This is a genomic window from Pseudomonas sp. DE0010, from assembly GCF_007680745.1.
Lineage (GTDB): Bacteria > Pseudomonadota > Gammaproteobacteria > Pseudomonadales > Pseudomonadaceae > Aquipseudomonas > Aquipseudomonas parafulva_B.
Genome location: NZ_VEJQ01000002.1, coordinates 1 through 115,343 on the forward strand (window position 1 = coordinate 1; position 115,343 = coordinate 115,343).

A 115,343-nucleotide genomic window follows, 5' to 3' on the forward strand; every position below is an offset into this window, starting at 1 on the left:
TGGAAGTGGGGCGCATTATAAGGGGATTCGAAACCGCGTCAACCTTTAATTTCATATAAATCAAAAGCAAAGCGGGGAGGCCCTTCGGCCTCCCCCCGCTTATAGAGAGTACGCGCAGCGAATGCCTTACTCTGCCTTGAGCGTGACGCGTGCGAACGACTTCTTACCTGCCTGGCAGACATGGGTCGCGCCCAGTGCAACCACGAAATCACGATCAACGACAGCACCATCGACCTTCACCGCCCCACTCCCCAGCAGATCCCGCGCCTGCGCCGAGTTCTTGACCAGACCGGCACGGTTGAGCACCGCAGCAATGGGCAGCGGCTCGGCGGCAAGCACTTCGATCTCGGGCAAGTCTTCTGGCAACTCGCCCTCTTTCATACGATTACCAGCGGCGCGATGAGCGTTGGCTGCGGCCTCCTCACCATGGAACCGCGCCACGATCTCCTCCGCCAGCTGGATCTTGATGTCCCGCGGGTTCGCCCCATTGGCCACATCCACGCGCAGCTGATCGATGTCTTCCATGGAACGGAAGCTCAGCAACTCGAAGTAACGCCACATCAGGGTGTCCGGAATCGACACTAGCTTGCTGTACATCACACCCGGCGCTTCCTGGATGCCGACATAATTACCCAGCGACTTGGACATCTTCTTGACGCCATCAAGCCCTTCGAGCAGGGGCATGGTCACGATGCTCTGCGCTTCCTGACCGTAGGCACGCTGCAGTTCACGCCCCATCAGCAGGTTGAACTTCTGGTCGGTCCCGCCCAGCTCGACATCCGCCTTGAGCGCGACAGAGTCATAGCCCTGCACCAGCGGGTAGAGGAATTCATGAATGGCGATGGGTTGATTAGTGGTGTAGCGCTTGTCGAAATCGTCGCGCTCCAGCATACGGGCGACCGTGTACTGCGATGCCAGACGGATGAAGTCGGCAGGTGTCAGCGTGTCCATCCAGGTGGAATTGAACGCGACCTCGGTCTTGGCCGGGTCGAGAATCTTGAAGACCTGCTGCTTGTAGGTCTCGGCATTGTCCAGCACCTGCTCACGGGTCAATGGCGGGCGTGTGGCGCTCTTGCCGCTGGGGTCGCCGATCATGCCGGTAAAGTCACCGATGAGGAACACCACGGTATGCCCCAACTCCTGGAACTGGCGCAGCTTGTTGATCAGTACCGTGTGACCGAGATGAAGGTCAGGAGCGGTAGGGTCGAAACCGGCCTTGATGCGCAAGGGCTGACCACGCTTGAGTTTTTCAACCAGCTCGGACTCCACCAGTACTTCTTCCGCACCGCGCTTGATAAGCGCCAGCTGCTCTTCAACCGACTTCATAGACAAACCCGCAAGGCTCAGATTCAGGGGGAGCCAACCATACAAGATCGGCCGTCAAATACAAGTTTTGCAAAGGGATGTGACCTGGGGGCGTGTGCGCAGCGTCTACGCGCCCTTGCGTGAAAATGGTTTTGGTTATATTTTATACAGTTATTTCATCTTCATCATGTCATTCATCTATTCCATTTCACCTTTTTCAAAGTCTCCTTACCCATGACCAACGAACCGCCTAAAGCGCCTCCGCTTTATCCGAAAACACACCTGTTGGCCGCCAGTGGCATTGCCGCCCTGCTTAGCCTGGCATTGCTGGTGTTCCCATCCAGCGACGTGGAAGCCAAGAAAACCACCCTCAACCTCGAGCTGGAAACCCCTGCCGAGCAACTGAAAGACGAATCCCGCGCGGCGCCACTGGTGCAGGCAGCCGGTGAGCAAGGCTCGCCGTTTGCGCAGATCGATGAGGCGGCTGCCTCCACCCAGAAAGCCGAACAGCAAACCCCGCCGGCCGAAGCCGCCGCACAGCCTGCGAAAGACCCTGCCCACCGGGAAGTCACCGTCGCAAGCGGAGATACCTTGTCAACGCTGTTCGCCAAGGTCGGCCTGCCGGCCAATGCCGTCCACGACATTCTTGCCAGCAGCAAGCAAGCCAAGCAGTTCAGCCAGCTCAAGCATGGCCAGGTCCTGCAGTTCGAATTGGACAAGCAAGGCCAGCTGGCCAGCTTGCACAGCAAGGTCGGCAGCCTCGAAACCATTCGCCTGACCAAGACGGCCAAGGGCTACACCTTCAACCGTGAAATCAGCAAACCCGTAGTGCGCACCGCCTACGCCCATGGCGTCATCAAGAGCTCGCTCTCGGCATCGGCACAACGCGCCGGGTTGTCCCACAGCCTGACCATGGACATGGCCAAGGTGCTGGGCTACGACATCGACTTCGCCCAGGATATTCGCCAAGGTGACGAGTTCGACGTGGTCTATGAGCAGAAGGTGATGGACGGCAAAGTGGTCGGCACCGGTAATATCCTCTCGGCGCGCTTTACCAACCGTGGCAAGACCTACACGGCCGTGCGCTATACCAACAAGCAAGGCAACACCAGCTACTACACGGCCGATGGCAACAGCCTGCGCAAAGCCTTCATCCGCACACCCGTGGATTTCGCGCGCATCAGCTCCCGCTTCTCTGCCGGGCGCAAGCACCCGATTCTCAACAAGATCCGCGCCCACAAGGGGGTGGACTATGCAGCCCCGCGAGGCACGCCCATCAAGGCCGCGGGTGATGGCCGTATCGAGCTGGCCGGCCGGCGCGGCGGCTACGGCAATACGGTGATCATCCAGCACGGCAATCGGTACAAGACCTTGTACGGTCACATGCAAGGCTTTGCCAAAGGCATCAAGACCGGGGGCTCGGTCAAGCAGGGCCAGATCATCGGCTATATCGGGACCACCGGCCTTTCCACCGGTCCCCACCTGCACTACGAGTTCCAGGTCAACGGCGTGCATGTTGATCCGCTGAGCCAGAAAGTGCCGATGTCCGACCCGATCGCCAAGAACGAGCGCCAGCGTTTCCTGCAGCAAAGCCAGCCGCTGATCGCACGCATGGACCAGGAAAAAGCCACGCTACTTGCCATGAACAAACGGTGAGCCCATGGGCCTTTACCTAGGTGTGATGTCAGGGACCAGCCTGGATGGGCTGGACATCGCCCTGATCGAGCAAGGCGAGCACATCGAACTGCTCGCCACCCATTATCTGCCCATGCCAACGGAACTGCGGCAAGCGCTGCTTGACCTGTGTACTTCTGGGCCGGATGAAGTAGCGCGGGTCGCCCTCGCTGAGAACCTGTGGGCGGCCTTGGCAGCCCGAGGCATACGGGATTTGCTCGACCACCATGCCTTGCAGCCCAAAGACATTCGCGCTATCGGCAGCCATGGCCAGACCATTCGCCATGAGCCTGCCCGAGGCTTCACCGTACAGATCGGCAACCCGGCGCTCCTGGCTGAACTGTCAGGCATCACGGTCGTGGCCGACTTTCGTCGCCGTGACGTAGCGGCCGGTGGTCAGGGCGCACCGCTCGTCCCGGCGTTCCACGAAACCCTGTTCGGCCACCTCGAACAGCCGCTGGCCATTCTGAACGTGGGCGGTTTCAGCAACCTCAGCCTAATTGCCAAAGACAAGCCGGTCCGAGGTTTCGATTGCGGACCGGGCAATGTCCTGATGGACGCCTGGATCGAGCGCAAGCGCGGCCAGGCATACGATGCCAACGGCGCCTGGGCGGCGTGTGGGGCTGTGCAACCTGCCCTGCTGGCCTCCCTCATGGCCGACCCATTCTTTGCCGGCAGTGGGCCCAAGAGTACAGGCCGTGAAGTCTTCAACCTGCGCTGGCTGGACAGCCATCTCGCTGCGCTGCCTGCCTACCGCGACGAGGACGTCCAGGCAACGCTGCTGGAAGTCAGCGCCCAAAGCATCATCGATTCGCTGAACACCGCACAGCAAGGCACCAGGACCCTTCTGGTATGTGGGGGTGGCGCACACAATGGCGCCTTGATGGCTCGCCTTGCAACAGGCCTGCCTGGCGTGAAGGTGTCCAGCACAGCCGAACAGGGGGTAGACCCTGATTGGGTTGAGGCCATGGCGTTCGCCTGGCTGGCGCATTGCTGCCTCGAAGGCATCCCTGCTAACCGTCCCAGCGTTACGGCCGCCAAAGGCCTGCGTGTTCTGGGCGCCATCTATCCGGCCTGAGCCATTGACCTGCCCAACGAAAAACGCCGCGCTGAAGCGCGGCGTTTTGACGAAGGCAAGGCTTCAGATCGAGAACGAAGAGCCACAGCCACAGGTGGTGGCAGCATTGGGGTTCTTGATAATGAAGCGCGAGCCTTCCAGGCCCTCCTGGTAATCCACTTCGGCACCGGCCAGGTACTGGAAGCTCATCGGGTCCACTACCAGCGAGACCCCCTCGCGCTCCACGATGGTATCGTCGTCGGCCACTTCCTCATCGAACGTGAAGCCATACTGGAAACCCGAGCAACCGCCACCGGTGACGAATACACGCAGTTTCAGGCGGTCATTGCCCTCTTCGGAAACCAGGTTCTTCACCTTCAGCGCAGCACCGTGGGTAAATTCCAAAACCGTAGGGGTGAAGGTTTCGACGCTCATGTTGATTCTCCCGGCCGACGGCCGTCATAAAACTCGATGACGGCCATTATCCGCTTTCCCGAGAAAATCGGTCAACAATAGGCGACGGGCAGGTCGCGATCAGCACAGCTCGCCGTAAGCCCTCGTCAGCTTACGGCAACAGGCCGGCATGGCTCAGCCCCATGCGCTCATCAAGCCCGAACACGATGTTCAGGTTCTGCACGGCCTGCCCGGAAGCGCCTTTGACCAGGTTGTCGATGACCGACAACACCACGACCAGATCACCCCCTTGTGGACGATGAACAGCAATGCGGCAGACGTTGGCGCCGCGCACGCTGCGGGTTTCGGGGTGGCTACCGGCGGGCATCACGTCCACGAAGGGTTCGTTGGCGTAGCGCTTCTCGTACAGCGCCTGGAGGTCGACCGATGTGTCGGCGACAGTCGCATACAAGGTGGCATGGATGCCGCGGATCATCGGCGTCAGGTGAGGGACGAAGGTCAGGCCAATGTCCTTGCCCGCAGCCAGACGCAGGCCCTGGCTGATTTCCGGAAGGTGGCGATGCCCCTTGACCGCGTAGGCTTTCATGCTCTCACCGGCCTCACAGAACAGCGACCCGACAGCCGCACCCCGTCCGGCACCGCTGACACCGGACTTGCAGTCGGCGATCAAGCGCGACGCGTCGGCCAAGCCAGCTTCGAGCAACGGCAGGAAACCCAGTTGAGTGGCGGTTGGGTAGCAGCCCGGAACCGCGATCAGGCGCGCCTGGCGGATCTTGTCGCGGTTGACCTCGGGCAAACCGTACACGGCACCGTCGAGCAGATCAGGCGCGCCGTGAGGCTGGCCGTACCACTTCGCCCACTCCACTGCGTCCTGCAGGCGGAAGTCGGCCGACAGGTCGATGACCTTGGTGCCCGCCGCCAGGAGTTCGCCCGCCAGGGCATGAGCGACACCATGGGGGGTGGCAAAAAACACCACATCACACGCGCCCAGGGTCTTGCTGTCAGGCACGCTGAATGCAAGGCCGTCGTAATGGCCGCGCAGGTTCGGATACATGTCGGCCACCGCCACACCGGCTTCCGAGCGCGAGGTGATGACCGCTACCTCGGCCTGTGGGTGCTGAGCCAGCAGACGCAACAGTTCGACGCCGGTGTAACCCGTGCCGCCGACGATACCGACCTTGATCATAACGCTTGCCCCTTATCAACGAGCCGTCTGGAAAACGCACGATGATAGGGGCGTGATGCGTCTGTCACAACACTTCAGGTGTCCCTGAGGGCGCCTGGGCACTACTATCTGACGACCGTGAATACCTGAAGGAATGCCCCGATGCTCTACCTATGGATCAAAGCGCTGCACATCGTCAGCGTCGTATGCTGGTTCGCCGGCCTGTTCTACTTGCCACGGCTGTTCGTCTACCATGCCCAGAGCCAGGACAGCATCAGCCAGGACCGGTTCGTGACCATGGAACGCAAGCTGTACCGAGGCATCATGAACCCGGCGATGATCGCCACGTATGTGTTCGGCGCCTGGATGCTCTACCTCACACCGGGGTGGCTGAGCCAGGGCTGGCTGCACGCCAAGCTGACACTGGTGCTTCTGCTGACCGGCTACCACCATGTGTGCGGGGCCCAGCGCAAACGCTTCGCCGCCGGCACCAACACCCGCAGCCATGTCTACTATCGCTGGTTCAACGAGGTACCTGTTCTGATCCTGCTGGCGGTCGTTATCCTGGTGGTGGTCAAACCGTTCTGAGAATGGTGCCCAGCACTGGGCCTGCCAGGACGGTGCAAAGCTACTCGCCGATCGTCATAAGCGCCACTGACAGCCCACGCAGCGGCGCACTCCCAGGCTTGGGCAGCCCAGCAAAACGCAGCACCCGCCACCGCCAAGCTGTACACTAGATGCCCTCTTCGGCCCCAGGAGCCCTGCATGACCCGTTACGCCATGATCACCGGCGCTTCCACCGGCTTGGGCCTGGCCCTGGCGGAGGCCCTGGCACGGCGCGGGCGCAACCTGATCCTGGTCGCACGCCACCGTGAAACCCTGGAGCCGGTCGCCATCGAGCTTGCCCAGCGTTTCGGCGTCGAAGTGCTGTTGCGTGCGTGCGATCTGAGCCAACCGCTTAGGCTGTCAGGGTTCGTCCTCGAGCTGGAAGAAGGCGAGCGGCGCATCGATTTGCTGGTCAACTGCGCCGGTCAGCGCACCTACGGCCCATTCCTGGCCCATGAATGGGCCGACGAACAGGACCTGCTCGAAGTCAACGTGCTGGCACTGAGCCGCTTGTGTCATGCCATCGGCAATCTGATGGCGGTACAGGGCGGCGGCCAGATCCTCAACGTTGCCGGGCTGGCCGGCGTGGCTCCCGGGCCATGGATGGCCACCTATGCCGCCAGCAAGGCATACGTGATGAATTTCTCCCAGGCCCTGCGCGAAGAGCTCAAACCCACAGGCATCAAAGTCTGCGTGCTGTGCCCGGGGCCGGTGCGTTCCTCACGGCGCCACATCGCCCGGCTCGAAGGCAAAAGCCGCTGCCTCAGCCCCGAGGAAGTGGCGCTGTACACCGTTCGCGCGCTCGCCCGCAACCGCGCCTTGATTCTGCCGGGGCGACGCAATCGCTGGCTGGCGTTCGCCCCGCGCCTGCTGCCGAACGGGTTAGTGCGCAAGCTGGCAGGTGTGATTCACCGGCGTTATTGTCCAGTCGGTATGGAATAGTCGCTGGGCGAGCGGCTTCGGCCTGAGTACACTCGGCCCGGACCCTCACCATGGAGCAAGTGCTGTGGACGATTTATTCCTCAAGATCATTAACCGGGAGATCCCGGCGAAGATCATCTACGAAGATGACCAGGTTCTGGCATTTCACGACATCGCCCCCCAGGCCCCGGTGCATTTTCTGGTCATTCCGAAGAAGCACATCCGCACCCTCAACGACCTGACCGAAGAAGACAAGGGCCTGGCTGGGCACATTCTGTTCACAGCCCAGCGTCTGGCCAGGGAACTGGGCTGCGAGGAAGGCTTTCGCGTGGTCATGAACTGCAATGAACAAGGTGGGCAGACGGTCTACCACATTCACATGCACGTGCTCGGCCAACGCCAGATGAACTGGCCACCGGGCTGATCCACCGCAAGCGACTCGAGCGCGATTGGGTTAGACTGTCGGGCACACTCTTGCGGAGGTGCCCGATGGCTACCGAACGTCACTATTCCCCGCTCGACCGCTTGTTGCTGCAGGCCGACACCGCCATGCGCACCTTGCTGCCGTTCAGCGGCCAACCCTCTCGTCCGTCCCCGGCCATCGTCAAGCCCGCCGTCGAACTCGAAGATCGGCAGGCACGTCACGTGGCAGGGCTGATGCGCATAAACCACACCGGTGAAGTCTGCGCCCAGGCGCTTTATCAAGGCCAGGCCTTGACGGCCAAACTGCCGTCAGTGCGCAAGGCCATGGAGCGCGCTGCGGATGAGGAAATCGATCATCTGGCCTGGTGCGAACAACGCATCCGCCAACTCAACAGCCACCCCAGCGTCCTGAACCCGCTGTTCTATGGCATGTCATTCGGCATCGGCGCTTTTGCCGGGCTGGTGAGTGACAAGGTGAGCCTGGGCTTCGTGGCAGCGACCGAGCACCAAGTCTGCAAGCACCTGGACGAGCACCTGGTGCAGATCCCTACTGAAGATGAAAAATCCCGAGCCATCCTCGAGCAGATGCGCGTCGACGAAGAACAGCACGCCGATACGGCACTGCAAGCCGGTGGCTACCGCTTCCCTGCGCCTGTGCGTTTTGGCATGAGCCTGCTGGCCAAGGTCATGACCAAGAGCACCTATCGCATCTGAAGGCTCGTCATGACAACACGTTTCGATGCCAGGGACCTGGCGCGAGCGGTCGAGGCGGGGATTCTCCAGCCAGGCCAGGACCAGGCCTTGCAAGCCTTTCTCAGCCAGCGTCAAGAGGCGACAGGCAGCCTTCAACTGGCCCACAGCGCGTTCTACTTCGGCGCACTGCTGGTCATGGGGGCCATGGGCTGGCTGCTCAACGAGGCATGGCTACGCCTCGGCGACACCGCGTTACTGGCCGTGGCCAGTGCCTACATCGGGTTGTTGACCCTGGTCGCACTCAGTCTTCAAAAGCGCAAGCAACCCATTGCGGCCGGCGTACTGGCCGCAGCCGCGGTCAGTATCGTGCCACTGGCCGTCTTCGCGCTGGAGCGGTTGCTCGGTTGGTGGCCGCTCGATGACGTGCAAGCTGATTACCACCAGTACTACACCCATGTACAGGGCGGTTGGCTGGCCATGGAGGCCGCTACCGTTGTTGCAGGTGTGGCGATGCTCCGCCTTGTCCCCTACCCGTTTATCGTCATGCCCATTGCCGTTGCCCTGTGGTTCATGTCGATGGACCTTACCGAGTGGGTATTCGGCGCGCCATTTAGTTGGGAACAACGCCGAGTGGTATCTCTGTGGTTCGGGTTGGCGACCTTGCTGGTGTTTCTGGTAGTCGATGGCAGGACGCGGCAAGACTATGCCCATTGGGGCTATCTGGCCGGCCTTGCAGCCTTCTGGGGTGGGTTGACGATGCTCGACAGCGGCAGTGAATGGGGGAAAGCCACCTACTGCCTGATAAACCTTGTGCTCATGGGGGTTGCAGTGTTGCTGCGCCGGCCCGTCTTCATGGTGTTCGGGGCACTTGGCGTTGCCGCCTACCTGGGGTACCTGGCGTATGACGTATTTGCCCAATCCCTGTTGTTCCCGGTGTTGGTCAGCTTGATCGGCTTGGGCGTCATAGGGCTGGGCCTGCTTTACCAAAAACACCGGGAGGCGTTGAGCCAGTCGGTCAGAAGCGCACTACCAGGCTGGCTATACGCGACACTGCCAGCACTGCGCCACTAAGCGCCGCCGGTACGCGCCGCGCAGCTCGCGCCCGTTGCTCAACCCAGTTCCACGATCTCGTAGCCATGGGTGATTTCGACCCCGGCACGCTCAAGCATGATCGACGCCGAGCAGTATTTTTCGGCCGAAAGCTCGACAGCACGCTTGACCTGGGCCTCTTTCAACCCGCGGCCCTTTACCACGAAATTCATGTGGATCTTGGTAAATACCTTTGGATCCTCGCCTGCCCGCTCGGCCTCGAGAAACGCTTCGCAGCTCTCCACCGCCTGGCGCGACTTTTTCAGGATGCTGACCACATCGAAACTGCTGCAACCGCCCAGGCCCAGCAACAACATTTCCATCGGCCTGACGCCCAGGTTGCGGCCGCCGGCCTCGGGTGGGCCATCCATCACCACGACGTGGCCGCTGCCGGACTCGCCAAGGAACATTGCCTCACCGGCCCACTGGATACGTGCCTTCATCACCCGAACTCCTGAATTTGCAAAAAGGGTGTCAGCTTAGTCGTTGTGCCGCTGTGGGAAAAGTATGTAAGGAGGCGCTTTAATGCCGAAACATTTTGTAGTGTCTGATAAGCTGGCGCCAATCGAATGGCGTTTTTCCAGCCAACAGCCATGGACGCCCATGGACTGCACAGAACAGGATTTCGCGATGGCAGCCTCTGCCCTAACCCCAAAGATCAAGAACATCGACAAATTGCTGGTGCACTGCCAACGCCGGCGCTACAGCGCCAAGAGCAACATCATCAGTGCAGGTGAACGCGCGCAGACGTTGTCGTTCATCATCAAGGGGTCGGTCACCATCCTCATCGAAGACGAAAATGGCCATGAAATGATCATCGCCTACCTCAACAGCGGTGACTTCTTCGGTGAGCTAGGGCTGTTCGAACCGGTTGAGGCGCAGCAGCATCGTAGCGCCTGGGTTCGGGCCAAGACTGAGTGCGAAGTGGCGGAAATCAGCTACGACAAGTTCCGCGAACTGGTACGACACGAGCCGGACATGCTCTACGCCGTCAGTAGCCAGATAGCCCAGCGCCTGCGCGACACTACCCGCAAGGTTGGGGACCTGGCCTTCTTCGATGTCACCGGCCGAGTTGCGCGGTGCTTGCTCGACTTGTGCAAGCAGCCCGACGCCATGACCCATCCAGACGGCATGCAGATCAAGATCACCCGTCAGGAAATCGGGCGAATCGTCGGTTGTTCACGGGAGATGGTCGGCCGCGTCCTGAAGGACCTGGAAGAACGCAGCCTGGTCCAGGTCAAGGGCAAGACCATGGTGGTACATGGCACGCGCTAGCTGACGGGCACCTCAGCCAGCACCTGCGCGTACGCTTGGGATAGCCGTGCGAACCACGGTGCCGCCGGTGCTACCTCATGCAAGGCGATGTGTGCATCGGCGCGGCATCGCTGTTCAAGGTTGCAGCACATATTGAAGTGGTTGACGGCAGCTACCATTGCCTCCCGGTCGTTATCCAGCAGCAATGCCCCATGCACCAGCACCACCGGGCCCTTGCCTGCGGCGGCCTGGCGCCAGCGCTGGGCGGTCCCCACCAACTTGCGACCATTGAGGTTGACGTTGTACCGGCCATCGCAGAATGCACCCTCGATCTCGCCCACCGAGGCGACACCGCCCCACTCCTGCAGCACCTCGCACAGTGGCAGGCACAAGCGCTGGTAGGCTTTTTCGATACGCCCTTGATCGCCCTCACTGCGCGGGGCCGCATAGACCAGGGCGATATTTACCGTCGAATGGGACTGCGGTACAGGTTCGCCGCCGGTTTCGCGCAGCAGCACTGGCCAGCCAGCGCCAGCCAATTGCGCACTCGCCGCTTCAAAGTGCTCCAGCCGGCTCATCCTGCGAGGCATCACCAGCGCCTGGTCAGTGGGGCGCCAGAACAACACACCGTTATCGCGCTCGCCCCGGCAAACGGCGGCCAGCAGGTCCTGTTCGGCAAGCAGCCCTTGCTCGACGGTAAGGGCCAGGGGCTGGTCAGTCATTGATTCACCTTCGATTGAGTTACGCAGCCTGTGGCCACTACCGTTAGCGTCACAGCCTCTGCATGACAGGCATCAGGGCGAAAGCGCCCTAAGCCAGATGGCAACCATGAAAAAGCCGGCAACATGGCCGGCTTGGTTCATTCAGTCCAGTTGCTGAATGGTCTTTTTCACTTGATCAGGGAAGAACAAACGCTGGAGCTCGAGCCCCGGGTTCTCAGCCCGCATGAATGCCTCACCCACCAGGAATGAATAGACGCGGTTGATCTTCATCAGCTGCACATCGGCCTGATTGAGAATGCCGCTCTCGGTAATGGCGAGCCGATCCGCGGGGATACGTGGCAGTAGGTCCAGCGTGGCCTCCAGGTTCACTTCGAAGGTATGAAGGTTACGGTTGTTGACACCCACCAATGGCGTGTCCAGCGTCTTGAGTGCGCGCTCAAGCTCAGCACCATCGTGCACCTCCACCAGCACATCGAGCCCGACCGACTTGGCCGTGGCCGCCAGCTCGGCCATTTTCACATCGTCGAGCGCCGACACGATCAGCAGCACGCAATCTGCGCCCAGAGCACGGGCCTCGACGATTTGATAAGGGTCGACCATGAAGTCCTTGCGGATCACCGGCAGCGACACGGCTGCTCGCGCCTCTTTGAGGTAGTCGTCCGCCCCCTGAAAATAATCGACATCCGTTAACACCGACAGGCAAGTTGCGCCGCCTTTCTCGTAGCTCACGGCAATGTCTGCAGGGACGAAATGCTCCCGGATCACACCTTTGCTAGGGGAGGCCTTCTTGATTTCAGCAATCACCGCTGGCTGCTTGCGCTCGGCCTGACGCAGCATGGCGTTGGCGAAACCACGGGGCGCGTCGGCCGCCTTGGCCAATTGCTCAAGTTCGGCAAGGCTTACGCGAGCACTGCGCTCGGCCACTTCCTCGAACTTGCGGGCGATGATCTTTTCCAGCACCGTTGGCACGCTCATGCTTCATTCTCCACCTTGAATACGGCCGTAAACGCACCCAGCTCCTGCAGTTTCTCCCAGGCCAACCCGGTGTGCAGCACGTCGTGGGCAAGTTCAACGCCGGCCTTCAGGCTCATGGCGTGATCTGCGGCATATAGGGCTGCACCGGCATTGAGCACGATCATCTCGGCGGCCTTCTGGCCGTTCTCGGTCTTGCGTCGACCCAGCGCATCACGAATCAGCGCCAGGGACGCTTGCGGGTCCTCGACCGCCAGGCCATGAAGGCTCTGGCTCTTCATGCCCAAGTCTTCCGGTTCAACCCAGTACTCGGCAATCTCGCCATTTTTCAATTCAGCCACGAAAGTGGGCGCTGCCAGGCTGAACTCGTCCAGCCCATCCTTGGAATGCACCACCAGCACATGCTTGCTGCCCAGGCGGTGCAGCACCTCGGCCAGAGGACGGCAGAGCGCCTGGGTGAACACCCCAACCACCTGATGCTTCACACCGGCCGGATTCGTAAGCGGGCCAAGCATGTTGAACAAGGTCCTGAGCCCTAGATCGCGACGCGGCCCAGCGGCATGTTTCATGGCGCTGTGGTGACTTTGGGCGAACATGAAGCCGATACCCAGGCTGTCGATGCAGCGGGCCACCTGAACGGGCGTCAGGTTCAGGTAGATGCCAGCCGCTTCCAGCAGGTCTGCGCTGCCACTTTTGCCGGACACCGCCCGGTTACCATGCTTGGCGACGGTGCAGCCGGCAGCAGCCAGTACGAAAGCGGATGCCGTGGACACGTTGAAGATATTGGCACCATCGCCCCCGGTACCCACGATGTCGACCACCCCATCAAGGGTGTTCAGCTCGACCTTGTCAGCCAACTCCCGCATGACCGACACCGCGCCAACGATTTCGTCGATGCTTTCACTTTTCATGCGCATGCCCATCAGAAATGCGCCAATCTGCGCTTCACTGCATTGGCCGGTCATGATCTGGCGCATCACGCCGCGCATTTCATCGGTGGAAAGGTCCAGATGGCCGACAATGCGACCCAGCGCGCTCTTGATATCCATATTCATTCCTTAGCGGTGGCCGCCAGTCTGCTGGAGGAAATTGGCGAACAGTTCATGGCCCTGCTCGGTGAGTATCGACTCGGGGTGAAATTGCACGCCCTCGATATTCAACGTCTTGTGCCGTACACCCATGATCTCGTCGACCGAGCCATCTTCGTGTGCGGTCCAGGCCGTCACTTCCAGGCACTCCGGCAGCGTCTGGCGCTTGATCACCAGCGAATGATAGCGGGTCACGGTCACCGGATTGTTCAGCCCGCTGAACACGCCGAGGTCACGATGGTGGACCGGGCTCGTCTTACCGTGCATCACCTGGCGTGCACGCACGACATCGCCACCGAACGCCTGGCCGATGGACTGATGGCCCAGGCACACCCCCAAAATCGGCAGTTTACCGGCGAAATGAAGAATGGCTTCGATGGACACACCGGCTTCGCTCGGCGTACAGGGCCCAGGCGAAACGACGATGCGCTCCGGCGCGAGGGCTTCGATCTGGGCGATGGTCATTTCGTCATTGCGAATGACCCGCACATCAGCCCCTAACTCGCCCAGGTACTGGACGACGTTGTAAGTGAATGAGTCGTAATTGTCGATCATCAGTAACATCGGATGAAACCTCTTGAACCTACTGACTTCATGATTCGAACCTTCCTGTAACTGTCGCAGGCGCAACTTTGCCGCTTAAAGACGTTGAGACAGGAAGGCAAACAGGGGCGGGCCGGATGGACCGGCAGAGGATAAAGTCAGGCGCGCCAACGCCAACGGGCGTGGGCCTTGATAACGCGCATCAAGAGTTTGCTGACGATCAACACAGGGTAGGTCTCGCTCATACGTCTCGGCACAGTAGCCTACCGGGGCGGCGGGCGCAATATGCCCGTAAACACTGGGAAACGAATGGCATCAGGTGCGATGCGCGGCGTTTTGCTAAGGTCGATGGAGTTGTCCTGATAAAAACAAAGAAAAGGATGTTTATCGATGCTCAACGTACCATTATTGCGCGTCACCGCCGCCTCACTGGCATTGGCCTGCGGCCAGGCATTTGCATCTGCTGACCCGTACGCTTCACTGATCGTATTCGGTGACAGCCTGAGCGACGCCGGCCAGTTCGCAGGCCTTCGCTTCACCAACCGCAATGCCGATGGCAGCTATGCACCTGTGTCGCCGATGATCCTGGGCGCTCGCCTGGGCCTGGACGCCAATGCGCTTGGGCCTTCCACATCGCCGGTCAATCCGGCGCTGGGCCTGCCCGATGGCAACAACTGGGCGGTTGGCGGCTATACCACCAAGCAGATCCTGGACTCCATCACCACTACCTCCAGCACGGTCATCCCACCCGGGCGCCTGGGCGCGGGCCTGGTGCTTCGGGAAAAACCTGGCTACCTGGCCACCGGGCTTCGCGCCGATCCCAATGCACTGTATTACGTGACAGGCGGCGGCAACGACTTCCTGCAAGGCCTGGTCAACAGCCCAGCCGACGCCGTGGCTGCCGGCACACGCCTGGCCGCCAGTGCTCAGGCCCTGCAACAAGGGGGTGCCCGCTACATCATGGTTTGGCTGTTGCCTGATCTTGGCCAGACGCCCAACTTCAGCGGTACGCCACAGCAAAACCCCCTTTCGTTGCTGTCCGGTGCCTTCAACCAGGCACTGCTCAGCCAGCTCAGGCAAATCGACGCGCAGGTCATCCCCCTGAATGTCCCCCTATTGCTGAGCGAGGCCCTGTCCCACCCCGCTCAGTTCGGACTGGCCAGCGACCAGAACCTCGTCGGTACGTGCTATAGCGGCGAAAGCTGCGTCGGCAACCCAGTGTATGGCGTCAACGGCATCACGCCAGACCCCACGAAGCTATTGTTCAACGACGCCGTGCACCCGACCATTGCTGGCCAGCAACTGATCGCCGATTACGCCTACTCCGTTCTGGCCGCGCCTTGGGAGCTTACCCTGCTTCCCGAAATGGCCCACGCCAGCGTCAGCGCTCATCAGGATGAACTGCGCAGCCAATGGCAGGCCCCTTGGCAAGCGGTCGGTCAGTGGCAGCCTTTCATCGCCGCTGGTGCGCAAGACCTGGACTTCGGCGGGCAACGCAGTGCCGCCAGCGGTGACGGCCACGGTTACAACCTGACTGTCGGCGGTAGCTACCGGGTCGACGATGCCTGGCGGCTGGGGCTGGCTGGCGGCGTGTACCGGCAGAAGCTGGAAGTGGGCAGCCATGATTCGGACTACACACTCGACAGCTACCTGGCCAGTGTCTTTGCGCAGTACCGCCAGCACCGCTGGTGGGCAGATGCGGCATTGACCGTCGGGCACCTGGATTATGACGATCTGAAACGCACCTTCGCGCTGGGGGTGAGCGAGCGCAGTGAAAAAGGCGATACCCAGGGCGAAACATGGGCCGTGTCTGGCCGACTGGGCTATAACCTGGCGCCGGAAAGTGCCCGCTGGCAGCTGGCGCCATTCCTGAGCGCTGACTATGCCAGGGTCAAGGTCGATGGCTATGACGAAAGGAGCGGTCGCGCGACGGCGCTGCGGTTCGATGACCAGGAGCGCACGTCACGACGGCTGGGCCTGGGCCTGCTGGGTAGCGTGCAGGTATTGCCTGCTACCCGAGTATTTGCCGAGGTGGCTCAGGAGCACGAGTTCGAGCATGACCAGCAGGACGTACGCCTGAAATTCACCGCTTTGCCAGCCAACGATTTCACGCTCGACGGCTATACCCCCCATAGCAACCTGACCCGAGCGAGCCTTGGGGTGAGCCATGAAGTGGTGGCAGGTGTGAATGTGCGTGCCGGCTACAACTGGCGCAAGAGCGATGAGCTCAAGCAACAAGGTGTGAGCCTTGGCGTTAGCGTGGATTTCTAGCAACGGGCCAGCCTGAAATTAACGGGGCCGCTTCGCGGCCCATCGCCGCACAAGACCGCTCCTACAAAACCCTTTGAGCCTACTAACTCAGGCATTACGCGGGCAGTGTAGGAGCGGTCTTGTGCCGCGATGGGCCGTGAAACGGCCCCAACGATCTTAAGTGAACAGCATTACGCTCATACAGGGGCTCGGACTGCGTCACCCCTCAAGCAACCGCCACCTACCGAGAAGTGGTCTGTTCGGCCAACGCCACCGCACGGAACATGGCCCGACGCTTGTTGATGGTCTCTTCCCACTCCAGCGCTGGCACCGAATCGGCAACAATGCCACCGCCGGCCTGTACGTGCAGCTCTCCATCCTTGATCACGGCCGTACGGATGGCGATCGCCGTATCCATGTTGCCGTTCCAGGCGAAGTACCCCACAGCGCCGCCATAAACCCCGCGCTTGACCGGTTCCAGCTCATCGATGATCTCCATCGCACGGATCTTGGGCGCCCCGGACAGCGTACCGGCAGGCAGGATGGCCCGCAGTGCATCCATCGCCGTCAACCCTTCGCGCAACTGGCCGGTGACGTTGGAAACGATGTGCATGACATTGGAATAACGCTCGATCACCATCTTCTCGGTCAGGCGCACACTGCCTGTAGACGATACGCGGCCGACGTCGTTGCGCCCCAGGTCGATCAGCATCAGGTGCTCTGCAATTTCCTTGTCGTCCGACAGCAAATCGTCTTCCAGCGCGCGATCGGCCTCCTCCGTCGCACCGCGTGGGCGTGTACCGGCGATGGGGCGCACCGTGACCAGGTTGTCCTCGACCCGTACCAGCACTTCGGGCGAGCTGCCGACGACATGAAAGTCCCCAAAGTTGAAGAAATACATGTACGGCGTCGGGTTGAAGCAACGCAAGGCGCGGTAGAGGTCGATGGGTGCTGCCTTGAAGTCGATGGACATGCGCTGCGACGGCACCACCTGCATGCAATCACCGGCCAGGATGTATTCCTTGATACGGCCGACGGCATGCTCATAATCGTCACGCGTGTAGCTCGACCGGAATGCAGGCTCGGCTGCCTGAGGCCCGCTCAGGTCCAGCCCGCGGCGTGGCGTGATGGGTTGGCGCAGCGTTTCGAGCAGGCTTTGCAGGCGCGCCTGGCCTTGCTCATAGGCCTGTTCCTGGGCAGGGTCTACCAGCACGATGGCGTGCATCTTGCCAGCCAGGTTGTCGAATACCACCACCGCATCAGAGACCATCAGCAGGATGTCCGGCACCCCGAGAGGGTCCGGGTTGGGGCTCGCGCCCAAGCGCTTTTCAACGTAACGCACGCAGTCGTAACCGAAATAGCCGACCAGTCCACCGTTGAAGCGTGGCAGGCCGGGTACGTCGGCCACGTTGTAGCGCTGCTTGAAGGTTTCAACGAACGCCAGGGGGTCCTCGACGTCATGGCTTTCGACCTCGACGCCGTCCTGCAGGATGGACACGTGGTAGCCATGCACACGCAGCACGGTCCGCGACGGCAGACCAATCATCGAGTACCGCCCCCATTTCTCGCCGCCCTGCACCGATTCGAGCAAGTAGGAATTGGGCTGGTCAGCCAGTTTCAGGTAGATCGACAGGGGCGTATCGAAGTCGGCCAGGGTTTCGCAGGCCAGGGGAATGCGGTTATAGCCGGCAGCGGCCAGGCGCAGGAATTCTTCGCGGATCATGAGTAGCCTCGTGGCAAACAGCATTGGTTCGGGCAAACGGATGGGCCGGCATACGCCGGCAGGCAGGCGTCAGGCGCGCCAACGCCATCGGGCCAGGGCCTTGATGACTTTCATCCAGAATTTGCCGGTAACCGCCACGTTGGACCCTTTTTGGTCTGAGGCTTGAAGGTCCGCCAACGTTATCCCAGTGGCAGGGTCTACGCAACCGGGCAACAAAGCCCGCAGGTCATCGATCACAAGGCTGGGCGATTCCTCTTCGATGGGCCGCCCGTGATTGTAGCCATAGGTCAGCCCGACGCATTGCACGCCGGCTGCCTTGGCTGCCAGCACGTCGCTGCGCGAATCGCCAACGAACAACGCTTGCTGCGGGGTTACGCCGGCCATCTGCATCACGAACAGCAACGCCGCTGGGTCCGGCTTCTTCTGGGCCAGGGTGTCTCCGCCGATGATCCAGCGGAAATAGCTGCCCAGCTTCATCTGGTCCAGCAAAGGCCCCACGAAGCGCTCCGGCTTGTTGGTGATCAAGGCCATTTCCACACCGCGCTTGCGCAGCCAGCGCAAGGTGTCCTGCACGCCTGGATACACGACTGTCAGGTCGTGACTTTCGGCGTAGGCGTCCATGAACAGTGCCAAGGCATGTTCGGCCAGGGCATCGTCCACCCCGGCGTGATCGATATCACCCGCCAGAGCACGGCGTACCAGCACCTGCGCGCCATTGCCCACCCACTGGCGCACGGCATCGAGGCCAGCGGCGGGTCGGCCGAGTTCGAGCAGCATACGGTCCACCGCTGCGGCCAGGTCCGGGACGGAGTCGACCAGGGTGCCATCCAGGTCGAACATCACCAGCCTGGGCAGCGCTCCTGGGAACAGCTGCTCGAAGCCGCTCATGGGCGGGCCTGTGCCAGTTCGCTGCGCATCTGGGCGATGACCTGCTGGTAGTCGGGGGCGTTGAAGATCGCCGACCCGGCCACGAAGGTATCGGCACCGGCGGCGGCGATCTCACGGATGTTCTTCACGTTCACACCACCGTCGATTTCCAGACGAATGTCGCGGCCGCTGGCGTCGATCAGCGCGCGCGCCTCACGCAGCTTGTCGAGCGTGCCCGGAATGAACTTCTGGCCACCGAAGCCTGGGTTGACGCTCATCAGCAGCACCATGTCGACCTTGTCCATCACGTATTTCAGTACGTCCAGGCTGGTGGCCGGGTTGAACACCAGGCCGGCCTTGCAGCCGCCGTCCTTGATCAGTTGCAACGAACGGTCGATGTGCTGGGTCGCTTCCGGGTGGAAGGTGATGTAGGTGGCGCCGGCCTCGATGAAGTCGCCGATGATGCGGTCCACGGGGCTGACCATCAGGTGCACGTCGATCGGCGCGGTCACGCCGTACTTGCGCAGCGCGCTGCAGACCATGGGGCCGATGGTCAGGTTGGGGACGTAGTGGTTGTCCATCACGTCGAAGTGGACGATATCGGCGCCTGCGGCCAGGACATTGTCGACCTCCTGGCCCAGGCGGGCGAAGTCGGCGGAAAGAATGGAGGGGGCAATAGCGTAGGGCTGCATGGCGCACCTGTTGGGCAGAATCACGGTGGCGCGCATTGTAACTCAGGCAAAGCGGTGAAGGCTGATTGGTATCAACGCATGTCGAGCAGCGGTTGCAACAGGTGCTGGCTTGTCTGCCGCCGCACGGGCTGACAAGCCAGCACAGACAGCGCTGTCAGGCCGGCTGCTGGGTGCGCAGTTTCTCGCTGCGCCCCCGCAGCCATTCCAGGGTCAGCAGCAACACCACCGAAAAACCGATCAGCAGGGTCGCCGCAGCCGCAATGGTCGGGCTCAGGTTCTCGCGAATGCCACTGAACATCTGCCTTGGCAGGGTCGCTTGCTCTGGTCCGGCCAGAAACAAGGTCACCACCACTTCGTCGAAGGATGTGGCGAAGGCAAACAACGCCCCGGAAATCACGCCGGGCGCGATCAACGGCAAAGTCACCCTGCGAAACGCCAGCAGCGGCGAAGCACCCAGGCTGGCAGCCGCGCGCACCAGGTTGTAGTTGAAGCCTTGCAGCGTCGCCGACACGGTGATGATCACGAACGGCACACCCAACACCGCGTGCACCAGAATCAGCGAGGTGAAGCTGTTGCCAAGGCCTAGGGGCGCGAAGAACAGGTAGCTGGCCACGCCGATGATCACCACCGGCACCACCATCGGTGATATCACCAAGGCCATTACCAGGGACTTGCCGGGGAAATCACCGCGGGTCAGCCCGATGGCCGCCAGCGTTCCGAAGACCATGGCCAGCACGGTCGCCGCCGGGGCGACGATGATGCTGTTCTTCAAGGCCCGCATCCATTCGGCCGAGCCGAAGAAGTCCTGGTACCACTGCAGGGAGAAGCCTTGCAGCGGGTAGACCAGGAAGCTGCCGCTGTTGAACGACAGGGGCACGATCACCAGCACCGGCAGGATCAGAAACAGCAATATCAGGCCACAGAGAATACGCAGGCTGTAGAACCAGACCCGCTCGATGGGCGACATGTAAGGGCTCAGCATGACAAGGCTCCTCAGCTCAGGCGCAGGCGGCTGGCGCCGACCAGCCAGCTATAGATCAGGTACAGCAGCACGGTGGCCAGCAGCAGCAGACCGCCCAGCGCGGTGGCCATGCCCCAGTTGATGCTGGTGTTGGTGTAGAACGCCACGAAATAACTGACCATCTGGTCGTTCGGGCTGCCAAGCAGCGCAGGCGTGATGTAGTAGCCGATGGCCAGAATGAATACCAGCAAGCACCCTGCACCTACCCCGGCATAGGTCTGCGGGAAGTACACTCGCCAGAAGCTGGCGAACGGATGGCAGCCCAGGGAAATGGCAGCGCGCATGTAACTCGGGGAAATGCCTTTCATCACGCTGTACAACGGCAGGATCATGAAGGGCAGCAGGATATGCACCATCGAGATGTACACGCCGGTGCGGTTGAAGACCAGCTCCAGCGGCTGATCGATGATGCCCATGGCCATCAGCGCACTGTTGATCAACCCGCCGGACTGCAGCAGCACGATCCACGCGGCCACCCGTACAAGGATCGAGGTCCAGAACGGCAGCAGGACCAGGATCATCAACAGGTTGCTCTGGCGTGTCGGCAAGTTGGCCAGCAGGTAAGCCAGCGGATAGGCCAGCACCAGGCAGATGGCGGTGATCACCACGCCCATCCACAGGGTGCGGGTGAAAATATCCAGGTAGATGGCCTGGTCCGGCGTGGCCTTGGCCAGTTCGCCCAGATCGTCGATACGGTGGTCCAGCGACGCCAACAGATAGAAAGGTGTCAGGGTGCTGGTATTGCGGCGAATCGCCTGCCAATAGGCGGGGTCGCCCCAGCGCTCGTCCAGTGCCTGCAAGCCGTCCTTGTAGGAGGCAGGCTCGGCCTTGAAGGGCAGCGCCCGTGCGGTCTTGGCCAACAGGCTGCGGTAGCCGGCCAGCTCCATGTTCAAACGCTTGGACAGGTCACCCAGGGTCTGGTTCTTGCGCGATTCGGCCAAGTCTTGGCTCAACGCCTTGTAGACGTCCTCGCCAGGCAGGCCCTTGCCATCCCACTGGGTGATGATATCGACCGTGCGCGGCAAGCCGGCGACAACTTCCGGGTTACCGACGCTCTTGTACAACAAGGCTGCGATCGGCACCAGAAACACCAGCAGCAGAAACAGCGCCAGGGGCGCGATCAGCGCCTGGGCCTTCCAGCGGTTGACCCGCTCGGCGTGTTTAAGGCGCTGTTTGAGATTGGGACCGGCGCCTTCGTTGAGGGGCACTGCAATGGCCATGGCGAACTCCACGATACACACTGAAAGAGGGGCCGCCGCGCGGCCCCTTGCACTGGACGTTTACTTCTTCGCCGCCCAGGCGTTGAAACGTTGCTCCAGCTGCTCGCTGTTGTCCGCCCAGAAGGCCACGTCGATCTGCACCTGATTGGCGATGTTCTCAGGTGTGGTCGGCATGTCTTTCTTTACCTCTTCGGACAGCAGGTCGACCGCCTTGCTGTTGGCCGGGCCATAGGCGATGTTTTCGGAATACACCTTCTGCTGTTCAGGCTGCACGCTGAAGGCGATGAATTTCTTCGCCTCGTCGCTGTTCTTGGCGCCCTTGGGAATGGCCCAGGCGTCGAAGTCATAAATGCCGCCGTTCCACACCACCTTCAGGTTGCTCTCCTTCTGCACGGCAGCGATGCGCCCGTTGTACGCCGAACTCATGACCACGTCGCCCGAGGCCAGGTACTGCGGCGGCTGGGCGCCGGCTTCCCACCACTGGATGCTCGGCTTGAGCTGGTCGAGCTTCTTGAAGGCGCGGTCCACCCCTTCTTTGGTACCCAGCACCTTGTACACGTCCTTGGGCGCCACACCATCGGCCATCAAGGCGAATTCCAGGGTGTACTTGGCGCCTTTGCGCAGGCCGCGCTTGCCTGGGAATTTCTCGGTGTCCCAGAAATCGGCCCAGCTGCTCGGGGCGGTCTTGAGCTTGTCGGCGTTGTAGGCCAGCACCGTCGACCAGACGAAGAAGCCGACACCACAAGGCTGTATCGCACCTGGCACGTAGTCGGCCTCGTTGCCGAACAGCGCAGGGTCGAGCTCTTCGAACATGCCCTCGTCGCAGCCTCGGGCCAGTTCGGGTGATTCCACCTCGACCAGGTTCCAGGAGACACTCTTGGTGTCGACCATGGCCTTGACCTTGGCCATTTCACCGTTGTACTCACCGGCGACGATCTTGCCCTTGCCGGCCTTTTCCCACGGCTCGTAGAACGCCTTCACCTGGGCGGCCTTGTTGGCGCCGCCGAACGACACCACGGTCAGGTCCGCAGCCATGCTCTGGCCAGCGGCGAACAGCCCAAGGGCCAGGGCGGTCAGTTTCAACTGCTTGCGCATTTATTATTCTCTCCACAGTTCAGGGTTGGTGCTGCAAACCATCAATGGGCTTCGGTGATCGGATCCAGTGCACGGGCGTGTTCTACTTCCCAACCCAGTGGCACCACATCGCCCACGGCCAGGGCCGGGTCGAGTTCGGCGATGGGCTGCTTGACGAAGAAGTCGGCCTTGCCACACACCTCCAGACGGACGCGCACGTGGTCGCCCAGGTAGATGAATTCGGCCACGCGGCCAGAAAAGCGGTTGACGCAGTGCTCGCTGTGGCCATTGAGCCGTACCCGCTCCGGACGGATCGATAGGGTCACCGCTTCGCCTGGCCGGCCCACGTTTACAGCCAAGGCCTCGACCCGCTCGCCGCGCGCCAACTGCACCTGGCAGCGGTTACCGTCATGGGTGAGCAAGGTGCCGTTGAGCCGGTTGTTCTCACCGATGAAGTTGGCGACGAACGTGTTGCTGGGTGCTTCATACAGGGTGCGTGGGTCGGCGATCTGCTGAATCTCCCCCTGGTGAAACACCGCCACCCGATCGGACATGGTCAGCGCTTCACCCTGATCGTGGGTCACGTACACCACGGTCACGCCCAGGCGCTGGTGGATGTGCTTGATCTCCATCTGCATGTGTTCACGCAGTTGCTTGTCCAGCGCGCCCAGTGGCTCGTCCATCAACACCAGTTGCGGCTCGAACACCAACGCCCGCGCCAAGGCCACGCGCTGTTGCTGCCCACCAGACAATTGGCCCGGGTAGCGCTTGGCGAAGCTGTCGAGCTGAACCATGTTCAATACCCGTTTGACCCGCTCGCTGATGTCGGTCTTGCTCAGGTTGCGCACGGTCAGGGGAAACGCGAGGTTCTCGGCCACGGTCATGTGCGGGAACAAGGCGTAGTTCTGGAACACCATGCCGATATCGCGCTTGTGCGGGGGTACGTTGTTGATGGAGCGACCGGCCAGCTGGATTTCCCCGGCGGTGGGGGTCTCGAAGCCGGCGAGCATCATCAGGCTGGTGGTCTTGCCGGACCCGGAAGGCCCCAGCAGGGTGAGGAACTCGCCCTTGCGGATGTCGAGGTTGAGGTTCTTGACGATCAGCGACTCGCCGTCGTAGCTCTTCTGCACACCACGGAAGCTGACCAGCGTTTCGCCGGTGGCAGCGTTCGACTTCGCCTCGCTCATGCCTGCACCTTATTGTTGGATGACTGCGTGGGGCAAAGCGTAGAAGAGCCGCATCCCCCCGCAAATCGGGCGCCCAGAGAGAATGCCATCGTCCGGATGGAAGATTTGTTGTAGGGAACGCCCTACAAGCATGGCGCTTTCAGAACACAGGCCAACACAGGTCCAGGCGCTTGACTGCCAGCCCTTGAGCGCAAGACCGCGCCTACGCAAGCAGCGGCGCTGCGGGCGGCGGAAGATGCATGCTGGCAGCCTTCGTCTACGCACCGGGTCACGGCAGCGATGGCGCGGCCGTGGATGTCGCAATCAGATCAGCTTGTGCTCCATCGCATACTTGACCAGCTCGGCCAGCGAATTCACTTTCAGCTTCTGCATCAGGCGCGCCTTGTGGGTGCTGATGGTCTTGCTCGACAACGCCAATTGCTGGGCGATGTCATTGACGTTGGCGCCCTGGGCCAGGCGTTCGAACACCGAAAACTCCCGTTCCGACAGCAAGGTGTGCAAAGGCCTGGATTCGGTCAGGCCCACTTCGAACACCATGCGGTCTGCCAGCGCCGGATCGATGTAACGCCCACCACCGGCTACCCGGCGTATCGCCGCCAGCAACAATGCCGGGTCGCTGTCCTTGGTCGCGTATCCGGCCGCCCCGGCCTTCAGGGCGCGGGCTGCCATCTGCGCCTCGTCATGCATCGACAGCATCAGGATCGCAGGCGCATCGTGCAGGGCACGGATGCGCGGGATCGCTTCCAGTCCACTCACGCCCGGCATCGAAATATCCAGCAGCACCACGTCGCACCGGGTGTGCCGCAGGCTGTCGAGCAACTGCTCGCCGTTTGCGGCTTCCCCTACCACCTGCATGTCCTTGGCCAGCCCGATCAACTGCTTGATCCCTTCCCGGACAATGGTGTGGTCCTCGGCCACCAGCACTCGAATCACGTTCGCTCCTCCTGCTCCAGGGCAATGGCTACGCTCAAGCGCGTGCCGTCGCCGGGCTCACTGTGCAGCACCATGCTGCCGCCCATCATCAATACCCGCTCGCGCATCCCGACCAGGCCAAACGAGCTGGGGCGCGGCTGGTCTGGGCAGAAACCCTGCCCGTCGTCACTGACCGTCATGCGCAACTGCCCGGCCTCGCGCACCAGCTCGATTTCCACGCTGTGCGCCTGGGCGTGGCGCATCACATTGGTGAGCGCTTCCTGAAGGATACGGAAAAGGCCCGTTGCCCGGGCGTCGCTCAACGCCGGCAGATGGTCAGGAACCTGCACCAGGCAAGGAATCTGGGTGCGCGCCTCGAAGCGCCGGGCTTGCCACTCGATGGCCGAGGCAATCCCGGCATCCAGAATGGGCGGGCGCAGCGCCGTGGCGACATCGCGTACCAGCTGAAACAACTGGCTGATCAGACGCTTCATGGTGGTCAGCCGCTCATTGAGGCCGGGGTCCAGTTCGGCAAAGGCCAGTTCGCACATGGATACTTCAAGCTTGAGTACAGTCAGCATCTGGCCCAGCTCATCGTGCACCTCGCGGGCGATTCGGGCTTTTTCCTCCTCGCGCACGCTTTCAAGGTGCGCCGAGAGTTCGCGCAGCTGCTCTTGGGAACGGGCCAGGGCCCGCTCGGCGCGCTTGCCCTGGGTGATGTCCCAGACCACCCCGTCCCAGACCAGCTGGCCGTTGCCCAGGCGCCGGGTGCTGGCCTTGATATCGGCCCAGCGTTGCTCGCCCTGACGCGTAAGGATGCGCCCCTGCCAGGCCCAGTCCTGCTCATTGGCCAGCGCCAGGTCTTGCACCCGGTGATAATCGGCGCGGTCGTCGGGATGTACCAGGTTGCGCAGCCCCATCTGTGGGTGCTGGATCTCGCCAGGCGTATAGCCCACCAATGCTTCACTTCCCTCGCTGACATAGGGAAATTCAAGTCCACCCTCAGCGGGGTCTCGTTCCAGGCGAAACACCAGCCCTGGTACGTTGCCAGCGATCCCCTTGAGCCGTGCCTCGCTTTCGCGCAAGGCAGCCGTGGCGCGATGGCGCTCGGTGACATCGGCCAGGTACACCACCAGGTATTCCGCATCGCGAAACCGCAGGAAACTCAAAGACAGCTCCACCGGCAGCAGACGACCGTCAGCGCGCAAACATCGGGTTTCGAACTGCCCCACACCGCTGTCGCCTGAACGCGCACCTTTCCACAGGTCCAGCCAGCGTTCCATGCTCAACGAGGGCTCGAAGTCCCCCAACGGCTTTTCCAGCAAGGCGCCTTCGCCATAACCCAACATGCGCTCGGCAGCCGGGTTGGCATAGCGCACATGGCTGTCCCAGTTGACCCAGAGAATACCCACGGTGCTCTGGTCGATGGCGAACTGGCTCAGGCGCGAGGCTTCATCGCGCGCATGCCGCTCTACCAGTCGCTCACGGGTGGCCAACAGGCTGCGCTCCAGCTGGCTCTGCTGGCGGCGCTGCCATACCAGGGTGATCAACGCGCAGATCAGCAACAGCCCCAGTAACAAGGCCATGTTTTGCCAGAACCCCGGCGACTCGCTGATCCTGGGATACCTGGGCTGCAACCAGCGCTGATGCAGCTGTTCCAGTTCTTTGGCCGGCAGCGCCTGCAAACCACGCTCCAGCACCTCGGCCAACAGTGGCCAGTCTGGCCGAGAACCCATGCGCAGCAGCTGCGGCAGGCCGATATCCCCCACCACCGCCAGTTCGCTGAACTCGCTTTCACGGGACAGACGACTGAGCTGGGCCTCGTCCATGACGGCGTAGCTGGCCTGCCCTCCGACCACCAGTTGCAGGGCCTCACGGTCGTTCGGTACGCCCTGCAGGTTCAGGTTGCCGTAGTTGGCGCGCAGGTAATTGGCCAGAACCCCGGGCATGCGCACGGCCACGCGCTGGGCGGCGTCCAGTTTTTCCAGCTCAACGCCCAGCGCCGCGTTGCGGGGGCCGACGATCAACTGCGGCACGCGCATGTAGGGGTCGCTGAATAACCATAGGCGCAAGGTGGCCGGCGTCTGGGTCAAACCTGGCGCGAAGTCGATCTCCCCTGCTTGCAAGGCCCTTTCGAGATTGGCCTGGTCTGGATAATGGCGCCACGTGAGGTCCAGATGCAGCACCTTGGCCAAGCTGCTCACCAGCTCCACGTTAGCCCCGTACAGCTGCTGCAGGCGGCGGTCGAACTGGGCGTAAGGGGCTTGCAATACCAACCCCACGCGCAAGCTGCGATGGGTCTCGAGCCATTGTTGCTGCGTCGGCTCCAGTGTGACGCCAGGCAACGTCTCAGGCCTTGCCATGACCATCAGCGGCAGCCACAGGCAGCCGATCATCAACAGGCGATGCACTCGCTTCATCTACACGTTCGTCCACACAGGGGCGGCCATCGACCGTGGCCGTAACGGGCAAATACCAGTACGCTGCCGGTATCATTCTGGCTTTGGGTTGAGACATGTTCACACTCTATCGCACGACGCTGGCAATGTGCTGCCTGGTCTCGCTCCTTCCTGTGGCGGCGCTGGCTGACGACGCACCGGCTACCCCGCCCGAGACACCGCCTGCAGCAGAAGCTACGCCCTCGCGCCCGCCCCTGATCGAGCGCAGCCAGGAGGACGCCCAGGCACTCGAACGCCGCGTGCCCAAGGCCGAACAGCAGACCCTGCAAGCCGGTGCCGACAGCTTCCTGGCGTTGTGGAAACCCGCCAACGACAGCGACCCGCAGGGCGCGGTGATCATCGTGCCAGGGGCCGGCGAAACGGCCGACTGGCCCAACGCCGTGGGGCCCCTGCGCCAGAAATTCCCGGATGTGGGCTGGCACAGCCTGAGCGTAAGCCTGCCTGACCTGCTGCTCGACAGCCCGTTGGCGCGTGTGGAGGCCAAGCCTGCCACGGCGCCTGTTCAGGCCGATGGGCAAACGGCGCCTGCCAAGGACGAACCTGCCGACGCCAACGCCAACGTGGCGCAAGCTACCGCTGCCGAGCCCGAGGCGGCACAAGGGACCGACGCCGAAGCTGCCAGCCAGCAGGCCGACCCCGCCGATGCCGAGCGCATTTTCGCCCGCCTGGACGCCGCCGTCGCGTTCGCCCAGCAACACAATGCCCGCAGCATCGTGCTGATCGGCCATGGCAGTGGCGCCTACTGGGCAGCCCGTTACCTGAGCGAAAAGCAGCCGCCAGAGGTGCAGAAGCTGGTCATGGTTGCCGCCCAGACACCGGCGCGTGTCGAGCATGACCTGGAGAGCCTGACGCCCACCCTGAAAGTGCCCACGGCCGACATCTACTACGTGACCCGCAGCGCTGATCGCAACGCTGCCATGCAGCGCCTGCAGGCCAGCAAGCGGCAGAAAGACAGTCAATACCGCCAGTTGTCCCTGATCGCCATGCCGGGCAATCAGGCCGCCGACCAGGAACAGTTGTTTCGTCGCGTGCGGGGCTGGATGCAGCCCTGATTGTGCGGGCAGGGCAGGATCACTGCCGACGCTCGGTCCCGGCTAGAAATCGCGGCGCTTACGGATCAGCGCGTAAGCCTGGTGCAGTTCGCGGGTTCGCTCGGTGGCTTCGCGTAGCTGCGCCTCGCTGGCGCCGGTGCCGGCCAGCTTGTCCGGGTGATGACGACTGACCAGTCGCCGATAAGCCTGTTTGACAAGCGCGCCCTCGGTGTCGGCGTCCACGCCAAGCAGGCGCATCGCGGCCGCATAGGTCATGCCGACCCCTGCCATGCCAGCCGTTCGACGAGGTTCGTACTCCTGGGACATGGCCTGCACCTGGCGCCGGCTCATGCCCAGTTTGTGCCCCCAGTCCAGCAGCAGCTCCCGCTCCTTGTTGCCCATCTTGCCGTCGGCCCAGACCATGCGCCAGCTGGCGCGCAAGGTGCCTTCCGCCCCATGGGGCTGCCGGCGGATCCGGCGCAGATAGCTGCCCAACCGCTCCTTGCCACCCTTGCCCCGATTGAAGGCATCGATCGCCCGCAACCTGGCCGCTTCATCCAGGTTCAGCCGGGCCATTTCCTGCCGAGCCTGCTGGATATGCTGCTCGACCACACGCCCATCGCTCTTGGCCAGGCGCCCGAGCAGCACGAACAGCAACTCTTCGTCCCTTGGCGCCGGACGCCCGCCCAAACGCTCGCGCACATCGTCCCAGCCTTGCAGGCGCAGGTGACGGTCCATCATCTGCCCCGCCAGCGCACCGAGCAGGGCACCAGGAATGCTGGCGATGGCAAACCCTGCTCCAGCCCCGATCAACGTGCCTGGCCACCACATCTCAGCGGTGCTCGCCCAGCAGACGCTCGGCCTCGGCCAGGCGCTCGACGGTGCCCACGTCGACCCAGTGCCCGGCAAAATGCTCACCGCTCACCTGGCCGCTGGCCATGGCCTGGCGCAGCAAGGGCGCCAACTTGAAGGCGCCGGGTTTGCAGCCTTCGAACAACGCCGGATGCAGCACCGAAATACCGCTGAAGGTCAACGTACCGGCTGCACCGTCCCCATCGACCACTTGGGTACCGGCCAGGCGAAAGTCGCCTTGGCCGTGATGCCCGGGGTTGTCCACCAGCACCAGGTGGGCCTGCCCTTGCAGCGGCGCCTGCAAACGCGAGAAGTCGTAATCGGTCCAGATGTCACCGTTGATCAACAGGAACGGCGCATCTCCCAGCAAAGGCAAGGCCTTGAAGATACCGCCTCCGGTCTCCAGCGGTTCGCCTTCCGGGGAATAGGCAATACGCAAGCCGTAACGGCTGCCATCGCCCAAGTGGTCCTCGATCTGCTGACCCAGCCAGGCGTGGTTGATCACGACGTCGGTGACCCCTGCCGCCGCAAGGGCCATCAGGTGGTATTCGATCAGCGGGCGCCCCGCCAGCGGTATCAGCGGCTTGGGCGTGTGCAGGGTCAGCGGGCGCATGCGCTCGCCTTTGCCTGCTGCCAGAATCATCGCCTTCATGCACGCGCTCCCGCTTGCAGGCCAGCAATCAGCTCGCCCAGCTCGGCAAGCTCCGGCCGCCGGCCGATCACTTCTTCTATATAGGCGAAGAAGCGCGGTACGTCGGCCAGATAACGGGGCTTGCCGTCACGGTGGCGGATACGGGCAAAGATGCCGATCACCTTGAGGTGGCGCTGTACGCCCATCAGGTCGCTGGCACGCTGGAAGGCTTCGAACGTGCCCTGCACCGGTACGCCTGCGGCCTTGGCCTTGTGCCAGTAATCACGTAGCCAACCTTCGACCCTCGCTTGCGGCCAACTGAGGAACGCATCCTTGAACAGGCAGGTGATGTCGTAGGTGACCGGGCCGTAAACGGCATCCTGGAAATCCAGCACGCCGGGGTTAGGGGCGCTCTGCATCAGGTTGCGCGGCATGTAGTCGCGGTGTACCAGCACCTGCGGCTGGGCCAGGGCGCTGTCGATCAGCAACTGGCTGGACCGCTGCCACGCTGCCGCCTGGGCCTCGTCGAACGCCAGGCCAAGCGCATGCTTCACGTACCACTGGGGGAACAGTTCCACTTCTCGGCGCAGCAGTGCCTCGTCATAGCGGGGCAACGCTGCGTCCATGGGCAGCGCCTGCAGGGCCAGCAAGGCATCGATGGCATCGGCGAACAGGGCATCGGCGTTGTCGGCGTTGATGACGTCCAGATAGGTGTGGCGGCCCAGATCGCCCAGTAACAGGAAACCGCGTTCAAGGTCCTGGGCATGAATCACGGGCACATGCACACCGCCACTGGCCAGCAGGTGATCGATGGCGACGAACGGTCGGCAATCTTCCTGTGGCGGCGGTGCATCCATGATCACGAAACTGTGCCCTGCGCCCTCCCAGCGAAAATAGCGGCGAAAGCTCGCATCGCTGCTGGCAGGCGTCAGGCTGCCGGCCGGCACCGGGCCCCAGGCCTGGCGCAGGAAAAGGTCTTGGAGTTGCTGGTCGAGCCACGCGGACAGTTGCTGCAGGCGTACATCGTGTTCAGGCATTACAAGGGTCTCCGACGGCCCTAGCCGTCAAGCGGGTCATGCTTTATTATCCAGCATCTTTTTCAGACCATCGAGAGGCGTGCGGCCCCACACGCGGGCAGATGGCACGCAGGAAGCCCGGACTAATAAGATGGCATTGAAATCCCCCGCGTTTCGTAGAAAGTTTCCGTTGCTCGTCACCGGCAGTCTGCTGGCCCTGCAACCTCTGGCCATGTCGCACGTCATGGCAGCCGAACAATTCGACTGCCAAGTGTCCGCCTCCGGTGGTTGGGACTGCAAGCCCAAAACCGCCGTCACCAACCTGCCACCGCGCCCGGTGCACGAGGGTGCCGCCGCTGCTGGCGGTACCGGCACCGAAGCGGCGGGCGAAGCCGAGGCCGACCGGCCGGTGCTGGTCACCGAGGCCAAGGGCCGTGGGCTGAAGTCGCGCAGCGAGGACTACAGCCACCTGGACTGGGTCCCGCGTGACAAGCTGACCGCCGCGCAACTGGCCGAAACCGGCCCGTACTGCGGCGGTGCCTATGTCGAGCCGCTACGCCCCGGCATGGCTGACACCACGCCCAAGGACGAGTCGCCGACCTACATCAATGCCAAGGTATCCAAGTACCAGCAGGAGCAGCAGATTGCGACCCTGGCCGGTGACGTGGTCATGCGCCAGGGCAGCATGCAGGCCCAGGCCGACGAGGCCAACCTGTACCAGGCCGAGAACCGTGGCGAGCTCAAGGGCAACGTCAAGATCCGCGACAACGGCTCGCTGGTCGTCGGTGACCAGGCGCAGATCCAGCTCGACACTGGCGAAGCCCAGGTCGACAACGCCGAATACGTGATGCACAAGTCGCACATTCGCGGCAGTGCCCTGTACGCCAAGCGCGGTGAGAACGCCATCATCCGCCTCAAGGACGGTACGTACACCACCTGCGAACCGGGCAGCAACGCCTGGCAGCTCAAGGGCAACAACATCACCCTCAACCCGGCGACCGGGTTCGGTACCGCCACCAACGTCACGCTGCGGGTCAAGGATTTCCCGGTGTTCTACACACCGTACATCTACTTCCCGATCGACGACCGCCGCCAGTCCGGCTTCCTGCCGCCGTCGTTCAGCACCAGCAGCGACACCGGCTTCATGCTGGTGACCCCGTACTACTTCAACCTGGCGCCCAACTACGACGCCACCTTGTACCCGCGCTACATGACCAAGCGTGGCCTGTTGATGGAAGGCGAGTTCCGCTACCTGACGCCTTCGAGCGAAGGCCAGTTCGGCGGCGCCTACCTCAACGACAAGAGCGACGAGCGCAAGGACCAGACCGACTACAAAGACCAGCGCTACATGGTCAACTGGCAGCACAAGGGTGGCCTGAACGAGCGCCTGATGACCGAGGTGAACTACACCGACATCAGCGACCCGTTCTACTTCCAGGACCTGGAGTCGGACCAGATTGGCGTCGAGAACAAGGACTTCCTCGACCAGCAGGGTGCCCTGACCTACCGCGGCGACAGCTACACCGCGCGGTTGAACGTGCATGCCTACGAGGCGGCGACCATCTCGCAGATCACGCCTTACGACCGCCTGCCGCAGATCACCCTCAACGGTGTGCTGCCGTATCAGCCGGGCGGCTTGACCATGGGCTACGAAACCGAAGCGGTACGTTTCGATCGTGACCTTAAGAGCGACTTCGTCCGCGACAAGGATGGCAACCCAGATCTGTCTGCAGGGTTCCCTGGCCGCCGTCTGGATCAGAATATCTTCGGCGTGGCGCGCGCCAACGGCACGCGCTTGAACGTGGCACCGTCCATCAGCCTGCCGATGACGGCCAGCTACGGTTACCTCACCCCCAAGCTCAAGTATGCATACACCAAGTACGACTTGGATCTAGACAGCGAAGGCAAACGCAACCTTATCGAAGACCCGAGCCGCATTGCGCTCGAAGGTGACTTCAAGAGCAGCCAAAGCCGCGACGTCCCGATCTTCAGCGTAGACAGCGGCCTGTATTTCGATCGCAACACTTCACTGTTCGGTACGAACTACAAGCAAACACTCGAGCCGCGCCTGTTCTACCTCTACGTCCCCTACAAGGACCAGAAGGACATCCCGCTGTTCGATACCAGCGAAACCCTGTTCAGCTACGACTCGCTGTTCCGCGACAACCGTTTCAGCGGTTCGGACCGCATTGGCGACGAGAACAAGCTCTCGCTGGGGGTCACCACTCGCTGGATCGAAGACGACGGCTTCGAGCGTCAGAACTTCAGCATCGGCCAGGCGTACTACTTCAAGGACCGCAAGGTTCAGCTGCCGGGTATCGATTACAAGAACCGCAGCTATGCCCAGTCCGACACTTCGCCTTACGCGTTGGTGTACAACTACTACTTCAACCGCGATTGGCGCTTCAATTCGGATTTCAACTGGGACCAGGACAGCCACAGCACTCGCTCGGCCAGCGCCATGTTCCACTACCAGCCTGAGGCCAATCCGAACAAGATCGTCAACCTGGGCTATCGCTACCGGAACGACACGGTCGCCTTCGATTCCAGCACGGGTCGCTGGAAAGTGGACGGTGGCGACTACGGCACCCCAGGTAGCCCGAACTACATCAAGGACTACTACAAGATCCAGCAGCACGACTTCTCGGTCATCTGGCCGATCGTCCCGCAGTGGAGCGTCATCGCTCGCTGGCAGCATGACTACAACCGCAACCGCACCCTGGAAGCCATGGGCGGTTTCGAGTACGACAACTGCTGCTGGAAGCTGCGCTTGATCAACCGTTACTGGCTCGACTTCGACGACTACAGCCAGGCACTGCCGCAGAACGAAAAAGGCGACCATGGCGTATTCCTGCAGGTCGTTCTCAAGGGCCTCGGCGGCGTCGTTGGCAACAAGGTCGAATCCTTCCTCGGCCAAGGCATTCAAGGTTACCGTGAACGTGAAGAACAAGCTTATTGATCGACTGCGCCCAGTGCTGCTGGGCGTCGCTTTGCTGAGTGGCGCGGTGCATGCCGCGGTGCAACCGCTTGATCGGGTGGTGGCCATCGTCGACAACGACGTGGTCATGCAAAGCCAATTGGACCAGCGCGTGCGTGAAGTTCAGCAGACCATCGCCAAGCGCGGCGGCAGCGTGCCGCCAAGCGGCGCCCTGCAGCAGCAGGTGCTGGAACGCCTGATCGTCGAAAACCTGCAACTGCAGATCGGCGAGCGCTCGGGCATCCGCATCACCGATGAGGAGCTGAACCAGGCGATCGGCACCATTGCCCAGCGCAACGGCATGTCCATTGACCAGTTCCGCGCGGCCCTGGCCCACGACGGCCTGTCGTTCGACGATGCTCGCGAGCAGGTCAAGCGCGAGATGATCATCAGCCGCGTGCGCCAACGCCGGGTGGCAGAACGCATCCAGGTGTCGGAGCAGGAAGTGAAGAACTTCCTGAATTCGGACATGGGCAAGATGCAGATGTCCGAAGAATACCGTCTGGCCAACATCCTGATCCCAACGCCGGAAGCGGCCAACTCCAGCGACATCCAGAAGGCTGCGCGCAAAGTGGGCGATGTCTACCAGCAGCTCAAGCAAGGCGCGGACTTCGGTCAGATGGCAATCGCCAACTCGGCCAGCGAGAACGCGCTCGAGGGCGGCGAGATGGGCTGGCGCAAAGCCGGTCAACTGCCCCCAGACTTTGCCAAGATGCTGAGCAGCATGCCGGTGGGTGAGATCACCCAGCCCATTCGCATCCCCAACGGCTTCATCATCCTCAAACTCGAGGAGAAGCGTGGTGGCAGCGAGAACGTGCTGCGCGACGAGGTGCACGTACGCCACATCCTGATCAAGCCAAGTGAAGTGCGCAGCGAAGCCGCCACCCAGCAACTGGCTGAAAAGATCTACGAGCGCATCGAAAATGGTGAAGACTTTGCCACCCTGGCCAAGAGCTTCTCGGAAGATCCGGGCTCGGCGCTCAACGGCGGCGACCTCAATTGGGTAGACCCGAACACCCTGGTGCCGGAGTTCCGCGAGCAGATGGCCAACGCACAGCAAGGCGTGGTGACCAAGCCGTTCAAGACCCAATATGGCTGGCATGTGATGGAAGTGCTGGGCCGCCGCGCCACTGACAGCACCGAACAGGCCCGTGAACAGCAAGCCCTGAGCGTGCTGCGCAACCGCAAGTACGACGAAGAGCTGCAAACCTGGCTGCGCCAGATTCGCGACGAAGCCTACGTTGAAATCAAGCTGCCTGGCGCTGACCAGGCCGCTCAGTGAAGCCCCTGCGCTTCGCCGTCACACCCGGCGAGCCAGCGGGGATAGGTCCCGACCTATGCCTGCTGCTCGCTGCCGACGCCCAGCCCCACCCCCTGATTGCCATCTCCAGCCGTGACCTGCTCGCCGAGCGGGCCACCCAGCTGGGGCTGGACATCACCTTGCTGCCTGTCATGCCAGGTCAATGGCCGAGTCAACCGGCACCCGCTGGCAGCCTGTATGTGTGGGACACGCCGCTGTCTGCCCCAGTGGTCGCCGGTCAGCTGGACAAGGCCAATGCGCCGTTCGTGCTGCAGACCTTGACCCGTGCCGGACAAGGCTGCCTGGACGGCGATTTCGACGGCATGATCACAGCGCCCGTGCACAAGGGCGTTATTAACGAAAGCGGTATTTCTTTTTCGGGGCATACCGAGTTTCTCGCTGAGCTGACCCATACCGCCCAAGTGGTGATGATGCTGGCCACCCATGGCCTGCGCGTCGCCCTGGTCACCACCCACCTGCCCCTGCGTGACATCGCCGAGGCCATTACTGCCGAGCGCATCGAGCGCGTGACACGCATTCTGCATGCCGACATGCGCGACAAATTCGGCATCGCCAACCCTCGCATCCTGGTATGCGGCCTGAACCCCCATGCGGGGGAAGGTGGCCACCTGGGCCGCGAGGAAATCGACATCATCGAGCCTACCCTGACCCGCCTGCGTGCCGAAGGCATGGACCTGCGCGGGCCACTGCCGGCCGATACCCTGTTTACCCCCAAATATCTGGAGCACTGCGACGCGGTGCTGGCGATGTACCACGACCAAGGGCTTCCCGTACTCAAGTACAAGGGCTTCGGCGCTGCCGTCAATGTCACGCTGGGCCTGCCGATCATCCGTACCTCGGTTGATCATGGCACGGCCTTGGACCTGGCCGGCACCGGCAAAGTCGATACCGGCAGCCTGCGCGTTGCCTTGGACACCGCCTACCAGATGGCCGAGAACCGACCATGAACGAGCAATACCAACACCGGGCGCGTAAGCGTTTCGGGCAGAACTTCCTGCACGATGCAGGCATCATCGACCGCATCCTGCGCGCCATCAATGCCAAGCCAGGCGAACACTTGCTTGAAATCGGCCCGGGCCAGGGCGCATTGACCGAAGGCTTGCTGAGCAGCGGCGCGCAACTGGATGTGGTGGAGCTGGACAAGGACTTGGTGCCGATCCTGCAACACAAGTTTGCAGGCAATGGCAATTTCCGCCTGCACCAAGGTGACGCCCTGAAGTTCGACTTCAACCAGCTCGGCGTACCGGCACGTAGCCTCAAGGTGGTGGGCAACCTGCCCTACAACATCTCTACACCTTTGATTTTCCACCTGCTCAGCCACGCCGGCCTGATCCGGGACATGCACTTCATGCTGCAGAAGGAAGTGGTCGAGCGTATGGCCGCAGGGCCTGGGGGCGGTGATTGGGGTCGGCTGTCGATCATGGTCCAGTATCACTGCCGTGTCGAACACTTGTTCAACGTAGGCCCCGGCGCCTTCAACCCGCCGCCGAAAGTGGACTCAGCCATCGTCCGGCTGGTGCCGCACGACGTGCTGCCTCACCCGGCCAAGGACCCGCAGTTGCTTGAGCGGGTGGTTCGCGATGCGTTCAACCAGCGTCGCAAGACGTTGCGTAATACCCTCAAAGGCTTGCTCGACAGCGCCGCCATCGAGGCCGCTGGCGTGGATGGCAGCCTGCGCCCCGAGCAGCTGGATCTGGCGGCTTTCGTGCGCCTGGCCGACCAGTTGGCTGATCAACCGGCCTGACCGACCCCCAGCTCCTGCCCCGCTGACCGCAGTCAGCACCAGCAAGCTGATCGCCGCCCCGATGCTTGGGGCTTGCTTGCCGGGCCAGCCTGCCATCGCGCCGCTGGCCCTCTCCCCTCCCTATGGCCTAGACTGCATCATTGCGTCAGTTCCCCAAGGCCCTTGCATGACCGACCCTCGCTATCAGATCGACGTCAGCGTCGTGACCCGTTACCTCAAAGAGCAATCCGACCCTGAGAGCAGCCGCTTCGCTTTCGCCTACACCATCACGATCCATAACAATGGCTCGCTCAAGGCCAGGCTGCTGTCCCGGCACTGGCTGATCACCAACGGTGATGGCGAGGTTGAAGAGGTGCAAGGCTCTGGCGTGGTCGGTCAACAACCTACGATCGAGCCAGGCCAGAGCCATACCTACAGCAGTGGCGCTGTTATCACTACCCGCGTGGGAACCATGCAGGGCAGCTACGAAATGTTTGCCGAGGACGGCAAGCGCTTCGACGCACAGATCGCGCCGTTCCGCCTGGCAGTACCTGGGGCGCTGCACTGATGGCCACGTACGCCGTCGGTGACTTGCAAGGATGCCTGCAGCCGCTCAAATGCCTGCTTGAACGTGTGCGCTTCGACCCGGCGGTGGACAAGTTGTGGCTGGTCGGCGACCTGGTGAACCGTGGCCCCGAGTCGCTAGAGACGCTGCGCTATCTGTATTCGATTCGCCAGTCGCTCATCTGCGTGCTGGGCAACCATGACCTGCACCTGCTTGCGGCCTGGCGCAACGTCGAACGCCTCAAGAAGAGCGACACGTTGCGCGAAATCATCGAGGCCCCTGACGCCGACCAGCTGCTCGACTGGCTGCGTCAGCAAAAGCTGCTGCATTACGATGAACCGCGCGGCATCGCCTTGGTACACGCGGGCATTCCACCGCAATGGACACTGGGCAAAGCCCTGGAGCTGGCTGCCGAAGTCGAAGAAGTACTGCGCGATGACAGCCGTCTGCCGCTGTACCTGGACGGTATGTACGGCAACGAGCCCGCCAAGTGGAGCAAGCGTCTGGCGGGTGTCGAACGCCTGAGGGTCATTACCAATTACCTGACGCGCATGCGCTTCTGCACCGCAGAAGGCAAACTCGAATTCAAGAGCAAGGAAGGGCTGGACAGCGCTCCCAAAGGGTACAAGCCCTGGTTCGCCCACAAAGGTCGGCGTTCGCGTCACGTGAAGATCATCTTCGGGCACTGGGCCGCCTTGCAGGGCCAGGTCGAGGAACCCGGAGTCATCGCGCTGGATACAGGCTGCGTATGGGGTGGATCCATGACCCTGTACAACGTCGATGACGGTCAGTACCACCACTGCGATTGTGCCGATGACGGCACCCTGCGCCCTGCGGCGCTAACTACTCCAACCTTCAACGATCAACCCGGAACAGAGCCAACTCCATGAGCGAATTCAAGCGCATCCCTCCCGAACAGGCCCTGGCCCTACGTGCGCAAGGTGCCGTCGTGGTCGACATTCGCGACCCGCAGGCCTACGCAGCAGGTCACATCACTGGTGCCCGCCACCTGGACAACCACTCGGTCGCCGACTTCATTCGCAATGCCGACCTGGACGCACCGACGCTGGTCGTCTGCTACCACGGCAATTCGAGCCAGAGCGCGGCTGCCTACCTGGTAGGGCAAGGCTTTTCCGACGTGTACAGCGTCGATGGTGGCTTTGAGCTGTGGCGCTCGACCTACCCTGCCGAAACCGCCCAAGGCACTGATGAATAAATTTTTCATCGTCACTGCAGCCCGCGCCATGTGCGGGCTGGAGACCGTTCTGACGAACGGTCGCTAGCAACTTCCGTCACCCGTGCCCTTGACCTTGCCGATTACCAACTATCCTTAAGCGCAGGCCATCCGGAAAAAGGGGAGAGCCGGTACACCGGCGTGCGGGTCATCGGTAGCGCTATAGGGTGTTTGGGGGGTATATGGCAACCGGCAATGCCGCTTGCATACCAGCATCAGCTGACTGATCCGGCGTCGTCTCAACGTATCGAGCGAGGTGACGTCATGAGTATTTTTAGCCACTTCCAACAACGCTTCGAGTCCACGCGCCAGGAAGAACTCTCGCTGCAGGAGTACCTGGAACTGTGCAAGGAGGATCGTAGCGCCTACGCATCGGCTTCCGAGCGCCTGTTACTGGCCATCGGTGAGCCAGAGCTGATCGACACCTCCACCAACTCCAGGCTGTCGCGCATCTTTTCCAACAAGGTGATCCGGCGCTATCCGGCCTTTGCCGACTTCCATGGCATGGAAGAGTGCATCGACCAGATCGTGTCGTACTTCCGCCATGCCGCCCAAGGCCTGGAAGAGAAGAAACAGATTCTTTACCTGCTTGGCCCGGTGGGTGGCGGTAAATCCTCCCTGGCCGAAAAGCTCAAGCAACTCATGGAGCGGGTGCCCTTCTACGCCATCAAGGGGTCGCCGGTCTTCGAGTCGCCGCTGGGGTTGTTCAACGCCACCGAAGACGGGGCCATTCTCGAGGAAGAGTACGGCATCCCGCGGCGCTACCTGAACACCATCATGTCGCCGTGGGCCACCAAGCGCTTGCAGGAATTCGGCGGCGATATCAGCAAGTTCAAGGTGGTCAAGCTCTACCCCTCCATCCTCAACCAGATTGCCATCGCCAAGACCGAGCCTGGCGACGAGAACAACCAGGACATCTCTGCACTCGTGGGCAAGGTGGATATCCGCAAGCTTGAAGAATTCCCGCAGAACGACGCCGACGCCTACAGTTATTCGGGCGCGCTTTGCCGAGCCAACCAAGGCCTGATGGAATTCGTCGAGATGTTCAAGGCGCCCATCAAGGTGCTTCACCCGCTGCTGACGGCCACCCAGGAAGGCAACTACAACAGCACCGAAGGCCTAGGCGCTATTCCCTACTCCGGGATCCTGCTGGCGCACTCCAACGAGTCCGAATGGCACACCTTCCGCAACAACAAGAACAACGAAGCTTTCATCGACCGTATCTACATCGTGAAGGTGCCTTACTGCCTGCGCGTCAGCGACGAGATCCGCATCTACGACAAGCTCCTGATCAACAGCTCGCTGTCCAAGGCCCACTGCGCCCCGGACACGCTGAAAATGTTGGCCCAGTTCACCGTTCTCTCGCGCCTCAAGGAGCCTGACAACTCCAACATCTATTCGAAGATGCGGGTGTACGACGGCGAAAACCTCAAAGACACCGACCCCAAGGCCAAGTCCATCCAGGAATACCGCGACTCGGCAGGCGTCGATGAAGGCATGAACGGCCTGTCGACCCGCTTTGCCTTCAAGATCCTGTCCAAGGTGTTCAACTTCGACCCCCACGAAGTGGCGGCCAACCCGGTTCACCTGCTGTACGTGCTCGAACAGCAGATCGAGCAGGAACAATTCCCGGCCGAGGTGCGCGAACGCTACCTGCGCTACCTGAAGGAATACCTGGCCCCCCGGTACATCGAGTTCATCGGCAAGGAAATCCAGACGGCTTATCTGGAGTCCTACAGCGAGTACGGCCAGAACATCTTCGACCGTTATGTGCTGTACGCCGACTTCTGGATTCAGGACCAGGAGTACCGCGATCCGGAAACCGGCGAGATTCTCAACCGCATCGCCCTGAACGAAGAGCTGGAGAAGATCGAGAAACCGGCCGGTATCAGCAACCCCAAAGACTTCCGCAACGAGATCGTCAACTTCGTGCTGCGCGCCCGGGCCAACAACAACGGCAAGAACCCAAGCTGGCTCAGCTACGAGAAGCTGCGGGTGGTCATCGAGAAGAAAATGTTCTCCAACACCGAAGACTTGCTGCCTGTCATCAGCTTCAACGCCAAGGCCAGCAAGGAGGATCAACAGAAACACAACGACTTCGTCACGCGCATGGTGGAGCGTGGCTACACCGACAAGCAGGTACGTCTGCTGTCGGAATGGTACCTGCGGGTCAGGAAATCGCAATAAAGCGGCAAGCGACAAGCCGCAGGCTTCACGCTGGCCGGCGCCGTGCACCCCTTCGGCGCCAGCGCCCGCAGCTGCGGCGGCTGCTCTTTCTTGCAGCTTGAAGCTTATGGCTTGCAGCTGCTCCCCGCAGGAGGAACCATGAGCTACGTTATCGACCGACGCCTGAATGGCAAGAACAAGAGCACGGTCAACCGCCAGCGCTTTTTGCGCCGGTACCGTGATCACATCAAGAAGGCCGTGGAAGAAGCGGTTAGTCGCCGCTCCATCACGGACATGGAGCACGGTGAGCAGATCAGCATCCCTGGCCGTGATATCGACGAGCCAGTGCTGCACCATGGCCGTGGCGGCAAGCAAACCGTCGTACACCCAGGCAACAAGGAATTCACCGCAGGCGAGCATATCCCCCGTCCGCAGGGTGGTGGTGGCGGCAGTGGCCGTGGCAAGGCCGGCAATGCCGGTGACGGCATGGACGACTTCGTTTTCCAGATCACCCAGGAGGAGTTCCTGGAGTTCATGTTCGAGGATCTGGAGTTGCCCAACCTGGTCAAGCGTCACCTGACGGGTGCAGACACTTTCAAGAACGTGCGCGCCGGGATCGCAAGCGAGGGCAACCCGTCACGTATCAATATCGTACGTACACTGCGCTCGGCCCATGCTCGGCGCATCGCATTGACCGGCAGCAGCCGCGCCCTGCTTCGCGAAGCCCAGAAGGAGCTTGCCCGCCTGCGCGTCGAGGAGCCTGACAACTTTACCGACATCCAGGAAACCGAGCAGGAGATCGAGCGGTTGAAGGCGCGTATCAATCGACTGCCCTTCCTCGACACCTTCGACCTCAAGTACAACCTGCTGGTGAAGCAACCGAACCCCAGTTCCAAGGCCGTCATGTTCTGCCTGATGGACGTTTCGGGCTCGATGACCCAGGCCACCAAGGACATCGCCAAGCGCTTCTTCATCCTGCTGTATCTGTTCCTCAAGCGTAACTACGACCGGATCGAAGTCGTGTTCATACGGCACCACACCAGCGCGCGCGAGGTGGATGAAGAAGAGTTCTTCTACAGTCGCGAAACCGGCGGCACCATCGTCTCCAGTGCCTTGAAGCTGATGCAGGAAATCATGGCCGAACGCTACCCAGCCAGTGACTGGAACATCTACGCGGCCCAGGCGTCGGATGGCGACAACTGGAACGACGACTCACCGATCTGCCGCGACATCCTCACCCGGCAGATCATGCCGCACGTTCAGTACTACACTTACGTGGAAATCACCCCACGTGAACATCAGGCGCTCTGGTACGAGTACGAACGTATCGGCGATGCCTTCCCCGATACGTTCGCGCAACAGCAATTGGTATCGGCCGGCGATATCTACCCGGTCTTCCGTGAACTCTTCCAGCGCAGGTTAGCCACATGACCGCCAGAGCACAGAGACGCCAGCCCATCTCCACCGGCTCAGAGTGGACGTTCGACCTGATCCGAACCTACGACCGGGAAATCGGCCGCCTGGCCGAACGTTACGCCCTGGACACCTACCCCAACCAGATCGAGGTGATCACTGCCGAGCAGATGATGGACGCCTACGCCTCGGTCGGCATGCCGCTAGGTTATCACCACTGGTCCTACGGCAAGCAATTCCTCAGTACCGAGAAATCCTACAGCCGCGGGCAAATGGGGCTTGCCTACGAAATCGTCATCAACTCCGACCCCTGCATCGCCTATCTCATGGAAGAGAACACCATGTGCATGCAGGCCCTGGTAATCGCTCATGCGTGCTATGGGCACAACAGTTTCTTCAAGGGCAACTACCTGTTCCGCACCTGGACCGATGCCAGCTCGATCATCGATTACCTGGTCTTTGCCAAGCAGTACATTGCCCAGTGCGAGGAGCGTCACGGGATCGATGCGGTGGAAGACCTCATCGACTCTTGCCACGCCCTGATGAATTACGGGGTGGACCGCTACAAGCGCCCCTACCCCATTTCCGCCGAAGAAGAGCGTCGCCGGCAGAAGGATCGGGAGGAACACCTCCAACGGCAGATCAACGACCTGTGGCGCACCATTCCCAAAAGTGCCGACAAGGCCAGTGAACGGGACGACGTGCGCTTCCCCGCCGAACCTCAGGAAAACATCCTCTACTTCATCGAGAAGAACGCACCGCTACTCGAACCCTGGCAGCGCGAGGTGGTGCGGATCGTGCGCAAGATCGCCCAGTATTTCTATCCACAGCGCCAGACCCAGGTGATGAACGAAGGCTGGGCGACCTTCTGGCACTACACGCTGATGAACGATCTGTATGACGAGGGGCTGATCACCGAAGGCTTCATGATGGAGTTCCTTCAGTCCCATACCAGCGTGGTCTTCCAGCCGGGTTTCGATAGCCCCTATTACAACGGCATCAACCCTTACGCACTGGGCTTTGCCATGTATACCGACATTCGGCGCATGTGTGAGGCACCCACTGACGAAGATCGCCACTGGTTCCCGGACATTGCCGGCAGCGATTGGCTTTCAACCCTCAAGTTCGCCATGAGCAGCTTCAAGGACGAAAGCTTCATCCTTCAATACCTGTCGCCCAAGGTGATGCGTGATCTGAAACTGTTCAGCATCCTGGACGATGACCAGCGGGACGAACTGTACGTGCCTGCCATCCACGATGATGCAGGCTATCGCACCATCCGCGAACAATTGGCCGCCCAGTACAACCTCGGCAATCGCGAGCCGAACGTGCAGATATGGAGCGTCGATCGTCGCGGAGATCGGTCGCTGACGCTTCGTCACCAGCAACACAACCGCAAGCCCTTGGGGGATTCGACCGAAGAGGTGCTCAAGCACCTGCATCGGTTGTGGGGGTTCGATATTCACCTGGAAACCGTGCAAGGCGACCAGGTGATGAAAACCCATCACATGCCCCCTCGTGGCGAGCACGGCGAAGGCGCTGACTACGGGCGCCTGGACATGGCGGTCATTCACCACCTGTGATGCGCCCCCTGGCGGTCGGCAGGTTATGCTGTCGGCAATCAGGGGGAGTTACCTATGCACATTTACAAAGTGGGGGGCGCAGTACGCGACCGCCTACTCGGCCGTCCGGTCACTGATATCGACTGGCTCGTGGTAGGCGCCACGGTTGAAGACATGCTCGCCAAAGGGTTCCGCCCGGTTGGCGCCGACTTTCCGGTGTTCCTGCACCCCGAGACCGGCCAGGAATATGCGTTGGCCCGTACCGAGCGCAAGAGCGGCAGGGGCTATGGCGGGTTCACCTTTCACGCAAGCCCGGACGTCACACTCGAGGAAGACCTGATACGCCGCGACCTGACCATTAACGCGATGGCGGAGGACGCGGACGGCACCCTCTACGACCCTTATCAGGGCAAGGCCGACCTTGATCGGCGCTTGCTTCGCCACGTTTCGCCCGCGTTTGCCGAAGATCCACTGCGTGTGCTGCGCGTCGCTCGTTTTGCAGCGCGTTATGCGCCGTTGGGCTTCAAGGTGGCCGACGACACGCTGGGTTTGATGCAGCACATCAGCGCTTCGGGTGAACTGCTGGCGTTGACGGCAGAACGCACCTGGAAGGAAATCGAGCGGGCATTGATGGAGGCGCACCCCCAGGTGTTCTTCGAAGTCCTGCGAGCATGCAATGCCCTGCACGTGCTGCTGCCGGAACTGGAGCCTCATCCCCAGGCCCTGGTCGCACTGGAACAGGCAGCCCGGCATCAGCGTGCGTTGCCCGTACGCTGGGCCTGTCTGCTGCATCCTTTACCAACCGCGTCGATCAAGGCGCTCAATCAGCGCCTGAAGACCCCGCGGGAATGCCAGGACCTGTCGATGCTGACCAGCCAGTGCCTGGAGCAGGCCAACCAGGCCTTAGAGCTGCCTGCCCAGACGCTGTTGGATCTGTTGCAAACGTTCGACGTTTACCGCAGGCCGCAACGTTTCGAGGACTTTCTAGCAGCCTGTCGGGCGATCGCGCAGGGCAACGGGCAGACAGACTACCGGCAGGCAGACTACCTGCAAGGGGCTATGGCCGCTGCCCGGGCCGTGGATGTAAAGCCGCTGGTTCAGGCTGGTTTCACCGGCCAGGCGCTGGGTGAGGCCTTGAAAAATGAGCGCTTGCAGGCGCTTGATGCCTATAAGGGCAGCTAGCTACGATGCCGCGCAGCTCACGCTCGACCTGCGCGGCAACCGCAGCAGCAACCTGCTGGGCATTGTGTGCGACGGTATGAGCCTCAGGCAGGCGTCAGTTGCAACCCGCGCCACTCGAAGGCGACGGGCGCCAGGACCTGATCGATCTGCGACTCTTGCCACACCTGCGCCATGGTTTTGCCTACACCCGGGTGCACCAGATCAGGCGCCAGCAGCGACAACGGCCACAGCACGAAGGCATTTTTCAGAATCTCTGCCCGGGGCAGCACCAGCCCGTCGAAAGTGCCATGCAGGTCGTCATACATCAGCACGTCGATATCCAGCGGCAAGCCGAGTCGATCAGGGGCATACCGGCCATTGTCGGCCTCGATGAATTTCAGCCGCCGGTCCAGTTCGATCAACGGTAACGTCGTCTGTCCGGTCACCACGAAATTGATGAACGGCCCGCTCTTGATGCCCACCGCCTGGCTTTCGAACGCGGGCGAGCAACGCATGTCGGTCAGAATGGCCGCCAGCGCATCGAGGCCGGCACACAGGTGGGTGTGCCGATCGACGTTGCTGCCAAGGCCCAGGTATACCGTGCTCAGAGACATCCGCGCTCGATCTCCACGCCAACACCACCGCGCGCTGCCGGCACTGCGCCTGGCTTGGTGAGCTTCAAGCGCACCCAGGGGATGCCGAACTCGTCCATCAACACGGCAACCAGGCGCTCGGCGAAGGTTTCGACCAACTCGAAGCGTGCCTGCTCGGCGAACCCTTGGATGCGCGTCGAAACGCTCGCGTAATCGAGTGCCAGGGCGAGGTCGTCGCCTGCGGCCGCAGGCCTGTTATCCCAGGCGAAGCTCAGGTCAAGACGCAGGCACTGGCGAATATCCCGCTCCCAGTCATAGGCACCGATCACGGTATCGACTTCCAGGCCTTCGATGAACACTCTGTCCAAGCACTTCTCTCCACAGCACGACAAGGGCGACTGGCGCCGTTAGAATCAGGGCGTCCTCGCCCGGAATAGTTAGCATGTTTTGGTTACTGGCGCTGCTCGCCTACCTGCTCGGCTCGCTGTCCTTCGCCATTGTCCTGAGCCGCCTTGCGGGCAGCCCGGACCCGCGTTGCAGTGGTTCGGGCAATGCCGGCGCTACCAACATGCTGCGCCTGGCAGGGCGCAAGATGGCGATCCTGACCCTGCTTGGCGACCTGTGCAAGGGGCTGTTGCCGGTAATGCTCGCCCGCCTTGCCGGGCTGGACCTGCACGCGCAGGCCTGGATCGGTATCTGTGCAGTGCTGGGCCACCTGTTCCCCGTGTACTTTCGCTTTCGCGGTGGCAAGGGCGTGGCGACCGCGGCTGGCATGCTGGTCGGCCTGTACTTGCCTGCCGCGTTGCTGGCCATCGTTGCCTGGGTGCTGACCCTGTACCTCACCCGTACCAGCTCCCTGGCTGCGCTGATCGCTACACCGCTGACCCTGCCATTGCTGGCCTGGCGCCAGCCCGAGGCCCTGCTGCCGATGACGGTACTGACCGTCCTGATCGTATGGCGCCATCGCAGTAACCTGCGCGACCTGTTTGCAGGCCGCGAGCGGCACTTCTGACCCCTACAGGGGCGGCAACTGCTCCATCGGCCAGCGCGCCTGCACGCTGATCCCCAGGTCTTGCTGCTGCCCCGCCAGCAGCCGCTGGCAGCCGGCATAGGCGATCATGGCCCCATTGTCGGTGCAGAACTGCGGACGGGCGTAATAGACATTGCCCTTGAGGTTGCCGAGCATGTCTTCCAGCGAAGCGCGCAGGGCCTTGTTGGCGCTGACCCCCCCGGCAATGACCAACCGCTTGAGGCCCGTCTGCTTGAGTGCCCGCTTGCACTTGATGGTCAAAGTCTCTACCACCGCCTGCTGGAACGCCAGGGACACGTCGCAACGGGTTTGTTCGTTGTCGTCACCAGCCTCCCGGCACTGCTGCCAGGTATTGAGGGCGAAGGTTTTCAGTCCACTGAAGCTCATTGCCAGGCCTGGCCGATCGGTCATCGGCCGAGGAAACACGAACCGGCCCGGTGTGCCGCGCTCGGCAAGCCGGGCAATTTCCGGCCCACCAGGGTAGTTCAGGCCGATGAGCTTGGCGGTCTTATCGAACGCCTCGCCGGCCGCATCGTCCAGGCTCTCGCCCAGCAATTCGTACTGACCGATGCCATCGACGCGCACCAGCTGGGTATGACCGCCGGAAACCAACAAGGCGACGAACGGAAAAGCCGGCGGGTTTTCTTCCAGCATGGGCGCCAGCAAGTGGCCTTCCATGTGGTGTACACCGATGGCCGGGATGTCCCAGGCAAAGGCCAGGGCCTGGGCGCAGGAGGCACCGACCAGGAGTGCGCCGACCAGCCCGGGGCCTGCGGTATAGGCGATGGCATCGATTTCGGTGGCCACGCAACCCGCTTCGTCCAGCACCTGGCGAATCAGCGGCAGCATGCGCTTGACGTGGTCGCGCGACGCAAGTTCGGGCACCACGCCGCCAAACACGCGGTGCAGGTCGATCTGACTGAACAGCGCATCGGCCAGCAGGCCCCGTTCACTGTCGTATAATGCGACGCCGGTTTCGTCGCAGGATGTTTCCAATCCCAGTACTAGCATGGGCTCGTCCCTTGTGGGGGCTGAATTCGAAGGCGCGCATGATAGTCCCCGTGCAAGGTGCCGACCAGCGGTTTTCGATCAGAGGCTTTGCATTCCGGCTTGCTAAGGGTTAACATCCGCAACCCTTGAAAACCGACGTTCTCCAGCACACCTTTGTTTTGCCAGGAGCGCGTCTACCCCGGTAATGAATTAAGGTAGCCCTGGATGCCAGCCGTCAAAGTTAAAGAGAACGAACCCTTCGACGTAGCTCTGCGTCGTTTCAAGCGCTCCTGCGAAAAAGCCGGTGTACTGGCTGAAGTTCGTAGCCGCGAGTTTTACGAGAAGCCGACCGCAGAGCGTAAGCGTAAGGCAGCTGCCGCTGTCAAACGTCACGCCAAGAAAGTTCAGCGCGAACAGCGCCGCGCCGTTCGTCTGTACTAATACAGACGTTCATCGCAAAGCTTCTGCCCTGCCCGGTTAACCACCGGGCGATGGCAGTGGTCGTTTCAAACTTGAGCAGCTTGCTCAAGGCTCCATGCACATGTTCAAGCACCGTGCATGCGGGCAACCTGCCTGAAACGTCAGAACTGGTCATTGTGTTGTAGGCCAGGCGTGCACGTCCGACTGACGGGCCTCATGGGCCGGCGACGGGCACTTATTCCCCGCATAGCTTCAAGCATCACCCGCTGCATTCGGCGCGTGAGCGATTAGACTTGCCAGTTGCCAGATTGACGAGACTGCCATGGCCGGGCTGATTCCCCAGAGTTTCATCGACGACCTCATCAACCGCCTCGACATCGTCGACGTGGTCAGCTCCCGTGTCCAACTGAAAAAAACCGGCAAGAATTATTCTGCCTGTTGCCCGTTCCACAAGGAAAAGACCCCCTCCTTCACCGTGAGCCCCGACAAGCAGTTCTATTACTGCTTTGGTTGCGGCGCCGGTGGCAACGCCCTTGGCTTCGTCATGGACCACGACAACCTGGATTTCCCCCAGGCGGTCGAGGAACTGGCACGAGCGGCAGGCATGGAGGTCCCGCGCGAGCAAGGCCGGCGCGACCAGAAACCGCGCCAGCCGACCGACTCACCGTTGTATCCGCTGCTGGACGCCGCCTCGGAGTTCTACCGCCAAGCCCTGCGCAGTCACCCGACCCGCAAGGCAGCGGTGGAGTACCTCAAAGGCCGCGGTTTATCCGGCGAAGTGGCGCGCGACTTCGGCCTGGGTTTCGCGCCGCCTGGCTGGGACAACCTGCTCAAGCACCTGGGTGCCGACACGCTGCAGCAGAAGGTCATGATCGATGCCGGCCTGCTGATCGAGAATGCCGAAACCGGCAAACGCTACGACCGCTTCCGCGATCGGGTGATGTTTCCGATTCGCGACAGCCGTGGCCGCATCATCGCCTTCGGCGGCAGGGTGCTAGGTGACGACAAGCCCAAGTACCTGAACTCTCCCGAAACGCCTGTGTTCCACAAGGGCCAGGAGCTGTACGGGCTGTACGAGGCCCGCAAGCACAACCGCAACCTCGACGAAATCATCGTGGTCGAGGGCTACATGGACGTGATTGCCCTGGCCCAGCAGGGCTTGCGCAACGCCGTGGCCACCCTGGGCACCGCCACCAGCGAAGAGCATCTCAAGCGCTTGTTTCGCGTGGTACCGAGCGTACTGTTCTGCTTCGACGGCGACCAGGCCGGGCGCAAGGCGGCCTGGCGAGCGCTGGAGTCCGCCCTGTCGAACCTGCAGGACGGCCGTCGCGCGCGTTTTCTGTTCCTGCCTGAAGGTGAAGACCCGGACAGCCTGGTCCGCGCCGAAGGCACCGATGCCTTCATGGCCCGCATCAACCAGCACGCGCAACCATTGGCTGACTACTTTTTCGAGCAGCTGAGCATCGAGGCAGACCCTCGCTCGCTCGAAGGCAAGGCGCACATGGCCACCCTGGCTGCGCCGTTGATCGAAAAAATCCCGGGCGCCAACCTGCGTCAACTGATGCGCAACCGCTTGCGGGAAATCACCGGGCTCGATCCGCAGCAGGTTGAGCAACTGGCGCAGCAGGCCCCCGCGGCGCCCAGCGCAGACTACGACCCAGGCTATGACTACGATGCCATGGTCAGCTACACGCCTGATTACGCCGACATGCCGCAGCCCGATTATGCTGGCGCTCATCAGGAACAGGCCTGGGCGCCCAAAAAGGCCGGCGGCAAGAAAGCCTGGAGCGACAAACCCTGGGACAAGCATCGCAAGGGCGGCAAGCCGTGGCAGCGTGACGAGCCCCCGCCCCGCGTGCCGGCACCGGTCGAACCGCCTACGCTGGCGGCGCTGCGCACGCTGTTGCACCACCCGCTCCTGGCCGGCAAGGTGGAAGACGCCAGCCATTTTGCCGACGAAGAACAGCTCTACAGCCAACTGCTGGTGGCATTGATCGAAGCTGCACAGAAAAATCCTGGGCTAAGCTCAATGCAGTTGATTGCACGCTGGCATGGCACTGAACAAGGTCGCCTGCTGCGGGCGTTGGCGGAGAAGGAATGGCTGATCGTGGCCGACAACCTTGAACAACAGTTTTTCGACACCATTACTAGCTTGTCCGCTCGCCAACGTGAGCGAAGCCTGGAACAACTGCTCAGGAAATCCCGTCAAAGCGAATTGACCAGCGAGGAAAAAACCCAGCTTCTCGCCTTGTTGAGCCGGAATGTTCCCGCACAAAACCCGACCTCATCTGGCGCGTGAGGTCCATGCTCGGGTATAATCCTCGGCTTGTTTTTTGCCCGCCAAGACCTTCAGTGGATAGGGTGTTATGTCCGGAAAAGCGCAACAGCAGTCTCGTATCAAAGAGTTGATCACCCGCGGTCGTGAGCAGGGCTACCTGACTTACGCGGAGGTCAACGACCACCTGCCTGAGGATATTTCAGATCCTGAACAGGTGGAAGACATCATCCGCATGATCAACGACATGGGGATCAACGTATTCGAGAGTGCTCCGGATGCGGATGCCCTTCTGTTGGCGGAAGCCGACACCGACGAAGCCGCGGCCGAAGAAGCCGCTGCTGCGTTGGCGGCAGTTGAGACCGATATCGGCCGCACGACCGACCCAGTACGCATGTACATGCGTGAAATGGGTACTGTCGAGCTGCTGACCCGTGAAGGCGAGATCGAAATCGCCAAGCGGATCGAGGAAGGCATTCGTGAAGTCATGGGCGCCATCGCCCACTTCCCGGGCACTGTCGATTACATTCTCGGCGAGTACGACCGCGTCACCACCGAAGGTGGCCGCCTGTCGGACGTCCTCAGTGGTTACATCGATCCCGATGACAACATCGCTGCACCGACAGAGGAAGTGCCGATTCCAGGCGCCAAGACTGCCGCTGCGAAGGAAGAGTCCGAGGACGAGGAAGAAGAGTCTGACAGCGACGACGAGGAAGAGACCGAAAGCGGTCCGGACCCTGTCGTTGCAGCTCAACGCTTCGGCGCGGTCTCCGATCAGCTTCAGGCCACCAACAAGGTCCTGAAGAAGAACGGCCGTGATCACAAGGAAAGCATTGCTGCCCTGCAGGCACTGGCCGATCTGTTCATGCCGATCAAGCTGGTCCCCAAGCAGTTCGAAGTGCTGGTCGAGCGTGTTCGCAGCGCACTGAGCCGCCTGCGTCAGCAAGAACGCGCCATCATGCAGCTGTGCGTGCGTGATGCCCGTATGCCGCGTGCCGACTTCCTGCGCATGTTCCCCAGCAACGAAACCGACCAGACATGGAGCGGCGACCTTGCCAAGCGCAACACCAAATGGGCTGCGGCCCTGGGTGAAAAGGACGCAGCCATCGTTGCGTGCCAGCAGAAACTGATCGACCTTGAGACCGAAACCGGCCTGACCGTTTCCGAGATCAAGGAAATCAACCGTCGCATGTCGATTGGCGAAGCCAAGGCTCGCCGCGCCAAGAAAGAAATGGTCGAGGCCAACCTGCGTCTGGTGATCTCCATCGCCAAGAAGTACACCAACCGTGGCTTGCAGTTCCTGGACCTGATCCAGGAAGGCAACATCGGCTTGATGAAGGCTGTGGACAAGTTCGAATACCGTCGCGGTTACAAGTTCTCGACCTATGCTACCTGGTGGATTCGTCAGGCGATCACCCGCTCCATCGCCGACCAGGCACGCACCATTCGTATTCCGGTGCACATGATCGAAACGATCAACAAGCTCAACCGCATTTCCCGGCAGATGCTGCAGGAAATGGGTCGTGAGCCGACCCCGGAAGAGTTGGGCGAGCGCATGGAAATGCCTGAGGACAAGATCCGCAAGGTACTGAAGATCGCCAAAGAGCCGATCTCCATGGAAACCCCGATCGGTGACGATGAAGATTCGCACCTGGGTGACTTCATCGAGGACTCGACCATGCAGTCCCCGATCGACGTGGCGACGGTCGAAAGCCTCAAGGAAGCGACCCGCGATGTGTTGTCGGGCCTCACTGCACGTGAAGCCAAGGTGCTGCGCATGCGTTTCGGCATCGACATGAACACCGACCACACCCTTGAAGAAGTGGGCAAGCAGTTCGACGTGACCCGCGAGCGGATCCGTCAGATCGAGGCGAAGGCGCTGCGCAAGCTGCGTCACCCGACTCGAAGCGAGCACCTGCGCTCCTTCCTTGACGAGTGATGACCAACCCCGGCTAGGCCGTAATGCTGTTCATTTAGGGCCGCTGCGCGGCCCATCGCGGCACAAGGCCGCTCCCACAAATCCCTGTGAGCCTGCTAACTCAAGCATCACACGGTCAGTGTAGGAGCGGCCTTGTGCCGCGATGGGTCGCGAAGCGACCCCAGCGATCTTAAGTAAACAGCACTACGGCTCAGGCCGGGTTTTTTCCTGGACTTCGACACCGCCGCCCATCCGTCTCCAAGGCCCTGTTTAGCCTGAAAAAATCTCCCTGACACCCATCCCAGAGCTTATTGGCCGTCTACACTCGACTCAGACCATTTGAATGCGAGAGGCCGCTATGCCCCTGATGCCGGCCATCCTGCTGGTGGCCCTGAGCCTGTGGACCACAACGGGCGTTGCGCAAGTGCAACAGCCAGGTCCGGTCGCCGAGTACGTCGCTGCAGCGATGCCCGGCCAAACCACGGCGCAAACCTTCTCCCCGGAAGCCTCTACACAGCACGGCACTGCCCGCATGTTCTGGTCCGATCTGGTGGTGTATGGCGTACCCACCGTATTGTTGCTGGTACTGGTACTGGCCACGGTCATGCGTATCAACCGGCGCCTGAGTTCCGAAATCTCCCGGCGCATCGCATTGGAGCAGGAGCTGCGCAGCAGCGAATACCACTACCGTGGCTTGGTCGAGAGCCTTTCAGCCATCGCCTGGGAAGCGGACGTAAACGATTTCACGTACAGCTATGTATCGCCCCATGCCGAGGACCTGCTCGGCTATCCGCTGAGCAACTGGCTAAAGCCCGGCTTCTGGCGCAGCATCGTGCACCCTGACGATGCGCTATGGGCCCAGGCCTACTGCGAAAGCGAAACTGCTGCCGGGCGCGACCACAGCCTGGATTACCGGGTAATTCGTGCCGATGGCCAAGCGTTGTGGGTACGCAACATCGTCAGCATGATCAAGCATGGCCACCAGCCCGTCATGCGCGGCCTGATGATCGACATCAGCGAAACCAAGCGCACCGAAGACGCGCTGCGTCTGTCCGAGCAGAAGTTTGCCTCGGTGTTCCAGCAGTGCCCGGACATCTTGCTGATCGCTCGCCACAGCGACGGCTGCCTGCTGGAGGTCAACGAAGCGTTCGAAGAGCAGATAGGCCTGACGCCTGGTCAGGTCATCGGCCGGACGGCGACCGAGCTCAATCTATGGGCAGTCGAGGGTTCAGGGCCTCGCCTACTGGAGCGCCTGCACCTGGGCGGCATCCGCAACCTGGAAATGAGCTTCAGACGCAGCAACGGCCAGTTGTTCACAGGGCTTACGTCCGCTGAAACCTTCGAACTCGACGGCACGCCTGCGCTGGTGGTCGCCGTACGCGATATCAGCCAGCTCAAGGAAACCCAGCAGCAGCTGCAGATTTCCGAGGAAAAGTTCGCCAAGGCGTTTCATGCCTCCCCAGACGGCCTGTTGCTGTCCCGTCAGCACGATGGCTTGCTGCTAGAGGTCAACGACGGGTTTTGCCGCCTTACCGGCTACGCCCTGCATCCCACCCTGGACCAGACGTCGCTCGACCTTGGCATCTGGGTAGACCTCAACGAGCGCAAGCGCCTGCTCGACCAGCTCAACCGAGAGGGCTTCGTACGCGACTTCACCTGCCATATCCGCCGTAGCGACGGGCAGATTCGCCTATGCGAATTGTCTGCGCGCCCGCTGCCAATCGCCGGCACCGACTGCATGTTGACCATCGCCCGGGACATCACCGAGCGCCACCTGATGCAGGAAAAACTGCAACTGGCCGCCACGGTGTTTGAAAACACCGCCGAGGGCGTGTTGATTACCGACATCGACCAGCGCATCAGTGCGGTGAACCGTGCTTTCAGCGAAATCACCGGGTACAGCGAGATCGAAGCGCTGGGCCAAACCCCTCGCCTGCTCGCCTCGGGCCAGCATGACAGCGCCTTCTACGCTGCCCTGTGGCATCAATTGACCGATGAAGGACACTGGCAGGGCGAGATCTACAATAAACGCAAGAACGGCGAGCTGTACCCCAGCTGGCTGACCATCAGTGCCGTGCGCAATGCCGAGCGCGAGATCACGCACTTCGTGGCGGTGTTCGCCGACATCTCCAGCATCAAGCATGCCCAAGCCGAACTGGACTACCAGGCACATCACGACCCTCTCACTGGCCTGCCCAACCGTACCCTGTTCGAAAACCGCCTCCAGGCCGTGCTGACCTGTGGACAACTGTCCAACCGCCAGGGCGCCGTGCTGTTCCTGGACCTGGACCGTTTCAAGCATATCAACGACAGCCTTGGCCATCCGGTAGGCGACCTGCTGCTCAAGGGCATTGCGCAGCGTCTCAAAGAGCAGGTGCGCGATGTGGACACCGTGGCGCGCTTGGGGGGCGACGAGTTCATTATCCTGCTGCCCGGCCTGCACAAGCCTAGCGACGCGAGCACCATCGCCAACAAGCTGCTGGCGTGTTTCAACGCCCCCTTCCAGGCCGGCGAGCATGAGTTCTTCACCAGCGCCAGCATCGGCATAAGCCTCTACCCACACGACGGCAGCGATGTCGCCACGCTCATCCGCAACGCCGATGCCGCCATGTACCGCTCCAAGGCCAAGGGACGCAACCGGGTGGAAGTCTATACCCGCGACCTGACCGCCCAGGCCAGTGAGCGTGTCGCCTTGGAGCACGAACTGCGCCGGGCCATCGAACGCAACGAGATGAGCCTGTGCTTCCAGCCCAAGCTCAGCCTGCAAACCCAGACCCTGGTCGGTGCCGAAGCCTTGATCCGCTGGAGCCACCCGACGTTTGGCGAAGTGCCACCGGAGCATTTCATTCACCTGGCAGAGGAAAACGGCACCATCCTGCAACTGGGTGAATGGGTACTGGAACAAGCCTGCCGCCAGATGCAGGCCTGGAAACAGCGATACGAACCCTTTGGTCCGCTGTCGATCAACCTGGCCGGCGCGCAACTGCGCCAACCCAACCTCGCACGGCGCATCGAGGTACTGCTCAGGCAACACCAACTCAAGGCCGGCGACCTGCAGCTGGAGATCACCGAGAACTTCATCATGAGCCAGGCCGAAGAAGCCCTGGCGGTGCTGCACCAGTTGAAGAAATTGGGCGTGCAACTGGCGATCGACGATTTCGGCACCGGTTATTCGTCGTTGAGCTACCTCAAGCGGCTGCCGCTGGACATCCTCAAGATCGACAAATCCTTCATCCGCGGCTTGCCCGACGACCCCCACGATGCCGCCATCGCACGCGCCATCATTGCGCTTGGCCGCAGCATGCAACTGACCATCATTGCCGAAGGCGTCGAGAACCAGGCCCAGCAGCGTTTTCTGGCTACCGAAGGCTGCGAGCAGATCCAAGGCTACATCGTCAGCCTGCCCTTGCTGCCGGAGGAATTCGCTGCGCGGTTTCTTCGTATAGCACTAACGGATCTTTCGGATGGCACAGGTGCGAAACCCTCGTTATAATCGCGCCTCCTACTGAGGGCCTATAGCTCAGTTGGTTAGAGCAGAGGACTCATAATCCTTTGGTCCACGGTTCGAGTCCGTGTGGGCCCACCATATCAAAGCCGCGCTTAGCGCGGCTTTCGGCTTTTTGGGTCGGCGGCGCGAGCAGCAAGGTCATCGTGGCTCAGGCCAGCAACCGGTCGATCAACGCCTGCTCGTAATCATCGAGAGGCTGATCCTCGTAGAGCTTGTCGGAGGCCGCGACCAGCGCCTGGCCCTCGACCTCACGCCCAGTATCACCATATACATGCCCAAGGTTCTCCAGCGACTGCAAGTTGCCGTGCAGAGAGAACGAAACCAGGTACCAGCGCTCTGCCGCCTCGAGCTCGCCTAAACGGTGATAGGCCACAGCCAGGTTGTGCTGGGCGTAGACGTGGTCGGATTGCAGGGCCTGCAACAATGCCTGCTTGGCCTGCTGATAGTCTTCGAGCTGCAAATACAGAAGGCCAAGATTGTTGTAGCCGTCGACATTGCCCAACTCGGCCGCACGCCGGTACGCCTGCTCAGCCTGCGGATAACGCTCGGCATGCAGATGGACGTCGCCGAGCAGGTTCAGCGCTTCTGGATGATCGTGGCGCACGGCGTTGTTGAGGTGCTCGACGGCGGCATCGTGATCGCCATCCTGGTAGGCCATGCTGCCAAGGTAGAAGTGGCTGCGGGGACAATCGTACTCGGCGGCTTTCTGGAAGTACTGGCGGGCAGCGTCGTGATCACCCTCCTGAAAGGCCATGCTGCCGAGGTTGTAGTGGCTGCCCGGATAATCGTGCTCGGCCGCCCTCAGGAAGTGTCGGCTGGCGACCTCGTGATTACCGTCCTGGTAGGCCATGATGCCCAAGTTGTAGTGGCTGCCGGGATAGTCACGATCAGCGGCCCTCTGAAAGTGTCGATGGGCATCGGCGCGATCGTCACGCGCCAGGCTCACCGCGCCAACGCCATTCATCCAGCGCGGGTCGTCGGGACACGCTTTGGCAAGGTTTTCGAAGCACCCCTGCGCGGTGTCCAGATCCTGCTCTCGGAACGCCGCCCAGCCTTGGTCATTGAGCGCAGTCGCCTGCTCGGCACTGAGCGTTTTCTTGTTCATGAACCACATAGGGTTTCCTGCCTTGCGAGGGCCTCCCATTCTAGAGGCGTGTATGGAAGCCAACAAGACAATGGCCCTGCTGGGCAGGTTTGAACCACCCTCTGCGAAATCGCGCAGTTGTGCGGCTTTTTTTCATCTTCATATCGGCGTTATGGACACGATGCCCGCGTTGAAACCGCTCATCAGGCCGCTTTTTCCCTCCATTCATTAGACAGTGAGCCGAATCGCAGGCATTATCGGCTCACTGAATGAGCCGAATAGGCTCGCTAATCGGCTCACGTGAACGCTACCCATGAACGACCCGCAATGGATCTGGCAGCAGCCCGATTGGCCAGCGTTTACCTGGCAAACTGAAACACTTGCCCCGCTGCTGCGCGCCTGCGGCCAGGTACAAGGCCGTCTATTGGGGATGCTCGATACCGTAGGGCATGACACTGAAGTGCAAAGCAGCCTGGATGCCCTGCTGCAGAACATCGTCACGTCTTGCGCCATCGAGGGCGAGCAACTGAATGTGGGTTCCGTGCGCTCATCGCTGGCGCGGCGCTTAGGGTTAAACGAAGAAAGCCAATCGACCACACCACGCTCCGAAGGCTTGGCAGCATTGCTGCTCGATGCCACTCAGGGGTATCAACAAACGCTGGACACAGAACGGCTCTTCATTTGGCACCGTTGGTTGTTTCCAAGCGATGACCCGTTGCTGGCGAGACCTCTGCATATCAGCACACTGCGCGGCGATGAGCCCATGCAGGTGGTGTCCGGCCGGATCGACCGCCCGACGGTCCATTTCGAAGCGCCTCCGCGGACGGGATTGGAAACACAACTGGCGGACTTTCTAGCGTGGTTCGAGCGCAGTCGCAGCGATGCGAACCTGGATCCTTTCTTGCGTGCAGGTATCGCGCACCTCTGGTTCGTTACCCTACACCCGTTCGATGACGGTAACGGCCGTCTTACCCGTGCGCTCACCGACTTGGCACTGGCGCAGGGTGAACGACAAACCATCCGTTTCTATGCGATGTCCGCGAGCATTCTCGACGACCGCGCCGGTTATTACCGTATCCTGGAAGCCAGTCAGAAAAGCGGACTGGATATCACCCATTGGCTGTACTGGTTCCTCACCACCTTGCTCAACAGCCTGGAAAAGGCTCTTGTACGTATTGATCGAGTACTGGCAAAGGCGCGATTCTGGCAGGTGAACCGCGGCCAGGGGTTATCAGCAGAGCAGGTAAAAGTACTCAACCGTCTGCTCGACGGTGGCGAGCGCGGCTTCGAGCAAGGCATCAGCGCGGCGCAATACCAAGCCGTGGCGAAGGTATCCAAAGCCACTGCGACTCGCCACCTCAGTGACCTCCTGGAAAAAGGCTGTATCGAACGCCTGCCCGGAGGCGGCCGCAGTACCCGTTATCAAATAGCACAGCGAGCCCCAAGAAAAGGCTGAGCGCACTCGTGCACGCCTCCTTGCCCCCACCCACCCAGGCTAGCTAGGCTACCTCCCCACTTCCCGTCGCCGAGCCACGCCACGCCATGCCAGACCTTCGCCCATTTGCCCTGGATGAAATCGACCGCCAGCTGATCGCCCTGTTACAGATCAATGCCCGTGAAAGCGTGGCCATGCTCGCGCGCCAGCTGGGCATCGCTCGCACTACGGTCAACTCACGGCTCGAGCGGTTGGAGAAGAACAAGGTGATCTCCGGTTACGGCGTGCGCTTGGGGCAGCAGGTGATGGGCGGTGGGCTACAAGCGTATGTGGGCATCAAGGTGCAGCCACGCTCGGGCAAAGAGGTCGTCAAACGGCTAAGCGCGATGGCCGCTGTGCGGCAGTTGTGCGCGGTGAGCGGCGAATTCGACTACGTGGCCTGGCTGCACACGGAGTCACCGGAACTACTGGACCAGTTGCTGGACCGCATCGGCAACGTCGAGGGCGTCGAAAAAACCACCACGTCGATCATCCTCAGCAGCAAGGTGGATCGCGGTCAGGCGCTTTGAAACCTGTGTTCACAAACATGAATTCGTCAAAATGCTCATAAACCACGTCACTATGACCAAAGAGGAGACATTTCGACCTCATTCTGCTTCTTAATAACGAAATGCCCCCTCTCTAAAATGACCGCCAGACGTCTCCTATACTCAGGCTCAGCACATCGCGCAGCCGCTCTGGCAAGGTCCTTCAATGAACAAGAACAACCGGCACCCTGACGACGGCAAGAAACCCATCACCATTTTCGGCCCGGACTTCCCATTCGCCTTCGATGACTGGCTGGAGCATCCGGCGGGCCTGGGCACGATTCCGGCGCAACGCCACGGCGAGGAAGTCGCGATCATCGGCGCCGGAATCGCCGGCCTGGTGGCCGCCTACGAGCTCATGAAACTGGGGCTCAAGCCGGTGGTGTACGAAGCCTCGAAGCTGGGTGGCCGGCTGCGCTCGCAAGCCTTCAATGGCACCGATGGCATCGTCGCCGAGTTGGGTGGCATGCGCTTTCCGGTGTCGTCCACGGCGTTCTATCACTACGTGGACAAACTGGGGTTGCAGACCAAGCCCTTTCCCAACCCATTGAGCTCGGCCTCCAGCAGCACGGTGATCGACCTCGAAGGGCAGACCTACTACGCCGAAACCCCTGCCGATCTTCCCAAGCTGTTCCATGAGGTGGCCGATGCCTGGGCTGACGCGTTGGAAAGCGGTGCGCAATTCGCCGATATCCAGCAAGCCATCCGTGATCGCGATGTACCACGCCTAAAGGCGCTGTGGAACAAACTCGTACCGCTGTGGGACGACCGCACCTTTTACGACTTCGTCGCCACCTCGCGCTCGTTCGCCAAGCTCAGTTTCCTGCACCGGGAAGTATTCGGCCAAGTGGGCTTCGGCACAGGCGGTTGGGACTCGGACTTCCCCAACTCGATGCTGGAGATCTTCCGGGTGGTCATGACCAACTGCGACGACCACCAGCATCTGATCGTGGGCGGCGTGGAGCAGGTACCGCAGGGTATCTGGCGCCATCGCCCCGAGCGCTGCGCCCATTGGCCCGAGGGCACCAGCTTGCGTTCCCTGCATGGCGGCGCACCCCGCACCGGGGTCAAGCGGATCCAGCGCGCTGCCGATGGCCGCCTGGCCGTCACCGACAACTGGGGGGACACCCGCCAGTACGGCGCCGTGCTCGCCACCTGCCAGACGTGGTTGCTGACCACCCAGATCGACTGCGAAGAATCGCTGTTTTCCCAGAAAATGTGGATGGCACTGGACCGTACCCGCTACATGCAGTCGTCGAAAACCTTCGTCATGGTCGACAGGCCGTTCTGGAAGGACAAGGACCCGGAAACCGGCCGCGACCTGCTGAGCATGACCCTGACCGACCGCCTGACCCGCGGCACGTACCTGTTCGACAACGGCGACGACAAGCCGGGGGTGATCTGCCTGTCCTATGCCTGGATGAGCGATGCCTTGAAGATGCTGCCGCACCCGGTGGAAAAACGCGTGCAGCTGGCCTTGGACGCGCTGAAGAAGATCTATCCGAAGACCGACATTGCCGGCCACATCATTGGCGACCCGATCACCGTGTCGTGGGAAGCGGACCCGTATTTCCTCGGTGCCTTCAAGGGCGCCCTGCCGGGTCATTACCGCTACAACCAACGCATGTACGCCCACTTCATGCAAAAGGACATGCCCGCCGAGCAACGCGGCATCTTCATTGCCGGCGACGATGTGTCGTGGACGCCTGCCTGGGTGGAGGGCGCCGTGCAGACTTCGCTCAATGCAGTGTGGGGTATCATCAATCACTTTGGCGGGCATACCCACCCCGAGAACCCGGGGCCGGGCGATGTGTTCGACGAGATCGGCCCCATCGCGCTGGCCGACTGACCCAGGAGCTGTCATGCGCATAGCCTTGTTCCAAGCCCTGCCTAGCCCGCTGGATGTGCCCGGCAACCTGCAGCGGTTGCGCGATCAGGCTCAGTTGGCAGCCGGCCAGGGCGCGTCATTGCTGGTTTGCCCTGAAATGTTCCTGACCGGCTACAACATCGGCTCGGCTCAGGTGCAGCAACTGGCCGAAGCCTGCGATGGCCCGTCAGCACAGCACATCATGCAGACAGCGCGCACCTGCGGTATCGCCATCGCCTACGGCTATCCGGAACGGGATCCGAACGGTGCCGTTTTCAACAGTGTGCAATTGATCGCTGCCGATGGCCGCCGCCTTTGCAACTACCGCAAGACGCACCTGTTCGGCGAGCTCGATCGCACGATGTTCGAGCAGGGGCCGGATCACTTTCCGGTCGTCGAGCTGGACGGCTGGAAAGTCGGCCTGCTGATTTGCTACGACATCGAGTTCCCGGAAAATGCCCGTCGGCTGGCCTTGGCCGGCGCCGAACTGATCCTGGTCCCGACGGCCAACATGCAGCCCTACGACTTCGTTTGCCAGGTGACGGTGCGGGCACGGGCCCAGGAAAACCAGTGTTACCTGGTGTATGCCAACTACTGCGGCGCGGAAGACGCCATCGCCTATTGTGGACAAAGCAGCATCGTCGGCCCGGATGGCGGCGTATTGCGCACGGCAGGCCATGAAGAGTGCCTGCTGCTGGCCGAGCTGGAACAGCAAGCCGTGGTGCAGGGCCGTCGGGCCTTCCCCTACCTCACCGACCTGCGTCAGGCCTTACACGGACGAACGCCCCAGCAGGATCACTGACAGCGCACCGCTTGCAGGCTAGCATGGTCGGACCACACGGAGCCCCCATGCCTGACACCATCCGCCAGCTCACCCTTGCCAACGGCCTGCAGCTCACCCTGCGCCACGCCCCTCGTCTCAAGCGCGCGGCGGCGGCGCTCCGGGTGCACGCGGGCAGCCATGATGCCCCTGCCAAATGGCCTGGCCTGGCGCATTTTCTCGAGCACCTGTTCTTTCTGGGCACAACGCGTTATCCCCTGGAAGATGGCCTGATGCGCTACGTGCAGGCGCTCGGCGGCCAGGTCAATGCCAGTACCCGCGAGCGGGCGACGGACTTTTTCTTCGAAACCCCGCCCACAGCCTTGGCGGGCGGTTTGATGCGGCTTTGCCAGATGCTGGCCGAGCCGGACCTGGCCATCGCCCGCCAACGCGACGAGCGCGAAGTGATCCACGCCGAATTCATCGCCTGGTCGCGTAGCCGCCAGGCCCAGGCGCATCATGCCTTACTGCAATCCGTGGCGCCGGGGCATCCGTTGCGGGCCTTCCAGGCCGGTAACCGTTATACCTTGCCGCTGAAAGACCCCGCCTTCCAGCGAGCGCTGAGCGAGTTTCACCGACGCTATTATCAGGGCGGCCAGATGGTGCTGGCGGTGAGCGGCCCTCAGTCCCTGGATGAGCTGGAACAGTTGGCCGTACAACCCGCTCGACTGTTCGCCAGCGGCACGCGCGTGCTACAGCGCCCTCCACCCCCACTGGGCACAAGCTGCAACCGGCAACTGTTCGCCCATGAACAGATGCCGGCCGGCGCTGAACAGGCCCTGGCGCTGCTGATCAGTTGTCTGAACGACAGTCGCCCCGGCATGTGGCTCGCGGCCGCGCGCCAGCACTGCGGATTGCAGGCCATCAAGGTGGAAACGCTCTATGCCTTTGCCGGGCAGCTGCTCTGGCACATCGACCTGACGCCGGGCGCCGGTATGCCAACTGGGCAGGCCATGGCCCTGCTGCACGGCTGGTTCGGATACATGCAGAACGCGGATTTTGCGCAGCTCAATCGAGAATTCGGGGGTTTGCAAAAGCGCCGTGAGCACAGCGCCAGCGCCATGGAGCTGGCACGCAGGGACAGCGCAGGGCTTCCCTTCACCGCGCTTGATACACAAGGGCAGCACGCCTTTACTGCGCTTCTGGCAAGCTTGCCACGTTCCGACCTGGGCCGTTGGCAGTTCCCTTTGAGCGAGCCATTGCTGCACACGCGGTTGCCTGAAACCGGTGAGTGTTCGTTACCCGGCGGGCTGAGCATCAGCGACGCCTTGCCCACCGCGCGCCAGCACGCCGCCCTGCTTGTACGCTGGCATGTGCCCCTTGCTTTGAAGGAATCACTGCATGCTGTTCTGGACCAAGCCCTTGCCCCACTCAAAGCGCGCTGTGAGCGCGCCTCGGTACAGCTACAGTTCAGCAGAGCGGGCCAGGGATGGGAACTGCGCTGTGCAGGCGTAGCCTCGGCCGTGGTCACCGCCATCGGAATTGCCCTGCCCTTGTTGAAGGCCCCGCCGGCCGACTGTTGGTCTGACTGTGCTGGACCACCCAGTGAACCCATGCCCATCAGGGCATTGCTCGAACAGTTGCCAAACGCCGTGGCAGGCCTCGACGTGCAAGCGGTGGCCGGGTCACGACAGAGCCAGCCCCAACTCGACAGGCTCTGGCAGCAGGCCACCTGGCACGGGCTGGCCGTCGGTTTCGATGCAGATGCACAGCAGGCACTGTCAGCCGTCCTGCAAGGCCTGCCCGGCCATGGCAGCGCGCCTGTTCCCGTTCCGCCGCTCACCCGTCGTTGGTACACGGTGGGCGGGTACGGCAGCGAACATGCCTTGCTGGTGTTCTGCCCTCTGCCAGCGGGCATGGAGGCAGCGGGCAGGCTGCTGGCTCACCTGCTGCAAGGCCCTGTCTATCAACGTCTGCGGGTCGAGCTGCAACTGGGCTATGCGGTGTTCAGCGCCTTGCGCCAGGTGGAGGGGGTGCACGGGCTGATGATCGGCGTTCAATCGCCTCACGCCAGCCCGGACATGATTCTGGAACAGGTGGTCACGCTATTGCGCGAGCGCGTTACGCTGGACGTTCCCTCGCAGCAACTGCTGGCTGATCAGTTCGATGAAGTGGTCATGAGCAATGCCGAGGTTGTGGAGTGGGCCTGGCAGACACACCTGGCTACACAACCCCGGACGCTAGATGACGTACGCAAGGCTATCCTCAACGTGCGGCAGCATGATCTGGAAAGGCTGCAGGATGCATTGCTCGATGGGCAGGCGCCCTGGACCTGTCTGGCCAACGCTGCCGCGCCACCTGACTTTCAGGCGCAGCAGCGCGAGATTGTTGCACCTGGTGCAACGCTACTTTCCTGATACACAGTCTTCGGATGAACGGTTTTCTTGTAAGATAGCGCAACCCTGATTCAGGGAACCTCCTGCCTATGGCGGTACCCAAGTAGTAGTCAAGCGTTCCTCAAACCCATTCGGAAGGAGTAATCCCATGTGGACCAAACCTGCATACACTGACCTGCGTATCGGCTTCGAAGTCACCATGTACTTCGCCAACCGCTAAGCACGGCTTAGGGTACGACGCCTCGGCCTGCCGGGGCGTTTTCGTTTTTTGGACATGACTTTCCGCACAGCATAGAGAGCACCCATGTATATCCAGGTTCTCGGCTCGGCCGCCGGTGGCGGGTTTCCGCAGTGGAACTGCAACTGCGTCAACTGCAAGGGCTTCAGGGACGGTACCCTGCGGGCCACCGCCCGCACCCAGTCATCCATCGCCCTATCCGATGACGGTGTGCATTGGGTGTTGTGCAACGCTTCGCCAGACATTCGTGCACAGCTCCAGGCCTTCGCGCCCATGCAACCTGCCCGAGGTCTGCGCGATACCGGCATAGACGCGATCATCCTGCTGGACAGCCAGATCGATCACACCACTGGCCTGCTCAGCCTGCGCGAAGGTTGCCCGCACCCGGTGTGGTGCACGGACATGGTCCACCAGGACCTGACCACCGGCTTTCCGCTGTTCACCATGCTCAGCCACTGGAACGGCGGCCTGCAATGGAACCGAATCGAGCTTGAAGGCAGTTTCGTCATCCAGGCCTGCCCTAATCTGCGGTTCACCCCTTTCCCGCTGCGCAGTGCGGCACCGCCCTATTCCCCACACCGCTTCGACCCGCACCCAGGCGACAACCTTGGCCTGCTGGTCGAGGACACCCGCACCGGTGGCAAGCTGTTCTATGCCCCGGGCCTTGGCCAGGTGGACGAGCAGTTGCTGGAGATGATGCAAGGCGCCGATTGTCTGCTGGTCGATGGCACCTTGTGGGAGGACGACGAGATGCAGCGCCGCGGGGTGGGCACGCGTACCGGCCGTGAAATGGGGCACCTGGCCCAGAACGGCGCCGGCGGCATGCTCGAAGTGCTCGACGGCTTTGCGCGCCAGCGCAAAGTGCTTATCCACATCAACAACACCAACCCGATTCTCGACGAAGACTCACCCGAGCGCGCCGAAGTGCTGCGCCGCGGTGTGGAAGTGGCCTTCGACGGCATGAGCATCGAGTTGTAACGGGCCTGCCCGCCACCCCAGCCTTCCAGGAGCCAGCCGAATGAGCGATGCACTGCCAATGTCCCCTGCCGAGTTCGAGCAGGCCCTGCGCGCCAAGGGCGCCTACTATCACATTCACCATCCCTACCACGTCGCCATGTATGAAGGCCGTGCTACCCGCGAACAGATCCAGGGTTGGGTAGCCAACCGCTTCTATTACCAGGTCAACATCCCGATGAAGGACGCCGCCATCCTGGCCAATTGCCCGGATCGCGAGGTACGCCGGGAGTGGATACAGCGCTTGCTCGACCACGATGGCGCACCTGGTGAGGACGGCGGCATCGAAGCCTGGCTGCGCCTGGGCCAGGCGGTTGGCCTTGACCCTGAGCAGTTGCGCTCACAGGAATTGGTATTGCCGGGGGTGCGCTTTGCCGTGGATGCCTACGTGAATTTTGCCCGTCGCGCCAGTTGGCAGGAAGCGGCCAGCAGCTCGCTGACCGAACTCTTCGCCCCGCAGATCCACCAATCACGCCTGGACAGCTGGCCGCAGCACTACCCCTGGATCGACCCGGCAGGCTACGCGTATTTCCGCACGCGCCTTGGCCAGGCTCGCCGCGACGTTGAGCATGGCCTGGCCATTACCTTGCAGTACTACACCACCTGGGCTGGGCAGCAGCGTATGCTGGAAATCCTCCAGTTCAAGCTGGACATCCTGTGGAGCATGCTTGATGCCATGAGCATGGCCTATGAGCTGAACCGGCCGCCCTATCACTCCGTCACCCAGGAGCGGGTGTGGCATAAAGGAATCACTCTATGAAATTCGATCGTCAGCAAGTGCCCAGGTGGCGCCAGGGTTACCGCTTCCAGTACGAGCCTGCCCAGAAAGGCCATGTACTGCTCTACCCTGAAGGCATGATCAAGCTCAACGAAAGCGCCAGCCTGATCGGAGGGTTGATCGACGGCCAGCGCGATGTGGCAGCCATCATCGACGCACTCCAGCAGCAATTCCCCGATGTGCCGGAAGTGGCCGACGATATCGAGCAGTTCATGGAGGTGGCCCGTGCCGAACACTGGATCGAGCTTGCCTGAGCTACCACCCACGCCCGAGGTCGGCCTGCCGCTGTGGCTGCTGGCCGAGTTGACCTACCGCTGCCCGCTGCAGTGCCCCTATTGCTCCAACCCCCTTGATTTCGCAGCCCAGGGCCAGGAGTTGAGCACTGCGCAGTGGTTCAAGGTCATGGCCCAGGCCCGCGAGATGGGCGCCGCGCAGATTGGGTTTTCCGGGGGCGAGCCGCTGGTTCGCCAGGACCTCGCCGAGCTGATCGCCGAGGCCCGCCGACTGGGGTACTACACCAACCTGATTACCTCGGGTATCGGCTTGACCGAGGCGCGCATCGCCGCCTTCAAGCAGGCCGGCCTGGACCATATCCAGATCAGCTTCCAGGCCAGCGACGAGCAGGTGAACAACCTGTTGGCCGGTTCCAGAAAAGCCTTCGCACAGAAGTTGGAAATGGCCCGCGCCGTGAAGGCCCATGGTTACCCCATGGTGCTCAACTTCGTCACCCACCGGCACAACATCGACAAGATCGACCGCATCATCGAGTTGTGCATCGCCCTGGATGCGGATTTCGTCGAACTGGCCACGTGCCAGTTCTACGGTTGGGCGCACCTGAACCGGGTCGGGCTTTTGCCCACCCGTGATCAGCTGGAGCGAGCCGAGCGGATTACCAACGAGTACCGCGACAAGCTCAAGGCCGAAGGCAACCCGTGCAAGCTGATCTTCGTCACGCCGGACTACTACGAAGAGCGGCCCAAGGCCTGCATGAACGGCTGGGGTAACCTGTTCCTGACCATCACCCCCGATGGCACCGCCCTGCCATGCCATGGGGCCCGTCAGTTGCCGGTGCAGTTCCCCAACGTGCGTGAGCATGACCTGCGACACATCTGGTATGAGTCGTTCGGTTTCAACCGCTTCCGTGGCTACCAGTGGATGCCGGAACCCTGCCGCTCCTGCGATGAAAAGCAGAAGGACTTTGGTGGCTGCCGCTGCCAGGCCTTCATGCTCACCGGTGATGCCAGCAATGCCGACCCGGTATGTGCCAAGTCGCCCGACCATGGCTTGATCCTCAAGGCCCGCGAGCAGGCGCAAAGCGCCGACCTCGCCATAGATCAGATGACTTTCCGAAATGAACGAAACTCCCGTGTCATCGCCCGAGGCTGAGTTCACCGCCGCCCAGGCCGTCGCCGCCGGCACCGATTTCGCCGAACTCAAGGTCGGTGATGCCGGCCTGTTTTGGGTCGAATTTCGGCCGGCCGACGACGCTTGCCGCATCTGGCACTGGCATCATCACCAGGCACGTTGCCTGACCCCGGACGGCTTCAGTGTACGCAGCCGTGTCTACGAATATGGTGGGGGCAGTTTCTGCCTGGGCGGGGACGGACTCGTGTTCGTCAACGAAAAGGACCAGCAGGTTTACACCCAGCCCTTGGACAACGCGCCGCCGCGCCCCCTTACCCATGACCCCGCCTGCCGCTATGGCGATGTGCAATGGCATGACGGGCAGGCCCTGGCTGTGGAGGAGCGTCATGGCGAAACCGTGGAGCACCGCCTGGTGGCTTTGGCCGAGGGCACGCGTCAGGTGCTGGCCGAAGGCGCCGATTTCTACGCCTCGCCCACGGTCAGCCCGGACGGACAGCGCCTGGCCTGGATCGAATGGGACCGCCCGGCGCAGCCGTGGACGGTAACGCGGCTGATGACCTGCCATCGCGAGGCCAGCGGCCAATGGGGGGCAGTGCAAACGGTAGCAGCGGGCGATGAATCGCTGCAGCAACCTCGCTTCGATACGGCTAACCGTCTGTACTGCCTGTCCGATTGCAACGGTTTCTGGCAGCCGTGGGGTGAGCTTGATGGCAGCTGGCAAGCGTTGGCAAGCGAGCCTGCCGACCATGCCGCAGCACCGTGGCAACTGGGCGCCAGTACCTGGCTGGCACTCGGGCCACAGCATTACCTGGCCACTTGGTTCGAAGCAGGTTGCGGGCAACTGGGCCTGCGCACGCCCGATGGTCGCAGCGAGCGATTCGCCAGCGCCTACACCCGCTTTCGCCACCTGGCCATGGACGCCACCTGCGTGTATGCCATCGCCGCCTCGCCCATCAGCCCTGCGGCAGTCATTGCGATTGCCCGTGACACCCATGAGGTGAGCGTACTGGCCGGGGGCGCCGAGGTATTGCCGGCGCATCGGATCAGCTTGCCCCAGTCATTTCATTGCGGGGCTGGAGAGGCGCTGGCCCATGGCTTTTTCTATCCGGCTGTCGGCAGTATCACGCCATCGCCGCTGATCGTCTTCATTCATGGCGGCCCGACCTCGGCCTGCTATCCCGTGCTCGACCCGAGAATCCAGTTCTGGACTCACCGAGGTTTCGCCGTTGCCGACCTCAACTACCGCGGCAGTAGTGGCTATGGCCGTGAGTACCGCCATGCTCTGCACCTGCGTTGGGGCCAAAGCGATGTGGAAGATGCCTGCTCAGCCGTCGAGCGTCTGGCGGCCGATGGCCTGATCGACAGGACCCAGGTGTTCATCCGGGGCGGCAGCGCCGGCGGCTACACCGCTCTTTGCGCACTGGCGTTCACGGACGTATTCCGGGCAGGCGCGAGCCTGTATGGCGTCAGCGACCCGGTGGCACTGGCGCGTGCCACGCACAAGTTCGAGGGTGACTACCTGGACTGGCTGATCGGCGATCCGGACCAGGATGCCGAGCGCTACCGGCAGCGCACGCCGCTGCTGCACGCCGAACGAATCAAGGTGCCGGTGGTGTTCTTTCAAGGGGAACTGGATGCGGTCGTGGTGCCAGAGCAGACCCGCGCCATGCTCGCAGCGCTCAATGCCAATGGCATCGAAGCCCAGGCACATTTCTACGAGGGCGAGCGGCATGGGTTTCGCAAGGCCCGTAACCTTGAGCATGCGCTCGATCAGGAATGGCGATTCTACTGCAAGGTGCTTGAGCAGCATTGAGCCGGCGGCTCACGGCCATCCGTGAGCCGCACGGAATTCAGCGCCTGGCGATGATGTACACCGCGTGCACGATGCCTGGGATATAGCCAAGCAAGGTCAGCAGAATGTTCAGCCAGAAGGCTCCACCAAACCCCACCTGCAGAAACACGCCCAAGGGCGGCAGAATGATTGCGATGATAATCCGAATAATGTCCATGCGAGTCTCTCCGTAAGGGGTTACATCACAGACTCGCCGCCGCTTGCAGAGGTTCCACAGGCAAAAAAAACGCCCAGGGCCGAATGTGACAGGCCCGGGGCGGTGCGCAGAAACGCCAGACGGTTCGGTTTTACGTGGGTGGACTAGGCGGGCATCTTTCGTCCCGAGGCTTGGACAGCGTGCAGTCGCGCGAACGCGCGCGAAAGCCTCAACAGCATTTCGTCGACATTGCCGCGGGTCACCGTTAGCGCCGGTGAGAACCGCAGCACATCGGCCTGGGGCGCACCGACCAACAGGCACTCTTGCAATGCCGCACGCTCCAGCGCCCGTGCCAGGGGATCATTGAGCTGCAACGTCCACAACAGTCCACTCCCGCAGACCTGGCCCTGGCCAAAGCGGCCCGCCAGGCGGCTAAGTCCCTCACGTAGATGACGGCCAGTGTCCTGCACGTGCTCAAGGAAGCCTGCATCCAGCACCGTCTTCAGAACTGCCAGGCCTGCTGCGGCCGTCACCGCATTGCTGTACCGGGCATCCGGTAGCCCTGCCAACGGCGCGCAGCAAGCGCTGTTGCGCACCAGCACGGCGGCCAGTGGCACACCCCCACCAAGGCCGGCACCCAGCGCCAAGATGTCGGCTTGCACGCCGTACAGGGTTTCGGCCAGCAACGCACCGCAGCGGCCCATGCCTGTGCGTGCTTCATCAAGGATCAGCAGAATGCCCAGCTCGCGGCAAAGGGCCTCAGCGCCCTTGAGGTATTCAGCGGTTGCAAGAACGATCGCACCCTGGCTTTGCAATGGTTCCAACACGATGGCTACCGTGCGCGACTCGACTGCGGCGTGAAGTGCAGCCAGGTCATTGAACGGCACATGGCTCAGATGGGCGTGTTCCGTTTTGCTATGGCTTGCACTGCTGGCCACAGGCGCACCGTACACGTCTTCCCCGCCCTGGCGGGCAACGATGATATGGCCCGCGCCGTGGCGGTGGCGTTCACCCCAGTGGCGAGCCAGGCGAATAGCGGCTTCATGTGCCTGTGCCGCGCTGTCGAAAAGCAGGGCACGTTCACTCCCGGTCGCTTGGCAGAGCTGGTCGCTCAATGCCAGAACGCCCTCGTGCGAGCGCCCCACACCCGGATTGATCAAAGCCTGAGCCTGGTTCGCCACCGCCTTGACGATCGACTCGGGGCTGTGCCCCAGCGTGTTGACCCCGTCGCCTTGGTTGAAGTCCAGACAGGCTTGGCCTTGGTCGTCCCAAAGCCACGCGCCTTGCCCTCTGATGAAAACAGGTGAGTCAGGGGCCTTGGCATTAATACGAGGCCGAGCGCGTGCTGGCTCAGGCAACGTTTCAATCCCGATAGCACGCGCTGGACGGCGAAGGTTGAACAGGTTCATCGAAGTTATGCACGCTTGGATGATGGGCAGGGCTGGAACGGCCTTGGTGTAACTGAAATGCCGTGCCTATGGATAGGGAGTCAGACCATGGTAAGGATGAGGTCCTTGTGAAGCCTGTAACCCGTTGTTATACCGCGATAGACTAGGCGCCGAATGCCGATTCCGACATTTCGATTTAGCAGTATTTTCAATAAGTAGAACTTATGGATTTTCGCCAACTGCGTTATTTCGTCGCGGTCTACGAAGAAGGCCATGTCGGGCGTGCCGCCGAGCGCCTGTCATTGTCTCAACCGGCCCTGTCCCAGCAGATTCGCCAGCTCGAGCATGGCCTGGACCTGAGCCTGTTCGAGCGCAGTAACAAGCGCCTGCTGCCTACACTGGCGGCGCACACCTTGTACAACCATGCCCTGCCCTTGCTCGATGGCTTGCAAAGGGCCCACGAGGCGATGCGAAACTTCAAGGGGCAGGCACTGCGAACCCTGGCGATCGGCGTCTTGCAAACGGTTCGGCCGAGCCTGGTACCGCAGCTTCTGGAACGACTGCGCAAGGCCCAGCCGCACCTGGTAGTGCAGATCTATGAGTTGTCGGGGTTGGAAATCGAGAAGCGCCTGATCAGCGGCACGCTGGACATCGGCATTAGCTACCTGCCCGCGCGCCAACCTGGGCTGCATGGCGTGTTGCTGTACGAGGACGAATTGCAGTTGGTCATCCCAACGACCCACCCGCTCAAGGACTTCAAGAAGGTGTCGATCCGCCAGGCGGCGGAACTGCCCATGCTGATGCTGGGCGAGGAATTCCAGATGCGTCAGATCTGGCAGGCACAGCTGGCCAGCCAAGGTCGTCGCCCGCAGGTTCAGGCAGAAATGAATAACATGGCAGGCATTCTCGACAGCCTGTCGCACACCTCACTGGCGACCATCCTGCCGGGGCGGGCCAAGGAAGCCGAACAGGCGCAGCAAGGGCTGCTGTGGAAGCCGTTGAGTGAGCCCAGGGTGCCCTTGAAGGTAGGCCTGGTGTTCCGTGACGCTCAGCGTCAGCAGGCCTCAATAGAACTTCTGCGTGGCCTGCTCGAAGAAGAGACTGACTTGCGTGGACCGGCGGCTTCGCCACTCGATGCACTGGGCTGAACGTGACGCACAAGAAAAACCCCGCCGAGGCGGGGTTCTTCAGACTGTTTCCCTGTGACATCCGTATCGCCCCACCATCCTGGCAGGAAATCCTTCGTCGTCTTCCGTGATCTGTCCTATGCGCTTCCTGCGCAACGTCCATGGAATAAAGATAACCCTGGATCCAATCTGAGAACAGTGGTGAAAAGTCACCACGTGCTGTAGGAAAAGGCTTACAAAGGGTAATCATTCCTATCTGCACCCTTTGTAATGGCGCCCACCCTGAAGCGGGCGCCCTTAGCTACGGCCGTATCAACGTCTGCGCCAGTCCTAGAACTGCTCCGCATCCAGCAGGTACAGTGTTTCGCTACCCGCCTTGACCGAGGCGATGAGCGAGTCGACGCGCGGCAGCAAGCGAGCAAAATAGAAGCGTGCCGTGCCGAGCTTGCCTTGGTAGAACGCTTCATCACCCTCGCCTGCCAGGGCAGCCTGGGCCATCAGTGCCCACATGTAGGCATAGGCGACATAGCCGAAGGCATGCAGGTATTCAACCGACGCTGCCCCGATCTCGTTCGGATTACCCTTGGCTTGTTGCAGCACCCAGTCGGTCACACCGTCCAGCTGGTCGAGCGCAGCGCCTAGGGGAGTGGTAAACGCAGCCATGTCAGCCGCGGCACCAGCAATGAACTGACGCACTTCGTCGGAGAACAACTGGTAGTACGCGCCACCACTGGCCACCACCTTGCGGCCCATCAAGTCCAGCGCCTGGATACCATTGGTGCCTTCGTAGATTTGGGTAATGCGCACATCGCGCACCAGCTGCTCCTGCCCCCATTCGCGGATATACCCGTGCCCACCGAACACTTGCTGGCCGTGAAGGGTGCACTCAAGGCCCAGGTCCGTCAGAAATGCCTTGGCCACAGGGGTCAACAGCGCGACCAATTCTTCGCTGCGCTTGCGTACGGCACTGTCTTGCGCGTATTTGGCGCTGTCCAGTTGCATGGCCACGTAGCTGGAAAACGCCCGTCCGCCCTCGGTCAGCGCCTTCATGGTCAACAGCATGCGCCGCACATCCGGGTGCACGATGATCGGGTCAGCAGGCTTTTCCTTGGCTTGCGGCCCAGTGGGCGCACGGCTTTGCAGGCGATCGCGGGCGTATTCGACAGCGTTCTGATAAGAGCGCTCGGCCGAGGCGAGCCCCTGTATACCAACCCCAAGCCGCTCGTAGTTCATCATGGTGAACATCGCGGCCAGGCCCTTGTTGGGCTCCCCGACGATATAGCCGACCGCCTCGTCGAAATTCATCACGCAGGTGGCCGAGGCCTGGATACCCATCTTGTGCTCGATGGACCCGCAGGTCGCCGGGTTGCGAGCACCCAGGCTGCCGTCGTCGTTGACCAGGAATTTGGGGACCAGAAACAGGGAGATCCCCTTGGGGCCGGCCGGTGCGTCCGGTAGCTTGGCCAGGACCAGATGAATGATGTTCTCGGTCAGGTCGTGCTCGCCACCGGTGATGAAGATCTTGGTGCCGGTCACCCGGTAGCTGCCGTCAGCCTGAGGCTCGGCCTTGGTTCGGATCATGCCAAGGTCAGTGCCCGCATGGGGTTCGGTCAGGCACATGGAGCCTGCCCACACACCTGAATACATGTTCGGCAAATACGTATGCTTGAGCGCCTCGTCGGCGTGCGCGTTGATCGACAGGCAGGCGCCTGCGGTGAGCATGGGGTACAAGCCAAACGACAGGCTGGCTGCGTTGACCATCTCCTCGACCTGGGCCGATACCGCCTTGGGCATGCCCATGCCGCCGAAGGCTGGGTCACCACCCACGCCTACCCAGCCACCTTGAGCATAGGTGTCATAGGCTTCGATGAACCCTGCGGGCGTATGCACCGCGCCATTGTCCCAGCGGCAGCCTTCCTCGTCGGCAGCGCGGCTGAGCGGTGCGATGCTGCGTGCAGTGACCTTGCCCGCCTCTTCAAGCACCGCCATGGCCGTTTCGGCATCGACCAACTCGGCCAGGCCCGGCAGTTGCGCCCACTGCTGGCCCACGTTGAAGACTTCATTCAGTACGAAGCGCATGTCGCGCAGGGGCGCTTTATATTCAGCCATGACAACCTCTCGCTGGTCAGGACGGGCGGCGATGAGCACCGCAGCACGGGTAGTGGGACCAGTGTAACCGAACAACTTTTACGACACATAGGGTCATCAAAAGACTGTAGAGTCAGCAATGGTCACGCTTCCCGCACCGCTCCTCGACGGTTTCTCAGGCCGTGCACCATCAAGCAGTTGCGCCCTGCGGCCTTGGCAGCGTACAGCGCCTGGTCGGCAGCCTTGAGCACCTCATCAACGCTACGGTTGTCGCCCTGCCGCTCGGCCACACCCAGGCTGATGGTCACCGTAACCGTGTCGCCACTGCTGCCCGCGCGGCGCTGGCGCCCGGTATTGTCATCCAGCGGACGCGCACTTTGGTCACGCAAGTGCATGCCATAGCCGGCGATCGCCTCTCGAACCGCTTCCAGATGCGGCGCGCACTGCTCGGCCGTCTTGCCCGCGAACACCACGGCGAACTCTTCGCCGCCGTAGCGATAGGCGCGGCCTCCCCCTTTGACCTTGCCAAGCCGGCTGGCAACCAGGCGCAATACCTGGTCGCCGACATCATGCCCGTGGGTATCGTTGAAGCGCTTGAAATGGTCCACGTCGGCCATGGCAATCACATAGGAGCGCCCTAGTCGCTGCAGGCGCTCATTGAGCGCGCGACGGCCCGGCAACCCGGTAAGCTCGTCACGAAACGCCATCTGGTACGCTTCATGGGCGACTGCCGTGGCAATCATCAGCATGACCTGACTGCACATGATGTTAAGCGTGAAGGGCAACACGAATGTTTTGGGCAGCATCCAGAAAATACCGACCAGGCCCACGATCAAGGCGCCATGCAGGGGCCTGGGCGCACGCAGGTACTGTACGACGAGTAACGCCAGCATGCCCATGAACACCGGGTAGGCCAGCTGGATCAGGCTCATCCACTGGCCGTGCAGGACTGGCCAGCGGATTTCCGCCAGGCTGGCCAGCAACGCCTCGGGAAAGCTTTGCTCGAAGCCTGCCGCCACCGCGGCCGTGGCCACCAGCACCGCACACCGGGCGACCAGGTCCTGGAGCGGATGCGTGCGCTCCTGCCAGATGCCATAAAGGCCATACAACGCCGGTAGTAACAGGCACACCAGATGGAAGATCACGGCAGCATCTTCACGAACGCGGCCGTTGTCCCGGTAGAAGTCGGTCTGGGTATCGAGCAGGAAATAGGCGATGTACACCGTGAGCATCAGAAACAGCTCCCGCTGGCGCCTGTATACCGCGCAATAGGCGCCCCCCATCAACAGCACGAGAGTTGGCAAAACATTGAAAAGCGACGTGAAGAAAACGCTGAGGTCCTTGACGTAAGCCGCAGCCAAGCCTGCCCCCAGCAAGACGAGAGAGGGTACGAAATGGCTTGCGCGAACAGCGTCAAGGCGAAGCAAAGGCAATTCCAACCTGGCAGACCAATAGTGGCATTGTGCCCTTAGTTGATCGGCCATTCACCTGTACACTTGAGCACCTTTGCTATTGGCTTGCGCCAGACATAAAAAAACCGTCTGCCGGAGCAGACGGTTCGCGTACAACCTGAGGTGAATCAGTAAGCCAGGCCGAAGTGTTCTTCGTCCATGGCCATCAGGTTGTCCGCACCGGACAGCATGGCAGCCACATGCGTGCGGGTGCGCGGCAGGATGCGCTGGAAGTAGAAGCGTGCCGTCTGCAGCTTGGCGGTGTAGAACGCCGCTTCACTGGTACCTGCTGCCAGCTTCTCGGCAGCCAAGCGGGCAATGTCGGCCCAGAAGTAAGCCAGGCAGGCGTAGCCGGAGTACATGAGGTAGTCCACCGAGGCCGCGCCCACTTCCTCACGGTCCTTCATGGCGGCCATACCTACCTTCATGGTCAGCTCACCCCATTCCTTGTTCAACGCAGCCAGGGGCTGAACGAACTCGTTGACGGCCTCGTTGCCTTCCTGCGACTGGCAGAACTTGTGCACGATCTTGGTGAAGCCCTTGAGGGCCTCGCCTTGGGTCATCAGCACCTTGCGGCCCAGCAAGTCCAGGGCCTGGATGCCTGTGGTGCCCTCGTACAGCATGGAAATACGGCTGTCACGAACGTTCTGCTCCATGCCCCACTCGGCGATGAAGCCATGCCCACCGTAGACCTGAACCCCATGGTTGGCAGCCTCGAAGCCTACTTCGGTCATGAAGGCCTTGGCGATTGGGGTCAGGAACGCCAGCAAGGCATCGGCCTTCTTGCGCTCTTCCTCGTCCTGGCTGTACTTGACGATGTCCACCTGCTTGGCGGTGAAGTACACCATCGCACGGGTACCCTCAGCGAAGGCCTTCATGGTCAAGAGCATACGACGCACATCCGGGTGGACAATGATCGGGTCGGCGGCCTTCTCAGGCGCCTTGGGCCCGGTCAGCGAGCGCATTTGCAGGCGCTCGCGGGCATACTTCAAGCCACCCTGGAAGGCCACTTCGGCATGGGCCAGGCCCTGCAGCGCAGTACCCAGGCGTGCCGTGTTCATGAAGGTGAACATGCAGTTCAGGCCTTTGTTGGCCGGGCCAATGAGGTAACCAGTGGCTGCGTCGAAGTTCATCACACAGGTGGCATTGCCATGGATGCCCATCTTGTGCTCAAGGGAGCCGCAGCTCACACCGTTGCGCTCACCCGCTGCGCCTTCGGCGTTAGGCAGGAACTTCGGCACGATGAACAGGGAAATGCCCTTGGTACCAGCCGGTGCATCGGGCAGGCGTGCCAGCACGATGTGCACGATGTTCTCGGCCATGTCGTGCTCACCGGCCGAAATGAATATCTTGGTACCGCTGACTTTGTAGCTGCCGTCGGCCTGGGGTTCGGCCTTGGTGCGCAGCATGCCCAGGTCGGTGCCGCAATGGGGTTCGGTCAGGCACATGGTGCCGGTCCACTCACCCGAAACCAGCTTGGTCAGGTAAGTGTGCTGCTGTTCGGGAGTACCGTGGGCCGAGATCGTGTTCATCGCGCCGTGGGACAAGCCTGGGTACATGCCCCACGACCAGTTGGCACCGCCTACCATTTCGCTCAGGGCCAGGCCCAGCGACTCGGGCAGGCCCTGACCACCATGCTCCACATCGTGCGCCAGGCTTGGCCAGCCGCCTTCGACGAACTGCTGGTAGGCTTCCTTGAAACCGGTCGGCGTCTTCACGCCCACCTCGCTCCAGGTGCAACCTTCCTGATCGCCTACGCGGTTAAGCGGCGACAGTACCTGCTCACAGAACTTCGCACCTTCCTCGAGGATCGCGTCCACCATGTCGGGCGTGGCGTCCTGACAGCCTGGCAGGCTTTGATAGTGCGCCTCGTAGCCGAGCAGCTCGTCACGCACGAAGCGAATATCACGCAGGGGGGCTTTGTAGTCAGGCATGGCGATGAACCTCTAGGTGAGTTCTGTGGGGGACCGGCACACGCGGCAGGGTCTATCAAACAGTTGTTTGAAACTTACGTTTACCGCTGCCGGATGTCAAGAAGGCCCCAAGATGCCATTTACGCCACGAAAAATGGCGAATCTGCCATCCGCACACATGCCCGCGTCCCCGCAGGGACGAGGACGCTTCGAGCGAAGAAGAGAAAACGAGGCAGTGCAAGCTTCTGAGCGTTGCGTGTCAGGCGAGAAAGCGCTATCGACCGTCAGGCATAGGTGTCGATGATACGACCCAGCATTTCGTCGGATGCCTTGACGACTTTGGCGCCAAGTTCGACTTCGGTTCTGCCCAAGGCCATTTGCACGGTGCTGGTGGCCAGGTCCATTTGCTGACTTCTGTCGACGGCACGCAGCCGCTCGGCCTGAAAATCACTCGATTGACTGGTGGCGGAACGTTCGGCGGTGGTGTTGGCGATCTGGCTGGCGGCCTGGTCGACGCGATTCTGACCAGTGTGAATGGCGCCTAGGCCGGCGTAGAAGGCGGAGCTACCGGTGATTTCCATGTCAGGACTCCATCGACACTGGATGACGGTGAGGCCCCATTAAAGCAGGCCAGCCACAAAAAAACCCGTTTAAATCGCTAATGGCTCGGTGCCACTTGATAGACCTTGACCATGCCAGCATCGGGTAACCTTCATATGCTCGACCCTATCCGCAGCGCAGGTACGCGCAGGTTATGCCAGCAAGTCCAGTTGCAAATGCTCGGCCACCTTGTCCGCCGTGGCTTGCTTGAGCTTGGGCACACGGCCCAGACAAGGCGCCGGCAGCCGTTCGGCCAAGCTGGCCAGGTTATCTTCGAGCCGCGACGTTCTTGGCTCGATGATGTTCGCCACCCATCCGGCGAGCTGTAGTCCGTCACGCTCGATGGCTTCGGCACTGAGCAGCGCGTGGCTGATGCAACCCAGCCTTACCCCTACCACCAGGATGACCGGCAGCTTCAATGCAACCGCCAGGTCCGACAGGTTCTCCAGACCCGAGAGCGGCACCCGCCAGCCACCGGCACCCTCGATCAAGGTGAAATCGGCCTGGTGCTCCAATACCGTGCGCATGTCTGCCAGCAACTGCGCCACCGCCAGCGTCACACCGGCCTCTCGCGCGGCGACATGGGGGGCGATGGCTGGCTCGAAGGCGAATGGGTTGACCTGCTCGTAGGCGAGCTTGATGGTGCTTTCGTCGATGAGCGCCAGGGCGTCGCTGTTGCGCAGGCCCTTGGCTGTCATGTTGCAGCCCGATGCCACCGGCTTGGCGCCCAGGGTGCTCAACCCCTGCAGCTTCGCTGCATGCAGAAGACCGGCGGCAATGGTGGTCTTGCCAACATCGGTGTCAGTTCCGGCAATGAAATACGCCTGACTCATGAAGTACTCCTATGCCACAGGTTTGCGCAGCACGCCGTAGACCACTTGATAAGTGGCAGGCAGCCCTTGTGGCTGGCGATAGGCTTCGTATGCCTGGAGCATACCCTGTACGCGGGCGCGCCCGGTGAGCCCGGCGGGACGACCCGGGTTGAGGTTGTGTGCCCCCAGTGCTTTGAGCTCATGGGTCAATGTGCGCACGTCCGCATAATGCAATACATGCGGCAACTGTTGCAGGGTCAGCGTCTCGAGCGTGCTGGCTGCACATGAGTGTTGGTATTCGTCGAAGCGCCTGAAGCGGTTGACATGCACTTGGCCATCCACGGTCTGCCAACTGCCGCGCAATTCATCGAGCGTACCTGCGCACAGGCTGCTGAAGGCCAGAACACCGCCCGGACGCAAGATACGCCAAGCTTCATCCAGCACTTGGGCGAAATGACTGCACCACTGGACGGCCAGGCTGGAAAAGACGAGATCGACGCAACCCTCGCCCAGCGGCAGGCGCTCGGCATCGCCGACGATGTAGCACTGGGCGCCATCGGCTCGACCGCGAGCATGGCGCAGCATGCCTTCGGCGATGTCCACGGCGATACCGCTTGCAGGCCCGTAACGCTCGGCAAGCGCCCGGCTGAAATGACCCGTGCCACTGCCCAGGTCCAGCCAGCGAGCCGATTCGAGGTCAGATGGCAGCATCGTCAACAGGTTCATGCCGACCGCACGCTGCAGGGCTGCCACGCTGTCATAGCTAGCGGCCGCACGCGAAAACGACGCGGCCACCTGGCGTTTGTCGGGCAAGGCGCCAGGCAAACCTGGCTGGGATAGATCAGTCATCGCCACTCTCATGCAGAAAACTTTTGATACCGCTGGCCAGCTCTTGTGGATACTCGAGCACAAACGCATGGGAACTGTCTTCCACAAGGCCGACTTCCACGTCGGGCAACAGCTCGCTCAACCCCTGCGCAGCTTCGGCTGGCACCAAGGCATCTGCGCCGGCAAAAAGGTGAAGCTGCGGGCCGGCGAATGCCTCGAGGGCTGCGCGGGTATCCAGCTGCGCCAGTACCTGCAGCGCCGTGGCCAGGTACAGCGGGTCAGTGTCTGGAACGCCTACGCCCAGCTGCCGAAGCAACGTGCGCGGTTGCATCGCCCCATCGCTGCACAGGGTGCGAAAGCGCTTGAGCGTGACCGAAGGGTGGCTGCGACAACCATCCAGAAACGTTCCGAAGGTGTCTTCGGCCATCCCGTGAGGCCAATCGGCACGGGCCACGAAACTGGGGTTGCTGGCCAGGGTGAGCAAGCCGCAGCAGTGGTCGCCGCGCTTGTCGGCCAGGGCACTGGCCAGCATGCCGCCCAATGACCATCCCCCAAGCCACACATCGTGGGGTACCTTGCGATCCAGGTGGTCGACCCACCCCTGCACATCATCGTGATCCAGCTCCGGCAAAGGCATCAGCGTCACCTGAAGCCCGGGGTCCTGGGCGCGCAGGCTGGCTGCAAGGGGCTCAAGGGAAGCGGTTCCCAGGCCCCAGCCTGGTAGCAGTACGAGTCGGTTACGCATCGGCGCGCTCCAGTTGTGGATAACACTCTGCCAATGCATTCAACAATAGCTGCACCTGGGCTGCCGTGTGGGCGGCGCTCAAGGTAACGCGCAATCGCGCACTACCGACCGCCACCGTAGGTGGCCGGATAGCGGTCACCAACAGGCCTCGCTCGCGCAGTAGACGCGACAGGCGAAGCGCTTGCGCGCTGTCACCGATGACAATCGGCTGGATCGGCGTCTGGCTCTCCATCAGGCGCAAGCCCAGTTGTTCTGCGCCCTCGCGAAATTGTTGTATCAGTGCCGCCAGGTGCTCGCGCCGCCAGGCCTGTGTCCGCACCAGCTCAAGGCTCTTGAGGGTGGCGCAGGCCAAAGCGGGCGGCTGGCTGGTGGTGTAGATGTAGGGTCGGGCGAACTGGATCAGCGCCTCGATCAGCGCTTCACTGCCTGCCACGAACGCACCCGCCGTACCGCACGCCTTGCCCAACGTACCGACCAGTACCGGGACATCGTCCACGCCAAGGCCATAGTGCTCGACGACCCCACCGCCGCCCGCACCCAGGGTGCCCAGGCCGTGGGCATCGTCCACCATCAGCCAGGCGTCGCGCGCGCGCGCCGCCTGGGCCAGCGCCGGCAAATCGGCTACATCACCGTCCATGCTGAACACGCCATCGGTCACGACCAGCGCATTGCCTGTAGCCTTGGCCAGACGGTCACTCAGGCTGCCAACATCATTGTGCAGGTAACGGCTGAAGCGCGCGCCGCTAAGCAGGCCACCGTCGAGCAGCGAGGCATGGTTCAGGCGGTCCTGCAACACCGTATCGCCCTTGCCCACCAAAGCGGTGATCACCCCCAGGTTGGCCATGTAGCCGGTGGAGAACAGCAGCGCTCGCGGCCGCCCGGTCAGTTCGGCCAATGCTTCCTCAAGTTGGTTGTGCGCCGTGGTATGGCCTATGACCAGGTGCGAAGCACCCCCACCCACACCCCAGCGATCGGCACCGGCCTGCCAGGCAGCGACCACGTCGGGGTGATTCGCCAGGCCCAGGTAATCGTTGCTGCAGAAGGCCAGCAGCGGCTGGCCATCGACCACCACCCTTGGCCCTTGTGGGCCTTCCAGCAAGGGGCGCTGTCGGTAAAGGTCCGCCGCGCGCCGTTCGGCCAGCCGCGCAGCCAGGTCGAAGGCCATGTCAGGCCGACGCTGCGTCGTAGAACAACGCGTCGTTGCGCTGCTCGACCAGCGCCTGCTCGATCGCAGCCTGGTGCACTTCGTCGGCGTGCTCTTCACGGGCTTCAGGCTGGATCCCCAGGCGTGCGAACAGCTGCATGTCCTTGTCGGCCTGGGGGTTGGCCGTTGTCAGCAACTTTTCACCGTAGAAGATCGAGTTGGCACCGGCCAGGAAGGCCAAGGCCTGCATTTGTTCGTTCATCTGCTCACGGCCTGCCGAAAGGCGCACGTGCGACTTGGGCATGAGGATACGGGCCACCGCCAGCATGCGGATGAAGTCGAACGGATCGACGTCGGCCTCGTCGGCCAGCGGCGTACCGGCCACCTTGACCAGCATGTTGATCGGCACGGACTCCGGATGCTCGGGCAGGTTGGCCAGTTGGATCAGCAGGCCTGCGCGGTCATCGAGTGTCTCGCCCATGCCGAGGATGCCGCCAGAGCAGATTTTCATGCCGGCATCGCGCACATAGGCCAGGGTCTGCAAGCGCTCGGCGTAGGTGCGAGTGGTGATGATGCTGCCGTAGAACTCGGGGGAGGTATCGAGGTTGTGGTTGTAATAGTCCAGGCCCGCCTGGGCCAGCGCCTGGGTCTGCTCCTGGTCGAGCTTGCCGAGGGTCATGCAGGTTTCCAGGCCCATGGCTTTGACACCTTTGACCATCTCCAGCACATAGGGCATGTCCTTGGCCGAAGGGTGCTTCCACGCAGCGCCCATGCAAAAGCGCGTAGAACCAATCGCCTTGGCGCGCGCGGCCTCCTCGAGCACCTTCTGCACCTCCATCAGCTTCTGCTTTTCCAGGCCGGTGTTGTAGTGGCCGGACTGCGGGCAGTACTTGCAGTCTTCAGGGCAGGCACCGGTCTTGATCGACAGCAACGTGGAGACTTGCACCCGGTTGGCATCGAAATGCGCACGGTGTACGGCCTGTGCGTTGAAGATGAGGTCGTTGAACGGCTGTTGGAACAGCGCCTTGACCTCGGCCAGGGACCAGTCGTGACGTGTTGTTGCAGTTGTGCTGGCGCTCATCGGCGTTTCCTTGTTTAGGCTCTAGCAGGCGCCGGGCAAGGAGAACGCCCGCGCTTCACGGATAGCCGAAATAGTCAGGGAAGGCCCATGAACTGTCAACTTAAGCTTAAAAGACTGGTTTACAAATGGTCATTAATTAACCAGACATGTAGTCTATGCAGTGCACCTGCGCTGCAACCTTATGCACTGTGCGAGCCATGTGAACAACAATTGCCCTGGCTGGATGACGACCACTGCATACGCTGCGCCCTGCCTCTGGCCATGGCAGGCATGGAGTGCGGGCAGTGCAACCGCAGGCCGCCAGCATTCGAACGGGTGCTTGCACCCTGGCATTTCACCTTTCCGGTGGACACCCTGATCAGTCGGGTCAAGCACAACCGCCAGTGGCCGCTGGGTCGCCTGATGGCTGAGATTGCCGGTAATGCATTGAGCCATCACTACGCCGAGGGCCTGCCCCGCCCCGACGTGCTGGTTCCCGTACCCATGGCACGGCGCCGGCTGCGTGAACGGGGGTTCAACCAGGCCGCGATGCTGGCGCGTTGGTGGTCCAGGCAATTGGCAGTGCCCTGCGTCGAACATCTGCTGGTACGCACCCGCCACACCACGGCCCAACAGCATCTGAGCGCCAAGGCTCGATGGCGCAACCTGCGCCAGGCGTTCGCCGTGTGCGATGGCCTGCACGGCCAACATGTCGCGCTCGTCGACGATGTACTGACCACCGGTGCGACGGCGCAGGCTATTGCACAGGTCCTGCGCAAGGCAGGTGCCGCACGTGTGGACGTCTATTGCCTGGCACGTACACCCAAGCCCGGCCATGCATGAGCGTGCAGCCCAGTGATGGCGACGCAGTGGTACGCTACGCCCACCCGTACACTGGCCCATCACCGAACCGGTCGGATGCCCATGCCCTTACCTGCCCCACTGACCCACCACATTACCCGCCGCCCACAGCGCGTGGCCCTCTTGCAGCATATTGCCGAGCAGGGTTCCATTACGCGCGCCGCCAAGGCTGCCGGCATGAGCTACAAGGCTGCCTGGGATGCGATCGATGAACTCAACAACCTGGCCAGCAGCCCCCTGGTGGAGCGCAGCACTGGCGGTCGCGGTGGCGGGGGGGCACGCCTGTCTGCCGAAGGCGAACGGGTGCTGCGGCTGTATCAGCGCCTGCAAGCCCTGCAGGCTCAGTTGCTCGAAGCCACCGATGATGTGAGCGACCTTGACCTGCTCGGTCGCCTGATGCTGCGCACCAGCGCCCGAAACCAGCTGCAAGGGCAGGTCAGCGCCCTGCATCGCGTGGGATGGCATGACCGGGTCGGGCTCGCACTGAGTGGGGGGTTACAGATCCAAGCCTTGATCACCCATGACAGCACCGAGCGCCTGGGGCTGACCCTGGGCACGACGGTGGTGGCCTTGCTCAAGGCAGGCTGGGTGCGCCTGCTGGGCCACAGCGACCAGGCGGATCAACAGCACAATTGCCTGCAGGTGACCGTGGACTCGATTCTCACGGGCACCGACGGCCCCCACGAAGTGCGCCTTGTGCTTGGCAATGGTCAGATCCTGTGCGCCTTCGCCGAACCGGCCTGGCTGGCAGAGCACCAGGTGACAATGGGTAGCGCCCTGCGCGTGCAGTTCTCTGCCGCTGATGTGGTGATTGGCATCCCGGCCTGACCTGTCGCGGCCCTGGCAAATGGCCGAGTCCCCTGCGGCGCCTGGCTGGCCAACGCGGTAACATGACGACCACGCTGCCTACCGCCGGAGTCATCATGTCCCACCCGTTCGCCACACTTACCCCCGACTTGGTGCTCGACGCCGTGGAATCCCTGGGGTTTCTCAGCGATGCGCGGGTATTGGCGCTGAACAGCTATGAAAACCGCGTTTACCAGGTGGGTATCGAGGGCGAGCAGCCCTTGATCGCCAAGTTCTACCGGCCCGGGCGCTGGAGCGATGCAGCCATCGTCGAGGAGCACCGCTTCACGGCCGAGTTGGCCGCCTGCGAAGTGCCGGTGGTAGCGCCCCTGCAGCATCAAGGCAACACGCTGTTCGAACACGGTGGCTTTCGCTTTACGCTGTTTCCGCGACGTGGTGGCCATGCCCCGGAACCCGGCAACCTCGATCAGCTGTATCGCCTTGGCCAGTTGATCGGTCGTCTGCATGCCGTGGCTGCCAGCAGACCGTTCGAACATCGGGAGGCGCTGGCTGTGGATAACTTCGGGCATGCCTCGCTGGACACACTGCTCAAGGGCGGTTTCGTTCCCCGAGAATTGCTGCCCGCATTCGAATCGGTTGCGCGCGATGTGCTGGCTCGCGTGGAAGCCGCCTATGCCCGCACCCCGCACCAGACCATCCGCCTGCACGGTGACCTGCACCCGGGCAACCTGATGCACCGCGACGAGGTCTACCATGTGGTTGACCTGGACGACTGCCGCATGGGCCCTGCGGTGCAGGATTTGTGGATGATGCTGGCAGGCAACCGTGATGAACGTCAGGGCCAGCTGGCCGAACTGGTCGAGGGCTACAACGAATTTCACGACTTCGACCCGCGCGAACTGGCGTTGATCGAGCCGCTGCGTGCCCTGCGTCAACTGCACTACAGTGCCTGGCTGGCGCGTCGCTGGGATGACCCGGCATTCCCACCCAGCTTCCCCTGGTTTGGTCAGCCGCGGTACTGGGGCGATCAGATTCTGGCGCTGCGTGAGCAAATGGCCGCCCTTGATGAGGCCCCACTCAAGTTGTTCTAGATCGACCGTCGGCTCTGTCTACAATAACTGCCGTTAATCAGCACCTTAAGCAAGGACTCTGCATGCACGCTGCAAACCCGCGTCGCGGGTATCTCCTGGGCCTGAGCGCCTACATCATCTGGGGCCTGTTCCCCCTGTACTTCAAAGCCATCCAAAGCGTGCCCGCCGTGGAGATCATCGTCCACCGCGTGCTGTGGTCAGCGCTGTTCGGCTCTGTACTGCTCGCCTTCTGGAAGCACCCCGGCTGGTGGCGCGACCTGCGCGACAACCCGCGGCGCCTGGCCATCCTGGCGTTGAGCGGCACATTGATCGCAGCCAATTGGCTTACGTATGTCTGGTCGGTAAACAATGGACGGATGCTCGAAGCCAGCCTTGGCTACTACATCAACCCGCTGATCAATGTCCTGCTCGGCATGCTCATTCTCGGCGAACGGCTGCGCCGCCTGCAGTGGCTGGCGGTGGGCCTGGCCGCGCTCGGCGTGATGCAACAGGTCTGGCAAGTGGGCAGCTTGCCCTGGGTGTCCTTGGCACTGGCGCTGACCTTCGGGTTTTACGGGCTGATTCGCAAACAAGCCCCCGTGGCGGCCCTGCCCGGGCTGGTGGTCGAGACCTGGATGCTGGTACCGCTGGCGCTTGGGTGGCTACTGCTGCACCCTGCCGCCATGAGCGCGCAAGGCACGTTCTACACCACAAGCGAGGCCTTGTGGCTGATGGCTGCAGGCCCCGTGACGCTGGTGCCGCTGGTGTGCTTCAACGCTGCCGCACGGCATCTGCCCTACACCACGCTGGGCTTTCTGCAATACCTGGCGCCAACGCTGGTCTTGCTCCAGGCCATATGGCTGTTTGACGAGCATCTGTCCCCAAGCACGCTCACGGCATTCATGTTCATCTGGGCGGGGCTGGCGCTGTACAGCGTCGATGCGTGGTGGAGTTTGCGTAAAAGCCGCTGATCAAAAAACGATCATGTCTCTGTATACCTTGATTTCCAAGGGCTGCAGAGACATCTCCAGAGCTTATCCACACCCTCTTCCCCGTCGTTTGTGAACAACCCCTCTGCATTGATCAATTTTCGATCAAATCTCCGCAGCCCTTGCAGGCCGGGCGCTCGGGCGCGATAGCCCCAGCTTATCCACAAGGCCGTCCCCTTTAAATAGGGATAACCCCTGCAAGCTTTACTGCAAGCGCGATCGGCATTCACTCATCCGCGCGTAGTCGCAACTCCACCATCAAATCATCGGCCAAGGCCTCCAGACGTTGCTGCAGTTGCTCCAGAGGAAGGGACGCGGGCAATGCCAGAAGGGCCTCGGCATGGAACAGCGGTTCGTTGCTCATCGGTGCCGGACGTACCTCCGTGGCGATGCGTTCGACGTTCACGTTCAGCTCGGCCAGCACGCGGGTGATATCGCGCACGATCCCTGGCCGGTCGTTACCAACCAGGTCCATGCCAAAGGGTTTGGATGCATGGGTAGGCTCGCCGCCACTTTCTGCCAATTGCAAGCGAATGCCGTGTGCGGACAACGCCCCCAGCGCATCTACCAACGCGTCATACCGATCCGCCGGCACCGCTACCCGCAGGATGCCGGCAAATTGCCCAGCCATGCGCGACATGCTGCTTTCCAGCCAATTGCCCTCGAAATCAGCGATGCACTGGGCGATCCGCTCGACTTGGCCGGCCTTGTCCGGGGCGATCACGGTAAGCACAAGATGTTCCACGGGATGTTCCTTGAGTAGGGTTCAGGCCATGCAGGGGCCAGGGTGTCGCCACAGTATAGGCACGGCGCGTCAACCTGCCGCAGGGCAATCTCCTTTATAAATCGTGTACTGTTTTTAGATTTATCTGGAACAATCACTCCGTTTTTTGCGAACATGGCGTTTCCTTGCATGATCCTGTGCGACCAACAGGTCGCCTGACGCCGCTTTTAGTCTGATAGTGCCCAGCCAGCTGCTTCATGTAGTATCCGTGGGCGCGGACTACACAACGTCGTTTGAAGGTCTGTCGAGGCGCCTGTGAAGAATGCACGCTGCTTGCCGCCAGGCAGGCAAACCGCACCCAGCCGCGTCCGGGCTCCTACCGGAGGCATGCACTGGTGCCGTGCGAGGAGAAGCGCTACAGGCTCAATACAAAAGAGCGAAATAGCTGAGCAGAGTGAGGCAAGCAATGACTGGATACGTTCAAGTCGGTGGCCTTCAGGTCGCCAAGGTCCTGTACGACTTCGTGAACAACGAAGCCATCCCCGGAACCGGCATCGTCGCCGAGCAGTTCTGGGCAGGTGCTGAAAAGATCATCAATGACCTCGCTCCAAAGAACAAAGCCCTCCTCGCCAAGCGCGACGAGCTGCAAGCCCAGATCGACGCCTGGCATCAGGCCCGCAAAGGCCAGGCCCACGACGCCCCGGCTTACAAGGCTTTCCTTCAGGAAATCGGTTACCTGCTGCCACAAGCCGACGATTTCCAGGCCACCACGCAAAATGTGGACGAAGAAATCGCCCACATGGCCGGTCCGCAGTTGGTGGTACCGGTCATGAACGCACGCTTTGCCCTGAACGCCGCCAATGCCCGCTGGGGCTCGCTGTACGACGCGCTCTACGGCACCGACGCGATCAGCGACGAAGGCGGTGCCGAAAAGGGGCAAGGCTACAACAAGGTACGTGGCGACAAAGTGATCGCTTTCGCCCGTGCCTTCCTCGATGAAGCGGCACCGCTGGCGGCAGGTTCGCACGTCGATTCCACGGCTTATCGCATCGAGGCCGGCCAATTGGTCGTCACCCTCAAAGGCGGTAGCAACACCGGCCTGCGCGACGATGCCCAACTGGTTGGGTTCCACGGCGACAGCAACGCCCCGACTGCTGTGTTGCTCAAGCACAACGGCCTGCACTTCGAAATCCAGATCGATGCCAGTACCCCGGTGGGCAGCACCGATGCCGCAGGCGTCAAGGACATCCTGATGGAATCGGCACTGACCACCATCATGGACTGCGAAGACTCCGTGGCGGCCGTCGACGCCGACGACAAGGTGATCGTGTATCGCAACTGGCTGGGGCTGATGAAAGGTGACCTGGCCGAAAGCGTCAGCAAAGGCGGCAAGACGTTCACCCGCACCATGAACCCTGATCGCGAGTACGCAGCGCCTAACGGGGGCAGCGTCACCCTGCATGGTCGCTCGCTGCTGTTCGTGCGCAACGTGGGTCACCTGATGACCAACCCGGCCATCCTCGACGCCCAAGGCAACGAAGTCCCGGAAGGTATCCAGGACGGTCTGTTCACCAACCTCATGGCGCTGCACAACCTCAACGGCACCACCAGCCGTCGCAACACCCGTACCGGCAGTGTGTATATCGTCAAGCCGAAGATGCATGGCCCGGAAGAAGTGGCGTTCGCCGCCGAGATATTCAGCCGGGTCGAAGACCTGCTGGGCATGAAGCGCAATACCGTCAAAGTCGGCATCATGGACGAGGAGCGCCGCACAACGGTCAACCTCAAATCCTGCATCAAGGCCGCTGCCGAGCGCGTGGTGTTCATCAATACGGGCTTCCTCGACCGCACTGGCGACGAAATCCATACCTCCATGGAGGCAGGCCCGGTGGTGCGCAAAGGCGCCATGAAAAACGAGAAGTGGATCGGCGCCTATGAAAACAACAACGTCGATGTCGGCCTTGCCACCGGCCTGCAAGGGCGTGCGCAGATCGGCAAGGGCATGTGGGCCATGCCCGACCTGATGGCCGCCATGCTGGAGCAGAAGATCGCTCACCCGCTGGCCGGTGCCAATACCGCGTGGGTGCCTTCGCCAACGGCCGCCACCCTGCACGCCCTGCATTACCACAAGGTGGACGTGCAGGCGCGCCAGCGCGAGCTGGCTTCGCGCACACCGGCTTCGGTCGATGACATCCTGGCCATTCCGCTGGCGACCAACCCCAACTGGTCGGACGAGGAAATCCGCAACGAGCTGGACAACAATGCCCAGGGCATCCTGGGCTATGTGGTTCGCTGGATCGACCAGGGCGTGGGTTGCTCCAAGGTGCCCGACATCAACAACGTGGGGCTGATGGAGGACCGTGCCACCTTGCGCATTTCTGCCCAGTTGCTAGCCAACTGGCTGCGCCATGGCGTAGTTAGCCAGGAGCAGGTGCTCGAAAGCCTCAAGCGCATGGCGGCGGTGGTCGACAAGCAGAACGCCAGCGATCCGCTGTATCGCCCGATGGCGGGCAACTTCGACGACAACGTTGCCTTCCAGGCGGCAGTCGAGCTGGTACTCGAAGGCGCCAAGCAACCCAACGGCTATACCGAGCCTGTGCTGCATCGCCGTCGCCGTGAGTTCAAGGCACGCAACGGACTTTGAATGACTGGTGGGTAAAGTGAGCTGCTTGCAGCGTTGATCGGCGGGGCCTTAGGGCCCCGCTTGCGCGTCAGGCCATCTTCAGTTCGCGCTTCACCAGTTCGAGCAGCTTCGTGAGGTCCACGGGCTTCAACAGAAAGTCCACAACCCCCAGGTGCATTACATCAACGGCCTCTTTCACATCGGTATCGCCTGATACCACGATGATCGAAAGCGCGGCCCGATCCGCCTCCGGCATCTCGCGCACCTTGTGGATAAGGTACAGCCCATCCTTAGGCTGCATCCGCAGGTCGGTGATCATCAGCGCGATCCGAGGTTCATAATGGAGCTTGAACAGCGCCTCCTGGGCGCCATCGGCCGTCATGCCGTCGATACCCTTGCTCTTGAGGTACAACATCAAGGCTTCGCTGTTGACCGGATTGTCGTCGACCACGAGCACCACCGGCCGGGCAGGCGGTGGCGCACTCACAGCAGCAAGTGCCGCGCGCTCTGCGTCGCTCAAAATGTCGGTGTGCTCAGACATTGTCGTCTCGTATCCATTCGCTCTACAGGTAAGACCGCGAATTTTTCGACACCCAATTTACCTTTCGTCGGATTATTGACGTGGTTGCGTCCTAGACTTACGTCCAATGGGCACCAAGCCCCCTGCAGGTCGACCATGAACGCCGAAAACAACAAAGCCGACCCTATAGATAGATATATATAGTTCGGCGTAGCGATACGGTCAGGTCGATGAGTAAAAAAGACGCCTACCAGCAAGCGGGTAGAACTGCGGTGCTGCAGAACATTCAAGGCACCCTGCAATTCCTGCAGCGTTTTGCACCCTTCAACCAGATGGAGCAGAGCCATCTGGCCTACCTGGTCGAGCAGTGCCAACTGCGCTTCTACGCCAGCGGCGAAAGCATCATCAAGCCAAGCGACGGACCGGTTGAGTATTTCTACATCGTCAAGCAGGGCCGCGTCGTCGGTGAACGGCAGCACTTGGTCAAGCCGGGGGTTGAGACCACGTTCGAGATTACCCATGGCGAGTGTTTTCCATTGGCAGCCTTGCTCGGCGAGCGAGCAACGCGTACGGAGCACCTGGCCGGTGACGACACCTTCTGCCTGCAACTGAACAAAGCGGCATTCATCCGCGTCTTTTCCCTCTCCGAAGTGTTCCGCGATTTCGCCTTGCGAGGGGTCAGCAGTCTGCTGGACCAGGTCAACCAACAAGTCCGTCAGCAGGCGGTGCAGACCCTGGGCACCCAGTACTCCCTGAATACACCGCTGGGCGAACTGGCCATGCGTCATCCCGTGGCCTGCGCCCCTGAGACTCCGCTGCGCGAAGCCGTACGGCTGATGCATGAGCAGCAGGTTGGCTCGATCGTGATCGTCGATGGGCAGCGCCAGCCCATGGGCATTTTCACCTTGCGCGACCTGCGCCAGGTGGTGGCCGCAGCCGATGCCGATCTGGGTGCACCCGTGGCGCGGCACATGACCGCCGCACCGTTCTACCTGAGCCCCCAGGCAAGTGCCTTCGATGCCGCCATGGCAATGACCGAGCGACACATCGCGCACGTCTGCCTGGTGGAGAACCGGCGATTGTGTGGGGTGGTGTCCGAGCGCGATCTGTTTTCCCTGCAGCGGGTAGACCTTGTCCACCTGGCGCGTACCATTCGTCATGCGCCGCGCCTGGACACCCTCGTTTCCCTGCGAGGCGAAATCAGCCAGTTGGTCGAGCGCATGCTCGCACACGGTGCTTCCTCTACGCAGATCACCCAAATCATCACCTTGCTCAACGACCACACGGTGTGCCGAGTCATCGAACTGGCGCTGGCAGAGCGTGGCGATCCGGGGGTGCCATTCAGTTGGCTCTGTTTTGGCAGTGAGGGGCGGCGCGAGCAGACCCTGCACACCGACCAGGACAACGGCATTGTTTTCGACGCGGCCGATGACAACGAAGCCCAGGCCATTCGGGCGCAGTTGCTACCGTTGGCGCAGTACATCAACCAATGCCTGGCGCAGTGCGGTTTTACGCTGTGCAAGGGCAATGTCATGGCCGGCAACCCTGCGCTGTGCCTGTCGCACAGCGAGTGGTCACGGCGCTTTGCCGGCTTCGTGCGTGACGCGAGCCCGGAAAACCTCCTGGGCTCGAGCATTTACTTCGACCTGCGGGTGGTCTGGGGCGATGAGCACACTTGCGAGGCCTTGCGCAGCACATTGCTGAAGCAGATAGCCGACAACCGTATCTTCCAACGCATGCTGGCTGACAATGCCCTGCGCCAACGCCCGCCTGTGGGCCGTCTGCGCGACTTCGTGCTGACCCGCCAGGGCACTGACAAGGCTGGCACGCTGGACCTCAAGGTTCAGGGCCTGACGCCCTTTGTCGACGGCGCACGTGTGCTGGCGCTGGCCCACGGGATCGGCGCCTGCAATACCCTGGAGCGCATTCGCCAATTGGTGGGCAAGGGCGTGATCGACCCACTGGACGGCGCCGCCTACGAAGAGGCGTACCATTTCATCCAACAGACCCGCATGCAGCAACATCAACGCCAGGCACGCGAGCACCTGGCCTACTCCAACCGCCTGGACCCAGATAGCCTCAATCACCTGGACCGGCGCATCTTGCGCGAGTCCCTGCGCCAGGCTCAGCGGTTGCAAAGCAGCCTGGCCATGCGGTACCAGCTGTGAGCCTGTTCGCATGGCTGCGTCCCCATGCTCCGCAGCTAGCGCTTTCGCAGCGTGAACGCCTGGCGGCCTTGCCTGCACCCACTGCGCTTGGCACCTGCACGCTGCGCGAGCAGCGCTGGGTGGTGCTTGACCTGGAAACCAGCGGCCTGAACACCAACCGCGATCAAGTGCTGTCCATAGGCGCAGTGGCTATCGAAGACGGGGCGCTGGACTTCTCGCAGCAGTTCGAGCGAACCCTGTACCGACCTGAGCAGAAAACCAACCCCAGCGTCCTGATACACGGCCTGGGCCCAAGCGCCTTGGCAGCGGGCTGCGACCCAGGGCACGCACTGCTTGACCTGCTCGAGTTCATTGGTACCAGCCCGGTACTGGCGTTCCACGCGCCATTCGACGAACGCATGCTTGCACGGGCCCTCAAACAGAGCCTGGGTTATCGTCTGCAAATACCCTTCCTCGATGTGGCCGAGATGGCACCCATGCTCAATCCCGACACGGTGTTGCGAGAGGCCGGGCTCGATGACTGGGTGGCGCGTTTCGGGCTGCAGGTACAGGCGCGTCATCACGCCAGCGCCGACGCACAGGTGACCGCCGAGCTGGCGTTGATTCTGTTGAGCCAGGCGCGCCGCCAGCACATCCAGAGCCCGGCGCAACTTGAGCAATGCCTGCACAACTGGCGACGCCGGATGGCCCAGCGCCACGGTCTATAGGCAACGGTGGCGTGGCCTGGCAGCCGCGCCTTACTGCGTGATGGCGGTAGCGGGCTAGCACGCATGTCTTTGCCATATCGCCCAGGCTCGCGATCTCTCTAAAGGAGCTCGCACCATGTCATCCGTCTCACCCTTGCAACATTTCGAGTCATTCGACGCTGCAATCACTGCCCTGTTGTCCCACCTGCCTTCACCCGACCTGCAGCTTCCACCGTTGGCGGGCCGGCAACAGTTCTTCGGCGCGCTTGCAGACTACTGGAACCTGCCGGACGCAACAGGCAACAACCGCCGTACTCGGCTCATTGCGCTTCGGCGACAACAGCTTCAGGCCGAAATGGACCTGCGCATCGCTGACGCAACATTGGAGCCTCTGGCGGCATCGCTGTTACAGACGTGCCTTGACCACCCCATGTCCTGGGCTCGCCAAGGCATCGAGGCGTCCAAGCGTCCACAGCTCTATCGCCTGCTGCTCGACTGCTCACGACCCAACTGGCGGGCCTACTTGCCAGGCGCCGTACTGCTTGTACAAGGCAGTGTCGAGGGGCAGATGATGACGGGCGATGCGGTCAGCGGCCCTGCCTTGTTATGCAGCCTCTCCCACGGCATCGAAGCGTTCGCCGATGTTCAGAGCCTGCACCTGGAGCTGTGCGAGCGGCTGGATGATCCCCTGCAAAGTCAGCCGATGCTCACGCTGCTGGCGCCGGGTGATGCCGACCGCGCCCATAACGCACAGCGACTGCGTTACGACTGGCTGCCCGACGATCTTGTGGACGTCCAGATCCAGGCCTTGATCGATGCCCAGCATGGGCGATTGAACGAGGTATGGGGCAGCCAACCCGTGGATCAACCTGGGTTCGCCGAACGCCTGGCAAAGGCCGCAGACCTGCTGCCTTGGGTGACCAGCAAGGCAGCGCTGCCGACGCGTTATGGCCTGCTGCTTGAAAAACATGCCCCCGCCTGGCTCAAGAAAACCTCCACTCAAGGGCTCACGCATATCATGCAGACGATGCAGGAGCTGATCGTGGCCATCGATCAGGCCGCAGCGCCGGGCATTCCTACGCTTGAACAGTTCACCGAACGTAACAGTTTGCTGCAGTGGACCCGTGCCCGCCTCAGCGAGCGCCTGAGATTGAACCACCAACTCGATCTGGCACCCGAACAGATCTTCATCAGTGTCACCATTGCCCGTCAGACCGGCCCGGTGATGCCTCCCGGTCAGCCCAGCAGCTATATCCCCATCGCTAGCCGGCCGCAGACAGGCGACACCGTTGAGTTGGTCAGGCAAACCTACAGCCTGGATCAGCTGGCATTGCTGAACGTGGGCTTGATGGACCTGGACTACTGGCTGACCGCTCGCGTCCACCATAAGGACGAGACGAACATTCAAGGCCTGTCCCCTGCGCAGGTTCGGCAGATGGTCCGTGAACTCAATGTCGGCGACAGCTATTCGCGTTTCCTGCGCAGCCACCTGATCGACCTGGCGCAAGGCCAGTGGCGACGGGATGCACATGCGCGAATCAACCGTGCCCGCATGCGGGCAGAGGCCGCCAAGGCCCGCTATGCCGGCCACTTCATACCCGACCCGCTCGAACAGGGCTATCGCTGGAGCAGGGCCGTACTCAACTACCCCGACAGCGACTGGCGCCCCCTGGTGGAAGAGAACCGCCTGTGTGTGCGGCAGTTGCTGATTGCCGGGCACACTGTACAGGGGGTGCTGCTGATTACGCCTGAAACACCGCAAATGCAGCGCTTTCTGGTGTATGCGCCAGATGCACCGGATCGCAGGCCTTGGCGCGAATACGCCAATGCGCGTGCGATGCTCCGATCGCTTCGCGCCAGCCCGGATCTACGCACTTACGTGATGGACCGCATGCCACTGGCTCGGCGCAAAACCGTCGAGCGCCTGTTGAGCAAGGGCGGGCTCGCTCAACGACTGAGTCGCCCAGTCATCTCCGGCAATTTTTTGCATGCCTGTTATCTGGCAGAGGTCCGCGCGTTCATGTCGACGGTCGATGCCAGCACCAACACCAAGCTGGAGCTGCTGGGCGAGGCCAGCCTGCATGCGCTGTGGATCATGCTCGACTTGGTCAGCTTCGTGATTCCGGTGCGTGGCCTGGCGCCGTTGGCATTCGCCCGCGCGGTGCTGAGCGTGCTGGACAGCCTTGAAGCGCTGGAAAAGGAGGATCGGGTAGGCGTGCTCAAGCATATGGTGGAGGCTTTTACCCATATGAGCGACGGCATCAACAGCATCGGCGGCACGACAGTAATCAGGCGCGCCATTCGCGCCATGCCCCCTACCCCGCCATTGATGCTACCGCCCACCTTCCAGGTACGCCCGGACACCGCCAAGTTGCGTTACCGAATCGATGGCATCCATAGCGAAGGCGTGTATGAAAAGCCATCCGAGCGAGCAGGGCTGGCCCTTTACTACATTCAGGACAAGCAAGGCCGGTACTACCAGGTAGCGTTCGACGGTTATCGCTGGCGTGCCACAGACCCAAGACAACCCGATGCCTACAGCAAAGTGGCGGTCAGACGGAACGCTGAAGGCGATTGGATCGTCGACTCACCCATCCTGTGGCACGACGGCCTGCCAGATCTCACCGCATTGCTGGAACACTGCCAGCTTCCCGCAACCCCGGACGGGATCCCACTGCAAAGGTCGAATGAGCTGTACGAAAGTGACGGTCAACCGTACTTGCTCGCTGGCGGCCATGCCTTGCCCGTGCGTGCCCACCTGCTAGCCGATCACTACCATCTGCTGATACCCGGACAGCCTGCCGCGACCACCACCACCGCATGGGCAATCCTGCGCTGGCGCGATGGCCAGTGGCGCATACGCGTGCGCCAACCGGGTCGAAGCAGCGACTGGCTGGCTCTGCCTGCCGCTTATGCCGTCAACGTGGGCAGCACCTGATCCAGCCGTTGGTACAAGGCACTTTCAGCCGGCCAATTGCGCAGCAGCCGCGCCCGGTCCCGAGCGAAGGCCGGCGCGAAGCTGCCCTGGCTGCTGTGCTGGCACACGGCGTCCAAGTCGATCAGCGACCACCGACCCTGATCCCAGAACAGGTTGTGCCCCTTGAAGTCACCATGGCTGATGCGCTCGCGGATCAGCTGCTGCATCAGCTGCACCAAGGCTTCTACTTGTTCGGCCGGCGCATCGCCCTGCTCGACGAAGGGTGCAAAGCATTCGATGAGGTCGGGGCCGTCGATGTAGTCGGTGACCAGGTAGGCACGCGTGCGCAATCCCAGCACTCGCTGTTCCAGCACCGCCAGTGGGCGCGGGGTAGCGATGTCGAGAAACGACAGGCGATGCCCTTCGATCCATGAGTGCCAGGCCCTGCTCGGTCGCCAGAAGCGCTTGAGCCAATGGACAGTGTTCTTGATGTTGTAGCGTTTGATGACCCGTTTGCGGCCATCCACCTCGACCCGTGCCACGCTGGCCGCGCCGCCAGTCTTGTACAGGTGCCCACGGTCGATCAGTTCATCCGCCTGTTCAAGCACTGGCAACAGGGCCTGGGCTTCGCTACGGACCACCGCCTGCAGCGCGGTCAAGCTGCGCTCGACACTGAACAGGCTACAATCGCGGCCGGCCTTTTCCAAAAAGTCGCGCTGGCGCCAGGCGCGGACTTTGTCTATTTGCTTCTGCAAGGCCTCCATGGGCAATGCGTGCTCGGCATTGGCCAACAGGTAATGCACCAGCAGCTCTTCGGTGAACGGCTCCAGCCGCTTGGGTAGCTGCGCGAAGAACACACCCAGGTTTTCCAGTACGCGAGGGCGCGAAAGCTGCTGGCCTGGCGTTTCAGCCTTGATACCGGCCCCATCGATCAGGTACAGCTTGCCTGCATGACGCAGCAGGTTGTCCAGGTGCAGGTCTTCCTGCCACAGCCCCCGCCGGTGCATCTGCGCCACGACCGCCAGGGCCTCACCCAGTACCTGCTGCTGCTCATCGGCGAGCACAGGCAGGTGCTCGACCGCGGACCAGGCATCGGCCAGGCTTTGCGCGCCATCGAGGTACTCGAACAACAGCCAGCCGCCCTCACCCTCCACCAGACCATCGGCGAGCAGTACCGGCGTGGTCAGCCCCTGCGCCGCGAGCAGCTTTACCCCTTGCAGCTCACGCTGGAAGTGACGCGCGGCATTGCTGCCCACCAGCAACTTGGCCAGTACCGGCCTGCCACGCCACACCCCGGCCCCCACATAACGCTGGCCCGGCAGCACGCGCAGCAGGCTGAGCAATTGCAGCTCAGCGCTACCAGCGGCATCGGCGAGGTTGATGGCAAGCGGCAGCGATGGGCTACGACCTGCCCCTTTCAGCTCGGAAAGCTGCATCAGCGCGCCTCCTTGTGATGACGGCGTTGTACCAGGCGGTTGACCCAGGTTTCGACCAGCGTGCTGTCGATGGGTTGTGCGAGGTAGGCTGCCAGCAATGTACGTATCTCGCCGTCACTCCATACCGGCGCTCGGCGCAGCAAGGGCTCGAGGTCCTTGAGGCGGTCACGCATGCCAAAGAGCAAGGGACGGGTTTTCTCCAGGTCGATCAACTGCGCGTCCCAGCCTTCTTTGCGCTTACGCAGAAAAATGTGCTTGGGATAGAAGCAACCATGTACCTGCCCAGCACCGTGCAGTGTGCGCGCCAACTGGCCGCATGCCTGGAGCATGCCGTTGCGTACCGATGCATCGAGTTCGGGCCATTGCAGCAACTGGCTGTCGAGGTCGCGCCAGTCGTCCAGCGCGCGGGTCATCAACAGGGCCCGATGCTGGCCACCTTGCTTGCGCTCGCCGTAGAACACGGCTTCCAACGCAGGAATGTGCAGCTTCTGGTAGCGAACGATATTGCGAAATTCGCGAGCGAAGGTCGGCTCGCCAAAGGGCTTGTGCAGGCTGCGGGTAAGATAGTTGCTCTGGCGCTTGAGGTAATAGCCCTTGCCCTCGAGTTCCAGGCGGTAAACGCTGCTCCAACCGCCGCGGCCGGTATTGGGCTCGTCCACCGCGTCGAGTTCGAGTGCCCACAGCGCCTCGAAGTCGTCCAGGCCATGGCGCTGGAGCAAGGCACGGTCTGCACTGGCCATATAGTCGGTCATTCCCTTCCCTCGAAAAAGCCCAGTACCTGACGAATGCGCTTCTTGTCCCGGGCGTTCAGCCGGTCGCGGCCTCGGTACTGCAAGTAAAAGCGCAGGCGCTGGGTTGCCGAAAGGTGGTACTTGGCGACCTTGTCCAGGCAGGCCAGGTCCTTGATCAGGCGATGGCGCCACATGAACCCGCGCCAGAAATCACCTGTGGGGCAGTCGATGAAGAACAGCGTCCCTTGGTCATCGACCAACAGGTTGCGCCACTTCAGATCGTTATGGGCGAAGCGGTGCTCGTGCATTACCCGGGTATGGCGTGCCAGCTGGCGGCTGATGTGGTCCACCCAGGCGCGATCGGCCAGGCGGGCATCGTTGCGCTCGGCCAGCGCCGAGAGGTCCTCGGTGTTGGGCAGCTCGCGGGTAATCATCGCGCCACGGCCGAACGCCAGGCCATTGCGTTCGAGCCCCCAGGCGACCACCTCGGCCGTGGGAATGCCCCACTTGGCGAACTGCTTGAGGTTCTGCCATTCGGCCTTGATACGTGGGCGGCCCAGGTAGCGGCGCATGTGCTTGCCAGCGCCGGTGTAGCGCTTGACGTAATAGTTGACGCCTTCACGCTCGACACGCACCACCTCGCTGAGCGGATCACGGGTCAGGCGTTCGCCCTGAACGGCGAATACCGCCTCGAGGCTGCCAAAATCCTTCGCCAGGTGCTCGTAACCTGGCGCCAGTGTCCAACTGGCCATCAGAGTGCATCCCCATAGCGTTGTTTACGGTCGTAGAGTTTCTGCGCCTTGCGCTCAAGCCAGGCGAGCAGTGCAGCTTCGTCCTTCATGACCTGACGCAGCGGGCGCTGGAAGTAGCTGCGCAGAAAACGCAGCTTGTCGCGTTGGGTCAGGCCAATGTCCAGGGCTGAGAAGTACAGTGCGGCCAGGTCCTTGTTACGCCAGCGGCGGCTGATGGCGGGGCGTGTCTGGGCGCGGTGCAGGTCGATCACCGACAGCTTGAAATCATCGGCCGTCACCGGCCGGTCGGTGTGCAGCAGGAAGTGACAGATGTAGCAGTCCCGGTGGTTGACGCCGGCACGGTGCATGCCACCGGTCATCTCGGCCACGCGCGCGATCAGGGCACGCTTGAGGCGTGGCGCAGGCGGCTGCCGGAGCCAGTCGATGCTGAAGTCTTCCAGGCTGACGGTCGGCGCCAGTTCCTCGGTGATGATGAAGGAGTGCTGGGTGGCCGGGTTGCCGCCCCGCTCGCCGAAGGCCACGGCCGTCATGGTTGGCACGCCGACCTGGTGCAGGCGCTCGATGGCTTGCCACTCCTGGCCGGCGCCCAGTACCGGCAACTTGGCCGTGAGCAGGTTCTTGAAGATCTCGCCCCAGCCGATGCCACGATGGATCTTCACGAAGAAGCCTTCGCCGGCGACCTCCGTACGCAGGGTACGGCGCCCTTCGAGTTCCCGATAGACTTCGCCTTGCAGCGCTTCTACCGCCTCGAAGGCATCGCGCCCCGCCCAAAGCCGCTTGAAGGGCTCTGCCACGATCAACTTCATGCCCCCTCCTGCCCTAGGATCACATCGGCGGCATGCTGCGGCATGCTGTAAAGGTCGGCCGTATCGGCATACGCCAGGCCGTTGCGCGACCAGTCGGCCCGCGCCGCGGGGTCATCGAGCATACGCTGCAGGTAGCGGTTAAGCTGCTCCTGCTCGAACGGCTCGTCCAGCACCAGACCGCAGTCGGCCTCGGCGATGTAGTGGGCATAGCCGCACACGCGCGACACCAGCACCGGCAAGCCCGCGACCAGGGCTTCGAGCAGCACGGTACCGGTGTTCTCGTTGTAGGCCGGGTGGATCAGCAGGTCGGCGCCCAGCAGGAAGCGCGGGATATCGCTGCGCCCCTTGAGAAACTGCACCTGGTCGCCCAGGCCCAGCGTCGCGCTCTGCAACTGGAAGACCTTGGGGTCATCCTGACCGATCACCAGCAATCGGGTGCGCTTGCGCAAGGCCGTGGGCAATGCCGCCAACGCCTTGAGGCTGCGGTCCACGCCCTTGGTCTTGAACCCTGAACCGATCTGCACGATCAGCAACGCATCCTCGGCCAGGTCGAACTCCCTGCGCAGGTCGGCACGGATTTCAGCGGCGTTGGGCGGTGCCCGACGATCCTGGGAGATGCCCGGCGGCAGCAGGTGAAAACGCTCGACCGGCGTGCCGTAGTGCTTGATGAACAGCGGCTGCTGCACCTCGGAGATCATCAGGATCTCGGTACCGGCCTCCTTGGCGAACACCGCCCGCTCGTATTCGGCGAAATGCCGGTAGCGGCCCCAGCGCCTGTACAGGTCGCTGCGCAGGTTCTGCGCCTTGTCCTCGAAGCAGCCGTCGGCGGCGTAGTACACATCCAGCCCTGGCATCTTGTTGAAACCGATGAGCCGGTCCACCGGACGCTTGGCCAGGTCGGCCTGCATCCAGGCGGTGAGTTTCTCATTGCGCCGGTGATTGAAGATCGCCTTGACCGGCGCCACCAGCACTTCGAAACCTGGCGGAATATCGCCCTCCCAGATCAGCGTGTAGACGCGGATCTGGTGGCCGCGCTGCTGGCATTCCAGGGCGATGCGCATGAAATCGCGCTGCAGGCCGCCAAAGGGGAAGTATTTGTAAAGTACGAAAGCCAGTTGCATCAACGGACATCCTCAGCCAGCAGCAGCGCGCTCAGGCGGCTCGCTACATGCTCGGGATTCAGGCGAGTGAAGCACAGTGGCCACTCGCGGTTCAGATCGTACCGGCGCAGGTCTTCGGCGCTCGGTTTGTAGGTGCACTTCTTCTGCAAGCAGGGTGCGCACGGCCAGTCACTGGCCTGGTGGATCTGGGTCCGTCCATAGGCGCCGGTCAGGCCCGGGTTGGTCGGGCCGAACAGCGAAAGCGTCGGTACATCGAGGGCTGCGGCCAAGTGGCCCAGGCCGGTATCGACGGCGACGCAGGCCTTTGCAGCGGCCAGCACCCGTGCGACGCCGGCCAGGTTCAATTTGGGCAGCACTTGGCAATGGTTCAAGCCTTGGGCGATGCGCTCGGCCCTGGCCTTCTCGGCCGGGTTGCCCCAGGGCAGGCGCACTTCCAGCCTGCGCCGGCCCATGCGCTCGGCCAGCTCACGCCAGTAGGCCTCGGGCCAGTGCTTGGTAGCCCAGGTGGTACCGTGCAGGAAAACCACGTAGGGCGCTGCCGGCGGCAACTGCAAGCGTTCAAGGTCCAGGCCGTAACGGCCGATGCCCTCGGGCAGGTCATAGGCCAGTGCCATGGCGAACAGCTGGCGCACGCGCTCGACGGCATGCTGGCCGACCGCAACCGACAGGCGTCGGTCGTAGAAGCGGCTGGCCCAGCCTTCACGGGCCGAATACCTGTCCAGGCCTGCGACCGGTGCCTTCACGTAGCGGGTCAGCCATGCTGACTTGACCAAGCCCTGGGCATCGATCACCAGGTCGTACTGGCGCTCGCGCAGGCGCTGCTTGAAGGCCTTCCACTCGCCGCTGCGGACGGTCTGCCAGAGGTGCTTGCGCCAGCGACGGATGGCCACCGGAATGACCTGATCGACCGCCGGATGCCAGCTGGGTATCTCGGCGAAACCTTCCTCGACGACCCAGTCGAAGCGGATGCCGGGGATGGCATGGGCTGCATCGGTGAGCGCTGGCAGCGTGTGGATCACATCACCCAGCGAGGACGTCTTGATGATCAGTACCCGCACTTAGTCGACCTCGGTCAGCACGTCGATGATGTTCGCACCGCCCAGGCGGGTCAGCGCGGCGATGACCTGGCCGGGTTCGAGCAGACGCAGGCAGTTGTAGTGACCGAAGCGGCAGGTGCGATCGAAACACGGGCTGCATTCGATGCCCAGGCGCACCACCTCGACCTGGCTGGCCAGCGGCGGTGTGAAACCAGGCGATGTGGAGCCGTACACGGCGACCAGCGGGCGATTGAGCGCCGCTGCCACGTGCATCAACCCGGAATCGTTGGAGACCACGGCGTCTGCGCAGGACATCAGGTCGATCGCCTCGGCCAGGGAGGTTTCACCGGCCAGGTTCACGGACTCTTCGCGTAGCCCAGGGATCAGCCGGTCGCGGATCTGCTCACCCACCGGGTGATCGCTTTTCGAGCCGAACAGCCAGACCTGCCACCCCTGGCGGATCATGGCATCGGCCACGGCGGCATAGTGCTCGGCCGGCCAGCGCTTGGCTTCGCCGAACTCAGCGCCTGGGCATAGCGCCAACACCGGACGGTCGAGCTCCAGGCCGAACTTGGTCAGAGCCGCTTCACGGCTGGGAGGCTCGATCTGCAGGCTGGGCTGGGGGTAGGGCTTTGGCAGCTCGGCACCGGGGGCATAGGCCAAGGCCATGAAGCGCTCGATCATCAACGGGTAACGCGCTTTGTCCAGCTTGCGGACATCGTTGAGCAAACCGAAACGCATTTCGCCACGCCAGCCGGTGCGTTTGGGGATACCGGCAAAGAACGGTACCAGCGCCGATTTCAGCGAATTGGGCAACAAGATGGCCTGGTCGTACTGACCGCTGAGCGACTTGCCGATGCGCCGCCGTGTGGCCAGTTCCAGCGCACCGTGGCCGAGCGGGAAGCTCAAGGCCTGGCGCACCTCGGGCATGCGCTCGAGGATTGGCCGGCTCCATTCGGGGGCCAGCACATCGATCACGCAGTCGGGGTGCTGCTGTTTCAGGCACTGGAACAAGGTCTGCGCCATCACCATGTCGCCGACCCAGCTGGGGCCAATGATCAGTATTCTCATGCTAGGTCCAGAAACGCTCGGGGAGGCGACAGGCTGCAATTCAGCCCGGCCTCCCCTCTTTATATTCAGGCTATGTGGCCGACAGTGTAACACCGGGGCTGCTTCACGCCTCACTCACGGCGGATCCTCACCCTGAGGAGCCGCCTCGACTGGGCTCAGCTCAGGCCGAGCTCGCTCCAGATACGCCGCACCTGGCGGCGCTCATCGGCAAACTGCGCGGCATCGATCACCCCGGCCTGCTTCTGCAGCGCCTGGCGGTGAGAGGCCGAGCGAAATGCCTTGTACACCTCGCGCAGCAACACCGCGTCGGCGACAGGCATCAGCCCCACTTGCTCCAGCTCTTCCAGAATGCGGATGTTATCGGTCCATCGAACCAGGCCCGTGTGGTCATGGGACCAAGCCAAAGCGGCGTATTGCACCATAAATTCGATATCGACGATACCGCCCGCATCCTGCTTGATGTCAAAGGGCATACCCGGCTCGAAGGCGTTGGGTGCGGTGCCGGCGACAGTGGCCTTCGTGCCAAGGCTGGCGCGCATCTTGGCGCGCATTTCACTGACTTCGATACGCAGCTTCTCAAGGTCGCGGGGTTGCCCCAGCACCTGCGCCCGCACCCTCTCGAACGCCTGTCCAACCCGCGGGCAGCCCACCAGCACGCGGGCACGGACCAGTGCCTGGTGCTCCCAGGTCCAGGCCTCGCTTTGCTGGTAGCGCTCGAAAGCGCCCAGCGAGCTGACCAACAGGCCCGCGGCGCCTGAGGGCCGTAGACGCATGTCCACGTCATACAGCTGGCCCGAGTTGGTCTGGGTGGTCAGCAGGTGAATGATGCGCTGCCCCAGTCGCGTGAAGAACTGCGCACCGTCGATAGGCTTGGCGCCGTCGGTTTCGGCCTGGGGGTCGCCATCGTGGATGAACACCAGGTCCAGGTCCGACCCATGGCCCGTTTCCAGGCCGCCAACCTTGCCGTAGCCGATGATGACGAACCCCGGGTCGCAGGGAATGCCGTCGCTTCCCATCGGTTGGCCGTGGCGGGCAACGGTCTGGCGCCAGGCCAGGGCAAGTACCTGGTCGAGGATGGCCTCGGCTAGCCACGTCAGGTAGTCGCTGACCTTCATCAACGGCAGGTTGCCACTGATTTCCGAGGCGGCCACGCGCAAGCTGTGCGCCAGTTTGAAATGACGCAGCGCCTCCATCTGTTGTTCCAGGTCATCTTCCGGAATGCGCGTGAGGCGCTCGCGCAATTCGCTGGCCAGCTCCGGTGCCAGGGGCGGGCTGAACAGGCGGCCTTCATTGAGCAACTCATCGAGCAGCAACGGGTAGCGTGCGATCTGCTCGGCAATCCATGGACTGGCGGCGCACAGGGTCAGCAGACGGCGCAGGGCACCGGGGTTCTCGGTGAGCAATACCAGGTAGGCAGAGCGCCGGGCCACGGCCTCGACCAGCGGCAGTACCCGCTCAAGCACCAGGTCGGGGTTCTCGTGCTCGACCGCTTGGGCCAGCAATCGCGGAATGAAGGCGTCCAGCCGCTCGCGCCCAAGGCGCTGCATCGAACGCAGCTGCGGGCTGGCGCGCAGGGCCGCCAGGCGCCGCAAGGCCTCGCCCGGCAGCTTGAAGCCGGCCTCCTCCAGCTGACGGCCAGCAGCCTCTTCATCCTGGGCCTGCTCCCACAACGGCGACCATTCACCGCCGACCACCAACTCGCTTTCGCTTTCGTCTTCGTCGGGGTCGGCGATGACCTGCCGGAAATGCCAGTCAATGCGCTCACGCCACTGGCCAAGTTGAGCCTCGAAGGCTTGCCAGTCGGCGTAGCCCAGCATGTAGGCGACACGGGCCTGATCGGTTTCGTTCTCCGGCAACATCTGCGTCTGGCGGTCGGCAATGGCCTGGATGGCGTGCTCGGTGTAGCGCAGGAATGCATAACCCTCCCGCAGCTCGGTGACCACGGCAGGGGGCAGGTAGCCTTGGCCTTCCAGGGTAGCCAGCACCTTGAGCAGAGGCCGCTGCTGCAAGCTGAGGTCGCGACCGCCGTGAATCAGCTGGAAGGCCTGGGCGATGAACTCCACTTCGCGAATGCCGCCTGCTCCCAGCTTGATGTTGTCGGCCATGCCCTTGCGCCGCACTTCCTGCTGAATCAGCTGCTTCATGGTGCGCAGGGCTTCGATGGCCGAGAAATCCAGGTACCGCCGGTAGACGAACGGGCGCAGCATGTCCTGCAACTGGGCGCCGGCGGCCTGATCGCCTGCCACTACCCGTGCCTTGATCATGGCATAGCGTTCCCAGTCGCGGCCCTGGTCCTGGTAATACTGTTCCAGCGCGTTGAAGCTGAGCACCAGTGCACCGGACGACCCGTAAGGGCGCAGGCGCATGTCGACGCGAAACACGAAGCCATCGACAGTGACCGGGTCCAGGGCCTTGATCAGGCGCTGACCCAGGCGGGTGAAGAACTCCTGGTTGTCCAGCGAGCGTTTCACGCCTTCGGTTTCGCCGCCTTCGGGGAATGCGAAGATCAAGTCGATGTCCGAGGAGAGGTTCAGCTCGCGTGCTCCGAGCTTGCCCATGCCCAGCACCACCATGTGTTGTGGGTGGCCGCTGCGGTTGCCGATCGGCGTGCCGAATTGCTGGCAGTGCCGTGGGTACAACCACTGGTAGGCCTCGTCGATGGCGGCATCGGCCAGGTCGGAGAGATCGCGGCAGGTCTCACCGAGATCGGCCTGGCGGGTGATGTCACGCCAGATGATGCGTACCTGCTGGCGGTTGCGCTCGCGACGCAGGTTGCGGGCAAGCTCGTCCTCGCTTTGCGCCGCCTGGGCAACCTTGGCAACATGGCCGCGCAGCTCGCCTGGCCCGTAGCCCCGCTCCAGCTCGCCGCTGCGCATCAGCCCGCAGAGCAGGCCCGGGTCGCGCTGCACCTGGGTCAGCACGAAGTCGCTGACGGCCGCCACCTGGTCGAACTGCCGAGCATGCCGCTCGCTCCAACTGCCCAGGTCCAGTTCGGGGTGTGCGGCCACCGCCTCGTGCAGAAACTGTTGGTTGCGCAGGGTCAGTGGTTGAAGAACGGCAGGCAGCAGGCAAGGCAAAGGCAGGCGCATGGGCTATCCTTGATCGGCGTGAAATGGATGAGGAAAGGCGGCCAAGGGAAAGCCGGACCACGGTTGGACTGTCATACAAAAGTTGGAAATAGCTGAAAACATCGAATTCGTGGCATGGAACATCAACAGTTACCCGTTCGTGGAACATTGCCAACCAACATGAACGTTTTTCCTCACAAGCCAGGATGCGACCAAACGTCGCACAAATGTAGTTTTACTACTGTGCCTGTCGCGCAAAAGCATGAAATGCGAAAGCAAATGTAGTAAAACTACACGGCGCCGGACGAAGATCCCGGTAATCCAAGAATTCACGACGTCTGCCCATAAGGCCAGTCGCAATCTCAGGCAATCGATTCTGGTTGCCTTTCCGCCCTGGAGCAAGCCATGCAAGACCTCGATCCAATCGAAACCCAGGAATGGCTGGATGCCCTGGAGTCGGTCCTCGACAAAGAAGGCGAAGACCGCGCTCATTACCTGATGACCCGTATGGGCGAGCTGGCCACCCGCAGTGGCTCCCAGCTGCCATATGCGATCACCACGCCATACCGCAACACCATCCCTGTCACCCACGAAGCACGCATGCCTGGCGACCTGTTCATGGAACGCCGCATTCGCTCGATGGTGCGTTGGAACGCCCTGGCCATGGTCGTGCGCACCAACCTGAAAGACTCGGACCTGGGCGGACACATCTCCAGCTTCGCCTCCAGCGCCACCCTGTACGACATCGGCTTCAACTACTTCTTCCAGGCGCCGACCGAAGAGCACGGCGGCGATCTGATCTTCTTCCAGGGCCACGCCTCGCCGGGCGTCTACGCCCGCGCCTTCATGGAAGGCCGCATCAGCGAAGAGCAGATGAACAACTTCCGCCAGGAAGTCGATGGCAACGGCCTGTCCTCGTACCCACACCCTTGGCTGATGCCTGACTTCTGGCAGTTCCCGACCGTTTCGATGGGTCTGGGCCCAATCCAGGCCATCTACCAGGCACGCTTCATGAAGTACCTGGAAGCCCGTGGGTTCATTCCGGCAGGCAAGCAGAAAGTTTGGTGCTTCATGGGCGACGGCGAGTGCGACGAGCCCGAATCCCTGGGCGCAATCGCCCTGGCCGGCCGCGAGAAGCTGGACAACCTGATCTTCGTCATCAACTGCAACCTGCAGCGCCTCGACGGCCCGGTTCGCGGCAACGGCAAGATCATCCAGGAACTCGAAGGCGTGTTCCGCGGCGGTGGCTGGAACGTCAACAAAGTGGTCTGGGGTCGCTTCTGGGATCCGCTGCTGGCCAAGGACACCAACGGTGCCCTGCAACGCCGTATGGACGAAGTCATCGACGGCGAGTACCAGAACTACAAGGCCAAAGACGGCGCTTACGTGCGTGAGCACTTCTTCAACACCCCAGAGCTCAAGGCCATGGTCGAAGACCTGTCCGACGACGAGATCTGGAAGCTCAACCGTGGCGGCCACGACCCGTACAAGGTCTATGCGGCCTACCACCAGGCGGTCAACCACAAGGACCAGCCTACCGTCATCCTGGCCAAGACCATCAAGGGTTACGGTACCGGTGCCGGCGAAGCCAAGAACACCGCGCACAACACCAAGAAGGTCGATGTCGACAGCCTGCGTCACTTCCGTGACCGCTTCGATATTCCCGTCAAGGATGCGGACCTGGAGAACCTGCCGTTCTACAAGCCCGAAGAAGGTTCTGCCGAGGCCCGTTACCTGGCCGAGCGCCGTGCAGCCCTGGGCGGCTTCGTGCCTCAGCGCCGCGCCAAGAGCTTCAGCGTGCCGACCCCGCCTCTGGAAACCCTCAAGGCGATCCTGGACGGCTCGGGCGACCGCGAAATTTCCACTACCATGGCGTTCGTGCGCATCCTGGCGCAGTTGGTCAAGGACAAGGAAATCGGTCAGCGCATCGTGCCGATCATCCCTGACGAAGCCCGTACCTTCGGCATGGAAGGCATGTTCCGCCAGTTGGGCATCTACTCGTCGGTTGGCCAGCTCTACGAGCCGGTCGACAAGGACCAGGTGATGTTCTACCGCGAGGACAAGAAAGGCCAGATCCTCGAAGAAGGCATCAACGAAGCCGGCGCCATGTCGTCGTTCATCGCTGCCGGTACTTCGTACAGCTGCCACAACCAGCCGATGCTGCCGTTCTACATCTTCTATTCGATGTTCGGCTTCCAGCGTATCGGCGACCTGGCCTGGGCCGCTGGCGACAGCCGTACCCGTGGCTTCCTGATCGGCGGCACCGCCGGCCGTACCACGCTCAACGGCGAAGGCTTGCAGCACGAGGACGGTCACAGCCACATGATGGCCGGTACCATCCCGAACTGCCGCACCTATGATCCAACCTACGGCTACGAGCTGGCGGTGATCATCCAGGACGGCATGAAGAAGATGACCGAAGAGCAACAGGACATCTTCTACTACATCACCGTGATGAATGAGTCCTACCAGCAGCCAGCCATTCCGGCCGGTGCCGAGGAAGGCATCATCAAGGGCATGTACCTGCTCGAGGAAGACACCCGCGAAGCCGCACACCACGTGCAGCTGATGGGTTCGGGCACTATCCTGCGCGAAGTGCGCGAAGCGGCGAAGATTCTGCGTGAAGAGTTCAACGTCGGTGCCGACGTGTGGAGCGTCACCAGCTTCAACGAACTGCGTCGCGACGGTCTGGCCGTGGAACGTGCCAACCGCCTCAAGCCTGGCCAGAAGCCACAGCAGACCTACGTCGAGCAGTGCTTGAGCGGCCGCAAGGGGCCAGTCATCGCTTCCACCGACTACATGAAGCTGTTCGCCGAGCAGATCCGCCAGTGGGTGCCGAGCAAAGAGTTCAAGGTCCTGGGTACCGACGGTTACGGTCGCAGCGACAGCCGCAAGAAGCTGCGTCACTTCTTCGAAGTAGACCGTCACTTCGTGGTACTGGCTGCCCTGGAAGCGCTGGCTGACCGTGGCGAGATCGAACCCAAGGTTGTGGCTGACGCCATCGTCAAGTTCGGCATCGACCCGGACAAGCGCAACCCATTGGACTGCTGAGGAGTATTTTTAAGTGAGCGAACTCATTCGCGTACCTGACATCGGCAGCGGTGAAGGTGAAATCATCGAGCTGTTCGTCAAGGTCGGTGACCGTATCGAGGCTGACCAAAGCCTGCTGACCCTGGAGTCCGACAAGGCCTCCATGGAGATTCCGGCGCCAAAGGCCGGTATCGTCAAGGAACTGAAAGTCAAGCTGGGTGATCGCCTGAAAGAAGGCGACGAACTCCTGGTTCTGGAAGCCGAAGGTGCCGCTGATGCGGCCCCTGAGGCACCTGCGGCCGAACAGAAGCCAGCACAGGCCGAAGCGGCCGCACCGGCACCTGCTGCCGAGGCCGCGCCAGCACCCGCTGCCGCCCCGGTTGCCGCTAGCGTGCAGGATATCCACGTGCCGGACATTGGTTCGTCGGGTAAGGCCAAGATCATCGAAGTGCTGGTCAAGGCAGGCGATACCGTCGAAGCCGATCAGTCGCTGATCACCCTGGAGTCCGACAAGGCCTCCATGGAAATCCCTTCGCCTGCCGCTGGCGTGGTCAAGGAAGTCATTGCCAAGCTTGATGACGAAGTGGGCACCGGCGACCTGATCCTTAAGCTGGAAATTGCAGGCGCAGCGCCTGCCCCAGCGCAGGCTCCGGCCGCCGCTGCACCGGCCAAGACCGAAGCCGCACCCGCCGCTGCACCTGCCGCTGCTGCCCCGGCTGCCGCTGCGCCTGCGCCAGCCGCAACTGCCCCGGCGGCCGGCAGCAACGCCAAGGTGCACGCCGGCCCAGCCGTGCGTCAGCTGGCCCGTGAGTTCGGCGTAGAGCTCGGCGCCGTGGCAGCGACCGGCCCACACGGCCGCATCCTGAAAGAAGACGTGCAGGTTTACGTCAAGGCCATGATGCAGAAGGCCAAGGAAGCGCCGGCAGCTGCCGGTGCAACCGGCGGCGCTGGCATTCCGCCAATTCCGGTGGTCGATTTCAGCAAGTTCGGTGAAGTCGAAGAAGTGGCCATGACCCGCCTGATGCAGGTCGGTGCTGCCAACCTGCACCGCAGCTGGCTGAACGTGCCGCACGTTACCCAGTTCGACTCCGCTGACATCACTGAGCTCGAAGCCTTCCGCGTTGCCCAGAAAGCCGTCGCAGAAAAGGCCGGCGTCAAGCTGACCGTCCTGCCGCTGCTGCTCAAGGCCTGCGCCTTCCTGCTCAAGGAACTGCCAGACTTCAACAGCTCGCTGGCACCAAGCGGCAAAGCAGTCATCCGCAAGAAATACGTGCACATCGGTTTTGCCGTGGACACGCCCGATGGCCTGCTGGTACCGGTAATCAAGAACGTCGACCAGAAGAGCCTGCTGCAGCTGGCTGCCGAAGCGGCTGCACTGGCCGAGAAGGCGCGCACCAAGAAGCTGTCGGCGGACGAGATGCAGGGCGCCTGCTTCACCATCTCCAGCCTTGGTCACATTGGCGGCACCGGCTTCACGCCGATCGTCAACGCCCCCGAGGTGGCCATCCTGGGCGTCTCCAAGGCGACCATGCAACCTGTCTGGGACGGCAAGGCCTTCCAGCCCAAGCTGATGCTGCCGCTGTCGCTGTCGTACGATCACCGTGTGATCAACGGCGCCGCCGCTGCGCGCTTCACCAAGCGTCTGGGCGATGTCCTGGGCGATATTCGCACCATGCTGCTGTAAGGCAGCGCACTGCCCCTCCTGGTGAGGGGCAGCTTCTTTTTCGAGCTGCCACGCTCGTACCTCAACCCCGTCGATTGACGGGGCTTTTTTTGCCTGGAGCAAAGTAGGCGCCGAGCGGGAACAGGATGGTCCCGACGCACGGCCGCGTTGCCGAGCATCGCTGCAAACCCGCACTTAACAGCCGTCCTACAGATTCCGTGGCGTCGGCCGATAACCTTGTTACAGCTTCGTACGTGGCCGCTTGCCAGCTATAGGGACATGATGCAACCTTGCCAGATTCGACGCGGTCCAACGCGCGCGTTCCCTCTTCAAGCGAGTCTTCGATGAAAAGCCAACCCGATGCTGGCAACCGTGTGACGGGCGAGGTCGTCACGCAGTTACCCGTGCCCTCGCGGTTGGGCATGCTGCGCTTCGAAAGGCTCAACGAAGCCAGTTGGTCGCTGCTCTACCTGGACCCGGCCTGCGAGCGTCAGTTCGGCGTTCATGCCAGTGACCTCTGCGCGCTGGTCGATGCCCCTTACGCCAGCCTCATGGAACCTGAGGCCCGCTACCGACTGCATGACGACATCCAGCTGCAACTGTCGCAACGCGGCTATTACCGCGTGCGCTATACCCTGCACACGCCAGGCGCCTCCGTGCGCATGCTGGAGGTCGGCGAAGTTTTCAAACAGCATGCCCGCCAGTTGCTGTGTGGCTACCTGAGCGTACTCGACGATCACCCGGAAGACACGGGCGAGACCGCCAGTGACCTGGAGTCACGCAACAACCGCCTGCAGTTGGCCCTGCAACTGAACCAGCGTGCCCAGCGTGAGCAGCTCGAGCACCTGGAGCGCGTGCGCAGCCAGCAGGACCTCATCCTGCGCCTGGCCCGTCAACGCTACAGCGCCGAGAACTCTTTGCTCGAAGCCGCTGAGCTGATCACCCGTAGCGCTTGTGAGATCTACAAGATCGACTGCGCCGGTATCTGGCACTTGGAAGGCCAACGGCTTGAGCCGATCACCGCCTGGTACAGCGACGTGCAAGCGCACCGCCAACCCGAGGCCATCGATGCCAGCCATTTCCCGGATTACCTTGAGGCCCTGCATGCCAGCCGTGCGATCGACGCGCACAACGCCGGGCACGATCCCCGTACACGTGCATTAATGCAGAGCCTGGGGCCTGGCAACAAGGCGATGCTCGATGCCAGCATTCGCGTCGACGGACAGGTGGTGGGCGTCTTGTGCCTGGAACAGGCCGGCCAGCCACGCGCCTGGCAGTCCGATGAGATCGCCTTTGCCGGTGAGCTGGCCGACCAGTTCGCCCAGGTCATCACCAATCACAACCGCCGTGCGGCGGCCAGTGCGCTGCACCTGTTCCAACGCGCCGTGGAGCAGAGCGCCAGTGCCTTCCTGTTGGTGAACCGGGATGGGCAGGTTGAGTATGTGAACCCGAGCTTCACTGCCATCACCCAGTACAGCACCGAGGAAGTGCAAGGGCGTCACCTGGGTGAATTGCCCGCCCTTGAGAACCTCAACGAGCTGCTGTTCGACTCGCCTTCGAGCCTGGCCATGGGTAACAGCTGGCAGGGCGAATTCAAGAGCCGGCGCAAGAACCTGGAGCCCTATTGGGGGCAGCTGTCGATTTCCAAGGTGTATGGTGACAACCGCGAGCTGACCCATTACATCGGCATCTACGAAGATGTCACCCAGAGCAAGCTTGCGCAGCAGCGCATCGAGCGGCTGGCCTACACCGACAACCTGACCAACTTGGGTAACCGTCCGGCGTTCATCCGCAGCCTGGATGAATGCTTCGCCCGGGATGTGCAGAATCCGATGTGCCTGCTGCTGGTGGACATCGACAACTTCAAGCGCATCAACGACAGCCTGGGCCATCACACGGGCGACAAGCTGCTCATCAGCCTGGCCAGGCGCCTGCGCAACAGCCTGCATGCCGGCGGCATCCTGGCCCGATTTGCCAGTAACGAGTTTGCCGTGTTGCTCGACGACACCAGCCTGGAGGCCGGCCAGGGGGTTGCGCAACAATTGTTGCGCACCCTCGACAAGCCAATGTTCGTCGACAACCAGCTGATCAATGTCACTGCATCGGTGGGCCTGGCCAGTGCTCCCCAGCACGGTGCCGACCCCACCAGCCTGATGAAAAACGCCGGGTTGGCACTGCACAAGGCCAAGGCCAACGGCAAGCACCAAGTGCAGGTGTTCACCGAGGTCCTCAACGCCGAAGCCAGCTACAAACTGTTCGTCGAGAACAACCTGCGCCGCGCATTGACCCAGAACGAGCTGGAGGTGTTCTATCAGCCCAAGCTGTGCCTGCGCAGCGGCCGGCTGCTGGGCTTGGAAGCCCTGTTGCGCTGGAACCATCCCGAACGGGGCATGATCCGCCCTGACCAGTTCATCAGCGTGGCCGAAGAAACCGGTCTGATCATTCCCATCGGCAAATGGGTGGTGCGCCAGTCGTGCCGCATGAGCAACGAACTGCGTGCAGCAGGGCTTGGCAACCTGCATGTTGCGATCAACCTGTCGCCCAAGCAGTTTTCCGACCCTGATCTGGTCGCTTCGATCAGTAGCATCATCGGGGAAGAAGGCTTGCCTGCGCACCAACTGGAGCTGGAGCTGACCGAAGGGTTGCTGCTCGAAGCCAGTGAAGACACCCACCGGCAACTCGACGAACTCAAGGCATTGGGCCTGACCCTGGCCATGGATGACTTCGGCACCGGTTACTCCTCGCTGAGCTACCTGAAGAAGTTTCCGATCGACATCCTCAAGATCGACCGCAGCTTCATCAAGGACATCCCCGACAACCAGGACGACATGGAAATCACCTCGGCGGTGATCGCCATGGCCCATAACCTCAAGCTGAAGGTGGTGGCCGAGGGCATTGAAACTCCTGCGCAGCTGGGTTTCCTGCGTCGACACCGGTGTGACATCGGGCAGGGCTACCTGTTTGACCGGCCTATCCCGGGGCGAGAGCTGGCAGAGCGCCTGCAACGCTACCCGCGAGGCCCAGCCGCCTGACAGCAGCGCAAACCTCGGGCACACTAGAAACCATTCGGGCTGCATCGCAGGCTGGTCCGTCCTCACAGATCGCGCAGGTCATGTGATCGGGAGCGGACTTGTCGGCGATAGCCCTGACGCTATCCAACTGAATAGACACAGAGGAACGGCCATGGTCCTGCGTTCGGAAATACTGGTGAACAAAAATGTCATGCCCACTGCGGAGCAGGCCCTGCCTGGCCGCGAAACGCCGATGAGCCTGCCCGAGTTCCACTACGTGTTCAAGGAGACGCCGCTGCTTGGGCCATTCTTCGAGGACGTGGATTTCGCGATTTTCGGCCTGGGGTGTTTCTGGGGCGCGGAACGCCGATTCTGGCAGCGTGAGGGGGTGGTCAGTACCGTTGTGGGTTATGCCGGCGGCTTTACGCCGAACCCGACCTACGAAGAGGTCTGCTCAGGCCTGACCGGGCACACCGAAGTGGTGCTGGTGGTCTTCGACAAGAGCAAAGTGAGCTACGGTGAACTGCTGACCATGTTCTGGGAACTGCATAACCCGACCCAGGGCATGCGCCAGGGCAACGATGTCGGCACGCAGTACCGCTCGGCCATCTACTGCACCAGCCCCGAACAGCTGGAACAGGCCAAGGCCAGCCGCGACGCTTTCCAGGCCGAACTGAGCAAGGCTGGCTTCGGCGAAATCACCACTGAAATCGACCAGGCACCGACGGTGTACTTCGCCGAGGCCTACCACCAGCAGTACCTGGCCAAGAACCCGGACGGCTACTGCGGTATCGGCGGTACGGGCGTGTGCATGCCGGCCAGTTTGCAAGGAAACTGAGCATGAGCACCATGACCCTGTTCCACTCGCCCCTGTCGCCATTCGTACGCAAGGTCATGGTGGTGTTGCACGAGACCGGCCAACTGGACCGAGTGGCACTTGAGCCTGTGAACATCAGCCCGGTCAACGGGGACGAGCAGCTCAACGCCGGCAATCCGATTGGCAAGATTCCGGCGCTGCGCCTGGCAGACGGTACCGTGCTGCACGACAGCCGGGTGATCTGCGAGTACCTGGATCAGCAACATGTGGGGTTGCCGCTGCTGCCCCGTGAAGGCTCTGCTCGCTGGCGACGCATGACGCTGGTCTCCCAGGCGGATGCCATTCTGGATGCGGCCGTCTCGAGCCGCTACGAAACGCTCGTGCGACCGGTCGAGAAACGTTGGGATGGGTGGCTGGAGGCGCAGGGGGACAAGATCCGCCGCAGCCTGGCCAACCTTGAGCAAGCCCACCTGGCGGAGCTGATGTCAGGGTTCGACTTGGCCGCGATCGGCGTGGCTTGCGCATTGGGGTACCTGGACTTGCGCCAGCCTACGTTCGGCTGGCGTGAACGCCAGCCTGGCCTGGCGGCCTGGTATGCCGAGGTGAGCACGCGGCCTTCGATGGTGGCAACGGCACCGGATGCCTGACAGACGGCCAGTGGAGCGGCAGCAACAACGCGCCTGCTCAGGCAACGATGATCAGCAGTCAGGCTTGCCAGCGGTGAATCGTTTTGCCGGATTCACCGCGCCCTTGAACTCGCGCAGCGCCTTGGCACCCACCAACAGCGGGTAGTTGAAGTTGCTGCGATCCACCAGGTTGACCTCCACGGTTCGCTTCACGTCTCCCAGGCACAGTTCCAGGTCTACCACCGGGCGCTTGGCACTCTCGGGTGTATCGCCCTCATCCTCGTCATCGGCACGGCCCTTGATCTTGCTGATACGCGAGACCTGGTGCTCGTAAACCTTGCCGTCGGCATCCTTGGTCGCCAGGCGGAAACGTACCCACTCCTGCCCATCGCGGGTGAACAACTCGATGTCCTTGGCCGACAGC

The 115,343-nt window shown here is 62.1% G+C and carries 96 protein-coding genes, 1 tRNA gene and 1 pseudogene (1 of these 98 running past the window's edge); 52 read left to right on the forward strand and 46 right to left on the reverse strand.

Annotated elements, in window-relative coordinates:
- Positions 1–126 precede the first annotated feature (126 nt).
- Entirely contained in the window at positions 127–1,326 is a 1,200-nt protein-coding gene (tyrS, locus tag FS767_RS01600) for a tyrosine--tRNA ligase (protein ID WP_144963972.1), read from the reverse strand.
- Positions 1,327–1,539: 213 nt separating this feature from the next.
- Between tyrS and FS767_RS01610 the strand changes: the two genes are divergently transcribed.
- Both FS767_RS01610 and FS767_RS01615 read left to right on the forward strand, forming a co-directional pair.
- Complete coding sequence (locus FS767_RS01610; RefSeq protein ID WP_058603066.1) at positions 1,540–2,961, forward strand: peptidoglycan DD-metalloendopeptidase family protein; 1,422 nt, start codon at positions 1,540–1,542, stop codon at positions 2,959–2,961.
- A 4-nt stretch (positions 2,962–2,965) separates the two neighbouring features.
- Positions 2,966–4,057 carry an anhydro-N-acetylmuramic acid kinase gene (locus FS767_RS01615; protein ID WP_144963973.1) on the forward strand — a complete coding sequence of 364 codons (1,092 nt, stop codon included), beginning with the start codon at positions 2,966–2,968 and terminating at the stop codon, positions 4,055–4,057.
- 63 nt (positions 4,058–4,120) lie between these two features.
- Here the strand turns inward: FS767_RS01615 and erpA are convergent, their stop codons facing one another.
- Together erpA and argC are read right to left on the reverse strand one after the other, a co-directional pair.
- Complete coding sequence (gene erpA / locus FS767_RS01620; protein WP_023532751.1) at positions 4,121–4,471, reverse strand: iron-sulfur cluster insertion protein ErpA; 351 nt, start codon at positions 4,469–4,471, stop codon at positions 4,121–4,123.
- 130 nt (positions 4,472–4,601) lie between these two features.
- Positions 4,602–5,636: an N-acetyl-gamma-glutamyl-phosphate reductase gene (argC, locus tag FS767_RS01625; protein WP_144963974.1), complete on the reverse strand. Its 1,035-nt coding sequence runs from the start codon at positions 5,634–5,636 to the stop codon at positions 4,602–4,604.
- 141 nt (positions 5,637–5,777) lie between these two features.
- Between argC and hemJ the strand changes: the two genes are divergently transcribed.
- From hemJ to FS767_RS01650, 5 genes are all read left to right on the forward strand, one after another.
- Positions 5,778–6,203 carry a protoporphyrinogen oxidase HemJ gene (hemJ, locus tag FS767_RS01630; protein WP_023532455.1) on the forward strand — a complete coding sequence of 142 codons (426 nt, stop codon included), beginning with the start codon at positions 5,778–5,780 and terminating at the stop codon, positions 6,201–6,203.
- Between the two features lie 177 nt (positions 6,204–6,380).
- Complete coding sequence (locus tag FS767_RS01635; protein WP_058603063.1) at positions 6,381–7,163, forward strand: SDR family oxidoreductase; 783 nt, start codon at positions 6,381–6,383, stop codon at positions 7,161–7,163.
- A gap of 64 nt (positions 7,164–7,227) precedes the next feature.
- Complete coding sequence (locus FS767_RS01640; protein ID WP_058603062.1) at positions 7,228–7,566, forward strand: histidine triad nucleotide-binding protein; 339 nt, start codon at positions 7,228–7,230, stop codon at positions 7,564–7,566.
- 65 nt (positions 7,567–7,631) lie between these two features.
- Complete coding sequence (gene coq7 / locus FS767_RS01645) at positions 7,632–8,279, forward strand: 2-polyprenyl-3-methyl-6-methoxy-1,4-benzoquinone monooxygenase (RefSeq protein WP_058603061.1); 648 nt, start codon at positions 7,632–7,634, stop codon at positions 8,277–8,279.
- A gap of 9 nt (positions 8,280–8,288) precedes the next feature.
- Positions 8,289–9,329, forward strand: a complete 1,041-nt coding sequence (locus FS767_RS01650) for a DUF2157 domain-containing protein (protein ID WP_144963975.1) — start codon at positions 8,289–8,291, stop codon at positions 9,327–9,329.
- Positions 9,330–9,367: 38 nt separating this feature from the next.
- Here FS767_RS01650 and FS767_RS01655 read toward each other — a convergent pair whose 3' ends face one another.
- Positions 9,368–9,790, reverse strand: a complete 423-nt coding sequence (locus tag FS767_RS01655; RefSeq protein ID WP_023532673.1) for an OsmC family protein — start codon at positions 9,788–9,790, stop codon at positions 9,368–9,370.
- A 187-nt stretch (positions 9,791–9,977) separates the two neighbouring features.
- Here FS767_RS01655 and crp point away from each other — a divergent pair, with 187 nt between their 5' ends.
- A complete protein-coding gene (crp, locus tag FS767_RS01660; protein WP_144963976.1) occupies positions 9,978–10,622 on the forward strand; it encodes a cAMP-activated global transcriptional regulator CRP in 645 nt (214 codons plus the stop codon).
- Here the strand turns inward: crp and FS767_RS01665 are convergent.
- The 4 genes from FS767_RS01665 to FS767_RS01680 all read right to left on the reverse strand — a co-directional run bounded on the left by FS767_RS01665 (position 10,619) and on the right by FS767_RS01680 (position 13,947).
- Positions 10,619–11,323: a lipoate--protein ligase family protein gene (locus tag FS767_RS01665; protein WP_144963977.1), complete on the reverse strand. Its 705-nt coding sequence runs from the start codon at positions 11,321–11,323 to the stop codon at positions 10,619–10,621. The two genes, crp and FS767_RS01665, sit on opposite strands and share 4 nt — an antisense overlap.
- Before the next feature lie 141 nt (positions 11,324–11,464).
- The gene (gene trpC, locus FS767_RS01670; RefSeq protein WP_058639593.1) at positions 11,465–12,298 is read right to left on the reverse strand and encodes an indole-3-glycerol phosphate synthase TrpC; all 834 of its coding nucleotides are present in this window, start codon (positions 12,296–12,298) and stop codon (positions 11,465–11,467) included.
- Complete coding sequence (gene trpD / locus FS767_RS01675) at positions 12,295–13,344, reverse strand: anthranilate phosphoribosyltransferase (RefSeq protein ID WP_058639594.1); 1,050 nt, start codon at positions 13,342–13,344, stop codon at positions 12,295–12,297. The genes trpC and trpD overlap by 4 nt, the downstream gene beginning before the upstream one ends.
- A gap of 9 nt (positions 13,345–13,353) precedes the next feature.
- Complete coding sequence (locus FS767_RS01680; protein ID WP_058639595.1) at positions 13,354–13,947, reverse strand: aminodeoxychorismate/anthranilate synthase component II; 594 nt, start codon at positions 13,945–13,947, stop codon at positions 13,354–13,356.
- Positions 13,948–14,316: 369 nt separating this feature from the next.
- On the opposite strand from FS767_RS01680, the gene estP reads away from it, so the two are divergent.
- Complete coding sequence (gene estP, locus FS767_RS01685; protein ID WP_144963978.1) at positions 14,317–16,197, forward strand: esterase EstP; 1,881 nt, start codon at positions 14,317–14,319, stop codon at positions 16,195–16,197.
- A 220-nt stretch (positions 16,198–16,417) separates the two neighbouring features.
- Here estP and trpE read toward each other — a convergent pair whose 3' ends face one another.
- The 9 genes from trpE to FS767_RS01730 all read right to left on the reverse strand — a co-directional run bounded on the left by trpE (position 16,418) and on the right by FS767_RS01730 (position 27,292).
- Positions 16,418–17,899, reverse strand: coding sequence for an anthranilate synthase component I (gene trpE / locus FS767_RS01690; RefSeq protein WP_058639597.1), 1,482 nt, complete (start codon positions 17,897–17,899; stop codon positions 16,418–16,420).
- 69 nt (positions 17,900–17,968) lie between these two features.
- A complete protein-coding gene (locus FS767_RS01695) occupies positions 17,969–18,787 on the reverse strand; it encodes a phosphoglycolate phosphatase (protein WP_144963979.1) in 819 nt (272 codons plus the stop codon).
- Positions 18,784–19,458, reverse strand: coding sequence for a ribulose-phosphate 3-epimerase (gene rpe / locus FS767_RS01700; RefSeq protein ID WP_058639616.1), 675 nt, complete (start codon positions 19,456–19,458; stop codon positions 18,784–18,786). The genes FS767_RS01695 and rpe overlap by 4 nt, the downstream gene beginning before the upstream one ends.
- A 154-nt stretch (positions 19,459–19,612) precedes the next feature.
- Complete coding sequence (locus FS767_RS01705; protein WP_023532438.1) at positions 19,613–20,440, reverse strand: ABC transporter permease; 828 nt, start codon at positions 20,438–20,440, stop codon at positions 19,613–19,615.
- Positions 20,441–20,451: 11 nt separating this feature from the next.
- The gene (locus FS767_RS01710) at positions 20,452–21,699 is read right to left on the reverse strand and encodes an ABC transporter permease (RefSeq protein ID WP_058603050.1); all 1,248 of its coding nucleotides are present in this window, start codon (positions 21,697–21,699) and stop codon (positions 20,452–20,454) included.
- Positions 21,700–21,759: 60 nt separating this feature from the next.
- A complete protein-coding gene (locus FS767_RS01715) occupies positions 21,760–22,794 on the reverse strand; it encodes an ABC transporter substrate-binding protein (protein ID WP_058603049.1) in 1,035 nt (344 codons plus the stop codon).
- Between the two features lie 41 nt (positions 22,795–22,835).
- Positions 22,836–23,960, reverse strand: coding sequence for an ABC transporter ATP-binding protein (locus tag FS767_RS01720; protein WP_144963980.1), 1,125 nt, complete (start codon positions 23,958–23,960; stop codon positions 22,836–22,838).
- 303 nt (positions 23,961–24,263) lie between these two features.
- Positions 24,264–24,893 (reverse strand): response regulator transcription factor, encoded by a 630-nt coding sequence (locus tag FS767_RS01725; RefSeq protein ID WP_058603047.1) that lies wholly within the window; start codon positions 24,891–24,893, stop codon positions 24,264–24,266.
- Entirely contained in the window at positions 24,890–27,292 is a 2,403-nt protein-coding gene (locus FS767_RS01730; protein ID WP_144963981.1) for a PAS domain S-box protein, read from the reverse strand. Before FS767_RS01730 ends, FS767_RS01725 begins: the two co-directional genes overlap by 4 nt.
- A 95-nt stretch (positions 27,293–27,387) precedes the next feature.
- Between FS767_RS01730 and FS767_RS01735 the strand changes: the two genes are divergently transcribed.
- Positions 27,388–28,383: an alpha/beta hydrolase family protein gene (locus FS767_RS01735; protein WP_144963982.1), complete on the forward strand. Its 996-nt coding sequence runs from the start codon at positions 27,388–27,390 to the stop codon at positions 28,381–28,383.
- A gap of 42 nt (positions 28,384–28,425) precedes the next feature.
- Here FS767_RS01735 and FS767_RS01740 read toward each other — a convergent pair whose 3' ends face one another.
- The 3 genes from FS767_RS01740 to FS767_RS01750 are packed head-to-tail and all read right to left on the reverse strand — an operon-like array spanning position 28,426 to position 30,882.
- Complete coding sequence (locus FS767_RS01740; protein ID WP_144963983.1) at positions 28,426–29,193, reverse strand: TerB family tellurite resistance protein; 768 nt, start codon at positions 29,191–29,193, stop codon at positions 28,426–28,428.
- Between the two features lies 1 nt (position 29,194).
- Entirely contained in the window at positions 29,195–29,866 is a 672-nt protein-coding gene (gene murU, locus FS767_RS01745; RefSeq protein ID WP_144963984.1) for an N-acetylmuramate alpha-1-phosphate uridylyltransferase MurU, read from the reverse strand.
- Positions 29,863–30,882, reverse strand: coding sequence for an aminoglycoside phosphotransferase family protein (locus FS767_RS01750; RefSeq protein WP_144963985.1), 1,020 nt, complete (start codon positions 30,880–30,882; stop codon positions 29,863–29,865). Before FS767_RS01750 ends, murU begins: the two co-directional genes overlap by 4 nt.
- A gap of 130 nt (positions 30,883–31,012) precedes the next feature.
- On the opposite strand from FS767_RS01750, the gene FS767_RS01755 reads away from it, so the two are divergent.
- From FS767_RS01755 to FS767_RS01805, 11 genes are all read left to right on the forward strand, one after another.
- Positions 31,013–33,820, forward strand: a complete 2,808-nt coding sequence (locus tag FS767_RS01755) for an LPS-assembly protein LptD (RefSeq protein WP_144963986.1) — start codon at positions 31,013–31,015, stop codon at positions 33,818–33,820.
- Positions 33,795–35,120: a peptidylprolyl isomerase SurA gene (surA, locus tag FS767_RS01760; RefSeq protein WP_088523757.1), complete on the forward strand. Its 1,326-nt coding sequence runs from the start codon at positions 33,795–33,797 to the stop codon at positions 35,118–35,120. The genes FS767_RS01755 and surA overlap by 26 nt, the downstream gene beginning before the upstream one ends.
- Positions 35,117–36,106, forward strand: a complete 990-nt coding sequence (pdxA, locus tag FS767_RS01765) for a 4-hydroxythreonine-4-phosphate dehydrogenase PdxA (RefSeq protein ID WP_144963987.1) — start codon at positions 35,117–35,119, stop codon at positions 36,104–36,106. The genes surA and pdxA overlap by 4 nt, the downstream gene beginning before the upstream one ends.
- The gene (gene rsmA, locus FS767_RS01770; RefSeq protein WP_078479218.1) at positions 36,103–36,903 is read left to right on the forward strand and encodes a 16S rRNA (adenine(1518)-N(6)/adenine(1519)-N(6))-dimethyltransferase RsmA; all 801 of its coding nucleotides are present in this window, start codon (positions 36,103–36,105) and stop codon (positions 36,901–36,903) included. Before pdxA ends, rsmA begins: the two co-directional genes overlap by 4 nt.
- A 166-nt stretch (positions 36,904–37,069) precedes the next feature.
- The gene (apaG, locus tag FS767_RS01775) at positions 37,070–37,450 is read left to right on the forward strand and encodes a Co2+/Mg2+ efflux protein ApaG (RefSeq protein WP_058603038.1); all 381 of its coding nucleotides are present in this window, start codon (positions 37,070–37,072) and stop codon (positions 37,448–37,450) included.
- The gene (locus tag FS767_RS01780) at positions 37,450–38,337 is read left to right on the forward strand and encodes a symmetrical bis(5'-nucleosyl)-tetraphosphatase (RefSeq protein ID WP_144963988.1); all 888 of its coding nucleotides are present in this window, start codon (positions 37,450–37,452) and stop codon (positions 38,335–38,337) included. Before apaG ends, FS767_RS01780 begins: the two co-directional genes overlap by 1 nt.
- Complete coding sequence (gene glpE / locus FS767_RS01785) at positions 38,334–38,663, forward strand: thiosulfate sulfurtransferase GlpE (RefSeq protein ID WP_144963989.1); 330 nt, start codon at positions 38,334–38,336, stop codon at positions 38,661–38,663. Before FS767_RS01780 ends, glpE begins: the two co-directional genes overlap by 4 nt.
- A 282-nt stretch (positions 38,664–38,945) precedes the next feature.
- Positions 38,946–40,868, forward strand: coding sequence for a PrkA family serine protein kinase (locus FS767_RS01790; RefSeq protein ID WP_058603082.1), 1,923 nt, complete (start codon positions 38,946–38,948; stop codon positions 40,866–40,868).
- A 138-nt stretch (positions 40,869–41,006) separates the two neighbouring features.
- Positions 41,007–42,278, forward strand: coding sequence for a YeaH/YhbH family protein (locus FS767_RS01795; protein WP_058639609.1), 1,272 nt, complete (start codon positions 41,007–41,009; stop codon positions 42,276–42,278).
- Positions 42,275–43,843, forward strand: a complete 1,569-nt coding sequence (locus FS767_RS01800) for a SpoVR family protein (RefSeq protein ID WP_144963990.1) — start codon at positions 42,275–42,277, stop codon at positions 43,841–43,843. The genes FS767_RS01795 and FS767_RS01800 overlap by 4 nt, the downstream gene beginning before the upstream one ends.
- Positions 43,844–43,897: 54 nt before the next feature.
- Positions 43,898–45,004: a multifunctional CCA addition/repair protein gene (locus tag FS767_RS01805; RefSeq protein ID WP_144963991.1), complete on the forward strand. Its 1,107-nt coding sequence runs from the start codon at positions 43,898–43,900 to the stop codon at positions 45,002–45,004.
- A gap of 83 nt (positions 45,005–45,087) precedes the next feature.
- Here FS767_RS01805 and folK read toward each other — a convergent pair whose 3' ends face one another.
- Positions 45,088–45,597 (reverse strand): 2-amino-4-hydroxy-6-hydroxymethyldihydropteridine diphosphokinase, encoded by a 510-nt coding sequence (gene folK, locus FS767_RS01810; RefSeq protein ID WP_058639612.1) that lies wholly within the window; start codon positions 45,595–45,597, stop codon positions 45,088–45,090.
- Positions 45,588–45,944, reverse strand: coding sequence for a dihydroneopterin aldolase (gene folB, locus FS767_RS01815; protein ID WP_027913621.1), 357 nt, complete (start codon positions 45,942–45,944; stop codon positions 45,588–45,590). The genes folK and folB overlap by 10 nt, the downstream gene beginning before the upstream one ends.
- 74 nt (positions 45,945–46,018) lie before the next feature.
- On the opposite strand from folB, the gene plsY reads away from it, so the two are divergent.
- Positions 46,019–46,588, forward strand: a complete 570-nt coding sequence (gene plsY, locus FS767_RS01820) for a glycerol-3-phosphate 1-O-acyltransferase PlsY (protein ID WP_058603030.1) — start codon at positions 46,019–46,021, stop codon at positions 46,586–46,588.
- Between the two features lie 3 nt (positions 46,589–46,591).
- Here the strand turns inward: plsY and tsaD are convergent, their stop codons facing one another.
- Entirely contained in the window at positions 46,592–47,617 is a 1,026-nt protein-coding gene (tsaD, locus tag FS767_RS01825; protein ID WP_144963992.1) for a tRNA (adenosine(37)-N6)-threonylcarbamoyltransferase complex transferase subunit TsaD, read from the reverse strand.
- 204 nt (positions 47,618–47,821) lie between these two features.
- Here tsaD and rpsU point away from each other — a divergent pair, with 204 nt between their 5' ends.
- From rpsU to FS767_RS01850, 5 genes and pseudogenes are all read left to right on the forward strand, one after another.
- Positions 47,822–48,037: a 30S ribosomal protein S21 gene (rpsU, locus tag FS767_RS01830; RefSeq protein ID WP_003255575.1), complete on the forward strand. Its 216-nt coding sequence runs from the start codon at positions 47,822–47,824 to the stop codon at positions 48,035–48,037.
- A 301-nt stretch (positions 48,038–48,338) separates the two neighbouring features.
- Positions 48,339–50,315: a DNA primase gene (dnaG, locus tag FS767_RS01835; RefSeq protein WP_144963993.1), complete on the forward strand. Its 1,977-nt coding sequence runs from the start codon at positions 48,339–48,341 to the stop codon at positions 50,313–50,315.
- Between the two features lie 67 nt (positions 50,316–50,382).
- Positions 50,383–52,230, forward strand: coding sequence for an RNA polymerase sigma factor RpoD (gene rpoD / locus FS767_RS01840; protein WP_144963994.1), 1,848 nt, complete (start codon positions 50,383–50,385; stop codon positions 52,228–52,230).
- Between the two features lie 508 nt (positions 52,231–52,738).
- Positions 52,739–55,702: pseudogene (locus tag FS767_RS01845) on the forward strand (EAL domain-containing protein); the annotation flags it as partial.
- Between the two features lie 16 nt (positions 55,703–55,718).
- Positions 55,719–55,795: transfer RNA gene (locus tag FS767_RS01850), tRNA-Ile, on the forward strand.
- A 70-nt stretch (positions 55,796–55,865) separates the two neighbouring features.
- Here FS767_RS01850 and FS767_RS01855 read toward each other — a convergent pair.
- Positions 55,866–56,822: a lipopolysaccharide assembly protein LapB gene (locus tag FS767_RS01855; RefSeq protein WP_256674219.1), complete on the reverse strand. Its 957-nt coding sequence runs from the start codon at positions 56,820–56,822 to the stop codon at positions 55,866–55,868.
- Between the two features lie 292 nt (positions 56,823–57,114).
- Between FS767_RS01855 and FS767_RS01860 the strand changes: the two genes are divergently transcribed.
- From FS767_RS01860 to FS767_RS01910, 11 genes are all read left to right on the forward strand, one after another.
- Positions 57,115–58,257: a Fic family protein gene (locus FS767_RS01860; protein WP_144963996.1), complete on the forward strand. Its 1,143-nt coding sequence runs from the start codon at positions 57,115–57,117 to the stop codon at positions 58,255–58,257.
- 86 nt (positions 58,258–58,343) lie between these two features.
- The gene (locus FS767_RS01865; protein ID WP_058603024.1) at positions 58,344–58,805 is read left to right on the forward strand and encodes an Lrp/AsnC family transcriptional regulator; all 462 of its coding nucleotides are present in this window, start codon (positions 58,344–58,346) and stop codon (positions 58,803–58,805) included.
- Positions 58,806–58,989: 184 nt separating this feature from the next.
- Positions 58,990–60,672: an NAD(P)/FAD-dependent oxidoreductase gene (locus FS767_RS01870; RefSeq protein WP_144963997.1), complete on the forward strand. Its 1,683-nt coding sequence runs from the start codon at positions 58,990–58,992 to the stop codon at positions 60,670–60,672.
- A 13-nt stretch (positions 60,673–60,685) separates the two neighbouring features.
- The gene (locus FS767_RS01875; RefSeq protein ID WP_144963998.1) at positions 60,686–61,492 is read left to right on the forward strand and encodes a carbon-nitrogen hydrolase family protein; all 807 of its coding nucleotides are present in this window, start codon (positions 60,686–60,688) and stop codon (positions 61,490–61,492) included.
- Positions 61,493–61,539: 47 nt separating this feature from the next.
- Complete coding sequence (pqqF, locus tag FS767_RS01880) at positions 61,540–63,867, forward strand: pyrroloquinoline quinone biosynthesis protein PqqF (RefSeq protein ID WP_144963999.1); 2,328 nt, start codon at positions 61,540–61,542, stop codon at positions 63,865–63,867.
- Positions 63,868–63,994: 127 nt separating this feature from the next.
- Complete coding sequence (gene pqqA, locus FS767_RS01885) at positions 63,995–64,066, forward strand: pyrroloquinoline quinone precursor peptide PqqA (RefSeq protein WP_003243383.1); 72 nt, start codon at positions 63,995–63,997, stop codon at positions 64,064–64,066.
- Positions 64,067–64,150: 84 nt separating this feature from the next.
- Entirely contained in the window at positions 64,151–65,062 is a 912-nt protein-coding gene (gene pqqB / locus FS767_RS01890) for a pyrroloquinoline quinone biosynthesis protein PqqB (protein ID WP_027913610.1), read from the forward strand.
- A gap of 40 nt (positions 65,063–65,102) precedes the next feature.
- Positions 65,103–65,858, forward strand: a complete 756-nt coding sequence (gene pqqC / locus FS767_RS01895) for a pyrroloquinoline-quinone synthase PqqC (protein ID WP_144964000.1) — start codon at positions 65,103–65,105, stop codon at positions 65,856–65,858.
- A complete protein-coding gene (gene pqqD, locus FS767_RS01900; protein WP_058603019.1) occupies positions 65,855–66,130 on the forward strand; it encodes a pyrroloquinoline quinone biosynthesis peptide chaperone PqqD in 276 nt (91 codons plus the stop codon). The genes pqqC and pqqD overlap by 4 nt, the downstream gene beginning before the upstream one ends.
- Complete coding sequence (gene pqqE, locus FS767_RS01905; RefSeq protein ID WP_144964001.1) at positions 66,102–67,262, forward strand: pyrroloquinoline quinone biosynthesis protein PqqE; 1,161 nt, start codon at positions 66,102–66,104, stop codon at positions 67,260–67,262. Before pqqD ends, pqqE begins: the two co-directional genes overlap by 29 nt.
- Positions 67,228–69,054 (forward strand): S9 family peptidase, encoded by a 1,827-nt coding sequence (locus tag FS767_RS01910; RefSeq protein ID WP_144964002.1) that lies wholly within the window; start codon positions 67,228–67,230, stop codon positions 69,052–69,054. Before pqqE ends, FS767_RS01910 begins: the two co-directional genes overlap by 35 nt.
- A 37-nt stretch (positions 69,055–69,091) precedes the next feature.
- On the opposite strand, the gene FS767_RS01915 is transcribed toward FS767_RS01910, so the two are convergent.
- Positions 69,092–69,250, reverse strand: a complete 159-nt coding sequence (locus FS767_RS01915; RefSeq protein WP_023532725.1) for a YqaE/Pmp3 family membrane protein — start codon at positions 69,248–69,250, stop codon at positions 69,092–69,094.
- 143 nt (positions 69,251–69,393) lie between these two features.
- Entirely contained in the window at positions 69,394–70,638 is a 1,245-nt protein-coding gene (locus FS767_RS01920; RefSeq protein ID WP_144964003.1) for an aminotransferase class III-fold pyridoxal phosphate-dependent enzyme, read from the reverse strand.
- A 203-nt stretch (positions 70,639–70,841) separates the two neighbouring features.
- On the opposite strand from FS767_RS01920, the gene FS767_RS01925 reads away from it, so the two are divergent.
- Positions 70,842–71,765: a LysR family transcriptional regulator gene (locus FS767_RS01925; RefSeq protein WP_144964004.1), complete on the forward strand. Its 924-nt coding sequence runs from the start codon at positions 70,842–70,844 to the stop codon at positions 71,763–71,765.
- 309 nt (positions 71,766–72,074) lie between these two features.
- On the opposite strand, the gene FS767_RS01930 is transcribed toward FS767_RS01925, so the two are convergent.
- The 9 genes from FS767_RS01930 to bioB form a co-directional block, all read right to left on the reverse strand.
- Complete coding sequence (locus FS767_RS01930) at positions 72,075–73,853, reverse strand: acyl-CoA dehydrogenase C-terminal domain-containing protein (protein WP_144964005.1); 1,779 nt, start codon at positions 73,851–73,853, stop codon at positions 72,075–72,077.
- A 122-nt stretch (positions 73,854–73,975) separates the two neighbouring features.
- The gene (locus FS767_RS01935; protein ID WP_144964006.1) at positions 73,976–75,259 is read right to left on the reverse strand and encodes a diguanylate cyclase; all 1,284 of its coding nucleotides are present in this window, start codon (positions 75,257–75,259) and stop codon (positions 73,976–73,978) included.
- A 152-nt stretch (positions 75,260–75,411) separates the two neighbouring features.
- Positions 75,412–77,217, reverse strand: coding sequence for a phenylacyl-CoA dehydrogenase (locus tag FS767_RS01940; protein WP_144964007.1), 1,806 nt, complete (start codon positions 77,215–77,217; stop codon positions 75,412–75,414).
- A 263-nt stretch (positions 77,218–77,480) separates the two neighbouring features.
- A complete protein-coding gene (locus FS767_RS01945; protein WP_144964008.1) occupies positions 77,481–77,777 on the reverse strand; it encodes a pyrroloquinoline quinone biosynthesis protein PqqE in 297 nt (98 codons plus the stop codon).
- A 171-nt stretch (positions 77,778–77,948) separates the two neighbouring features.
- Positions 77,949–78,629: a dethiobiotin synthase gene (gene bioD, locus FS767_RS01950; protein WP_100852369.1), complete on the reverse strand. Its 681-nt coding sequence runs from the start codon at positions 78,627–78,629 to the stop codon at positions 77,949–77,951.
- Positions 78,630–78,638: 9 nt separating this feature from the next.
- Positions 78,639–79,457: a malonyl-ACP O-methyltransferase BioC gene (gene bioC / locus FS767_RS01955; protein WP_144964009.1), complete on the reverse strand. Its 819-nt coding sequence runs from the start codon at positions 79,455–79,457 to the stop codon at positions 78,639–78,641.
- Entirely contained in the window at positions 79,450–80,181 is a 732-nt protein-coding gene (locus FS767_RS01960) for an alpha/beta fold hydrolase (protein ID WP_144964010.1), read from the reverse strand. The genes bioC and FS767_RS01960 overlap by 8 nt, the downstream gene beginning before the upstream one ends.
- Positions 80,174–81,346: an 8-amino-7-oxononanoate synthase gene (gene bioF, locus FS767_RS01965; protein WP_144964011.1), complete on the reverse strand. Its 1,173-nt coding sequence runs from the start codon at positions 81,344–81,346 to the stop codon at positions 80,174–80,176. The genes FS767_RS01960 and bioF overlap by 8 nt, the downstream gene beginning before the upstream one ends.
- Position 81,347: 1 nt before the next feature.
- Positions 81,348–82,406: a biotin synthase BioB gene (gene bioB / locus FS767_RS01970; RefSeq protein ID WP_058603006.1), complete on the reverse strand. Its 1,059-nt coding sequence runs from the start codon at positions 82,404–82,406 to the stop codon at positions 81,348–81,350.
- 87 nt (positions 82,407–82,493) lie between these two features.
- On the opposite strand from bioB, the gene FS767_RS01975 reads away from it, so the two are divergent.
- The 4 genes from FS767_RS01975 (at position 82,494) to rarD (ending at position 86,094) form a co-directional block, all read left to right on the forward strand.
- Positions 82,494–83,228: a ComF family protein gene (locus FS767_RS01975; RefSeq protein ID WP_144964012.1), complete on the forward strand. Its 735-nt coding sequence runs from the start codon at positions 82,494–82,496 to the stop codon at positions 83,226–83,228.
- 81 nt (positions 83,229–83,309) lie between these two features.
- Positions 83,310–84,074, forward strand: coding sequence for a TOBE domain-containing protein (locus FS767_RS01980; protein ID WP_144964013.1), 765 nt, complete (start codon positions 83,310–83,312; stop codon positions 84,072–84,074).
- A gap of 95 nt (positions 84,075–84,169) precedes the next feature.
- The gene (locus FS767_RS01985; protein WP_144964014.1) at positions 84,170–85,144 is read left to right on the forward strand and encodes a serine/threonine protein kinase; all 975 of its coding nucleotides are present in this window, start codon (positions 84,170–84,172) and stop codon (positions 85,142–85,144) included.
- A 62-nt stretch (positions 85,145–85,206) separates the two neighbouring features.
- Positions 85,207–86,094: an EamA family transporter RarD gene (gene rarD, locus FS767_RS01990; protein ID WP_078479243.1), complete on the forward strand. Its 888-nt coding sequence runs from the start codon at positions 85,207–85,209 to the stop codon at positions 86,092–86,094.
- 244 nt (positions 86,095–86,338) lie between these two features.
- On the opposite strand, the gene FS767_RS01995 is transcribed toward rarD, so the two are convergent.
- Positions 86,339–86,857, reverse strand: a complete 519-nt coding sequence (locus FS767_RS01995) for a glycine cleavage system protein R (protein ID WP_144964015.1) — start codon at positions 86,855–86,857, stop codon at positions 86,339–86,341.
- 445 nt (positions 86,858–87,302) lie between these two features.
- Between FS767_RS01995 and FS767_RS02000 the strand changes: the two genes are divergently transcribed.
- Positions 87,303–89,480 (forward strand): malate synthase G, encoded by a 2,178-nt coding sequence (locus tag FS767_RS02000; protein ID WP_144964016.1) that lies wholly within the window; start codon positions 87,303–87,305, stop codon positions 89,478–89,480.
- Positions 89,481–89,547: 67 nt separating this feature from the next.
- Here the strand turns inward: FS767_RS02000 and FS767_RS02005 are convergent, their stop codons facing one another.
- A complete protein-coding gene (locus FS767_RS02005; RefSeq protein WP_144964017.1) occupies positions 89,548–90,000 on the reverse strand; it encodes a response regulator in 453 nt (150 codons plus the stop codon).
- A gap of 209 nt (positions 90,001–90,209) precedes the next feature.
- On the opposite strand from FS767_RS02005, the gene FS767_RS02010 reads away from it, so the two are divergent.
- From FS767_RS02010 to FS767_RS02020, 3 genes are all read left to right on the forward strand, one after another.
- Positions 90,210–92,147: a DUF294 nucleotidyltransferase-like domain-containing protein gene (locus FS767_RS02010; RefSeq protein WP_144964018.1), complete on the forward strand. Its 1,938-nt coding sequence runs from the start codon at positions 90,210–90,212 to the stop codon at positions 92,145–92,147.
- Positions 92,144–92,854: a PolC-type DNA polymerase III gene (locus tag FS767_RS02015; protein WP_058602998.1), complete on the forward strand. Its 711-nt coding sequence runs from the start codon at positions 92,144–92,146 to the stop codon at positions 92,852–92,854. Before FS767_RS02010 ends, FS767_RS02015 begins: the two co-directional genes overlap by 4 nt.
- Before the next feature lie 115 nt (positions 92,855–92,969).
- Complete coding sequence (locus tag FS767_RS02020) at positions 92,970–95,771, forward strand: dermonecrotic toxin domain-containing protein (protein WP_144964019.1); 2,802 nt, start codon at positions 92,970–92,972, stop codon at positions 95,769–95,771.
- Here the strand turns inward: FS767_RS02020 and FS767_RS02025 are convergent.
- From FS767_RS02025 to glnE, 8 genes are all read right to left on the reverse strand, one after another.
- Complete coding sequence (locus tag FS767_RS02025) at positions 95,744–97,186, reverse strand: lipopolysaccharide kinase InaA family protein (RefSeq protein ID WP_144964020.1); 1,443 nt, start codon at positions 97,184–97,186, stop codon at positions 95,744–95,746. The two genes, FS767_RS02020 and FS767_RS02025, sit on opposite strands and share 28 nt — an antisense overlap.
- Entirely contained in the window at positions 97,186–97,938 is a 753-nt protein-coding gene (locus tag FS767_RS02030) for a lipopolysaccharide kinase InaA family protein (RefSeq protein ID WP_144964021.1), read from the reverse strand. Before FS767_RS02030 ends, FS767_RS02025 begins: the two co-directional genes overlap by 1 nt.
- Positions 97,935–98,669, reverse strand: a complete 735-nt coding sequence (locus FS767_RS02035) for a lipopolysaccharide kinase InaA family protein (protein WP_058602994.1) — start codon at positions 98,667–98,669, stop codon at positions 97,935–97,937. The genes FS767_RS02030 and FS767_RS02035 overlap by 4 nt, the downstream gene beginning before the upstream one ends.
- Positions 98,669–99,475 carry a lipopolysaccharide core heptose(I) kinase RfaP gene (gene rfaP / locus FS767_RS02040; protein WP_058602993.1) on the reverse strand — a complete coding sequence of 269 codons (807 nt, stop codon included), beginning with the start codon at positions 99,473–99,475 and terminating at the stop codon, positions 98,669–98,671. The genes FS767_RS02035 and rfaP overlap by 1 nt, the downstream gene beginning before the upstream one ends.
- Positions 99,472–100,596 (reverse strand): glycosyltransferase family 4 protein, encoded by a 1,125-nt coding sequence (locus tag FS767_RS02045; RefSeq protein WP_058602992.1) that lies wholly within the window; start codon positions 100,594–100,596, stop codon positions 99,472–99,474. Before FS767_RS02045 ends, rfaP begins: the two co-directional genes overlap by 4 nt.
- Entirely contained in the window at positions 100,596–101,654 is a 1,059-nt protein-coding gene (gene waaC, locus FS767_RS02050) for a lipopolysaccharide heptosyltransferase I (RefSeq protein ID WP_058602991.1), read from the reverse strand. The genes FS767_RS02045 and waaC overlap by 1 nt, the downstream gene beginning before the upstream one ends.
- Positions 101,655–102,704: a lipopolysaccharide heptosyltransferase II gene (gene waaF, locus FS767_RS02055; RefSeq protein WP_144964022.1), complete on the reverse strand. Its 1,050-nt coding sequence runs from the start codon at positions 102,702–102,704 to the stop codon at positions 101,655–101,657.
- A 155-nt stretch (positions 102,705–102,859) separates the two neighbouring features.
- Positions 102,860–105,793 carry a bifunctional [glutamate--ammonia ligase]-adenylyl-L-tyrosine phosphorylase/[glutamate--ammonia-ligase] adenylyltransferase gene (glnE, locus tag FS767_RS02060; RefSeq protein WP_144964023.1) on the reverse strand — a complete coding sequence of 978 codons (2,934 nt, stop codon included), beginning with the start codon at positions 105,791–105,793 and terminating at the stop codon, positions 102,860–102,862.
- 384 nt (positions 105,794–106,177) lie between these two features.
- Here glnE and aceE point away from each other — a divergent pair, with 384 nt between their 5' ends.
- From aceE to FS767_RS02090, 5 genes are all read left to right on the forward strand, one after another.
- Entirely contained in the window at positions 106,178–108,823 is a 2,646-nt protein-coding gene (gene aceE, locus FS767_RS02070; protein WP_058602988.1) for a pyruvate dehydrogenase (acetyl-transferring), homodimeric type, read from the forward strand.
- Between the two features lie 13 nt (positions 108,824–108,836).
- Positions 108,837–110,486, forward strand: a complete 1,650-nt coding sequence (gene aceF / locus FS767_RS02075) for a dihydrolipoyllysine-residue acetyltransferase (RefSeq protein ID WP_144964024.1) — start codon at positions 108,837–108,839, stop codon at positions 110,484–110,486.
- A 323-nt stretch (positions 110,487–110,809) separates the two neighbouring features.
- On the forward strand, positions 110,810–113,497 hold the full coding sequence (locus FS767_RS02080; protein ID WP_144964025.1) for a bifunctional diguanylate cyclase/phosphodiesterase: 2,688 nt from the start codon (positions 110,810–110,812) through the stop codon (positions 113,495–113,497).
- Positions 113,498–113,648: 151 nt separating this feature from the next.
- Positions 113,649–114,314 (forward strand): peptide-methionine (S)-S-oxide reductase MsrA, encoded by a 666-nt coding sequence (msrA, locus tag FS767_RS02085; RefSeq protein WP_058639072.1) that lies wholly within the window; start codon positions 113,649–113,651, stop codon positions 114,312–114,314.
- A 2-nt stretch (positions 114,315–114,316) separates the two neighbouring features.
- Positions 114,317–114,940, forward strand: a complete 624-nt coding sequence (locus FS767_RS02090) for a glutathione S-transferase (RefSeq protein ID WP_144964026.1) — start codon at positions 114,317–114,319, stop codon at positions 114,938–114,940.
- A 51-nt stretch (positions 114,941–114,991) separates the two neighbouring features.
- Here the strand turns inward: FS767_RS02090 and FS767_RS02095 are convergent, their stop codons facing one another.
- Positions 114,992–115,343: the 3' portion of an ATP-dependent zinc protease gene (locus tag FS767_RS02095; protein WP_058602983.1), read on the reverse strand. It continues 149 nt past the right edge of the window; only the last 352 of its 501 coding nucleotides appear in the window; the start codon falls outside the window, past its right edge — the gene reads right to left on this strand; it ends in the stop codon at positions 114,992–114,994.

What these genes read in the sequence shown, in the direction of transcription:
- FS767_RS01730 (WP_144963981.1), bottom strand. Translation starts at nt 27,292, where the DNA reads ATGAAGCGAGTGCATCGCCTGTTGATGATCGGCTGCCTGTGGCTGCCG.
- FS767_RS01870 (WP_144963997.1), top strand. Translation starts at nt 58,990, where the DNA reads ATGAACAAGAACAACCGGCACCCTGACGACGGCAAGAAACCCATCACC.
- argC (WP_144963974.1), bottom strand. Translation starts at nt 5,636, where the DNA reads ATGATCAAGGTCGGTATCGTCGGCGGCACGGGTTACACCGGCGTCGAA.
- FS767_RS01715 (WP_058603049.1), bottom strand. Translation starts at nt 22,794, where the DNA reads ATGCGCAAGCAGTTGAAACTGACCGCCCTGGCCCTTGGGCTGTTCGCC.
- tyrS (WP_144963972.1), bottom strand. Translation starts at nt 1,326, where the DNA reads ATGAAGTCGGTTGAAGAGCAGCTGGCGCTTATCAAGCGCGGTGCGGAA.
- pqqD (WP_058603019.1), top strand. Translation starts at nt 65,855, where the DNA reads ATGAAATTCGATCGTCAGCAAGTGCCCAGGTGGCGCCAGGGTTACCGC.
- FS767_RS01680 (WP_058639595.1), bottom strand. Translation starts at nt 13,947, where the DNA reads ATGTTACTGATGATCGACAATTACGACTCATTCACTTACAACGTCGTC.
- FS767_RS01710 (WP_058603050.1), bottom strand. Translation starts at nt 21,699, where the DNA reads ATGGCCATTGCAGTGCCCCTCAACGAAGGCGCCGGTCCCAATCTCAAA.
- bioB (WP_058603006.1), bottom strand. Translation starts at nt 82,406, where the DNA reads ATGAGCGCCAGCACAACTGCAACAACACGTCACGACTGGTCCCTGGCC.
- waaF (WP_144964022.1), bottom strand. Translation starts at nt 102,704, where the DNA reads ATGAGAATACTGATCATTGGCCCCAGCTGGGTCGGCGACATGGTGATG.
- FS767_RS01875 (WP_144963998.1), top strand. Translation starts at nt 60,686, where the DNA reads ATGCGCATAGCCTTGTTCCAAGCCCTGCCTAGCCCGCTGGATGTGCCC.
- FS767_RS01940 (WP_144964007.1), bottom strand. Translation starts at nt 77,217, where the DNA reads ATGCCTGACTACAAAGCCCCCCTGCGTGATATTCGCTTCGTGCGTGAC.
- pqqF (WP_144963999.1), top strand. Translation starts at nt 61,540, where the DNA reads ATGCCTGACACCATCCGCCAGCTCACCCTTGCCAACGGCCTGCAGCTC.
- FS767_RS01805 (WP_144963991.1), top strand. Translation starts at nt 43,898, where the DNA reads ATGCACATTTACAAAGTGGGGGGCGCAGTACGCGACCGCCTACTCGGC.
- hemJ (WP_023532455.1), top strand. Translation starts at nt 5,778, where the DNA reads ATGCTCTACCTATGGATCAAAGCGCTGCACATCGTCAGCGTCGTATGC.
- rpe (WP_058639616.1), bottom strand. Translation starts at nt 19,458, where the DNA reads ATGCAGCCCTACGCTATTGCCCCCTCCATTCTTTCCGCCGACTTCGCC.
- FS767_RS02080 (WP_144964025.1), top strand. Translation starts at nt 110,810, where the DNA reads ATGAAAAGCCAACCCGATGCTGGCAACCGTGTGACGGGCGAGGTCGTC.
- FS767_RS01915 (WP_023532725.1), bottom strand. Translation starts at nt 69,250, where the DNA reads ATGGACATTATTCGGATTATCATCGCAATCATTCTGCCGCCCTTGGGC.
- plsY (WP_058603030.1), top strand. Translation starts at nt 46,019, where the DNA reads ATGTTTTGGTTACTGGCGCTGCTCGCCTACCTGCTCGGCTCGCTGTCC.
- erpA (WP_023532751.1), bottom strand. Translation starts at nt 4,471, where the DNA reads ATGAGCGTCGAAACCTTCACCCCTACGGTTTTGGAATTTACCCACGGT.
- rpoD (WP_144963994.1), top strand. Translation starts at nt 50,383, where the DNA reads ATGTCCGGAAAAGCGCAACAGCAGTCTCGTATCAAAGAGTTGATCACC.
- FS767_RS01740 (WP_144963983.1), bottom strand. Translation starts at nt 29,193, where the DNA reads ATGTGGTGGCCAGGCACGTTGATCGGGGCTGGAGCAGGGTTTGCCATC.
- FS767_RS01610 (WP_058603066.1), top strand. Translation starts at nt 1,540, where the DNA reads ATGACCAACGAACCGCCTAAAGCGCCTCCGCTTTATCCGAAAACACAC.
- FS767_RS01980 (WP_144964013.1), top strand. Translation starts at nt 83,310, where the DNA reads ATGCCCTTACCTGCCCCACTGACCCACCACATTACCCGCCGCCCACAG.
- FS767_RS02035 (WP_058602994.1), bottom strand. Translation starts at nt 98,669, where the DNA reads ATGGCCAGTTGGACACTGGCGCCAGGTTACGAGCACCTGGCGAAGGAT.
- bioD (WP_100852369.1), bottom strand. Translation starts at nt 78,629, where the DNA reads ATGAGTCAGGCGTATTTCATTGCCGGAACTGACACCGATGTTGGCAAG.
- FS767_RS02090 (WP_144964026.1), top strand. Translation starts at nt 114,317, where the DNA reads ATGAGCACCATGACCCTGTTCCACTCGCCCCTGTCGCCATTCGTACGC.
- FS767_RS02000 (WP_144964016.1), top strand. Translation starts at nt 87,303, where the DNA reads ATGACTGGATACGTTCAAGTCGGTGGCCTTCAGGTCGCCAAGGTCCTG.
- FS767_RS01650 (WP_144963975.1), top strand. Translation starts at nt 8,289, where the DNA reads ATGACAACACGTTTCGATGCCAGGGACCTGGCGCGAGCGGTCGAGGCG.
- FS767_RS01930 (WP_144964005.1), bottom strand. Translation starts at nt 73,853, where the DNA reads ATGGCTGAATATAAAGCGCCCCTGCGCGACATGCGCTTCGTACTGAAT.
- FS767_RS01655 (WP_023532673.1), bottom strand. Translation starts at nt 9,790, where the DNA reads ATGAAGGCACGTATCCAGTGGGCCGGTGAGGCAATGTTCCTTGGCGAG.
- apaG (WP_058603038.1), top strand. Translation starts at nt 37,070, where the DNA reads ATGACCGACCCTCGCTATCAGATCGACGTCAGCGTCGTGACCCGTTAC.
- rarD (WP_078479243.1), top strand. Translation starts at nt 85,207, where the DNA reads ATGCACGCTGCAAACCCGCGTCGCGGGTATCTCCTGGGCCTGAGCGCC.
- FS767_RS01860 (WP_144963996.1), top strand. Translation starts at nt 57,115, where the DNA reads ATGAACGACCCGCAATGGATCTGGCAGCAGCCCGATTGGCCAGCGTTT.
- FS767_RS02020 (WP_144964019.1), top strand. Translation starts at nt 92,970, where the DNA reads ATGTCATCCGTCTCACCCTTGCAACATTTCGAGTCATTCGACGCTGCA.
- coq7 (WP_058603061.1), top strand. Translation starts at nt 7,632, where the DNA reads ATGGCTACCGAACGTCACTATTCCCCGCTCGACCGCTTGTTGCTGCAG.
- rpsU (WP_003255575.1), top strand. Translation starts at nt 47,822, where the DNA reads ATGCCAGCCGTCAAAGTTAAAGAGAACGAACCCTTCGACGTAGCTCTG.
- FS767_RS01695 (WP_144963979.1), bottom strand. Translation starts at nt 18,787, where the DNA reads ATGAGCGGCTTCGAGCAGCTGTTCCCAGGAGCGCTGCCCAGGCTGGTG.
- trpD (WP_058639594.1), bottom strand. Translation starts at nt 13,344, where the DNA reads ATGGATATCAAGAGCGCGCTGGGTCGCATTGTCGGCCATCTGGACCTT.
- rfaP (WP_058602993.1), bottom strand. Translation starts at nt 99,475, where the DNA reads ATGAAGTTGATCGTGGCAGAGCCCTTCAAGCGGCTTTGGGCGGGGCGC.
- FS767_RS01705 (WP_023532438.1), bottom strand. Translation starts at nt 20,440, where the DNA reads ATGCTGAGCCCTTACATGTCGCCCATCGAGCGGGTCTGGTTCTACAGC.
- FS767_RS01635 (WP_058603063.1), top strand. Translation starts at nt 6,381, where the DNA reads ATGACCCGTTACGCCATGATCACCGGCGCTTCCACCGGCTTGGGCCTG.
- msrA (WP_058639072.1), top strand. Translation starts at nt 113,649, where the DNA reads ATGGTCCTGCGTTCGGAAATACTGGTGAACAAAAATGTCATGCCCACT.
- FS767_RS01665 (WP_144963977.1), bottom strand. Translation starts at nt 11,323, where the DNA reads ATGACTGACCAGCCCCTGGCCCTTACCGTCGAGCAAGGGCTGCTTGCC.
- FS767_RS01755 (WP_144963986.1), top strand. Translation starts at nt 31,013, where the DNA reads ATGGCATTGAAATCCCCCGCGTTTCGTAGAAAGTTTCCGTTGCTCGTC.
- tsaD (WP_144963992.1), bottom strand. Translation starts at nt 47,617, where the DNA reads ATGCTAGTACTGGGATTGGAAACATCCTGCGACGAAACCGGCGTCGCA.
- FS767_RS01615 (WP_144963973.1), top strand. Translation starts at nt 2,966, where the DNA reads ATGGGCCTTTACCTAGGTGTGATGTCAGGGACCAGCCTGGATGGGCTG.
- estP (WP_144963978.1), top strand. Translation starts at nt 14,317, where the DNA reads ATGCTCAACGTACCATTATTGCGCGTCACCGCCGCCTCACTGGCATTG.
- pqqB (WP_027913610.1), top strand. Translation starts at nt 64,151, where the DNA reads ATGTATATCCAGGTTCTCGGCTCGGCCGCCGGTGGCGGGTTTCCGCAG.
- glpE (WP_144963989.1), top strand. Translation starts at nt 38,334, where the DNA reads ATGAGCGAATTCAAGCGCATCCCTCCCGAACAGGCCCTGGCCCTACGT.
- FS767_RS02045 (WP_058602992.1), bottom strand. Translation starts at nt 100,596, where the DNA reads ATGCAACTGGCTTTCGTACTTTACAAATACTTCCCCTTTGGCGGCCTG.
- FS767_RS01920 (WP_144964003.1), bottom strand. Translation starts at nt 70,638, where the DNA reads ATGAACCTGTTCAACCTTCGCCGTCCAGCGCGTGCTATCGGGATTGAA.
- FS767_RS01800 (WP_144963990.1), top strand. Translation starts at nt 42,275, where the DNA reads ATGACCGCCAGAGCACAGAGACGCCAGCCCATCTCCACCGGCTCAGAG.
- pqqC (WP_144964000.1), top strand. Translation starts at nt 65,103, where the DNA reads ATGAGCGATGCACTGCCAATGTCCCCTGCCGAGTTCGAGCAGGCCCTG.
- FS767_RS02010 (WP_144964018.1), top strand. Translation starts at nt 90,210, where the DNA reads ATGAGTAAAAAAGACGCCTACCAGCAAGCGGGTAGAACTGCGGTGCTG.
- murU (WP_144963984.1), bottom strand. Translation starts at nt 29,866, where the DNA reads ATGAAGGCGATGATTCTGGCAGCAGGCAAAGGCGAGCGCATGCGCCCG.
- FS767_RS01985 (WP_144964014.1), top strand. Translation starts at nt 84,170, where the DNA reads ATGTCCCACCCGTTCGCCACACTTACCCCCGACTTGGTGCTCGACGCC.
- FS767_RS02025 (WP_144964020.1), bottom strand. Translation starts at nt 97,186, where the DNA reads ATGCAGCTTTCCGAGCTGAAAGGGGCAGGTCGTAGCCCATCGCTGCCG.
- FS767_RS01910 (WP_144964002.1), top strand. Translation starts at nt 67,228, where the DNA reads ATGAACGAAACTCCCGTGTCATCGCCCGAGGCTGAGTTCACCGCCGCC.
- trpE (WP_058639597.1), bottom strand. Translation starts at nt 17,899, where the DNA reads ATGATCCGCGAAGAATTCCTGCGCCTGGCCGCTGCCGGCTATAACCGC.
- bioC (WP_144964009.1), bottom strand. Translation starts at nt 79,457, where the DNA reads ATGACTGATCTATCCCAGCCAGGTTTGCCTGGCGCCTTGCCCGACAAA.
- dnaG (WP_144963993.1), top strand. Translation starts at nt 48,339, where the DNA reads ATGGCCGGGCTGATTCCCCAGAGTTTCATCGACGACCTCATCAACCGC.
- aceE (WP_058602988.1), top strand. Translation starts at nt 106,178, where the DNA reads ATGCAAGACCTCGATCCAATCGAAACCCAGGAATGGCTGGATGCCCTG.
- FS767_RS02005 (WP_144964017.1), bottom strand. Translation starts at nt 90,000, where the DNA reads ATGTCTGAGCACACCGACATTTTGAGCGACGCAGAGCGCGCGGCACTT.
- bioF (WP_144964011.1), bottom strand. Translation starts at nt 81,346, where the DNA reads ATGGCCTTCGACCTGGCTGCGCGGCTGGCCGAACGGCGCGCGGCGGAC.
- FS767_RS01865 (WP_058603024.1), top strand. Translation starts at nt 58,344, where the DNA reads ATGCCAGACCTTCGCCCATTTGCCCTGGATGAAATCGACCGCCAGCTG.
- FS767_RS01960 (WP_144964010.1), bottom strand. Translation starts at nt 80,181, where the DNA reads ATGCGTAACCGACTCGTACTGCTACCAGGCTGGGGCCTGGGAACCGCT.
- FS767_RS01735 (WP_144963982.1), top strand. Translation starts at nt 27,388, where the DNA reads ATGTTCACACTCTATCGCACGACGCTGGCAATGTGCTGCCTGGTCTCG.
- FS767_RS01945 (WP_144964008.1), bottom strand. Translation starts at nt 77,777, where the DNA reads ATGGAAATCACCGGTAGCTCCGCCTTCTACGCCGGCCTAGGCGCCATT.
- FS767_RS01780 (WP_144963988.1), top strand. Translation starts at nt 37,450, where the DNA reads ATGGCCACGTACGCCGTCGGTGACTTGCAAGGATGCCTGCAGCCGCTC.
- rsmA (WP_078479218.1), top strand. Translation starts at nt 36,103, where the DNA reads ATGAACGAGCAATACCAACACCGGGCGCGTAAGCGTTTCGGGCAGAAC.
- crp (WP_144963976.1), top strand. Translation starts at nt 9,978, where the DNA reads ATGGCAGCCTCTGCCCTAACCCCAAAGATCAAGAACATCGACAAATTG.
- glnE (WP_144964023.1), bottom strand. Translation starts at nt 105,793, where the DNA reads ATGCGCCTGCCTTTGCCTTGCCTGCTGCCTGCCGTTCTTCAACCACTG.
- FS767_RS02030 (WP_144964021.1), bottom strand. Translation starts at nt 97,938, where the DNA reads ATGACCGACTATATGGCCAGTGCAGACCGTGCCTTGCTCCAGCGCCAT.
- FS767_RS01790 (WP_058603082.1), top strand. Translation starts at nt 38,946, where the DNA reads ATGAGTATTTTTAGCCACTTCCAACAACGCTTCGAGTCCACGCGCCAG.
- FS767_RS01795 (WP_058639609.1), top strand. Translation starts at nt 41,007, where the DNA reads ATGAGCTACGTTATCGACCGACGCCTGAATGGCAAGAACAAGAGCACG.
- FS767_RS01720 (WP_144963980.1), bottom strand. Translation starts at nt 23,960, where the DNA reads ATGAGCGAGGCGAAGTCGAACGCTGCCACCGGCGAAACGCTGGTCAGC.
- FS767_RS01925 (WP_144964004.1), top strand. Translation starts at nt 70,842, where the DNA reads ATGGATTTTCGCCAACTGCGTTATTTCGTCGCGGTCTACGAAGAAGGC.
- FS767_RS01855 (WP_256674219.1), bottom strand. Translation starts at nt 56,822, where the DNA reads ATGAACAAGAAAACGCTCAGTGCCGAGCAGGCGACTGCGCTCAATGAC.
- trpC (WP_058639593.1), bottom strand. Translation starts at nt 12,298, where the DNA reads ATGAGCGTGCCAACGGTGCTGGAAAAGATCATCGCCCGCAAGTTCGAG.
- FS767_RS01750 (WP_144963985.1), bottom strand. Translation starts at nt 30,882, where the DNA reads ATGCCTGAACACGATGTACGCCTGCAGCAACTGTCCGCGTGGCTCGAC.
- FS767_RS01975 (WP_144964012.1), top strand. Translation starts at nt 82,494, where the DNA reads ATGAACTGTCAACTTAAGCTTAAAAGACTGGTTTACAAATGGTCATTA.
- folK (WP_058639612.1), bottom strand. Translation starts at nt 45,597, where the DNA reads ATGTCTCTGAGCACGGTATACCTGGGCCTTGGCAGCAACGTCGATCGG.